This window comes from Roseateles oligotrophus (genome assembly GCF_025717515.1).
In the GTDB taxonomy this organism is placed as follows: Bacteria; Pseudomonadota; Gammaproteobacteria; order Burkholderiales; family Burkholderiaceae_C; genus Paucibacter_A; species Paucibacter_A oligotrophus.
The window spans coordinates 453,461-568,803 of record NZ_JAJIRN010000003.1 but is presented as its reverse complement, the minus strand read 5'-3'; the positions used below and the strand labels follow the sequence as shown (position 1 = coordinate 568,803).

102 protein-coding genes, 4 tRNA genes and 1 pseudogene (2 of these 107 running past the window's edge) are annotated in these 115,343 nt (G+C 62.2%); 33 read left to right on the top strand and 74 right to left on the bottom strand.

Annotated features, from left to right (window positions below):
- On the bottom strand, positions 1-286 hold the 5' portion of the coding sequence (rpsL, locus tag LNV07_RS08700) for a 30S ribosomal protein S12 (RefSeq protein ID WP_058721899.1). Its footprint begins 92 nt before the window's first position; only the first 286 of its 378 coding nucleotides appear in the window; its start codon is at positions 284-286; the stop codon falls past the left edge of the window.
- Positions 287-644: 358 nt separating this feature from the next.
- Between rpsL and LNV07_RS08695 the strand changes: the two genes are divergently transcribed.
- Positions 645-1,097, top strand: coding sequence for a PIN domain-containing protein (locus tag LNV07_RS08695; protein ID WP_263570781.1), 453 nt, complete (start codon positions 645-647; stop codon positions 1,095-1,097).
- A 54-nt stretch (positions 1,098-1,151) separates the two neighbouring features.
- On the opposite strand, the gene rpoC is transcribed toward LNV07_RS08695, so the two are convergent.
- The 13 genes from rpoC to LNV07_RS08630 form a co-directional block, all read right to left on the bottom strand.
- Complete coding sequence (gene rpoC, locus LNV07_RS08690; protein WP_263570780.1) at positions 1,152-5,384, bottom strand: DNA-directed RNA polymerase subunit beta'; 4,233 nt, start codon at positions 5,382-5,384, stop codon at positions 1,152-1,154.
- Between the two features lie 94 nt (positions 5,385-5,478).
- Positions 5,479-9,597: a DNA-directed RNA polymerase subunit beta gene (gene rpoB / locus LNV07_RS08685; RefSeq protein WP_263570779.1), complete on the bottom strand. Its 4,119-nt coding sequence runs from the start codon at positions 9,595-9,597 to the stop codon at positions 5,479-5,481.
- Between the two features lie 421 nt (positions 9,598-10,018).
- Positions 10,019-10,393, bottom strand: coding sequence for a 50S ribosomal protein L7/L12 (rplL, locus tag LNV07_RS08680; protein WP_263570778.1), 375 nt, complete (start codon positions 10,391-10,393; stop codon positions 10,019-10,021).
- A 46-nt stretch (positions 10,394-10,439) separates the two neighbouring features.
- Complete coding sequence (gene rplJ, locus LNV07_RS08675; RefSeq protein ID WP_263570777.1) at positions 10,440-10,988, bottom strand: 50S ribosomal protein L10; 549 nt, start codon at positions 10,986-10,988, stop codon at positions 10,440-10,442.
- A 318-nt stretch (positions 10,989-11,306) separates the two neighbouring features.
- The gene (rplA, locus tag LNV07_RS08670) at positions 11,307-12,014 is read right to left on the bottom strand and encodes a 50S ribosomal protein L1 (protein WP_263570776.1); all 708 of its coding nucleotides are present in this window, start codon (positions 12,012-12,014) and stop codon (positions 11,307-11,309) included.
- A gap of 1 nt (position 12,015) precedes the next feature.
- The gene (gene rplK, locus LNV07_RS08665; RefSeq protein WP_263536003.1) at positions 12,016-12,447 is read right to left on the bottom strand and encodes a 50S ribosomal protein L11; all 432 of its coding nucleotides are present in this window, start codon (positions 12,445-12,447) and stop codon (positions 12,016-12,018) included.
- A 175-nt stretch (positions 12,448-12,622) separates the two neighbouring features.
- The gene (nusG, locus tag LNV07_RS08660) at positions 12,623-13,207 is read right to left on the bottom strand and encodes a transcription termination/antitermination protein NusG (RefSeq protein WP_263570775.1); all 585 of its coding nucleotides are present in this window, start codon (positions 13,205-13,207) and stop codon (positions 12,623-12,625) included.
- Positions 13,208-13,260: 53 nt separating this feature from the next.
- Positions 13,261-13,644, bottom strand: a complete 384-nt coding sequence (gene secE, locus LNV07_RS08655) for a preprotein translocase subunit SecE (RefSeq protein ID WP_263570774.1) — start codon at positions 13,642-13,644, stop codon at positions 13,261-13,263.
- Between the two features lie 151 nt (positions 13,645-13,795).
- A tRNA-Trp gene (locus LNV07_RS08650) sits at positions 13,796-13,871 on the bottom strand.
- A gap of 14 nt (positions 13,872-13,885) precedes the next feature.
- Complete coding sequence (gene tuf / locus LNV07_RS08645) at positions 13,886-15,076, bottom strand: elongation factor Tu (RefSeq protein ID WP_263570773.1); 1,191 nt, start codon at positions 15,074-15,076, stop codon at positions 13,886-13,888.
- A 50-nt stretch (positions 15,077-15,126) separates the two neighbouring features.
- Positions 15,127-15,201, bottom strand: a tRNA-Thr gene (locus LNV07_RS08640).
- A gap of 84 nt (positions 15,202-15,285) precedes the next feature.
- Positions 15,286-15,359 (bottom strand) — tRNA-Gly (locus tag LNV07_RS08635).
- A 94-nt stretch (positions 15,360-15,453) separates the two neighbouring features.
- A tRNA-Tyr gene (locus tag LNV07_RS08630) sits at positions 15,454-15,539 on the bottom strand.
- A gap of 656 nt (positions 15,540-16,195) precedes the next feature.
- Between LNV07_RS08630 and LNV07_RS08625 the strand changes: the two genes are divergently transcribed.
- The 3 genes from LNV07_RS08625 (at position 16,196) to LNV07_RS08615 (ending at position 24,275) form a co-directional block, all read left to right on the top strand.
- Positions 16,196-18,916, top strand: a complete 2,721-nt coding sequence (locus LNV07_RS08625) for a TonB-dependent receptor (RefSeq protein WP_263570772.1) — start codon at positions 16,196-16,198, stop codon at positions 18,914-18,916.
- Between the two features lie 818 nt (positions 18,917-19,734).
- A complete protein-coding gene (locus LNV07_RS08620) occupies positions 19,735-22,557 on the top strand; it encodes a TonB-dependent receptor (RefSeq protein WP_263570771.1) in 2,823 nt (940 codons plus the stop codon).
- 107 nt (positions 22,558-22,664) lie between these two features.
- On the top strand, positions 22,665-24,275 hold the full coding sequence (locus LNV07_RS08615) for a tryptophan halogenase family protein (protein WP_263570770.1): 1,611 nt from the start codon (positions 22,665-22,667) through the stop codon (positions 24,273-24,275).
- 29 nt (positions 24,276-24,304) lie between these two features.
- Here LNV07_RS08615 and LNV07_RS08610 read toward each other — a convergent pair whose 3' ends face one another.
- From LNV07_RS08610 to LNV07_RS08565, 10 genes are read right to left on the bottom strand one after another with little or no spacing between them, the layout of a single operon-like run.
- Positions 24,305-25,255 carry a cupin-like domain-containing protein gene (locus LNV07_RS08610; RefSeq protein WP_263570769.1) on the bottom strand — a complete coding sequence of 317 codons (951 nt, stop codon included), beginning with the start codon at positions 25,253-25,255 and terminating at the stop codon, positions 24,305-24,307.
- Positions 25,256-25,272: 17 nt separating this feature from the next.
- Entirely contained in the window at positions 25,273-26,289 is a 1,017-nt protein-coding gene (locus tag LNV07_RS08605; protein ID WP_263570768.1) for a cupin-like domain-containing protein, read from the bottom strand.
- A gap of 9 nt (positions 26,290-26,298) precedes the next feature.
- Positions 26,299-27,366, bottom strand: coding sequence for an acyltransferase family protein (locus LNV07_RS08600; protein WP_263570767.1), 1,068 nt, complete (start codon positions 27,364-27,366; stop codon positions 26,299-26,301).
- A 22-nt stretch (positions 27,367-27,388) separates the two neighbouring features.
- Positions 27,389-28,291 carry a glycoside hydrolase family 16 protein gene (locus LNV07_RS08595; RefSeq protein WP_263570766.1) on the bottom strand — a complete coding sequence of 301 codons (903 nt, stop codon included), beginning with the start codon at positions 28,289-28,291 and terminating at the stop codon, positions 27,389-27,391.
- The gene (locus LNV07_RS08590) at positions 28,288-29,604 is read right to left on the bottom strand and encodes an MFS transporter (RefSeq protein WP_263570765.1); all 1,317 of its coding nucleotides are present in this window, start codon (positions 29,602-29,604) and stop codon (positions 28,288-28,290) included. The genes LNV07_RS08595 and LNV07_RS08590 overlap by 4 nt, the downstream gene beginning before the upstream one ends.
- A 14-nt stretch (positions 29,605-29,618) precedes the next feature.
- Entirely contained in the window at positions 29,619-31,094 is a 1,476-nt protein-coding gene (gene nagZ, locus LNV07_RS08585; RefSeq protein WP_263570764.1) for a beta-N-acetylhexosaminidase, read from the bottom strand.
- Positions 31,095-31,105: 11 nt separating this feature from the next.
- A complete protein-coding gene (locus tag LNV07_RS08580) occupies positions 31,106-32,116 on the bottom strand; it encodes an SIS domain-containing protein (protein WP_263570850.1) in 1,011 nt (336 codons plus the stop codon).
- Positions 32,117-32,147: 31 nt separating this feature from the next.
- Positions 32,148-33,272: an N-acetylglucosamine-6-phosphate deacetylase gene (nagA, locus tag LNV07_RS08575; RefSeq protein WP_263570763.1), complete on the bottom strand. Its 1,125-nt coding sequence runs from the start codon at positions 33,270-33,272 to the stop codon at positions 32,148-32,150.
- A gap of 2 nt (positions 33,273-33,274) precedes the next feature.
- A complete protein-coding gene (locus tag LNV07_RS08570) occupies positions 33,275-34,006 on the bottom strand; it encodes a GntR family transcriptional regulator (protein WP_263570762.1) in 732 nt (243 codons plus the stop codon).
- Positions 34,007-34,011: 5 nt separating this feature from the next.
- Complete coding sequence (locus LNV07_RS08565; RefSeq protein ID WP_263570761.1) at positions 34,012-34,944, bottom strand: glucosamine kinase nucleotide-binding domain-containing protein; 933 nt, start codon at positions 34,942-34,944, stop codon at positions 34,012-34,014.
- 234 nt (positions 34,945-35,178) lie between these two features.
- Between LNV07_RS08565 and LNV07_RS08560 the strand changes: the two genes are divergently transcribed.
- On the top strand, positions 35,179-36,690 hold the full coding sequence (locus LNV07_RS08560; RefSeq protein ID WP_397545540.1) for a GAF domain-containing protein: 1,512 nt from the start codon (positions 35,179-35,181) through the stop codon (positions 36,688-36,690).
- Here the strand turns inward: LNV07_RS08560 and LNV07_RS08555 are convergent, their stop codons facing one another.
- From LNV07_RS08555 to trpE, 6 genes are read right to left on the bottom strand one after another with little or no spacing between them, the layout of a single operon-like run.
- A complete protein-coding gene (locus LNV07_RS08555) occupies positions 36,691-37,371 on the bottom strand; it encodes a uracil-DNA glycosylase (RefSeq protein ID WP_263570849.1) in 681 nt (226 codons plus the stop codon).
- A 1-nt stretch (position 37,372) separates the two neighbouring features.
- A complete protein-coding gene (trpC, locus tag LNV07_RS08550) occupies positions 37,373-38,161 on the bottom strand; it encodes an indole-3-glycerol phosphate synthase TrpC (protein ID WP_263570759.1) in 789 nt (262 codons plus the stop codon).
- 1 nt (position 38,162) lies between these two features.
- Complete coding sequence (trpD, locus tag LNV07_RS08545) at positions 38,163-39,203, bottom strand: anthranilate phosphoribosyltransferase (protein WP_263570758.1); 1,041 nt, start codon at positions 39,201-39,203, stop codon at positions 38,163-38,165.
- 27 nt (positions 39,204-39,230) lie between these two features.
- The gene (ltaE, locus tag LNV07_RS08540) at positions 39,231-40,253 is read right to left on the bottom strand and encodes a low-specificity L-threonine aldolase (RefSeq protein WP_263570757.1); all 1,023 of its coding nucleotides are present in this window, start codon (positions 40,251-40,253) and stop codon (positions 39,231-39,233) included.
- A 9-nt stretch (positions 40,254-40,262) separates the two neighbouring features.
- Positions 40,263-40,847: an anthranilate synthase component II gene (locus tag LNV07_RS08535; protein ID WP_263570756.1), complete on the bottom strand. Its 585-nt coding sequence runs from the start codon at positions 40,845-40,847 to the stop codon at positions 40,263-40,265.
- Between the two features lie 2 nt (positions 40,848-40,849).
- Positions 40,850-42,349 carry an anthranilate synthase component I gene (trpE, locus tag LNV07_RS08530; protein ID WP_263570848.1) on the bottom strand — a complete coding sequence of 500 codons (1,500 nt, stop codon included), beginning with the start codon at positions 42,347-42,349 and terminating at the stop codon, positions 40,850-40,852.
- Positions 42,350-42,667: 318 nt separating this feature from the next.
- Between trpE and LNV07_RS08525 the strand changes: the two genes are divergently transcribed.
- A complete protein-coding gene (locus LNV07_RS08525; protein WP_263570755.1) occupies positions 42,668-43,273 on the top strand; it encodes a chalcone isomerase family protein in 606 nt (201 codons plus the stop codon).
- Here the strand turns inward: LNV07_RS08525 and gph are convergent.
- The 6 genes from gph to LNV07_RS08495 form a co-directional block, all read right to left on the bottom strand.
- The gene (gene gph / locus LNV07_RS08520) at positions 43,270-43,947 is read right to left on the bottom strand and encodes a phosphoglycolate phosphatase (RefSeq protein WP_263570754.1); all 678 of its coding nucleotides are present in this window, start codon (positions 43,945-43,947) and stop codon (positions 43,270-43,272) included. The genes LNV07_RS08525 and gph overlap by 4 nt on opposite strands.
- A gap of 62 nt (positions 43,948-44,009) precedes the next feature.
- Positions 44,010-44,543, bottom strand: a complete 534-nt coding sequence (locus LNV07_RS08515; RefSeq protein ID WP_263570753.1) for a DUF2894 domain-containing protein — start codon at positions 44,541-44,543, stop codon at positions 44,010-44,012.
- Positions 44,540-45,199, bottom strand: a complete 660-nt coding sequence (locus LNV07_RS08510; RefSeq protein WP_263570752.1) for an OmpA family protein — start codon at positions 45,197-45,199, stop codon at positions 44,540-44,542. Before LNV07_RS08510 ends, LNV07_RS08515 begins: the two co-directional genes overlap by 4 nt.
- The gene (locus tag LNV07_RS08505) at positions 45,192-47,498 is read right to left on the bottom strand and encodes a coiled-coil domain-containing protein (RefSeq protein ID WP_263570751.1); all 2,307 of its coding nucleotides are present in this window, start codon (positions 47,496-47,498) and stop codon (positions 45,192-45,194) included. The genes LNV07_RS08510 and LNV07_RS08505 overlap by 8 nt, the downstream gene beginning before the upstream one ends.
- Positions 47,495-48,103 carry a DUF3348 domain-containing protein gene (locus tag LNV07_RS08500; RefSeq protein ID WP_263570750.1) on the bottom strand — a complete coding sequence of 203 codons (609 nt, stop codon included), beginning with the start codon at positions 48,101-48,103 and terminating at the stop codon, positions 47,495-47,497. The genes LNV07_RS08505 and LNV07_RS08500 overlap by 4 nt, the downstream gene beginning before the upstream one ends.
- A gap of 503 nt (positions 48,104-48,606) precedes the next feature.
- The gene (locus LNV07_RS08495; protein ID WP_263570749.1) at positions 48,607-49,857 is read right to left on the bottom strand and encodes an MFS transporter; all 1,251 of its coding nucleotides are present in this window, start codon (positions 49,855-49,857) and stop codon (positions 48,607-48,609) included.
- A 523-nt stretch (positions 49,858-50,380) separates the two neighbouring features.
- Here LNV07_RS08495 and LNV07_RS08490 point away from each other — a divergent pair.
- Positions 50,381-50,590: a hypothetical protein gene (locus LNV07_RS08490; RefSeq protein ID WP_263570748.1), complete on the top strand. Its 210-nt coding sequence runs from the start codon at positions 50,381-50,383 to the stop codon at positions 50,588-50,590.
- 142 nt (positions 50,591-50,732) lie between these two features.
- On the opposite strand, the gene LNV07_RS08485 is transcribed toward LNV07_RS08490, so the two are convergent.
- A complete protein-coding gene (locus tag LNV07_RS08485; protein WP_263570747.1) occupies positions 50,733-51,641 on the bottom strand; it encodes a LysR family transcriptional regulator in 909 nt (302 codons plus the stop codon).
- Positions 51,642-51,829: 188 nt separating this feature from the next.
- Between LNV07_RS08485 and LNV07_RS08480 the strand changes: the two genes are divergently transcribed.
- Together LNV07_RS08480 and truD are read left to right on the top strand one after the other, a co-directional pair.
- Positions 51,830-52,210 carry a DUF4148 domain-containing protein gene (locus LNV07_RS08480; RefSeq protein ID WP_263570746.1) on the top strand — a complete coding sequence of 127 codons (381 nt, stop codon included), beginning with the start codon at positions 51,830-51,832 and terminating at the stop codon, positions 52,208-52,210.
- 281 nt (positions 52,211-52,491) lie between these two features.
- The gene (gene truD / locus LNV07_RS08475; protein ID WP_263570745.1) at positions 52,492-53,514 is read left to right on the top strand and encodes a tRNA pseudouridine(13) synthase TruD; all 1,023 of its coding nucleotides are present in this window, start codon (positions 52,492-52,494) and stop codon (positions 53,512-53,514) included.
- Between the two features lie 215 nt (positions 53,515-53,729).
- On the opposite strand, the gene LNV07_RS08470 is transcribed toward truD, so the two are convergent.
- A complete protein-coding gene (locus tag LNV07_RS08470) occupies positions 53,730-54,554 on the bottom strand; it encodes a GDSL-type esterase/lipase family protein (RefSeq protein WP_263570744.1) in 825 nt (274 codons plus the stop codon).
- 527 nt (positions 54,555-55,081) lie between these two features.
- Here LNV07_RS08470 and LNV07_RS08465 point away from each other — a divergent pair.
- Both LNV07_RS08465 and LNV07_RS08460 read left to right on the top strand, forming a co-directional pair.
- On the top strand, positions 55,082-55,831 hold the full coding sequence (locus LNV07_RS08465; RefSeq protein ID WP_263570743.1) for a tRNA-uridine aminocarboxypropyltransferase: 750 nt from the start codon (positions 55,082-55,084) through the stop codon (positions 55,829-55,831).
- A 172-nt stretch (positions 55,832-56,003) separates the two neighbouring features.
- Positions 56,004-58,691, top strand: a complete 2,688-nt coding sequence (locus LNV07_RS08460) for a helix-turn-helix transcriptional regulator (protein WP_263570742.1) — start codon at positions 56,004-56,006, stop codon at positions 58,689-58,691.
- Here the strand turns inward: LNV07_RS08460 and LNV07_RS08455 are convergent.
- Positions 58,684-59,985 (bottom strand): leucine-rich repeat-containing protein kinase family protein, encoded by a 1,302-nt coding sequence (locus tag LNV07_RS08455; protein WP_263570741.1) that lies wholly within the window; start codon positions 59,983-59,985, stop codon positions 58,684-58,686. The genes LNV07_RS08460 and LNV07_RS08455 overlap by 8 nt on opposite strands.
- A gap of 228 nt (positions 59,986-60,213) precedes the next feature.
- Here LNV07_RS08455 and LNV07_RS08450 point away from each other — a divergent pair, with 228 nt between their 5' ends.
- The 12 genes from LNV07_RS08450 to LNV07_RS08395 all read left to right on the top strand — a co-directional run bounded on the left by LNV07_RS08450 (position 60,214) and on the right by LNV07_RS08395 (position 71,145).
- Positions 60,214-61,287: an AraC family transcriptional regulator gene (locus tag LNV07_RS08450; protein ID WP_263570740.1), complete on the top strand. Its 1,074-nt coding sequence runs from the start codon at positions 60,214-60,216 to the stop codon at positions 61,285-61,287.
- Between the two features lie 299 nt (positions 61,288-61,586).
- The gene (locus LNV07_RS08445; RefSeq protein WP_263570739.1) at positions 61,587-62,222 is read left to right on the top strand and encodes a DUF6160 family protein; all 636 of its coding nucleotides are present in this window, start codon (positions 61,587-61,589) and stop codon (positions 62,220-62,222) included.
- A 99-nt stretch (positions 62,223-62,321) separates the two neighbouring features.
- Positions 62,322-62,858, top strand: a complete 537-nt coding sequence (locus LNV07_RS08440) for a DUF6160 family protein (protein WP_263570738.1) — start codon at positions 62,322-62,324, stop codon at positions 62,856-62,858.
- Between the two features lie 29 nt (positions 62,859-62,887).
- Positions 62,888-63,691 (top strand): hypothetical protein, encoded by an 804-nt coding sequence (locus LNV07_RS08435; RefSeq protein WP_263570847.1) that lies wholly within the window; start codon positions 62,888-62,890, stop codon positions 63,689-63,691.
- A gap of 41 nt (positions 63,692-63,732) precedes the next feature.
- Positions 63,733-64,596, top strand: coding sequence for a hypothetical protein (locus tag LNV07_RS08430; protein WP_263570737.1), 864 nt, complete (start codon positions 63,733-63,735; stop codon positions 64,594-64,596).
- Between the two features lie 3 nt (positions 64,597-64,599).
- Positions 64,600-65,067 carry a hypothetical protein gene (locus LNV07_RS08425; RefSeq protein WP_263570736.1) on the top strand — a complete coding sequence of 156 codons (468 nt, stop codon included), beginning with the start codon at positions 64,600-64,602 and terminating at the stop codon, positions 65,065-65,067.
- Between the two features lie 25 nt (positions 65,068-65,092).
- Entirely contained in the window at positions 65,093-65,860 is a 768-nt protein-coding gene (locus LNV07_RS08420; protein ID WP_263570735.1) for a C39 family peptidase, read from the top strand.
- 2 nt (positions 65,861-65,862) lie between these two features.
- Positions 65,863-66,876, top strand: coding sequence for a transporter (locus LNV07_RS08415; RefSeq protein WP_263570734.1), 1,014 nt, complete (start codon positions 65,863-65,865; stop codon positions 66,874-66,876).
- 7 nt (positions 66,877-66,883) lie between these two features.
- Positions 66,884-68,506, top strand: coding sequence for an OmpP1/FadL family transporter (locus tag LNV07_RS08410; RefSeq protein WP_263570733.1), 1,623 nt, complete (start codon positions 66,884-66,886; stop codon positions 68,504-68,506).
- Between the two features lie 24 nt (positions 68,507-68,530).
- A complete protein-coding gene (locus LNV07_RS08405; protein WP_263570732.1) occupies positions 68,531-69,085 on the top strand; it encodes a DUF2059 domain-containing protein in 555 nt (184 codons plus the stop codon).
- A gap of 54 nt (positions 69,086-69,139) precedes the next feature.
- On the top strand, positions 69,140-70,225 hold the full coding sequence (locus LNV07_RS08400; RefSeq protein ID WP_263570731.1) for a carbohydrate kinase: 1,086 nt from the start codon (positions 69,140-69,142) through the stop codon (positions 70,223-70,225).
- Complete coding sequence (locus LNV07_RS08395; RefSeq protein WP_263570730.1) at positions 70,222-71,145, top strand: pseudouridine-5'-phosphate glycosidase; 924 nt, start codon at positions 70,222-70,224, stop codon at positions 71,143-71,145. The genes LNV07_RS08400 and LNV07_RS08395 overlap by 4 nt, the downstream gene beginning before the upstream one ends.
- A gap of 10 nt (positions 71,146-71,155) precedes the next feature.
- Here the strand turns inward: LNV07_RS08395 and LNV07_RS08390 are convergent, their stop codons facing one another.
- Positions 71,156-71,698, bottom strand: coding sequence for an MOSC domain-containing protein (locus tag LNV07_RS08390; protein WP_263570729.1), 543 nt, complete (start codon positions 71,696-71,698; stop codon positions 71,156-71,158).
- Positions 71,699-71,943: 245 nt separating this feature from the next.
- Here LNV07_RS08390 and LNV07_RS08385 point away from each other — a divergent pair, with 245 nt between their 5' ends.
- From LNV07_RS08385 to LNV07_RS08375, 3 genes are all read left to right on the top strand, one after another.
- On the top strand, positions 71,944-72,783 hold the full coding sequence (locus LNV07_RS08385) for a hypothetical protein (protein WP_263570728.1): 840 nt from the start codon (positions 71,944-71,946) through the stop codon (positions 72,781-72,783).
- 48 nt (positions 72,784-72,831) lie between these two features.
- Positions 72,832-73,992, top strand: a complete 1,161-nt coding sequence (locus LNV07_RS08380) for a helix-turn-helix domain-containing protein (RefSeq protein ID WP_263570727.1) — start codon at positions 72,832-72,834, stop codon at positions 73,990-73,992.
- Positions 73,993-74,121: 129 nt separating this feature from the next.
- Complete coding sequence (locus LNV07_RS08375; protein ID WP_263570726.1) at positions 74,122-75,864, top strand: serine hydrolase domain-containing protein; 1,743 nt, start codon at positions 74,122-74,124, stop codon at positions 75,862-75,864.
- Here the strand turns inward: LNV07_RS08375 and LNV07_RS08370 are convergent.
- The 7 genes from LNV07_RS08370 to LNV07_RS08340 all read right to left on the bottom strand — a co-directional run bounded on the left by LNV07_RS08370 (position 75,841) and on the right by LNV07_RS08340 (position 82,878).
- A complete protein-coding gene (locus LNV07_RS08370) occupies positions 75,841-76,563 on the bottom strand; it encodes a PEP-CTERM sorting domain-containing protein (protein WP_263570725.1) in 723 nt (240 codons plus the stop codon). The two genes, LNV07_RS08375 and LNV07_RS08370, sit on opposite strands and share 24 nt — an antisense overlap.
- A 206-nt stretch (positions 76,564-76,769) precedes the next feature.
- Complete coding sequence (locus LNV07_RS08365; protein ID WP_263570724.1) at positions 76,770-77,570, bottom strand: ChbG/HpnK family deacetylase; 801 nt, start codon at positions 77,568-77,570, stop codon at positions 76,770-76,772.
- Positions 77,567-77,956 carry a GtrA family protein gene (locus tag LNV07_RS08360; RefSeq protein WP_263570723.1) on the bottom strand — a complete coding sequence of 130 codons (390 nt, stop codon included), beginning with the start codon at positions 77,954-77,956 and terminating at the stop codon, positions 77,567-77,569. Before LNV07_RS08360 ends, LNV07_RS08365 begins: the two co-directional genes overlap by 4 nt.
- Positions 77,953-78,978 (bottom strand): glycosyltransferase family 2 protein, encoded by a 1,026-nt coding sequence (locus LNV07_RS08355; protein ID WP_263570722.1) that lies wholly within the window; start codon positions 78,976-78,978, stop codon positions 77,953-77,955. The genes LNV07_RS08360 and LNV07_RS08355 overlap by 4 nt, the downstream gene beginning before the upstream one ends.
- Before the next feature lie 5 nt (positions 78,979-78,983).
- Positions 78,984-80,459 (bottom strand): ArnT family glycosyltransferase, encoded by a 1,476-nt coding sequence (locus LNV07_RS08350; RefSeq protein ID WP_263570721.1) that lies wholly within the window; start codon positions 80,457-80,459, stop codon positions 78,984-78,986.
- Positions 80,460-80,624: 165 nt separating this feature from the next.
- Positions 80,625-81,086 carry a CopD family protein gene (locus LNV07_RS08345; RefSeq protein ID WP_263570720.1) on the bottom strand — a complete coding sequence of 154 codons (462 nt, stop codon included), beginning with the start codon at positions 81,084-81,086 and terminating at the stop codon, positions 80,625-80,627.
- Between the two features lie 10 nt (positions 81,087-81,096).
- The gene (locus LNV07_RS08340; protein ID WP_263570719.1) at positions 81,097-82,878 is read right to left on the bottom strand and encodes a response regulator transcription factor; all 1,782 of its coding nucleotides are present in this window, start codon (positions 82,876-82,878) and stop codon (positions 81,097-81,099) included.
- A gap of 246 nt (positions 82,879-83,124) precedes the next feature.
- Here LNV07_RS08340 and LNV07_RS08335 point away from each other — a divergent pair, with 246 nt between their 5' ends.
- Genes LNV07_RS08335 through LNV07_RS08325 form a run of 3 tightly spaced genes read left to right on the top strand, consistent with a single transcriptional unit; the run spans position 83,125 to position 87,063 of the window.
- Positions 83,125-83,787 (top strand): hypothetical protein, encoded by a 663-nt coding sequence (locus LNV07_RS08335; protein ID WP_263570718.1) that lies wholly within the window; start codon positions 83,125-83,127, stop codon positions 83,785-83,787.
- The gene (locus LNV07_RS08330; protein ID WP_263570717.1) at positions 83,787-86,363 is read left to right on the top strand and encodes a peptidase associated/transthyretin-like domain-containing protein; all 2,577 of its coding nucleotides are present in this window, start codon (positions 83,787-83,789) and stop codon (positions 86,361-86,363) included. The genes LNV07_RS08335 and LNV07_RS08330 overlap by 1 nt, the downstream gene beginning before the upstream one ends.
- A 22-nt stretch (positions 86,364-86,385) precedes the next feature.
- On the top strand, positions 86,386-87,063 hold the full coding sequence (locus tag LNV07_RS08325; protein WP_263570716.1) for a PEP-CTERM sorting domain-containing protein: 678 nt from the start codon (positions 86,386-86,388) through the stop codon (positions 87,061-87,063).
- A 21-nt stretch (positions 87,064-87,084) separates the two neighbouring features.
- Here the strand turns inward: LNV07_RS08325 and LNV07_RS08320 are convergent, their stop codons facing one another.
- From LNV07_RS08320 to hemE, 4 genes are all read right to left on the bottom strand, one after another.
- Positions 87,085-88,233 (bottom strand): PEPxxWA-CTERM sorting domain-containing protein, encoded by a 1,149-nt coding sequence (locus tag LNV07_RS08320; RefSeq protein ID WP_263570715.1) that lies wholly within the window; start codon positions 88,231-88,233, stop codon positions 87,085-87,087.
- A gap of 211 nt (positions 88,234-88,444) precedes the next feature.
- Positions 88,445-89,467, bottom strand: a complete 1,023-nt coding sequence (locus LNV07_RS08315; RefSeq protein WP_263570714.1) for an AraC family transcriptional regulator — start codon at positions 89,465-89,467, stop codon at positions 88,445-88,447.
- 94 nt (positions 89,468-89,561) lie between these two features.
- Positions 89,562-91,691, bottom strand: coding sequence for a primosomal protein N' (locus LNV07_RS08310; RefSeq protein WP_263570713.1), 2,130 nt, complete (start codon positions 91,689-91,691; stop codon positions 89,562-89,564).
- 347 nt (positions 91,692-92,038) lie between these two features.
- Positions 92,039-93,142, bottom strand: coding sequence for a uroporphyrinogen decarboxylase (hemE, locus tag LNV07_RS08305; RefSeq protein WP_263570712.1), 1,104 nt, complete (start codon positions 93,140-93,142; stop codon positions 92,039-92,041).
- A gap of 120 nt (positions 93,143-93,262) precedes the next feature.
- On the opposite strand from hemE, the gene LNV07_RS08300 reads away from it, so the two are divergent.
- The 4 genes from LNV07_RS08300 (at position 93,263) to LNV07_RS08285 (ending at position 96,351) form a co-directional block, all read left to right on the top strand.
- A complete protein-coding gene (locus tag LNV07_RS08300) occupies positions 93,263-94,123 on the top strand; it encodes a DNA ligase (RefSeq protein WP_263570711.1) in 861 nt (286 codons plus the stop codon).
- Positions 94,124-94,286: 163 nt separating this feature from the next.
- Entirely contained in the window at positions 94,287-94,907 is a 621-nt protein-coding gene (locus LNV07_RS08295; RefSeq protein ID WP_263570710.1) for a LemA family protein, read from the top strand.
- A gap of 8 nt (positions 94,908-94,915) precedes the next feature.
- Positions 94,916-95,827: a TPM domain-containing protein gene (locus tag LNV07_RS08290; protein WP_263570709.1), complete on the top strand. Its 912-nt coding sequence runs from the start codon at positions 94,916-94,918 to the stop codon at positions 95,825-95,827.
- 2 nt (positions 95,828-95,829) lie between these two features.
- On the top strand, positions 95,830-96,351 hold the full coding sequence (locus LNV07_RS08285) for a TPM domain-containing protein (protein WP_263570708.1): 522 nt from the start codon (positions 95,830-95,832) through the stop codon (positions 96,349-96,351).
- Positions 96,352-96,362: 11 nt separating this feature from the next.
- On the opposite strand, the gene ppk2 is transcribed toward LNV07_RS08285, so the two are convergent.
- The 23 genes and pseudogenes from ppk2 to LNV07_RS08175 all read right to left on the bottom strand — a co-directional run.
- Positions 96,363-97,181, bottom strand: coding sequence for a polyphosphate kinase 2 (gene ppk2, locus LNV07_RS08280; protein WP_263570707.1), 819 nt, complete (start codon positions 97,179-97,181; stop codon positions 96,363-96,365).
- A gap of 65 nt (positions 97,182-97,246) precedes the next feature.
- Complete coding sequence (locus LNV07_RS08275; RefSeq protein ID WP_263570706.1) at positions 97,247-98,104, bottom strand: D-hexose-6-phosphate mutarotase; 858 nt, start codon at positions 98,102-98,104, stop codon at positions 97,247-97,249.
- Between the two features lie 12 nt (positions 98,105-98,116).
- Positions 98,117-98,803, bottom strand: a complete 687-nt coding sequence (locus LNV07_RS08270; protein ID WP_263570705.1) for a 4'-phosphopantetheinyl transferase family protein — start codon at positions 98,801-98,803, stop codon at positions 98,117-98,119.
- A complete protein-coding gene (locus tag LNV07_RS08265) occupies positions 98,800-99,231 on the bottom strand; it encodes an Sbal_3080 family lipoprotein (RefSeq protein WP_263570704.1) in 432 nt (143 codons plus the stop codon). The genes LNV07_RS08270 and LNV07_RS08265 overlap by 4 nt, the downstream gene beginning before the upstream one ends.
- A gap of 44 nt (positions 99,232-99,275) precedes the next feature.
- Entirely contained in the window at positions 99,276-99,725 is a 450-nt protein-coding gene (locus tag LNV07_RS08260) for a hypothetical protein (protein ID WP_263570703.1), read from the bottom strand.
- 132 nt (positions 99,726-99,857) lie between these two features.
- Positions 99,858-100,295 (bottom strand): excinuclease ATPase subunit, encoded by a 438-nt coding sequence (locus LNV07_RS08255; protein WP_263570702.1) that lies wholly within the window; start codon positions 100,293-100,295, stop codon positions 99,858-99,860.
- Positions 100,296-100,352: 57 nt separating this feature from the next.
- Positions 100,353-100,784 (bottom strand): hypothetical protein, encoded by a 432-nt coding sequence (locus LNV07_RS08250; RefSeq protein WP_263570701.1) that lies wholly within the window; start codon positions 100,782-100,784, stop codon positions 100,353-100,355.
- A gap of 22 nt (positions 100,785-100,806) precedes the next feature.
- Positions 100,807-102,039, bottom strand: a complete 1,233-nt coding sequence (locus LNV07_RS08245) for a beta-ketoacyl-ACP synthase (protein ID WP_263570700.1) — start codon at positions 102,037-102,039, stop codon at positions 100,807-100,809.
- Positions 102,036-102,776 carry a 3-oxoacyl-ACP reductase FabG gene (fabG, locus tag LNV07_RS08240; RefSeq protein WP_263570699.1) on the bottom strand — a complete coding sequence of 247 codons (741 nt, stop codon included), beginning with the start codon at positions 102,774-102,776 and terminating at the stop codon, positions 102,036-102,038. Before fabG ends, LNV07_RS08245 begins: the two co-directional genes overlap by 4 nt.
- Entirely contained in the window at positions 102,773-103,279 is a 507-nt protein-coding gene (locus LNV07_RS25505; RefSeq protein WP_397545539.1) for an ApeP family dehydratase, read from the bottom strand. Before LNV07_RS25505 ends, fabG begins: the two co-directional genes overlap by 4 nt.
- Positions 103,271-104,446: pseudogene (locus tag LNV07_RS08235) on the bottom strand (beta-ketoacyl-ACP synthase); the annotation flags it as partial. The gene LNV07_RS25505 and the pseudogene LNV07_RS08235, both read right to left, overlap by 9 nt.
- Before the next feature lie 5 nt (positions 104,447-104,451).
- Positions 104,452-105,018, bottom strand: coding sequence for a DUF3261 domain-containing protein (locus LNV07_RS08230; protein WP_263570698.1), 567 nt, complete (start codon positions 105,016-105,018; stop codon positions 104,452-104,454).
- Positions 105,015-106,097 (bottom strand): class I SAM-dependent methyltransferase, encoded by a 1,083-nt coding sequence (locus tag LNV07_RS08225; RefSeq protein WP_263570697.1) that lies wholly within the window; start codon positions 106,095-106,097, stop codon positions 105,015-105,017. The genes LNV07_RS08230 and LNV07_RS08225 overlap by 4 nt, the downstream gene beginning before the upstream one ends.
- Positions 106,094-108,457, bottom strand: coding sequence for an MMPL family transporter (locus tag LNV07_RS08220; protein WP_263570696.1), 2,364 nt, complete (start codon positions 108,455-108,457; stop codon positions 106,094-106,096). Before LNV07_RS08220 ends, LNV07_RS08225 begins: the two co-directional genes overlap by 4 nt.
- A gap of 1 nt (position 108,458) precedes the next feature.
- Positions 108,459-109,067 (bottom strand): outer membrane lipoprotein carrier protein LolA, encoded by a 609-nt coding sequence (locus LNV07_RS08215; RefSeq protein ID WP_263570695.1) that lies wholly within the window; start codon positions 109,065-109,067, stop codon positions 108,459-108,461.
- Entirely contained in the window at positions 109,064-109,486 is a 423-nt protein-coding gene (locus LNV07_RS08210) for an acyl-CoA thioesterase (RefSeq protein WP_263570694.1), read from the bottom strand. Before LNV07_RS08210 ends, LNV07_RS08215 begins: the two co-directional genes overlap by 4 nt.
- Positions 109,479-111,032: an HAL/PAL/TAL family ammonia-lyase gene (locus LNV07_RS08205; RefSeq protein ID WP_263570693.1), complete on the bottom strand. Its 1,554-nt coding sequence runs from the start codon at positions 111,030-111,032 to the stop codon at positions 109,479-109,481. Before LNV07_RS08205 ends, LNV07_RS08210 begins: the two co-directional genes overlap by 8 nt.
- Complete coding sequence (locus tag LNV07_RS08200) at positions 111,029-111,964, bottom strand: LpxL/LpxP family acyltransferase (RefSeq protein ID WP_263570692.1); 936 nt, start codon at positions 111,962-111,964, stop codon at positions 111,029-111,031. Before LNV07_RS08200 ends, LNV07_RS08205 begins: the two co-directional genes overlap by 4 nt.
- Positions 111,961-112,710, bottom strand: coding sequence for a glycosyltransferase family 2 protein (locus tag LNV07_RS08195; protein ID WP_263570691.1), 750 nt, complete (start codon positions 112,708-112,710; stop codon positions 111,961-111,963). Before LNV07_RS08195 ends, LNV07_RS08200 begins: the two co-directional genes overlap by 4 nt.
- Positions 112,707-114,401, bottom strand: coding sequence for an AMP-binding protein (locus LNV07_RS08190; RefSeq protein ID WP_263570690.1), 1,695 nt, complete (start codon positions 114,399-114,401; stop codon positions 112,707-112,709). Before LNV07_RS08190 ends, LNV07_RS08195 begins: the two co-directional genes overlap by 4 nt.
- Positions 114,401-114,946: a COG4648 family protein gene (locus tag LNV07_RS08185; protein WP_263570689.1), complete on the bottom strand. Its 546-nt coding sequence runs from the start codon at positions 114,944-114,946 to the stop codon at positions 114,401-114,403. The genes LNV07_RS08190 and LNV07_RS08185 overlap by 1 nt, the downstream gene beginning before the upstream one ends.
- Before the next feature lie 6 nt (positions 114,947-114,952).
- Positions 114,953-115,231 (bottom strand): acyl carrier protein, encoded by a 279-nt coding sequence (locus LNV07_RS08180; RefSeq protein WP_263570688.1) that lies wholly within the window; start codon positions 115,229-115,231, stop codon positions 114,953-114,955.
- A gap of 72 nt (positions 115,232-115,303) precedes the next feature.
- Positions 115,304-115,343 carry the final stretch of a phosphopantetheine-binding protein gene (locus LNV07_RS08175; protein WP_263570687.1) on the bottom strand. It continues 239 nt past the right edge of the window, so only the last 40 of its 279 coding nucleotides appear in the window; its start codon lies off the right edge, out of view; it ends in the stop codon at positions 115,304-115,306.

Here is a 115,343-nt window from a genome sequence, read left to right as displayed (position 1 = left end):
GGTAACGCACACCTGGCAAGTCCTTGACCCGACCGCCGCGCACCAGCACAACGCTGTGCTCTTGCAAGTTGTGGCCTTCACCGCCGATGTACGAGATAACCTCGAAACCGTTAGTCAGACGCACCTTGGCGACTTTACGCAAAGCCGAGTTAGGCTTCTTAGGAGTCGTGGTGTACACACGAGTGCACACGCCACGACGCTGGGGGCAACCCTGCATCGCTGGCGACTTGGATTTCGTGACCTCGGTCTCTCGACCGTGGCGCACGAGTTGATTGATTGTTGGCATAAGTAACTTGTTCCCGTTTGAAGTCACACGCTTCGGCTTAAAGGCACTCAGGATGAGTGCAAGCCCTGTGTAGCCCCTGAAAAACCAACAATCCCAAAGGAATCCGCTGATTTATCTTATTAGTGCGCCGCGCCATGCGGAGCACTTGAGGATGCTTCGGCCGCGCGAAATGCGCAGCAGGGCCCGCCGAAGAGCCTGTGATTGTAGTCCAGAACAGTCTTAAGATACAAGTACCGCATTCGCCGCATGTGAACCGGACCTCAGCGCCCCCAAGACTCCCTTTTGGCTGCCAAGGCCACTTTGAATAGAACTCATGCATTCAAGCAGTAACACACCCCAGCATGCTCCGGATGCTGCCATGCCGGCGGTCGTCATTGACACCCAGGTGATCATGGACTGGTTGGTCTTCAAAAACAAAAGCGTAATGCCCCTGATTGAATCTGTGCAAGCCGGAGCCCTAAGCTGGATTGGACTCACTGCCATGAAAGCGGAGTTGCTGCATGTGCTGGGCCGAGGTATTGCTTCAAGTTACGGACCCGATCTTGCATTGATCGATGAGGCGTTTGCGCGCTGGTGCCGCGTAATCGACCACGCCCCCCTACCCGCGATTCGACTGGTCTGCAGAGACAAAGATGATCAGATGTTCATCGACTTGGCCCTGTCCGAACGGGCCCAATACTTGATTTCGAAGGATCGGGCAGTTTTGGCCTTGGCGAAGCGAGCTCGGCGGGCGGGGCTTGCCATCCTGACGCCGGAAGCCTGGGTTAAGCAGCAGGCCTCCCCTGCCCCGCCATTGCCTCGATCAGAATAGAAAAAGGCCGCCCATCGGGCGGCCTTTTAGTTGGCGAACACAAAAGCTCAGTGTTTATTCAGCGCTGCCTTCGATGTCTGCATCAACATGAGCCATCTGAGCTGAAGCCAATTCCTCGGCCTCTTGCTGGGCAATGGCGCGGCGCTCGGTGTCATCCATCTTCTCCTTGGCAATCCGCGCGCGGTGGAAGGCCATGCCGGTACCCGCCGGGATCAGGCGTCCAACGATCACGTTTTCCTTCAAGCCGCGCAGCTCATCGCGCTTGCCCATGATGGCAGCCTCGGTCAGCACGCGGGTGGTTTCCTGGAAGGAAGCCGCCGAGATGAAGGAATCGGTCGACAAGGAAGCCTTGGTGATACCCATCAACACATCAACGTGGGTGGCAATGACCTTGCCTTCCTTGCGCAAACGGTCGTTGGTATCCAGCAGCTCCGAGCGTTCAACCTGCTCATTGATGATGTACTTCGAGTCGCCCGAGTTGGTAATTTGCACGCGACGCAGCATCTGGCGAACGATCACCTCGATGTGCTTGTCGTTGATCTTCACGCCCTGCAAGCGATACACGTCCTGGACTTCATCGACGATGTAGCGAGCCAGCTCTTCAATACCCAGCAAACGCAGAATGTCTTGTGGGTCGGCCGATCCGTCCACAATCAATTCGCCGCGGTTGACCACCTGGCCTTCGTGCACCAAGATGTTCTTTTCCTTGGGCACGAGTTCTTCGTGCTTCTTGCCATCCGGATCGGTAATCTCAAGGCGATTCTTGCCCTTGGTTTCCTTACCAAACGAGACCGTCCCGGTCATCTCGGCCAAGATACCCACATCCTTAGGTGAACGGGCTTCGAACAGCTCGGCAACCCGCGGCAAGCCGCCGGTAATGTCTCGCGTCTTCTGACCTTCCATGGGGATACGAGCCAGCACTTCGCCCGGAGCCAATTCTTGACCGTCGCGCACCTGAATCAGCGCACCGACGGGGAAGCCAATCGTCACCGAGTGATCGGTGCCAGGGATCTTGACTTCGTTGCCATTGGCGTCGAGCAGCTTGACCTGTGGACGGACCACCTTGGTGGCACCACGACGCTTGGCATCGATCACCACCAGCGTGGACAAACCGGTCACCTCGTCGACCTGCTTGGCCACCGTGACGCCCTCTTCCACATTCTCGAACTTCGCCTGGCCGGCGAACTCGGTAATGATCGGACGGGTCAGTGGATCCCAGTTGGCAAGAATAGTGCCGGCCTTGATGGCTTGATCGGCACGGATGCTCAACACGGCGCCGTAAGGCACCTTGTGGCGCTCGCGCTCACGGCCATGCGGATCGGCAATGATGATTTCGCCGGAACGCGAAATCACCACCAGATCGCCCTTGCCGTTGGTCACATAGCGCATCGTCGCATTGAAGCCGATCAGACCTTCGGACTTGGCATCAACGCTGGAAGCAACCGCCGCACGCGAGGCCGCACCACCGATGTGGAAGGTCCGCATGGTCAGCTGAGTACCCGGCTCACCGATCGACTGCGCCGCGATCACACCAACAGCTTCGCCGATATTGACCATGCCGCCACGACCCAAGTCGCGACCATAGCAATGGGCGCACAGACCGAAACGGGTCGCGCAGGTCAGCGGCGTGCGGACCTTGATTTCGTCAACGCCATGCGTTTCCAGCATGTCCAGCGTGTCTTCGTCCAGCATGCTGAGCGCTGGCAAGACAACCGCCTGAGTCTCGGGATGCAGCACGTCGATTGCCGTAACGCGGCCGAGCACACGGTCACGCAAGGACTCGATCACTTCACCGCCCTCAACCAGAGCGCGCATCGCCATACCGTTTTCGGTACCGCAATCTTCTTCGATCACCACCAGGTCTTGCGTCACGTCCACCAGACGGCGCGTCAGGTAGCCCGAGTTAGCTGTCTTCAAGGCCGTATCCGCCAGACCCTTACGAGCACCGTGGGTGGAAATGAAGTACTGCAGAACGTTCAGACCTTCGCGGAAGTTCGCGGTAATGGGCGTCTCAATGATAGAGCCGTCAGGCTTGGCCATCAGACCCCGCATACCGGAGAGCTGGCGAATCTGCGCGGCAGAGCCTCGAGCACCCGAGTCAGCCATCATGTAGATGGAGTTGAAGGACTCCTGATCCACTTGATTGCCATGACGGTCGGTCGTCTTCTGCTTGGACAGCTGGCTCATCATGACCTTGCCGACTTCGTCGCCGGTCTTGCCCCAGATGTCCACCACCTTGTTGTAGCGCTCACCAGAAGTCACCAGACCGGAGATGTATTGCTGCTCGATCTCCTTGACTTCCTTCTCGGCACGCTCGATCAGCACGGGCTTCTCGGGCGGCACCAACATGTCGTCAACAGCGATCGAAATACCTGCGCGCGTGGCCAGCTTGAAACCGGCTTGCAGCAGCTTGTCTGCCAAGACGACCGTTTCCTTCAGACCGCATTTGCGGAATGACATATTGATCAGCTTGGAGATTTCTTTCTTCTTCAGCGCCTTGTCGATGTTGGCGAAAGGCAAGCCCTTGGGCAAGATTTCGCTCAACAAAGCGCGGCCAACGGTCGTGCTCACCAGCTTGGTCTCAGGGATCCATTCGATCTCCTGGCCCTCGACCACGGCGCCCTTGGTGTACTGCACCATGCGCACATTGATACGGGCAGTGATTTCCACCGCGCCATTTTCCAGCGCGCGGATCAACTCGGAGATGTCCGAGAAGACCATGCCTTCGCCCTTGCCGTTGATGCGCTCGCGGGTCGCGTAATACAAGCCCAGCACCACGTCTTGCGAAGGCACGATCGACGGCTCGCCCGAAGCCGGGAACAGCACGTTGTTGGAGGCCAGCATCAGCGTGCGGGCTTCCATCTGCGCTTCGATCGACAGCGGCACGTGAACAGCCATCTGGTCACCGTCGAAGTCGGCGTTAAAGGCGGCGCAAACCAGCGGATGCAGCTGGATCGCCTTGCCTTCGATCAACACCGGCTCAAAGGCCTGAATGCCCAAACGGTGCAGCGTAGGCGCACGGTTCAGGAGCACCGGGTGCTCCTTGATGACTTCTTCCAAGATGTCCCAAACGACCGGTGAGCCGGATTCGACTTCCTTCTTGGCGGCCTTGATCGTGGTCGCGATGCCCATGGCTTCGAGACGGGAGAAGATGAAAGGCTTGAACAACTCAAGCGCCATCAACTTGGGCAAGCCGCACTGGTGCAGCTTCAGCGTTGGACCCACCACAATGACCGAACGGCCCGAGTAGTCGACGCGCTTACCCAGCAAGTTCTGACGGAAACGACCGCCCTTGCCCTTGATCATGTCGGCCAGCGACTTCAACGCGCGCTTGTTGGCGCCGGTCATGGCCTTGCCGCGACGACCGTTGTCCAGCAGCGAGTCAACCGCTTCCTGCAACATGCGCTTTTCGTTGCGCACAATGATCTCAGGCGCCTTCAACTCCAACAGACGCGCCAGGCGGTTGTTGCGGTTGATGACGCGGCGATACAAGTCGTTCAGGTCGGAGGTCGCAAAGCGGCCGCCGTCCAATGGCACAAGCGGACGCAGGTCCGGTGGCAACACGGGCAGCACTTCCAGCACCATCCAGTTTGGCTTGATGCCCGAACGCTTGAAGGCTTCCATCACCTTGAGGCGCTTGGAGTTCTTCTTGACCTTCAGCTCGGAGCCGGTCATGTCGTTGCGCAGGCGATCGATCTCTACGTCGAGATCCATGTCTTCCAGCAACTTCTTGACTCCTTCGGCGCCCATCAGCGCGACGAATTCGTCACCGAACTCGACCACCTTCGCGTCGTAGTCATCCTCGGTCATGATCGTGAATTTCTTCAACGGAGTCATGCCCGGGTCAACGACCACATAGGCTTCAAAGTACAACACACGCTCGATGTCGCGCAGCGTCATGTCCAGCACCAGGCCCAAGCGCGATGGCAGCGACTTCAGGAACCAGATATGGGCGCAAGGTGCGGCCAGGTCGATGTGACCCATGCGGTCGCGGCGAACCTTGGTCTGGGTGACTTCAACGCCGCATTTCTCGCAGATCACGCCGCGATGCTTCAGGCGCTTGTACTTGCCGCACAGGCATTCGTAGTCCTTGATAGGACCGAAGATCTTGGCGCAGAACAAGCCGTCGCGCTCGGGCTTGAAGGTGCGGTAGTTGATGGTCTCAGGCTTCTTCACCTCACCAAATGACCACGAACGAATCTTCTCGGGCGATGCGAGCCCGATCTTGATGGCGTCGAAGTGTTCATCCGGGGTGAACTGCTTGAACAGGTCCAGTAAGCCTTTCATGGCTTTCTCCTAATTTGTGGTTGAAAACGAACGTCTAGTCTTTGGGGACAGGGCTACTCGCGGGTACGCGAGGGCGGCCTGTCCCGCAATGGCTTCAGTTGCGTTCCAACTCAATATCGATACCGAGCGACCGGATTTCCTTGACCAGCACATTGAAGGACTCCGGCATGCCGGCTTCAATCGTGTGCTCGCCCTTGACGATGCTCTCGTAGACCTTGGTCCGGCCGTTCACGTCGTCGGACTTGACCGTCAGCATTTCCTGCAAGATGTAGGAGGCGCCATAAGCTTCCAGCGCCCACACTTCCATCTCACCGAAACGCTGACCACCGAACTGAGCCTTACCACCCAGCGGCTGCTGAGTGACCAAGCTGTACGGGCCGGTCGAACGGGCATGCATCTTGTCGTCCACCAAGTGGTGCAACTTCAGCACATGCATATAGCCCACGGTCGTCGGACGCTCGAAGGCTTCGCCGGTACGGCCATCAGACAAGAATGCCTGCGTGCGCGTAGCGGTCAAGCCCTTCTTGGCGGCGATGTCATCCGGATAAGCCAGCTTCAGCATCGCGCGGATTTCGTCTTCCTTGGCACCGTCGAACACCGGCGTCGCGAAGGGCACGCCGTTGGTCAGGTTATGCGCCATCTCGACGATTTCGGTGTCGTTCAGGTCGTCAAGGTGCTCCTTCTTGCCGGACTGGTTGTACAGCTCGTCGAAGAACTTGCGCAGCTCAGCCACGCGGGCCTCTTGCTGCAACATGTCGCCGATGCGCTGGCCAATACCCTTGCCGGCCCAGCCCAAGTGCACTTCAAGAACCTGACCCACGTTCATCCGCGAAGGCACGCCCAGCGGGTTCAACACGATGTCCACGGTGGTGCCGTCGGCCATATAAGGCATGTCTTCGATCGGAGCGATCTTGGACACCACACCCTTGTTACCGTGACGACCGGCCATCTTGTCACCCGGCTGCAAGCGACGCTTGACGGCCAGGTAGACCTTGACCATCTTCAGCACGCCGGCCGGCAACTCGTCGCCCTGAGTCAACTTCTTGCGCTTTTCTTCAAAGCCCAGGTCGAAGCTGTGACGGGTCTGCTCGAGCGAGTTCTTGATCGACTCCAACTGGTTGGCGACCTCGTCCTCGGCGGGACGAATATCGAACCAGTGGAATTTCTCGACGCTCTGCAGATAGGCCTTGTCGATGACGGTGCCCTTGGCGATCTTCTGCGGGCCGCCGTTGGCCACGCGGCCGGTCAGCAGCTTCTCGATACGGTCGAACGAGTCGGCCTCCACGATACGCAGCTGGTCGTTCAGATCCAGGCGGAAGCGCTTCAGCTCATCGTCGATGATCTGCTGTGCACGCTTGTCGCGCTGGATGCCTTCACGGGTGAAGACCTGCACGTCGATGACGGTGCCCGAGGTGCCTTGATCGACACGCAGGGACGTGTCCTTCACGTCGGAAGCCTTCTCGCCGAAGATCGCGCGCAGCAACTTCTCTTCAGGCGTCAGCGTGGTTTCGCCCTTGGGCGTGACCTTGCCGACTAGCACGTCGCCAGCGTTGACTTCGGCACCAACGTAGACGATGCCGGACTCATCCAAGCGACCAAGCTGCTGCTCGGACAAGTTCGGAATGTCGCGGGTGATTTCTTCGCTGCCCAGCTTGGTGTCACGCGCATTGACCACCAACTCTTCGATGTGAATCGAGGTGTAACGGTCTTCAGCGATCACACGCTCCGAGATCAGGATCGAATCCTCGAAGTTGTAGCCGTTCCATGGCATGAAGGCGACCAGCATGTTCTGGCCCAGCGCCAACTCACCGATGTCGGTGGAAGCACCGTCAGCAATGATGTCCTCAGAGGCCACCTTGTCACCACGGCGCACGATCGGGCGCTGATGGATATTGGTGTTCTGGTTGGAACGCTGATACTTAATCAGGTTGTAAATGTCGACGCCGACTTCACCGGCCACAGTTTCGTTGTCATTGACACGAATCACGATACGGTTGGTATCGACATAGTCGACGATACCGCCGCGGCGCGCCGCCACAACCGTGCCCGAGTCCTTGGCTGCGACGCGCTCGACACCGGTACCGACCATGGCCTTTTCGGGGCGCAAGATAGGCACGGCCTGACGCTGCATATTCGCACCCATCAAGGCGCGGTTTGCATCATCGTGCTCAAGGAATGGCACCAGCGAGGCCGCGACCGACACGATCTGCGTAGGCGCAACGTCCATGTACTGGATGCGCTCTGGGCTGGTCAACACCGACTCGCCGTTTTCACGCGCCGACACCAACTCATCCGTCAGCGAGCCTTCGCTGCTCAAGGTCGCGTTCGCCTGAGCGATCACGTACTTGCCTTCTTCGATGGCAGACAGATAGTCGATCTGGGTCGTCACCTTGCCGTCGACAACGCGACGATAAGGGGTCTCCAGGAAACCATACTCGTTCAGCTGCGCGTACAGAGCCAAGGAGTTGATCAGACCAATGTTCGGGCCTTCAGGCGTTTCAATGGGGCAGACACGACCGTAGTGAGTCGGGTGCACGTCACGGACTTCAAAGCCGGCTCGCTCACGCGTCAAACCACCAGGGCCCAGGGCGGAAACACGACGCTTGTGCGTGATTTCCGACAGCGGGTTGGTCTGATCCATGAACTGCGACAACTGCGACGCACCGAAGAACTCTTTCAACGCGGCCGAGATCGGCTTGGAGTTGATCAGATCATGCGGCATCAAGGCTTCGGTCTCGGCTTGGCCCAGACGTTCCTTGACAGCCTTCTCGATCCGCGCCAGACCCGAACGGTACTGGTTCTCGGCCAATTCGCCGACGCAACGCACGCGACGATTGCCCAAGTGGTCGATGTCATCGACTTCGCCACGGCCATTGCGCAGCTCGACCAAGATCTTGACGACGTCGAGGACGTCCTCATTCGACAGGGTCATCGCGCCTTCTGGCGTATCGCGGCCCGCACGGGCGTTGAACTTCATCCGGCCCACGCGCGACAGATCGTAGGTGTCCGGGTTGTAGAACAAGCGGTTGAACAGCGCTTCGACCGCGTCTTCCGTTGGCGGCTCGCCTGGGCGCATCATGCGATAGATCGCAACTCGCGCAGCCAGCTGATCAGCGGTTTCGTCGGCAGCCAGGGTCTGGCTGATGTAAGCGCCTTCGTCCAGCTCGTTCGTGAACAAGCACTGAACGTCCTTGATGCCGGCCTGACGCAGCTTCTTCAGCAAGGCGTCAGTCAACTCATCGTTGGCCTTGGCGATGATTTCGCCGGTGTCGCCATCGACCATATTCTTGGCCAACAAACGACCGACCAAGAAGTCCTCAGGCACGGTCACATGTTGAGTACCGGACTGCTCCATCTGGCGCGTATGACGTGCCGTGATGCGCTTGTCCTTTTCGACAATGACGGTGCCGCTCTTGTCGGTGATGTCGAATCGCGCAACCTCGCCCTTCAGACGGTCGGCTACAAACTCCATTTGTGCACCGGCGTCCATCAGACGGAAATTGTCGAAGACAAAGAAATGCGCCAGGATCTGCTCGGGGTTCAGGCCAATGGCCTTCAGCAGAATCGTGACGGGCATCTTGCGGCGACGGTCAACGCGGAAGAACAAGATGTCCTTGGCGTCGAATTCAAAGTCCAACCACGAACCGCGGTAAGGAATGATTCGCGCCGAGAACAGCAGCTTGCCGCTGGAATGTGTCTTGCCCTTGTCGTGCTCGAAGAACACGCCGGGTGAGCGATGCAACTGGGAGACGATGACACGCTCGGTGCCATTGACGATGAAGGAGCCGTAATCGGTCATGAGCGGAACTTCGCCCATATAGACCTCTTGCTCCTTGATCTCCTTGACGGTCTTCGCCTGGGGCGACTCACGGTCATAGATGATCATCTGCAGACGCGCACGAACGGCGGCCGCATAGGTCAAACCACGCTGCTGGCACTCGCGAGTGTCGAACGGCGGTTTGGCGATGTTGAATTCGAGGAATTTCATCTCCACGAAACCGTTGTGCGAAACAATCGGGAACGCGGAAAGGAAAGCTGCCTGCAGGCCCTCGGGCTTGCGTTTGGCAGGGGGCACATCCTTTTGCAGGAAGGCTACATAAGCCTCTTTCTGCATGGTGAGCAAATAAGGAACGTTGAGAACGCTCTCACGCTTGCCGAAGCTCTTGCGAATTCGCTTGCGCTCGGTAAAGCTATAGGGGGTTGCTTGCGCCATAAACACTCCGTGTCGAGAGCCCACCCCTGGCCGTGGGACGGGCTTCGTCGGCGACTGGCTTCTCGAACTCCATCCCGAACGGACGGCTCGACGCTTGGTGATTGGCCACTACCAACCGCTGGCGGACAACTTCGGCATTGCACCAAAGCCCGACCAAACCGGTTCTCTGCAGTCGGATCAGAGAACACTTGAAAGAACCGCGCATCATACACCGCACGAGTCTTTCAACTAATCTCAACCGTAATAACCCTCAAACGTTAAAAGGGGAGGCCGTCAGGCCACCCCTTTTAAGCCCTGCAAGTGACTGCCAATTGATCTATTCCCAGCCCTCGTCAGGTGGAACATCTCTCTGGGCAGACCCAAGCAATGAGGCCTTTTGACATGATTGAAGCCGCCAGGCGGCGACTTCAACTTATGCCAATTACTTGACGTCGACCTTAGCGCCGGCGTCTTCAAGCTTCTTCTTGGCAGCTTCAGCGTCAGCCTTGGACACGCCTTCCTTGACAGCCTTAGGAGCGCCGTCGACCAGGTCTTTAGCTTCCTTCAGACCCAGGCCAGTGATTTCGCGAACAGCCTTAATCACGGAAACCTTCTGTGCGCCGCAATCGGTCAGGATCACGTTGAACTCGGTCTGCTCTTCAGCAACAGCAGCAGCGGCACCGCCACCTGCAGCTGGGCCGGCCATAGCGGCAGCGGACACGCCAAACTTTTCTTCAATGGCCTTGACCAGGTCATTGAGTTCCAGAACGGTCATTGCGTCCAGGGCGGAGATGAATGCGTCTTTATCGAATGCCATTTGTGGCTCCTAGATTCAGTTAATGGTTGCTTTATCAGCAGATCGTTCAGGCGGCAGGTGCAGCTTCTGCTGCAACTTCCGTAGCTTCGGCGGCAGCAGGAGCTGCGCCGGCACCACGTTGCTCCGACACGGCAGCCAGTACGCGTGCGAAACGCGACACAGGCGACTGCATCAGACCCAACAGTTGGGCCAGCAAAACTTCCTTGCTTGGGACTGAAGCCAATGCCTTGACGGCGTTGACATCCAGAGCCTTGCCACCGTAGGCGCCGCCTTTAATGACCAGTTTGTCGTTGGTTTTAGCGAAGTCAGCGATGACCTTCGCGGCAGCGACAGCGTCTTCAGAAAAGCCATAGATCAGCGGACCGACCATGCTCTCCGCGATGCACTCGAACTGAGTACCGGCAACGGCACGACGCGCCAGAGTGTTCTTCAGCACGTGAAGATACACACCCTTAGCACGCGCTTCGATGCGCAGCTTGTTCAGGTGATCAACGGTGAGGCCACGGTATTCGGCCAACGCCAAGGTCTGCGACTTTGCCGCTTGGGCTGCCACATCCGTAACGACGGCTGCTTTCTCGTTGCGATTGAGACTCAAGGTCTACTCCTCACAATTACGTGCCCTTTGCCTTGCGGCTCCAGACACACCCGGGTTCAGCGACCTTCTGTCCAGAAACCCATCGCACCACTCTTGACGAGTCGAGCGACAAATCCTTTACAGCGGGACCGCCATCTGCGCTGGCTTCAAACAAGGCTCCAAGCTATCAAGGCTCTCGGCTCCGTTGTCCATTAAGCAAGTACCCGAAGGTACTCGCACCAGCGGTCTTGGATGACGCGAACCAGGCTTGCGCCCAATTCGCCCCACCAATTCTTCGGCACAGCGCCAGACTCGCGCCGCACAATTTCGTTCGCTTTTTTAGGCGGAAGCCTGAGCGTTGATGCTGGCCACATCCACGCGGGCGCCAACGCCCATGGTGGAAGACACAGCGACCTTGCGCAGGTAAACACCCTTGCTGGTGGCTGGCTTGGACTTGTTCAAAGCCTCGATCAGCGCACGCAAGTTGCCTTCCAGCTTATCGGTGTCGAACGAACGACGACCCAAAGTGCCGTGAATGATGCCGCCCTTGTCAACGCGGAACTGGACCTGACCAGCCTTGGCGTTCTTGACAGCGGTCGCGACGTCGGGCGTCACGGTGCCGACCTTAGGGTTAGGCATCAGGCCGCGTGGGCCCAAGATCTGACCCAAGGTGCCGACGATACGCATCGTGTCTGGCGAGGCGATGACCACATCGAAAGGCATGTCACCAGCCTTGATGCGCTCGGCCAAGTCTTCCATGCCGACGATGTCTGCACCGGCTGCCTTGGCTTCTTCAGCCTTGGCGCCTTGAGCGAACACGGCCACGCGCTTGGTCTTGCCGATGCCGTGTGGCATCACGACCGCGCCGCGAACGACTTGGTCAGATTTCTTCGAGTCCACGCCCAGCTGAACAGCCACGTCGATGGATTCGTCGAACTTGGCAACGGCCAGACTCTTGACCAGGGTCAAGGCTTCGGTCAGCGAGTACAGCTTGGTCGTCTCGACCTTGCCCAGATTCGCCTTTTGGCGTTTTGTAAGCTTGGCCATATCAGACTCCCTCAACCAGCACGCCCATCGAGCGAGCCGAACCAGCAATCGTACGAACTGCTGCATCCAAATCGGCTGCAGTCAGGTCCTTGGTCTTGATCTTGGCGATCTCTTCCAACTGGGCGCGGGTCAGCTTGCCGACCTTTTCCAGGTGCGGCTTGGCCGAACCCTTGTCCAGCTTGGCCAACTTCTTGATCAGGGCAGTCGCTGGAGGCGACTTGATCACGAAAGTGAAGCTCTTGTCTGCGAAGGCGGTAATCACCACCGGCAGCTTCATGCCTGGCTCATGACCCTGCGTCTGGGCGTTGAACGCCTTGCAGAATTCCATGATGTTCAGGCCACGCTGACCCAGCGCGGGACCGACCGGCGGCGATGGATTCGCCTTGCCTGCCGCTACTTGCAGCTTGATAAAGCCGACAATTTTCTTAGCCATAGATTCTCCTAACAGAGTCGCGGCGGCTGAGCCGCAACCCCTGAGTGCTAGCGCAAGGGGCTAGCAGCTTGACGCCGCATACCCTTGCTCCTCTTGTTCACATCTCGTTGTGAACTGATTACGGACAGATTGCCGGGCACTTACACACCCAGCGAGCCCTGTCCAGCTCTTAAACTTAAACCTTCTCGACCTGCGCGAAGTCCAACTCGACCGGCGTAGCGCGGCCGAAGATGGTGACGGACACGCTGACCTTGGACTTGTCGTAATTGACACCTTCGATGGCGCCGTTGAAGTCCGTGAACGGGCCTTCCTTGACGCGCACGATTTCGCCAACCATCCACTCGACCTTTGGCCGTGGCTTCTCGATGCCTTCTTGCATCTGATTGACGATCTTCTGTACCTCAGCCTCGGAAATTGGAGCCGGACGGTTCTTCGCGCCACCCACAAAACCGGTCACCTTGGAGGTGTGTTTGACCAAATGCCAGGTGTCATCCTCCATCGCCATCTCAACCAGCACATAGCCAGGGAAAAAACGGCGCTCGGTGACGGCCTTTTTGCCGTTCTTCAACTCAACGACTTCTTCGGTCGGCACCAGGATGCGGCCAAACTTGTCTTGCATGCCGGCACGGTCAATGCGCTCACGCAAATTGCGCTCAACCGCCTTTTCCATGCCCGAATAGGCGTGCACCACATACCAGCGCTTGGGGAGTCCGGTCGGCACCACGGCCTCGACCGCGGCGTTGCCTAGTTCTTCAGTCATTGCAATCCTTCAACGCTATTTCAACGCTCAGTAAACGTCAGGTCGGTGCTTGCTTAACGCTTCCAACCCAGCACCAAGTCGTACAAGACCCATTCCAGCGTTTTATCGGTCAACCAAAGGAACAGCGCCATGATCACCACAAAGGCGAAAACATAACCGGTCATTTGGCGCGCCTCTTTGTGCGTCGGCCAAACCACCTTGCGCACCTCGCGCGTCGAGTCGCGCCCATAAGCGATCAAGGCTTTGCCCGACTCGGAAGTAAAAAACGCACCCACCGCACCAGCCAGCAGCACCAACAGCGCCGCCCATTGAACGATAGGCCCCTGCTTGGACAAGGAGTAATAGGCCACGAGGGCAGCCGTCAGCAACAGCACCGCACCGACCAACTTGGCCTTATCAGCGCTGGTTGTTACCGTTTCGACTTGAGAATTGGACATTGATTCACTTCCATGCCACGCACTGAGTGCGGACATTCGATATTTCAAACACTTGTTCGGCGATACCCACCAGCAGCAAAGCCCGCCGGGAATAACTCCCGCGGGCCGATTGCCTAGAACCAGTAAACCAACTACCGTGATCAGCGGAAGTTGGCAGGGGCGGAGGGTTTCGAACCTTCAACCTTCGGTTTTGGAGACCGACGCTCTGCCAATTGAGCTACGCCCCTATGGCGCTGATAGTTTAAGCGATGATCGTAGCAACCACGCCCGAACCAACGGTACGGCCACCTTCGCGAATCGCGAAGCGCAGACCTGTTTCCATCGCGATCGGAGCGATCAGCTTGATCGTCATGCCGACGTTGTCGCCAGGCATAACCATTTCCTTGTCCTTCGGCAATTCAACAGCACCGGTCACGTCAGTCGTACGGAAGTAGAACTGTGGACGATAGTTGTTGAAGAACGGCGTGTGGCGGCCGCCCTCTTCCTTAGACAAGACATACACCTCAGCCGTGAAGTGGGTGTGTGGCTTGATCGAACCTGGCTTGCTCAGCACTTGGCCGCGCTCGACGTCTTCACGCTTGGTGCCGCGCAGCAAGATGCCGACGTTGTCACCGGCTTGACCTTGGTCCAGCAGCTTGCGGAACATTTCCACGCCGGTCACGGTTGTCTTTTGGACATCACGGATACCAACGATTTCAATTTCTTCGCCGACCTTGACGATACCGCGCTCGATACGGCCGGTCACCACGGTGCCGCGACCCGAGATCGAGAACACGTCTTCAACCGGCAGCAAGAAGGCGCCGTCCATGGCACGCTCAGGCTGAGGGATGTAGCTGTCCAGTGCATCGGCCAGCGCGAAAATCGCCTGCTCGCCCAATGGACCCTTGTCGCCTTCCAGCGCCAGCTTGGCCGAACCTTTGATGATCGGTGTGTCATCGCCAGGGAAGTCATACTTGGACAAGAGCTCGCGCACTTCCATTTCGACCAGCTCCAGCAACTCGGCGTCGTCCACCATGTCGCACTTGTTCAGGAAGACGATGATGTACTTCACACCAACCTGACGAGCCAGCAAGATGTGCTCGCGAGTCTGTGGCATCGGACCGTCAGCGGCCGAGCAAACCAGAATCGCGCCGTCCATCTGAGCCGCGCCGGTGATCATGTTCTTCACATAGTCGGCGTGGCCTGGGCAGTCCACGTGTGCGTAGTGACGGCCAGCCGTCTCATACTCAACGTGAGCCGTGTTGATCGTGATACCACGAGCCTTTTCTTCCGGTGCCGCGTCGATCTGGTCATAGGCCTTGGCCTCGCCGCCGAACTTAGCTGCCAGCACGGTTGCGATAGCCGCCGTCAGCGTGGTCTTACCATGGTCAACGTGACCGATCGTGCCCACATTGACGTGTGGCTTGGTACGTTCAAATTTGCTTTTTGCCATTTCTGCGCTCCGAAAGAGTATCAGTACAGACTAGAAGAAGAAAAAAGAGGTGGTGCCCATGACGCGGATCGAACGCGTGACCTCTCCCTTACCAAGGGAGTGCTCTACCACTGAGCCACATGGGCATCGACACAGGTTTGGAGACTTTACTCAAAACCGCAAACCAGTATCGACGACTTACAAACAATAAAGACCGACACCAACAGCACTGGAGCGGGAGACGGGAATCGAACCCGCGTGATCAGCTTGGAAGGCTGGAGTTCTACCATTGAACTACTCCCGCCCGGGAGCCTTGCCTTACTTCTTACTTTCACTCGCCCTCCCGGGATCGAGTCGCCGGACCAGCCAGCGACTCGAATCAAGAAAAGCGTTTGCCTTGGTGGAGGAGGCTGGATTCGAACCAGCGTACGCGTTAGCGGGCAGATTTACAGTCTGCTGCCTTTAACCACTCGGCCACCCCTCCGAGGCAAGCCCGCAACTATAGCACAGCATTTTCAGCGCGCAAAGGGATTTCTTCAATTACAAAGCAAAGAGGGCTTTGAATCGCAAAAACTCACCCCCAAGATGCCCGCCACTTACCACCAGACCGCATACCACCTTCAGCGGGGCTTGGCATACCAGTTCAACACCCGCCGCAAACACGCACCCAGACCAAACGACTAGAAGATCACAACGGATCCCGTCGCATCCTTACTACAAGTTCTTCGCAGCAAACCCGGCTTGACCCCGCCACACGTCACAAGGCTATCGTTGCAGAACAGCAGCTACCCGAGCACCAAACCCCTCCAAGCCAGACAAACAGGGCGAGAACACCGCAACGGGGCGCCTCCAGCGCACTCCTAGATTGCAATCACCGCAATCGAATCCAAACGAACCCACAAGCACCAAGTCCCGCCAAAGAATTCGGTGGCGGCGCCGCCACAGCAGGGAAAACACGGACACAAAAGTGGTAGCAAAGTGGCACTACCGGACCGTATAGTGGCATGAGATTGGTTGTATTCATCTGTCTTTGGCGGCATCAAGCCCTTCCTAGTCCTCAATTCGGACTTCCGGAGCGCGGGTGCTAATTGAAACCGGACCGAGCCATTAAATTGCTCCTGTCTACATTGAGGATAAGTAATGAAGGTCAAACTGAGCCCTATCGCAGCAGCCGTCACGATGACGCTGCTGAGCGTTACATTGGCAGCGCAAGCGCAGCAGGCTGAAACAAAGCCAGCAGCAAAGCAAGACAGCACCCAGCTTGAGCAAGTGGTGGTTACCGGTATCCGCTCGGCCCGCGAGTCCTCCATCAATGCCAAGCGCAACGGCGAGGGCATCATGGAAGTGATCACCGCCGAAGACGTGGGCAAGATGCCCGACAAGAACGTAGCCGACTCCCTACAACGCCTGCCAGGCGTGAACACAATCACCGCCGGCGGCAATGAAGGCGGATTCGGCGAAAACGACCGCGTAAGCATGCGCGGCACCCCACCAAGCTTGACCAACACCCTGATCAACGGGCACGTCGTTGGTACTGGCGACTGGTTCATCCTGAACCAAGCTGCTTCTGGCCGTAGCGTCAGCTACTCGCTTCTGCCTTCGCAAATGATTGACCGCGTTGAAGTCTCCAAGACTTCCCGCGCCGATACGGTTGAAGGCGGTGTTGCAGGCTCGGTCGACATCAAGACTCGCTCCCCTTTGAATGCCAAGAAGCAATTTGAAGCGCTGGCTTCAATTGGCGGGGTCTACTCCACGTTGTCTGAGAAGTATGACCCTCAACTGAGTGCTGCGATTAACTGGAAGAACGAGGCCAAGACAATCGGCGTCATGGCTCAAGTTTTCAGTGAAAAGCGCACCATTCGCCGTGATGGCCAAGAGTTCTTCTGGCACGGTTCGATCGACTCACTGTGGGGTCACAACGACCTAGCGATCGCAGCGCACCCCGAATTGAAGGGCCAGGTCATGAGCTTGATGACCGGCGCCGCCCTGTTCGAACAAGAGCGTAAGCGCGAAGGTGGATTGCTGACTGTTCAATTCCGACCAACTGCCGGCGTTGACCTTGAGTTGTCCGGCTTCACGTCCAAGCTGAAGGCCGACAATATCAACCGCAACTTCATCACGACGCTGCACAAGCCAATCGTCAATTCACCGAGCGGAGTGATTCCTACCGGCATCACCGCTGGCGGCGGCAACATCTCAGCGATCACTATTCCTGCTGCCACCACTTGTGATGCAGGTGCAACTTGCGCGCCTTCAGCAACCGACACCATCTATCGTCCGGGCGCATCATCAGAATCCCAGTACCTCAACTTTGACGGCAAGTTCAAGATCAGCGATGCCTTCAGCGTCAGCACCAAGCTCGGCACCACCACCGGCAAAGGCTTGACTCCAAAAGACATTGGCATGGAAATCTGGGCTCAGCCAGCTTCTGTCGATTACAAGAGCAGCGGCAGCGGCAACCCTGTTGTCGTCAAGGTTGCCAATTCGGGCAAGTGGACCGTTGGACCCGATGGCGACGCAGGCCTTGTCCAGTTGGATCCATGGGGCTCGAACACCACATCTAAGGACACCGAGCACTACGGCCAAGCCGATGGCATGCTGAATTTGGGTGAAGGCATGTTCGAGCGGCTCAAATTTGGCGCCCGCTACACCGAGCACACACGTGAACTGACGCAATACGGACTCAATACAGCAGCCGCTGGCCGGGTGCCAGGCACTTTGCCATGGGGCGGCCAGCTGTATCCGAGCAACTACGGCTCGGGCCTTGGTTTGCCATCGATTGACTACGCACAGATGGACAAGGGAACGCTGGCCGCCTGGAGCGCCAAGTACCAGACTCCCGGCGCCTTGCTCAACGATTCGTACTACAAAGTTAAAGAGCCTGTCTCCGCTGCCTATGTCATGACCGACATGGTTTTCGGCAACGTGACAGCGAATATGGGCTTGCGCGCCGTGCACTCAAAGACGGACGTCACTCGTAATCTGCTGCAAGCTGACAAGACGACTTACGCCGCCTCGACCGTCTCGAACACCAATACCGAATACCTGCCTAGCGCCTCCGTGCGCGCCGACCTCGGTCGTGACATCGTCCTGCGCTCATCGCTGGCCAGAACGATGTCCCGCCCAGATTTCGGGCAGCTTGGCAGCCTTTCCCTGGACAATTTGACGCATACAGGTACCGGCGGAAATCCAAACCTGAAGCCGATTCTGTCGAATAACTTTGACGTCGGCGCCGAATGGTATTTCGCTCCAAAGGCAATGGTTTCGGCAGCCCTGTTCCACATGGACTTGAAGTCCTATGTGTCGCTCGGAACCTTCAAGGGCACCTTCCTGAACACTCAGACCGGCAAGCTTGAAGAGTACACATTGACAGCCGCCAAGAACACGACGGCCTCTGTTAACGGCATCGAGTTGAATATCGACATGCCGATTGGTGCTGGCTTTGGCTTCAACTCGAACTACACCTATGCGGACGGCAAGGAAACTAGCGATGGTTGCAAGGCCGAACAAGCCAAGGGCAAGGATCAAGCTTGCGACATGCTGGGCAATTCGAAGAATTCGTTCAACATCGGCGGCTACTACGAAGCCTATGGCTTCAATGCTCGAGTCGCCTACAACCGCCGCTCTGCTTTCCTGAACGGCCTAAGCCGAGCCGACGCGATCTATCAAGATACGTCGGGCACTTGGATGGCATCGTTGGGCTATGACTTCACACCCAATCTGGCGTTGACGTTTGACGCCAAGGACATCAACAAGCCGATCCTGAAGTCGTACAAGTATGACGGCGCCAACAACAAGCAGCCTCAATCCTTCTACGACAACGGCGCTCAGTACTACCTGACCTTGCGCGCGAAGTACTAAAGCCTAGTTTAGAAACTCCCTGACAGGGGCAGTAGGAATTCGTTCCTACTGCCCTTTTTTTTAGCCCGGTGCTGCAACTACTCTTTCCGGTCGGACCGGCTAGAGCGTCACAGCCCGTAGGGGCGGCGCACAAGAGCAGCTTGATCAGGGGCGGCAGATGCTTCCCGGGCACCTCGTTTGACTGGCACAGGATGATCGAGTCAGCAAACGCAATCCCACCGCGCCGGATAAGGGCCATATCTTTTTGGGTCGGCGCGTCGCCAGGCCTCTCTAGGGTCAATACCACCTGAAACCCTCCAGAGCATACCAATCGACTACCCAACACAAGCCCCGCAATTAGATTCAAGAAGTAGAACGCGGCGCGGACAGCCGTCGCATGTTTGACACAACTCAGCCTCAGCGCTGCACTTTCCGCAACCTCACACATTCAAAATCACAAGGTGCGGAGCAGTATTTACCCTGCCATGAAAGCCGGCCACACCGCATGAACAGGGCGCTCGCGGGCAAAGGCATGGTCTCCTGTCCTTGAGTTTCGCGAACCCGCACCGGGCAAATAGAAGCCGGGTCGAAGGCGGTCAGTCCTTTCAAATAGGATCGAAAATTTTGGTGGCAACGCCGCCACAACAGGGAAAACACGGACATAAAAGTGGTAGCAAAGTGGCACTACGTCGCCGTATAGTGGCATGGCATTGGTTGCATTCGTATGTCTTTAGCGGTGTCAAGCTCTTCGCAGTCCTCCAAACAGGCTGACCGGGCTTAGGTACCAAGTGGAAACAGGCCGAGTTATAAAAGTCTCTTGGCCAAATTAAGGAAAAGAAATGAAGGTCAAACAGAGCCCTATCGCTGCAGCGGTAACGCTGACACTTTTGAGCGTCGCATTCGCAGCGAACGCGCAACAGGCTGAACAAAAGCCCGTCAAGAAAGAAGACACCAACCAGCTTGAGCAGGTTGTCGTCACCGGTATTCGCGCATCGCAAGAGAAGTCGCTGAGCGTCAAGCGCAATGCTGACACCCACATCGACGTCATCTCCGCCGAAGACATCGGCAAGATGCCCGACAAAAACGTAGCCGACTCGCTGGCTCGTGTGCCTGGCGTGACCATCCTGAACAGCCCATCGGGCGGCTCGGGTGGTTTTGACGAGCGTGACCGTGTCGGCCTGCGCGGTACCAACCCTAGCCTGACCCAGACCATGCTGGACAGCCATGCCGTCGCCAATGGCGACTGGTTCGTGCTGGAGCAGACCGGCGCCGGCGTCGGCCGCAGCGTCAGCTATTCGCTGCTCCCCTCCGAATTGGTGAGCCGCGTTGAAGTGCACAAGAACGCGCAAGCTTCTGATACCGAAGGCGGTACAGCCGGTTCGATCAACATCATCACCCGCAAACCGCTGGACTTCGCCAAAGCGCTGACCTTCGAAGCCAGTGTGGGCGCAGTCTATGCTGACCTGCCCAAGAAGTCAGACCCGCAACTGAGCGCCCTTTTCAACTACAAGAACGAATCCAAGACCTTCGGCATCTTGGTGCAAGCGTTCAACGAAAAGCGTACGCTGCGTCGCGATGGTGTCGAGACTTTCGCACATGATGGTCAGATGTCCCTGACGCCCATCACCAAAGCGTCGCATGCGGATGCCGTGGCTCTAAACCCGAGCTTGGAAGGTGTGTTATTCCCCAATCTGATGGGTTCGGCCTACTTCACGCAGGAACGCGTGCGCACGGGTGGCTTGGTGAGCGCCCAGTTCAAGCCTACCAAGGACATCGACCTGTCGCTGACCGGCTTCCAATCCAAGATGGAAGCGGACAATTACAACCGCAATTACATGCTGTCAAACCAATGGGCGTTGAGCCGCTCGCCATCGGCGATCAGCAACGTCACGGTTGACCCCAAGACCAACATCCTGACCAGCGCCGACTACACGTTCGCGAAGCCCACCGTCTTTGGCGTGTACGACATGATTTCGCGCAAGGCCTCGGCCGAAACCGGTTTCATCAACCTGGAAGGCTCCTGGAAGGTCAACGACGCACTGAAATTCTCGGGCAACGCAGGCACATCTACGGGCAAGGGCAAGACCATTACCCAAGACGTGTTTGAAGGCGACATCCATGCGACCTCGGGTGGCTTCGCGCTGCACGGCGGCGGTACGGCTCCTTCCTTCAACATCAAGAAGGCTGCCTCCCCTGATGCTGGTGTACCTTATCAGTTGGACTGGATCTTTGGCGACCAAAACGTTGTCGTTCAAGACAAGGAAACCTGGGGTCAGGTCGATGCGGAATACTCCCTCGACATGGGCATGCTCCGCGGCCTGAAGTTCGGCGTGCGCGGCGCGAACCACAAGCGATTCACGGACGGCCCCATCATCGGTCAAGGTCCAAACTGGGGCGCCCCTGTGTCGGGCGCGAATGGTCTGCCTATTGGCCTGAAGGACGGCGACTACACTGGGTCCTATCCGAGCAATTTCGGTAGCGGCTTGGGCAGCGGCTTCCCGACCGATATCAAGTATGCATCACCAGAGGCTCTGGCCGCATATAACAAGATCAACGCTGCTCGCCCTATCGCCCGCCGCATGGCTCTGCACGAGTACTCGGTGGAGGAAAACGTGAAGTCCGGCTATTTGATGGGTAACTTGGAAGGCGAAGGCTGGAGCGGCAACGTTGGCCTGCGGCTTGTCAATACCAAGACCTCGTCCTTGGTTTGGGTTCCCACCAGTGACAAGACAAAGCCAGGCTATGCCGCGTCCGCTTTTGCAGCCGTTGGCCCAGCTTGGACGGATCCGTCGGGCTACTACCAGACTTTCCAAGAGCGCAGCTATACGGACGCTCTGCCCAGCGCAAGCATCCGCATCGACGTGACGCCTAAGGTGGTTGCGCGCATGGCGCTGTCGAAGACGATGACTCGCCCTGATTACACCGCGCTGTCAAGCGCTCAACTCACGGGCGTGTACAGCGACCCAACCGGTAAAGCAGTGGGCACCGGTTCCACTGGCAATCCGGATCTGGATCCAGTTCGCTCGACCAACTTTGACGCCAACATCGAGTGGTACTTCGCGCCGCGCGCCTTCGTTTCGATGGGTGCCTTCCACATGGCACTTGATAGCTACATCATCGATGGTGTGAAGCGCGCGAACCTCACGACCGACCTCACCCCTGCCGGTGGACAGCCTGGCAAGCCTGGCAACACCATGATCACGGCTCCTTTCGATCTGACCACTCAGATCAACAAGAAGGCCAGCGTCACGGGCTTGGAGTTCGCGTTTGAAATGCCAGTTGCAGGCAACTTCGGCGTCAATGCCAACTACACCTTTGCAGACTCTCACGATATTGATGGTGCCGATCTGCGTGGTTCGGTCAAGCACACTGCCAACGTAGGTGGTTTCTTCGAGAACGACAACTTCTCGGCACGCTTGACCTACGGCTACTCGTCGGATAACTACTTGGGCCGCGACCGTGGCACCAAGTACTACCAGATGGGCGGTGGTGTCTTGTCCGCATCGCTGGGCTACAAGATCAATGAGCACTTCGCTGTCAGCCTTGACGCGCAGAATCTGAATGATCCTACGCTGAAGTACTACGGTGATTTCGAGTCCCAGCCCCGCGCCATCTACAAGAACGGCCGTCAGTTCTATCTGACCGCGCGCATCAAGTATTGATGTCAGACGGCGCTACCAGGGCCCTCGGGTTCCAGTAGCGCCCAATGTGACCATAATCAAAGGGGGACGTGTCAAACACGTTCCCCTTTTTACCTTGCGAAGCCCTCATGAACGACACCGCCACCGTCTTCAATCAACACATTGCCGCCCGCTCACTTGGCGAATCCACCGACGCACCGCCACCCGTGCGACATGTTTGCGTGGTGGGGGGCGGCACGGCGGGCTGGATGACGGCGCTGATGCTGGCGACCACGGCCTACGGTCCTCGGCTCAAGGTGACAGTGGTGGAGTCACCGCAGGTTGGCATCATCGGCGTGGGCGAAGGCTCGACGCCCTGGCTGCGCGGCTTCTTCGATGGCTTGGGCATCGAAGAGTCGGAATGGATGCCGGCCTGCAACGCCACCTACAAGAGTGGCATCACCTTTCAGAACTGGTCCACCAAACCGGGTTTCGAGCGCTACTTCCACCCCTTCGCCTCGATGCTGGACAACATGACCATGCATCAATTCGTGGACAACGTCCATGCGCGGCTGGACGGCGCGGACGTCCACGCCCACCCCGACCGCTTTTTCGTCGCCGCCGCACTGGCCCGCCAGGGCCGTGGTCCGCGCGCGCAACACAGCTTTCCCTTTGACGTTTGGTACGGCTATCACTTCGACGCCACTTTGCTCGGGGCATTTTTAGGCCGCAAGACCGTGGAGCGCGGCGTTTGCCATCTGCAAGGCCATGTCACCGAAGTGATGCTGAATGAGCGGGGCGATATCGATCGCCTGCAACTCGGTGACGGAAGCTCCCTGGAGGCCGACTTCTTCGTCGACTGCAGCGGCTTTGCCTCCTTGCTGATCGGCAAAGCACTGCAGACCCCGTTCATCTCCTACGCCGAAAACCTCTTCAACGACGCGGCGATAGCCATGCCTACGCCGCACGAAGGCGTCATCGAATCACAAACCGTTTCCACCGCATTGCGTCACGGTTGGGCCTGGAAGATTCCGCTCACCAATCGCTGCGGCAACGGCTATGTGTACAGCAGCGCGCATTGCTCGGCGGACCAGGCCGAGACCGAGTTGCGCAAACACATCGGCGCGCTGGATTCCGACCTCCCGGCCCGGCACCTGAAGATGCGTGTCGGCCGCATGGCCAAGCAATGGAATCGCAATTGCGTGGCTGTGGGCTTGTCACAAGGCTTCATTGAACCGCTGGAGGCCACGGCGCTGTTGTTTGTGCAACGCACGGCGGGCATGCTGGTGGATGCGTTGGAGCAGGGCGACATCAGCCAAGCCGCTCAGGACCAGTTCAACGAAGCCATGCGGGTGCGCTTCGAGAACACCCGCGACTACATCGTGGCGCACTACAAAACCAATTCGCGCACCGACACCGATTACTGGCGCGCCAACGCCGAGAACATGAATTTGTCGGCCTCGCTGCAACAGGTGCTGATGACCTGGATGTCGCGCAAGCCACTGGCGCCCGTTCTCAAAGCGGGCCGCTTCGGGCAGGGCTATCCGATCGTTTCTTGGTATGCGCTGCTGGCAGGCATGGGCATTTTTCCAGAAGGGGATGACTTACAACCGCCGACCGCCCATCAAGCACGCCATCGCCTGAACACGGTGGATGACTTCGTGGCGCGCAGCGCCCTGAACTTCCCCGACCACCGCGAACTGCTTGCCAATATTCCACCCCGCGCCGGTGACCAGACCCTGCAGCTTTATCTCTGGTAGCGGCCTGTCTGGGGCCTATGTGCGGCCGTTCACGACCGCCGCGCCAAAACTCCCTGCATCTGAGCGGGTATGTGCGCCGCAGGATCTTGCTTTCGCTGCACCACATAGTGCTCGAACATGGCCGCCCAGGCATCGCGCTGATGGGCGGGAATTGCATTCAACACCTTGATGGCTTGGAGCAGGCTGGCTACCGGGCTTGGCAGTTCGGGCTCTCCCATCACCGGCCACCAGTAGTTGATCAGCAGGTTCACTTTCTCCAAGGCCTCGACCTGATGGAACCACAATGGCGGGATGTAGAGCGCGTCGCCCGGCTCCATCTCGGCGATCTGGGCGCAAGCCAAGGCCTCACGGTAGCGCGGATACCGCTCAAGGTCGGGTTGATTCGGATGCACGACCGAGATCGGCGCGCCCGACGGCGTGAACTCAAGCGGGCCCATGTAGAGATTGCCCACCTGCTCGGGCGCAAAAAGCGTAAAGCGGCGCCGCCCCGCCACTACGCAAGCGATGTTGTAGGGATGGTCATGATGCACCGGCACCGTCAGCGCATTGCCCAGCCAAAAGTTTGGAATCACGCCCGGCAATGCGTTCAGGGAGTTTTCGGCCAAGAAGCCAGGGATGACTTCGCTCACCTTGGCGCATTGCGCGGCAATGGACGGCACGCCCTCAACAGGCAAATAGGCCTGCAGATGCGCCATGAACTCGGCCAAGCCCATGCGCGCCTTGACGAAATCAAAGTCGGTCAGGGCTTCGTTAAAACCCATCACACCGCGTGCCGAAGCTCGCGTCTTGGTGGCGATGACCTCAGTCCCCTGATCAAACCGGCGCAGATAGTCACAAATACCCAGAGCCGTTTCACGGCCGGCATGTACTGCAGGCCAGTGCCGGACCAGCCCCCTGAGCAACAGCGGCTGAGCAGATTGCTCAAGGCGTCGCTTAAGCTCCGGCTCATCGGCCGCCACGCAACTCTCAACCGGCTTCATAGGTCTCCATGCTGAATTCAGGAATTCATGCGGTCAGCGATATCTCTGCGGATCGCCGCATCGAAGGCCGCATCCACTTCGCCGAACATATGCCGCTGGCCTGCGGGAATATGCGCAAGCGCCTCATCCCTCGCCCCAAACACATAATGCGCCAGCATGGCGCGCCAGCCTTCGCGCTCAGGCTCAGGCAGATGGCGAAATGCAAGCATTGCCAAGCGCATGGCGGCGATGTGCAAGTCATCCTTGCGCTGCGGTGCGGGCTCGGGCCGCCACCAGTAGTTCATCAGAATATTCAGATGCGGCGCCAGCGCCTCAACCTGATGGAACCACAAGGGCGGGATGTAGAGCGCGTCGCCCGGCTCCAACTCGGCCACCGCGGCATGCTCCAAGGCCTCAGCCAGCAAGGGAAAGCGCTCCCTGTCGGCCGTCAGCAAATCGGGCACCACCGACATGGGCGCGGGCGTCGGCGCATAGTCCGGTGGCCCCAGATAAAGCAGCGGTGCACATTGCGGCGGCAGCAAAGTGAAACGGCGCCGTCCTGCTGCGACGCAGGCAATATTGTGGGAGTCGTCGAAATGCGCAGGCACCGTGGCACGGTTGCCAATCCAGATGCGCGGCGTAACATCGGCCGCTAGCAGCGGGCAGGCATTGACCCGTTCAAGGCCGGGCAAGGCCTCTGACACCAGCGCACTTTGCGCCGCCAAGCTGGGCGGCTCGGCGAAATGGCTGTAGCGCCAAAGCTGTTCAAACAAGGCGGCATAGGGGCGCTTGTCGTACATGAAGTTGAAACCATCCAGTTCCGGCTTATAGCTGAAGGCGCGCGTGGGCCCCGGCTTGGCCAGCACGGCGTCCACGGCCTCGCCCTGGTCAAAGCTCATCAAGTACTGCAAGCAGGGCTCCAGCCCCGCACGACCTTGGGTCACCAGCGGCCATTGCCCGACCAAGCCGCGCATCACCACCGGTTGATAGGCGGGCACGATCTCTTGTTCGAATATTTCCCGCGTAACGCGATCACGCTCGAGCATGGGCTTCATGATTTGAGCTTACACCTTGATAGATATGCCGCGCCGCTCCAGCACCCGCACGATCAAGGCCCACACACCCACAAACGCAAGCGCAAACGCCAAGGACTGGCCGAACGGCCCGACCATCGGCTCGAGCCAGCCAAAGGCGCCAGCGTACAGCGGCTTCATCAAGCCAAAGCCTTCCAGCACCACCGTGCACATCCAGGCGCCCGCATAGGCCGCGATGGCATTGACACCAAAGCTGCGCCCAACGGCTGGCCAGCCGGCCTTGTCGATCAATTGATGCGCCAGCCCCAAGGCCAAGGCGCCAAGGCCGCCGGTCCAGAGCACAAAGCTCGAGGTCCATAACTGTTTATTCAGTGGCAACCATTCGGCCCAGACCATGCCCAGCATCGCGCAGCCCAAACCCAATGCGATCAAATTGAAGATCTGGTCCCGGCGCAGTAGTTGGCCCGCCAACAAGCCCAGCAAGGCGGTCGACAAAGCGCCCAGCGTGCTGACCAAGCCCTCAGGATCGTGACCGACGCCGGTGGCCGCAACCCACTCGTAGCCGAAACGGCCAAACAGCACGCCATCCCAGCGCGACGCAATATTGCCAACTTTTTCAAGCGACCCGCCCCAGGTCAGCAGGCAGGCATACCCGATCAAAAGCGCCGCCAACAACAGCCACTGGGCGCGCGGTCGAAGGTAGATGGATACGAGACCCACGAAAGCAAAACACAGGCCGATGCGCTGCAATACGCCGGGGATGCGGAACTCGGGTTTATGCATCAACCACCAAGCCAAGCCATGCAAGACCAAGCCCAGCACGATGATGCGGCAGGCCCGTTTGATAACGGTTCGAGCCATCGCGGCGGTCGGCGCGCCGGACTCAATCCGCGCACCAAAGGCCAGCGCGATCGAGACCCCGACGATGAACAAGAAGAAGGGGAAAATCAGATCGGTCGGCGTCCAACCGTGCCACTCGGAATGCTCCAGCGGCGCGTAGACGAAGCTCCAGCTGCCGGGATTGTTGACCAGCAGCATGGCCGCGACCGTCAGGCCGCGCAGCGCGTCAACCGACGCGAATCTCTTGTTGACGCTCATCTTGAAGTTCTTTAACGGCGACTCAAAAATCGCAAAGACTGCTCAAGGCCGGGTTGGCGGCGGGCACGCTGTCGGTCTGAGTGAGACCTGCTGCCCTGAACTTGGCGACCTCGGCATTCACCTGAGCCGGGCTCAAGACCTCGTTGCGGGCGTGGAAGACCCAGTCGACATCCTGCTCATAACGGCGCGGCTGCTCGGTCTTGGCCAACAAGCCACCTGGCGAGAACCAGAGGTTGAAGTTGATCGACATCGGCGACACCGGATAGGTACGCCCACCGTGCGTGGCGATTTGCCGGCCATCGAGGAAGAGCTTCACCTTGCCTTCGCTAACCTGCATCATCAGCTGATGCCAGCCATCCAGGCTACCGAACTCTTCGTGCTGCTGGTTATGTGCCTGCCAAGGATTGAGTTGCACGGTCTGCCAGGCGATGCCGTAAAGCCGCGTCTTCTCGCTGCCCCATCCGCCATTGGGCAAATACTCCCAGTCCATCTCGCTGAATTCGGGGTCGAAATCATGCTTGAGTGGCGTCACCGCATAAAAGGTCTGAATCACCGGATCGCCGTCGACGCCGGCCACCGGTTGGTCGCTGAAGCGGATGCGGGCGGCATAAGTGCCCTCTAGATACTTGCGAGCGTGGCACAACTGAGCCTGCGTCGTGCCGGCGCCGCTGCCGTCGGTGCTGGCGCTTAGCCTCAAGAGCCGATTGCCTTTGCTGAGCGGATCATCAAGCAGACTGAATTGAGCTGCGCTCCAAGCCGCGCCCTCTACACCGGGGTGGCCGGCCTTGCTACGCGCCGTCCAACCCTTGGCCGACAAGGCGGCGGTGTCGGCGTAACTGAAGTCATCAAAGAAGCGCTCGGCCGAGGCCGCGGCTGCCAAGGTCGACGTGAGCAAGGCGGCAGCAGCGAGGAACAAGGCCTTCATGCTGCCGACGCGCCGTCAGACTCTTCCTCGTCCCGGATCGGCAAGATGCGCATCATCAGGAACACCGGCACGGCAGACAGCAGCACCCAGAGGAAGAAGTGCTGGTAGCCGATCATCTTCTGGATGTCGCCGCTGATGGATTTGAAAATCACATAGCCCAGCGCCATGAAGCCAGTGGCGATCGCGTAATGCGCGGTCTGGTATTTGCTCTTGGCGACGAACTGCATCATGAACAGAATCACCGCGACAAAGCCAAAGCCATAACCAAAGGTCTCCAGGCTTACGGCCAGCGAGATCGCCCACAGATCGGTCGGTTGGAACAGCGCCAGCAAATAGAAGGCCAGATTGGGCAGATTCATCGCCAGCAGCAACCACAGCATCGCCCGGCGCAGGCCCAACCAAGCGGTGAAATAGCCGGAGGCGATGCTGCCGGCCAAGAAGGCCAGCGTGCCGGCCGTACCGTAGGACAGGCCCACATCGGTGGTCGCCATACCCAGGCCACCCAACTCTCGGGCGTCCTTCATGAACAAGGGGCCCATTGCCTGCACCTGCGACTCGCCGGCGCGGAACAGCAAGATGAAGGCAATCGCCGTCCACACGCCCTTCAACTGGAAGAAGCTGCGGATCACGTCGCCCAGGGCGCCGGACACTTCAGTCGAGCCCATCTCGACGCTTTTGCGGGTGTCCGGCAGCGCCCAGACATGGTATCCGGCCAGCACGGCCATGGTCAGAGCCGCGATGGCGAAGACGGTCGCCCAAGCGACCACCGGACCGGCGCTCTTTTCCAGATGGCCGGCCAGAATCACCAGCCCGCCCATCGCAAACAGCTTTGAGCCATTGAAGCAGGTGCCGAGCCAGCCGGCCCAGACGGCGCGCTGCTTGCCGTTCAAGGTAGCGATGTAAAGCCCGTCGCAGACGATGTCATGCGAGGCCGAGGCAATCGAGGCCACCGCCAGCATCGCGATGCACATAACAAAGAAATTAGGCAGATTGAGCGACAAAGCGATCAGGCCCAGCGCGACGGCGCCGGTGGCCTGAAATGCGATCACCATCCACTTCTTGCTCGGCGCCAATTCCAAGAGCGGGCTCCACAGCGGCTTGAACACCCAGGCCAGACCCAGCAAGCCGGTCCAACGCGTGATGTCCTCATTCGAGACGCCCAGGCTCTTCAACATCAGCCCGGCCACCACATTGACCATGAAGAAAGGCAGGCCTTGCAGGAAGTACAGGCTGAGCACCCAAGTTGACGGGTTGCGCGCCTTGGCTGCGGCTGGGTTGAGGGCGGTCTTGGCGGTCAAAGTGGATGAGCTCATGAGGGGGTTCCGGGTCAGTCCAAATTCACGGGCGAAGTCGCGGTGGCGCTGGAGCGCCCTTCCAACCATGCTTTCAAGCCCGCCAAGGCGCCATCGGCATAACCCCAGGTCACAACGGTTGGGGCCGGCACGTCATGCGCCTGGAAGGGATTCCACAAGACCAAATGCAGGTCCGGCTGCCAAGCCTTTGCATTCGAGGCATAGCGCATGCGATGCGTCGAAGCGACGATATTGAGGCGACCATCCTGCGGCACCTGAGCCCAGTCCAGCGCCAGGATATCGTCGACATATTGAATCTGCGCATTCGGGAAAGCCGCAAACAGCTCGACGATTTGCGCGCCCAGCGGCCCCGCTTCCGAGACCCCATCGGTCGGCACCTCGGGCTGCACGAACACGCGCAAGGCCGCGTCCAGAGCCGGCGGCTTGGCGCCGCGCAGCGCCGTCAAACCGGCTGCCCATGCCTTGCGCATCAGGACATCATCGGCCTCGCGCGGCGCGCCGGCGTAGTCATCATGGCGCACCGGGTAGGCGGCGGCCAGCTTATCCAAACGAGCGCAGGCGATGCGGCCCTGCTCGGCCGTCAGCTCACCGCTGGCAAAGGCATCCACCAGCGCTTGGATCGACTTGCCCTGCTCTTCCAGATCGCCCTGGGCCAGGATCATGTCGGCGCCGGCCTGAATCGCCATCACCGCCGCACGGGCGTAGCCATAGCGCTCGAAGATTGCCTTCATCATCAGCGCATCGGTGATCACGACACCGTCGTAGCCCCACTCGATGCGCAGGATGTCGCGCAAAATCTTGGTCGATAGCGTGGCGGGATGATCGGGGTCGATCTGCGGGTAGACGATGTGGGCCGTCATCACCGCCGGCGCTTCGTCACGCAAGGCCTTGAAGGGACGCAACTCCAGCGCATCCAGCTCGGCGCGGCTCTTGTCCACCGTCGGCAAAGCCAGATGCGAGTCGACATGCGTGTCGCCATGCCCTGGGAAATGCTTGACGCAGCAGGCCACGCCTTCTTTCAGCGAGCCGCGCATCCAGGCACCGGCCAAACGCGTGACGTCATCGGCATCTTCGGAGAAGCTGCGCTCGGCGATGACCGGATTGGCCGGGTTGTTATTGATGTCCAGTACCGGCGCAAAGTTCCAGTTCACGCCAATGCTGGCCAAGCCGCGAGCGACCGCCGCGCCGACGTTCTCGGCCAAACCCTCGGCATCGGCCGCGCCCAGCGCCATCGCCGACGGTGCTTGCGGCAGGAAGGTGGCACGCACCACCGAGCCGCCCTCCTGGTCGAGGCCGATCAAGGCGGTCGGGCCCATCACCGCGCGCAGATCACGCGTCAGTTGGCGCACCTCTGCCTCGGTGCCGAGGTTCTTGCGGAACAGGCAGACAGCACGAACTTGGTTCTCACGCAAAAAGGCGGCGGTGGCGGCGTCCAGGGACTTGCCCTGGATGTCGACCATCACGAGTTGGCCGGGGTGGAAAGCAGTCATGGAAGCAGCAATCAGTTGGTCTTGGTGACTTTGGCCAGGTGTGGCGGCGAATCCGGGTTGCGGCCGCGCGCACGCGCCAAGGCTTCGACCATCGGGTAGAAGCTCTGCACCACCGCGATCGGGTCGAGATCTTCGTTGCCGGTGCAGCTCAGCGTTAGCTCGGCACCGGGTGTGCCGGCCGGTGCAGCCAGCAAAACACGGGCACCACGGCCGCGCATTTCTTCGGCCAGCGCCAGCAGGCCGGCCTGGGCCGGGCCGCGCGGTGCGAACACCAGCATCGGGTAGCCTTCTTCGACCAGCGCCATCGGACCATGCTTGACCTCCGCACCGGAGAACGCTTCTGCCTGAATGCCGCAGGTTTCCTTGAACTTCAGCGCCGCTTCCATCGCGATTGGCAGGCCGGTGCCGCGGCCGATGACGAATAGCTTGTCGGCGTCCTTCAGCACTTCAACGGCGACATCCCAGCGCTGTTGCGCGGCCTGCTCCAAGGCGGCCGGCAATTGCTCCAACGCGGCCTGCAGGTCTTCATCACCACTCCAGGCGGCAACGACGCGGGCGCCCGCGACCAACTGGCAGATATAGCTCTTGGTCGCGGCCACGCTCAGCTCTGGGCCGGAGCGCAGCGGGAAGACAAATTGCGCGGCATCCGCCAACGGCGAGGTCTCGGCATTGACGAAGGCCACCGTGCGGGCGCCACCGGCGCGGAAGAACTTGGTCGGCGCGACCAGATCGGGGCTTTGGCCCGATTGCGAAAACGCCAAGGACACCAGACCGTCGCAGACGATCTTGCTTTGATACAGCGTCACCAAGGACATCGGCAAGGAGGTCACCAAGCGGCCCATGCGCGCCATCATCAGATAGGCCATGTAGTGAGCGGCGTGGTCGGAACTGCCGCGCGCGACGGTCAGCAAGGTGGTCGGCGGCTGCTCGCGCAGGGCCTGACCCAGCTCGGCATAGGCGTTATGGTCCTGCGCCAACTGGCGGGCCACGGCGACCGGCGCGTTGAGCGCTTCTTCTTGCATCTTGGATGCGTATTTGCTGTCGGACGTGTTTTCAAACGAGGTCAATTTCTTCTCCTTCAACGACCACGCGCTGCAACTGCAATTCACGGTCCATCACCACTAAATCTGCCCAAGCGCCGACGACCAATTGGCCGCGATCACTCAAACCCATGTATTCGGCCGCGTAGGTCGAGACGCGTTTGGACGCGTCTGCTATCTCCAGCCCCAGCCAGACCAGATTGCGCAGCGCCTGGTCCATCGTCAGCGTGCTGCCGGCCAGCGTGCCGTCGGGCAGACGCACACCGCCCATGCATTTGGTGACGGTGTGGCTGCCGAGCTTGTAGTCACCATCGGGCATGCCGGCGGCGGCGGTCGAATCGGTCACGCAAAAGGTGCACGGAATCGAGCGCATCGCGACCCGAATCGCACCCGGATGCACATGCAGCAGGTCGGGGATGATCTCGGCATACCGGGCATGCGCCAGTGCGGCGCCGACCATGCCGGGCTCGCGGTGATGCAGGCCTGTCATCGCATTGAACAAATGGGTGAAGCCGCCGGCGCCTTTGTTGATGGCGGCCACGCCGTCTTCATAGGTGCCGGCCGTGTGGCCGATCTGCACCTGGAAGCCGGCCGCGCGCAGCTCGCCGATCAAGTCCAGCGTGCCGGCCATTTCGGGCGCCAAGGTGATCAGCTTGATCGGTGCCAGCGCGTTCAAGGCCTGAATTTCGGCCATGCTGGCCGGCTTGGCGAAGTCGGGCTGCGCGCCCAATTTGCCGGGATTGATGTAAGGGCCTTCGAGATGCACACCCAAAACACGGGCGGCGTTAGGCGCGCGCTCGCGGCACACGGGCCCAAGCGCGGCCAGCGCCATTTCGATCTCGGCCAGCGGCGCGGTCATGGTGGTGGCCAACATCGCCGTCGTGCCATGCCTCACATGCAGACGCGACATCTGCAGCGCGGCATCGCCGCCTTCCATGGTGTCATGGCCGCCACCGCCATGCACATGCACATCGATGAAACCGGGCAGCACGATGGGCAACTCCAGCTTGTCGTGCCGCACCTGGCTCTCGGTGACCGCCTCGCCCTCGATGCGGGTGATACGGCCATCACTGATCTCTACAAAACCGCGCAAGAAACCCTGCGGCGTCAGCACATAGCCGTCAATAAGCTGAGCCAAAATTACCCCTCGCGTCGCATCTCGGCGACAAAATCGTAGTAGTCGCTGCGGCAGTAGGAATGGGTCAGCTCGACGGCCAAACCGGACTCCAGATAGCCCACCCGCGTGATGAACAGCACCGCCTGACCGACCGGCACTTCCAGCAGGCCGGCCAACTTGGTGTCAGCATTGATGGCGCGGATATGCTGCAGCGCCCGCACCGGCGCCACACCCAAGGTCGCCAAATGCTCATAGAGCGAGGCCTGCACCGCCATCGGATCGGGCAGCACGGCCTCCGGCATCACCGTCACTTCGTAATTCATCACCACCGCATCGGCCAAGCGCAAGCGCTCCAGGCGCGCCACCCGCTCGCCGGTACCCAGCCCCAGGCTGAGTTGCTCATCCGGTGCCGCCGGCGTGAAGCCGCGCGCCAACCAGCGTGAACTCGGCTTGAAGCCGCGCTGATGCAGCTCTTCGGAGAAGCTCGTCAGGCGCGACAGCGGCTGCTCCAACTTGGGCGCGATGTAATTACCCGAACCGCGCTTGCGGATGATCAAACCTTGCTCGACCAAGCGATCGATCGCTTTGCGCGCCGTCACACGCGACAGCTCAAGCGACTCCGACAACACCCGCTCGGACGGCAACGCCTCATCGGCGTGGTACTCGCCCTGGCGAATTGCCTGCGCCAGCTTATGCGCCAACTGCATATACAGCGGCGACGCCGCATCCGGATCGGCTTTGAATTGGAAGGCCATGTTGTTCAGCTCTCTCTGCGTTGAAGTGCGCCGCGCACCAGGTGCAGACCGCCATCGGCCGAGTCCCCCTGGGGCGATACGCAGCGGGCGCGCAAGGCGCCGGAGAAATTGGGGGCCAAGCGCAAGGCAATACTGCCGCACAAGGCCAAAGGCAAACTTGCGTCGGGGTCCAAGGCCGCAGCCAATTTCTCCAACTCGAACACCGCCTCGGTCAAAAACCCCGCTGCGATGGCGTCATTGTCCGCACAATCAAATACCAGTGGCGCCAGGCTCGCGTAGGCATGCTGACCGGCCACGGCGCCCCAGGCGAGCATCGCCTCGGTATGCACACCCGCCACCGCCCAAACCGCTCGGGCCAAGCTGCCGGCCGGCACCCGGCCATCCATCGCCTGGCAAGCATGGCGCATTGCTTTCAAGCCCAACCAGGCACCGCTACCTTCGTCGCCGGCAATCCAACCCCAGCCGCCGGCCATGCCGCGCGAGCCATCACGGCGCAAGACCTCGCCGACCGAACCGGTGCCCGAGGCCACTACCGCACCGGGTTGGCCGGCATGCGCGCCCAAAACGGTGGTAAAGCCATCGTTATCCAATGCCAGCAAGGCATAGCCAGGCTGACGCGCCAAAAATTCGGCCGCCTGACTCGGCACGCCTGCGCCTGACAGGCCAAGGCCGATGGCACAGTCAATGGGCGCCAAGCCGGTCAAGCCCGCCTGCGCCGCTGCAGCCTCTACCGCCTGTTGAATATGGCGCCAAGCCTGCTCGGACCCTTGCCCCAAAGCAGAAGGTCCGGCATCACCCTGACCCAGGATCCGGCCCTGCAAATCGGCCAATCGGACCCTTGTGCCGGTGCCGCCACCGTCCACGCCAATCAAGAAGCGTGCAGCGCCATCCGCTTGGACAACAAGATGAGAGTGAGGAGAGTCGGGTATGGGCGTCATAGCGATACCAGTCTAATACCAAAAATAATGCCAGTCAATCAAACTGGCATTGGTGTTTACCTTAGGGTACAGAGAGAGCCGAGAGCGAAAATTGGTCTCTATCAGCTTCGGCCAAGTGCCGACATTGCAACGATTTGACTCGCTCGCACAGCACAGCGGCTATCCTTGCGGTTTTTGCGCAGCACCGTGCCGGCCAAGCCGCCCAGAACCTAGTCCCAGCCCCAAACCGTGACCATGCCAGCCGTGACCGAAGCCGACGCCGTTCTCATCGATGTTTTGAAGCGCATCTCAGCGCTGGCCCAGCGTCATCCCAATAGTGCGCTGCTGCGTCTGGCCGCACTCGAGCATTCGGCCAAGGCCGCCGGCCGCTACGCTGCGGCAAGCGACGCACTTTATGCGCGCTTCTATTTGCTCGAACATCGCGGCCGCGCCTTGGAGGCGGCCGCGGCGCTGGCCGAGACGCAGGGCGAGTTGGATCCCGACGCCTACCCGCTGCAAGCGGCGCGACTGCATGAGACGATGGGCCGCGTCGCCTATCAGCAGGGCGAATATTTCGAAGCCGCCGAGCATTGGAATCAGTCCGCCGAGTTGGCGGCAAGAGCCGGTGACGCTCGCGCAGGCGCCGCCGCACGCATCGGCCTGGGCCAAATTCATTACGCCTTTGGCGCTTGGGCGCGTGGCCGCGAGGTACACGGCGAAGCCGCGCAATTGCTCGGAGCCGCCGACGACAGCTATTTGGCCGCCAAACTTGCCCTGAATATCGGCGTCGGGCATTTTGAAACCCATCAACTCGACGACGCCGAGCGGCACTTCAGCCATGGTTTGGCGGCGGCGCGGCGCGGCAAACATCGCGAATACGAGGCCGAGGCGCATTGGCACTTGGCCCGCGCGGCACTCGCGCGCGGCCGCCTCGACTGGGCGACGGTCGATTGCCGCCTGGCCCTCAGCATCGCCGCCAAACTGGGGCACAGTTGGCTGGAAGCCGCCGCCAGCCGCACCTGGACGGACATTGCCTTGGCGCGCGGCGACCGTATCGGCGCCATCCGCAGCACCGAGCATGGGCTGCTGCTGGCCAACCGGATTCATTCGCGCCCTCAGCAAAGCCAGGCACATTTGCTGCTCGCCAAGTTGCTCGACCAGCAAGGCGACAAGGAATTGGCCATACCGCATCTCTGGCAGCATTTGAATCTGCAGGCCGAGATCGAGCGCCTCAGCAGCACGACGCGCCCCGGTTTTCCGAATCTGTATAACCCGGCCAAACAGGCCGCCGACGAACAACTGCTGAGCCTGTCCAACCGGCATTGGCGGATTCAAAGCAAGGCCGATTTATTGGCCGAACTGGAGCATTTATGCAAGGGCGCTCAGCAAATCATGGGGCTGGACCGGGTCCAGTTCTGGTGGATTGACGACAAGGCCAAAACGCTTGGCGCAAATTTCCCTAGTCTGCGTCGCCCGGCTCAAACGCAATACCTGGACTGGTTGGCTGGTTTGACCAAGCCTCAGGTGCTGACCACGCTGAGCAATCACCCCTGCAAGGTCGAGCTTGAGAGCCTGGCCGACGCCGCCGAAGGCATGCGCTCGCGTATCGAGTTAGCGCTCCACGTCAAAGGTGAGCCGATCGCCGTTTTATGGCTGGCGCAATGCCAGGAAAAACGAAACTGGACAAGCCAAGACCAAATGCAGGCCAGCCATCTGGCGCGATTGTTCGAGCTGGTGCTTAGCGCTGGCGCTGCGGATTTCGCCTGATCACAAGGCCCAGCTGATCGCCCGACCTCGCGCGGCCAGCCAATCCGCCGCCTGCGAAAAATGCCCACAGCCGATGAAGGGCGCAGGCGGACGCAGCGCCGACAAGGGCGAGGGGTGATTTGCCTGCAAGATCAAATGCTGCGGGCCGGCAGCGGCGATCAAGCCTGCCTTGGCCTGCGCATGCGCACCCCAGAGCATGAAGACCTTGGGCGCCGCATCGGCCGCGGCCGCAAGGATCAACTCGTCGGTCAAAGCCTCCCAGCCCTGTTTTGCATGGCTGGCCGGCGCACCGTCTTCCACGGTCAAGGCCGTGTTCAACAAGAGCACGCCGCGTTGAGTCCAAGGCAAGAGGCTGGCCGACATCGGCGGCTGCTGGCCCAAATCGCGCTGCAGCTCCTTGAAGATATTGCGCAGACTGGGCGGCGCTTTGACGCCCTCCGGTACCGAAAACGCCAACCCTTCGGCTTGGCCGCCCCCGTGATAAGGATCCTGCCCCAGGATCACCACGCGGGTCTGTGAAAGCGGCGTTAGGCACAGGGCCCGCAGCGGCTCGGGCGGGTAGATGGCGGCACCGGCGGCGGCGCGTTGCGACAGGAAGTCGAGCAATTGGCGGCCGACGGGGCTCTGCGCCCAAGCCTCGACGACCGGCCGCCAGCCCCCGTCAAGCTCGGAGAAATCCATCTCAGGCAAACACGGCCGCCAGTGCCGCGCCTGGATCCGGGGCCCGCATGAAAGCCTCGCCGACCAAGAAGGCGTGGACGTTTGCCGCCCGCATCTTCATCACGTCGTTCGCGCCCAGAATGCCCGATTCGGTGACCAGCAAACGATCGGGCGGCACCCGGTCGAGCAAGCCCAGCGTGGTGTCCAGCGTCACGTCAAAGGTGCGCAGATTGCGGTTGTTGATGCCAACCAAGGGCGTCCGCAAGCGCAAGGCCCGCTCCAACTCCGCGCCGTCATGCACTTCCACCAGCACGTCGAGTTTGAGGCTTAAGGCCACCGCTTCGAGGTCGGCCATCTGCGCGTCGTCCAGGCAGGCAGCGATCAGCAAGATGCAATCGGCGCCCATCGCCCCGGCCTCGAAGACCTGGTATTCGTCAACCATGAAGTCCTTGCGCAAGACCGGCAAGTCGCAAGCGGCGCGCGCCTGTTGCAGGTAAGCCACCGAGCCCTGGAAGAACTGTTCATCGGTCAGCACACTCAGGCAAGCCGCGCCATGCTTGGCATAACTCTCGGCAATAGCGGCAGGCGCAAAGTCGGCGCGCAGCACACCCTTGCTGGGCGAGGCCTTCTTGATCTCGGCGATCACCGCACTTGTGCCCGCCGCCACTTTGGCGCGCAGCGCGGCGGCAAAACCGCGTTGATCATGCCGAGCCTCGGCCTCTTCGCGCTGGCTGGCCAGCGAGCGCTGCTTGCGCGCCAATACAAGCTCTTCATGTTTGACCGCAACGATGCGGCGCAGGATGTCGGACATATCAGGCTCGGCTCAAGGTTTGCGTGGCGCCGACAAACTGATCCAGCTTGGCACGCGCCGCACCCGAGGCAATCGCCGACCGCGCTAACTCGATGCCGCTTGCGATCGAGTCGGCCACATTGGCGGCATACAGCGTTGCCCCCGCATTCAGGATCACGATGTCACGCGCCGCGCCCTCTTCATTGTTCAAGGCGGCTATCAACATCAGCCGCGAGGCCTCTGGCCCGTCCACCTTCAGCGTTCGGTTCGAGGCCATCGCCATGCCGAAATCCTCCGGGTGAATTTCGTACTCGCGCACTTCACCGTTCTTCAACTCGCCGACCAAGGTGGTAGCGCCCAGCGAGATCTCGTCCATACCGTCCTTGCCGTAGACCACCAGCGCATGTTCGGCACCGAGGCGCTGCATCACGCGCACCTGAATGCCGACCAGATCGGGGTGGAACACACCCATCAGGATGTTGGTCGCGCCGGCCGGATTGGTCAGTGGACCGAGGATGTTAAAGATGGTGCGCACACCCAGTTCACGCCGCACCGGCGCGATATTCTTCATCGCCGGATGGTGGTTGGGGGCGAACATGAAACCGATGCCGGTCTGCGCGACCGAGGCCGCCACCTGCGCCGGCGTCAGCATGATGTTGGCGCCCAGCGCCTCCAAGACATCGGCGCTGCCGGTCTTGCTGGAGACGCTGCGGTTGCCATGCTTGGCGACTTGCGCGCCGGCGGCTGCCGCCACAAACATCGAGCAGGTCGAGATATTGAAGGTGTGAGCACCGTCACCGCCGGTGCCGACCACATCGACCAGATGAGGGTGGGCCGACGTCACCAAGGGCACCTTGGTCGACAACTCGCGCATCACCTGCGCGGCGGCGGTGATCTCGCCAATGGTTTCCTTCTTGACGCGCAAGCCGGTCAGCAAGGCCGCCGCCATCACCGGCGACATCTCACCGGCCATGATGCGGCGCATCAGTGTCAGCATTTCGTCGTGGAAAATTTCGCGGTGCTCGATCACGCGGGTCAGCGCTTCTTGGTCGGTAAATGGCATCTTGAAGTCCTGTCCTATTTGTTCTGCTTATCCAGCGAAATATTCGCGCATGGCGGCGATGGTTTGATCCACAGCGGCCGCATCCACATCCAGGTGAGTGACAAAGCGCAGCTTGTAGAGGCCGGTCGCCAAGACGCCGCGCGATTTCAAATGGTCGAGCACGCCGGCCGCCTTGGGGCCAGCCACATCAATAAACACGATATTGGTCTGCGGCGCCTCGACCGTCACGCCGGCCAAGCCTTGCAGTCCAGCCGCCAGACGCTTTGCCAACACATGGTCGTCAGCCAAACGCGCCACCTGATGGTCAAGCGCGTAATGTGCAGCCGCCGCCAGCAAACCGGCCTGGCGCATACCGCCGCCCAGCATCTTGCGCCAACGCTTGGCTTGATGGATAAAGGCGGCCGAGCCGCACAAGACCGAGCCGACCGGGGCGCCCAGCCCTTTGGAGAAGCAGACCGAGACGCTGTCGAAATGCTGCGTTATCTCGCGGGCCGCGACATAGGGGTCGCCACCGGCCGCCACCGCCGCATTGAACAGGCGGGCGCCGTCCAGATGGCGCGCCAGCCCATGCTTCAAGGCCAAGGCCGAGGCATCGGCCAAATACGACAGGGGCAGCACCTTGCCGCCGATGGTGTTCTCCAGCGTCAGCAGCCTCGTGCGAGCGAAGTGCACATCGTCGGGCTTGATATGGGCCTCGACCTCGGCCAGCGACAGGCTGCCATCGGGCTGATGATTCAGCGGCTGCGGCTGGATCGAGCCCAAGACCGCCGCGCCGCCACCCTCCCAGCGATAGGTATGGGCGAACTGGCCGACGATGTACTCGTCGCCACGCTGGCAATGCGCCAGCAGCGCGCACAAATTGCTTTGCGTGCCGGTCGGCATGAACAGCGTCGCCCCGAAGCCCAGGCGCTCGGCCAGCGCGAGCTGCAAGGCATTGACGCTGGGATCGTCCCCGAACACATCGTCGCCCAGCGGGGCGGCCGCCATCGCCGCACGCATCGCCGGCGTCGGCTGGGTCACCGTGTCGCTGCGGAAGTCAACAACTCTCATGGCCTGCGCCTACAGAGCCAAGGTCAGAAAATTCTTCAGCATCGCATGGCCATGCTCGCTGAGGATAGATTCCGGGTGGAATTGCACGCCTTCCAGCGGCGTTGCCGTGCCGGCCAGATCGCGGTGGCGCACGCCCATGATCTCGCCGTCTTCGCTGCGCGCAGTGATCTCCAGCACCTCGGGCATTGAAGCCTCCTCGATCACCAGCGAGTGATAGCGGATGACGCTGAAATCTTTGGGCAGGCCCTTGAACACGCCCTTTTGATCGGTCGTGATCGTGCTGGCCTTGCCATGCATCTGGCGCTGCGCGCGGATGATCTTGCCACCCAGCGCCGCACCCATGCTTTGGTGACCCAGGCAGACACCCAGAATCGGCAGCTTGCCCATGAAGTGCTGGATCGCACCGACGCAGATGCCGGCCTCGGCCGGCGAGCATGGGCCGGGCGACAGCACCAGATGATCGGGCTTCATCGCCTCGATCTCGGCCAGCGTGATCTCGTCGTTACGGGCCACGCGCACCTCGGCGCCCAGCTCCCCAAAATACTGCACCAAATTGAAGGTGAAGCTGTCGTAGTTGTCAATCATCAGCAACATGATCAGAACCCTTCCTCAACCAGTTCAGCCGCGCGGATCAAGGCTCTGGCCTTCGCCTCCGTTTCGGCCCATTCCAACTCGGGCACCGAATCGGCCACCACGCCGGCTGCCGCCTGCACATAAAGCGTCTCGTCCTTGATGATGCCGGTGCGGATGGCGATGGCCAGATCCATATCGCCGGCAAAGCTCAGGCAACCGACCGCGCCGCCATAGATGCCACGCTTGACCGGCTCCAGCTCATCGATGATCTGCATCGCGCGGATCTTCGGCGCGCCGCTCAGCGTGCCTGCGGGAAAGGTGGCGCGGAACACATCCAGATTGCTCATGCCATCTTTCAGGAGCCCTTCGACATTGCTGACCAGATGCATCACATGCGAATAGCGCTCGACCACAAAAGCATCCGTCACCTTGACCGAGCCGGTCTTGACGATGCGGCCGATGTCATTGCGGGCCAGGTCGATCAGCATCAGGTGCTCGGCCAACTCCTTGGGGTCGGCCCTCAACTCGCGCTCAAGGGCCAGGTCTTGCTCGGGCGTACCGCCGCGCGGGCGCGTGCCGGCCAAGGGGCGGATGGTGACCTTGTCGCCCTCGGCCGAATGCTCCTGACGGACCAGAATTTCCGGCGAGGCGCCGACGATCTGGAAGTCGCCCATATCGTAGAAATACATGTATGGGCTGGGGTTCAGCGAGCGCAGCGCCCGGTACAGACTCAGTGGCGATTCGGTGTAACGCTTGCGCAGGCGCTGGCCAATCTGCACCTGCATCATGTCGCCGGCGGCGATGTATTCCTTGGCCCGCAAGACCGCGCTCAGATAGTCGGCCTTGGCGAATTCGCGCTCGACCGGGTGCGCCTGGCCGCGTTTGACCAGCGGCGCCGAGACGCTGTAGGCCAGTTTGTCGCGCAGTTCCGTCAGGCGCTTTTGCGCCTTGAAGAAGGCCTCGGGCTGGCTCGGGTCGGCATACACGATCAAATAGAGCTTGCCGCTGAGGTTGTCGATGACCGCCAACTCCTCGCATTGCACCAGCATCACATCGGGCGTATCGATGCCGCCGGCCATCTCCGTTTTAGCGAGCTTGGGCTCGATATAACGCACCGCGTCATAGCCAAAATAGCCGGCCAGGCCACCGCAAAAGCGCGGCATGCCGGGCCGCAGCGCGACCTTGAAACGCTGCTGGTAGGCGTCGATGAAGTCGAGCGGGTTGCCGCTGTGGCTCTCGACCACTTGGCCGTCGCGAATCACTTCGGTGAGTTGCCCGTGGCTCTTCAGCACGGTGCGGGCCGGCAGGCCGATATAGGAGTAGCGCCCGAAACGCTCGCCGCCGACGACAGACTCCAGCAAAAAGCTGTTGCGCCCACCTTGGCCGCCATAGGCGCCGGCGCCCGAGCAGAGCTTCAGGTAGAGAGAGAGCGGGGTTTCCAGATCGGCGAAGGCCTCGCTGATCAAGGGAATGCGGTTATAGCCCAGTGCGGCCAGGCTTTTGAATTCAAGTTCGGTAATCATCAAGTCAAACCCTTGCAGGTGGGCGCCGCTCATATTGGGCGCGCCTCAGAAACAGGGCGCTTGGGCAGTCCGGGCTCTACAGAGCGATCACCGGCGGAGCTCAAGCGTCATCAAACGAGCAGCGGGCGGGCGGCGCCAGGGCCAGGCTCCCCGGTCGTGAGACCCTTTGATGAAGTTGCGCGTGATGAACATGATGAATTCAGTGTATCAGCCCCATGTGACGTCTTGCGCAGACAGCGGACCCGGCTTGGTTGCATACTTCGCTGGCACGTGGCTTGATGCACGGGCGCGATCGAACTCAATAAACGGAGCGAGTCAATGCGTGAATTCTTTTTTGCAGCGGTGCTGGCGCTATGTCTGCAGCAGCCCTTGACCGCTCAGGCACAAACGGTCGAGGTCTCCGGCGTCAAATATGAGCAGACATTCAAGCTCGCCGACCAAGCGCTGCAACTGAACGGTGCCGGCACTCGCTACAAGGCCGTGTTCCAGGTCTACACGGCCGGGCTCTACTTGAGTGCCAAGGCCAATACGACCGAGGCGGTGCTGAGCGCCGCCGGGCCGAAGCGACTGCATATCGTGATGCTGAGGGAAGTTGACGGCAATGAACTCGGCCGCCTCTTCACCAAGGGCATAGAACAGAACGCGTCGCGCGAGGAGTTCAGCAAGGCGATCAACGGCGTGCTGCGCGTGGCCGAAATCTTCTCCAGCCGAAAAAGCCTGACGGCCGGGGAGCATTTCTCCATCGACTTCATCCCCGGCACCGGCTCGGTCGTGCTCTTGAACGGCAAGCCACAGGGTGCGCCGATCAAGGAACCCGAGTTCTATTCGGCACTGCTGCGCATCTGGCTGGGCAAATCGCCGGCCGATGATCAACTCAAAGACGCCTTGTTGGGCATCGTCAAAGAGCGCCGCGGGCGGTCTTAATTCAGGCTGATCTGGTCCAGCCTGTCCACATATTGCTGGGCCGGTACATTGCGGATCGGCTCGCCGTGGTTATAACCATAACTGACCAATACAACGGAGCAACCGGCCGCATGCGCCGCCTGCGCATCGTTGCTGGAATCGCCAATCATCCAGGTCCGCGCCGGCGCCACACCGAGGGCCTCGCAGGTCATCAGCAGCGGCAATGGGTCCGGCTTCTTGCGCTCGAAATCGTCACCGCCGAAGACCTTGTCGAAGAACCCGGCCAGCCCCTTGAGCGCCAGCAATTCGCGCGCAAAAGCCGCGGGCTTATTGGTCAAGCAGGCCATCGGCAGACCCAAGCCGCGTAGCCGCTCCAAACCCTCGCGCACACCGGGGTAGACCTCGGCAAACTGACCATTCAAGGCCCGGTACTGCTGCTGGTACAAAGCCCAGGCGCGCTCGTACAAGCCGGCGTCCCCGCCAACTTGAGCCAGGCATGTGCGGATCAAATGCTCGCTGCCGCGCCCCACGGTCAACTCGACAAATGCACGGTCCACCGTCGGCAAGCCAAGCTCACTCAGCACCCGCTCAAGCACCGCCACAAAGTCGCCCAGGGTGTCCACCATGGTTCCGTCAAGGTCGATGATGAAGGCTTGCGGGGCGGTTTGGTGCGACGGAATAGAGTTCGGAAACATGGAATAGAGGTCGGAAAAATTGACCCCCATTCTGACCTACCGAAAGGAATAGAGGTCGGATGTCACCGACGCCGTTCAGGCGCCTTCTTCTTCGCTGTTCGCGCGGGTTTTTCGGCCTCACCTGCAGCCTGCATCAGCTCCAAGGCGGCGATCGCGTCCATCTGCGCGAGCAGCCTGTGCAAATAGTCCGGCGCCAGCAGCTGAATTTGCTGGAGCACGCGCGTCGCCAAGGCCTGGCCATTGAGTGGCCCCAGATGCCCGGCGACCGGCGCATGGAGGTCGGCAATGCTTCGTGCGACGCGCAGCTCGCGCCAGGTGTTTTCGTGGATGCGCACTTGGCGCAACTCTGGGCTCGCATCAAACTCCAGCAAGGCGAGCAATTCGGCCAAGGGATTGCCGAGCGCAGGATAGTGCTGCTTCTGATGCACCAACGGCGCTCTCGACGCGCGCTGCCGTATTGCCACAATCAGCTTGTCTCGCAGCGCGCCTTGAGGCTGGGCTGCCGCACGCAGGGCGAGTGCGTGCAGCATGCGCCGGCGCACCGGGTCTGCTCGCTGCGCAGCGACCCAATTGACAGGATCCTCGATGAGGCTCACGGTGCAGACGCAGACACGGCCGGTGCAGCTGCTCTCCGTGGCCGCGGTGTTGGGGCGATTTCTACGCGACGATTGAGCGCACGCCCGGCCGCCGTGTCGTTGGGCGCAACCGGTTGCTGTGAGCCGAATGCGGCAGAAAAAACCGCATCGGGTGGAAGACCGTCCGCCAACAAGGCCCGCGTCACGTTGAGCGCCCGCCTGGCAGACAGATCCCAGTTGTCGGCGAACTGCATGCCCGCCACGACGCCCCGGTCATCGGTGAAACCGCTGACCATCAGGATCTCATCGCGCTGCGCGAGGTAGGTGCGCAGCGGCGTTGCCAAGGCACCTAGCAGCGCACGGCCCTCGGCGAGCAGTTGGTCCGAACCCGTCGCAAAAAGCACCGCACTGTTGATGCCGATTCGACCTTCCACCAGCGTGATACGGCCGTCCGCAAGCGGCCCGGCCAAGGCGCGCTCCAGCGCTTCCCGGCGACTTTGCTCGGCCATGCGCTGCTGCACTTCGGCTTGCAATCGGGTGGCGAGATCCAGCTGCCCAACCAGGGCCGCGGCAAGCACCAGCACGAACGCGCCCAGCACACCGGCCATCAAGTCGCCAAAAGCCGCCCAAGCGGGAGCGGCAGTGCTTTCATGCTCGATCTCCAGTTGCTCATCCATGGGCCGCGGCGCCTTGCAGCGCATCCAGGATTTGCTTCTGCGAGCCCAGGCAGAGGTCGATGACTTCGCGCGCCTGGGCCACGTAGTAGCCCAGTTGGTCATCGCTGCGCGTGATCGATGCCGACATGCGCTCCTCCAGCGCAGCCAGGTGCTGCACGAGTTGGGCGTTAGCGCCCTGGAATTGCTCAATCGCCTCGCCGAAGCCTTCGCCCACGCTGGCGACGTCGGCAGCGCTGGCCGCCAGATTTGTGGCCGCATCGGCAAGGGCCTGACCCGAGGCCTCGGCAAGCGTCGTGAAGCGCTGACCCAAGGCCTCGATCTGAATGGCCGATCTATCCACCAGCGAATCAATCGCGGCGCGCTGCTCGCCCGCGGCTTGCTGCAGCGAGGCGAGCAACGTCGATACCGTCCCCATCAGTTCGGACCGCTCAAGCAGAGCCGCGCGGTCCTGGGCCTGACTTTGGGCGAGCTGCTCGCGCAGTGCGACGACGACCTCTACGGCAGCGCGTGGCGCTGCACCAGCGGCTTGCAGCACTGCGCCGGCCTCGGCCAGCGTCCGTTGAGAAGTGGCCTCGGCCTGTGTCACCAAGCTGCGCGTGTTCGCCAATAGGTCATCGGCCAGTACTTGCTGCTGCTGCAACTGCGTGGCTCCAATCGAGGCCAGCTCAGCGCGCCATGCCGCAAGCTGCTGCGCGTCATGGGTTCGCTGGCTGGCCTGCAAACGCGTGAATGCATCGGCCAGGCCGCTGACGCCGGCCTGCGTCTGCTCGGCACATAAGCCGGTGATCTCGGTCAAGGCCTGCTGCACGCGGCTTGCGCTGTCGCGCTGCAGTTGCAAGGCTTCCTCGCGCTGCAGGGCCAGCAGCCGCTCGACGCCTTCGCGCTGTTGGCTGATGGCAGTCGCATCGGCCAAGGCCTCGGTGCGGCGCTGAGCGTCGCGCTCGGCCAGCAAGGCGAGTTGACGGGTATGGCCATCCGAGACCCGGTCCAGCAAGGCCTGCGTCTGCTCGGCGAACCGCTGGGCGGTTTGCGCAACAAGCTCTCGTGCTGAGGCTTGTTGCCCGGCGAGCGCGCCGAGCTGATCTTGCAGCGAGGCCCAGCGTGCTTGATCTGCATCAGCCTGCGCGGCTTGCTGGCGGGTGGCCATATTGTCCAGCGCCGTGAGCGTCGCTTGCGAATCCGAGGCCCAACGCTGCCCCTGGAGTTCCATCGCGCGCTGCGAGGCCGCGCCGGCATCTTCCAGCAGCTGCAGCGCCAGCTCTCGCTGCTGGCGCAGCGCTGCGGATTGCGCCTGCGCGGCTTCTCCATGTTGATGTGCGATGCGCTCGGCCCCCGCCTCGAAGCGGCTGCTGACTGCGCTCAGTTGATCGGTTACTGTGTTTCCGACGCGCTCATGCAGGGCTGCAGCTTCGCGTGCTATTGCCGCCATCGCCGCCGTTGCGGCGGGTTGAATGGCAGCGCCTGCCTCCCGCGCGGCTTGCGCAAGGCTGTTGCGCAAGGTGGCGTCGACATTGCTGGCCAAGGCGGCATAGGCTTTGCTGGTTTCGCCGTGGAATTGGCTGTTCTGCGCAGCAAGTTGTTCAGCAATGCGCTCGGTGAACTGTTGAAGCTGGGCGACCATCTCAAGCTGCTTTGCCTTGTCGCGCTCGATCGCAGCCGAAGCAATAGCTTGCTGCTCGAGCTCCCGCCGATGTGCAGACGTCATAGGGCGCAGCCGCCCCAAAATTGCGCCATCCAGCAGCGCGCCAGCGGCCGCGCGCTCCCTGCGAGCGAGGGCCACCATCAGACCCAACATGGCCGAGCCGGCGACGCCAGCCACGCTGGCACTGAAGGCCAGGCCAAGGCCCTGGATCGGGGCACCCAGCGCTGAACGCAAAGCGGCCAGGTCAGCGGAGGCGCCCAGTGCGCTGGCCGTGCTGCTCAAGGTGATGACCAGGCCAATGAAGGTGCCGAGCATGCCCAGCAGCACCAGCAAGCCTGCAAGCGCCGGCGCCAATGCCAAGCCTGGGAGGCCGACGCGCTGGCCATCCAGACGCATCTGCACAGCGCCGCGCAAAGCTGGGGGCACAGAGGCTATCCAATCGTCGGGCACCTCACTCTCTGTGGCCGCTGCCAAACCTCGGCTGTCGCGGCGAAAGGTCGCCAGCTCCCACGCGCCGATGGCAAAGAAAACAGCAATCAGCCCCGCCATGGCCATTGCGACGGGGTGGTTCCTTGAGGCGGCCAAGCCGGCGCCGGCTATGCCGGCCAGACCGGCAGCCATGGCGATGGGGTAGAGGGCGTTGAGAGATCGGTTCATGGGGGAATGTGGGTGCTCAAGGCCTCAATGAGGCCCAGCACGGGTTGAAGTTTTTGGTCCAGCTCGGCCCGCAGCAATCGCTGCAGGTCTGAGCAGAGGCGGGCGCGCCAGCGCAGCGGATCGACGGCGTAGTGCTTGCGTGCTCGCGTCTCCAGCAAGGCGGAAAGCCCAGCCATGGCGCGCAATTGGGGCGACGCCATCGCGCGCTCGATGTAGTCGTCCAACTGAGCCAGCCTTGCGAGTTCGTCGGAGGCGCGCGCAAGGCTGGCTCGCAGACGCATTCGGAACGCGGAGGTGCGACTTTCGATCACGCGCTGCTGCTGAGTGAAATGCTGCAAATAGGGAACAAGCAGCTCCGTGAGCGATGCGCCATCGGATATGGATTCGGACTCGCATGCCAGCTCGGTGTGATTGAAGCTTGACGCCAATTCGGCCTGGAGCCGCTCCAGCTCGGTGCTCGCCCAATATGTGGACTCGGTTCGAGCAGCCTCAGATGCAGCTCTCCCAGGGGGCGTGGCCAAAACTTGGGAGATTTCGATGGCATCCGCCCACCCGAACCAGGCCCCCAGCCGTGCAGCAGCCGGCGTCGGGGAGCCTGGCGCCATGCTCCATTGCCGCAGCAAGCGAGACAGCGACTCGGGCGGGAATGGCGGGGATGGCGAGAAAGGCGGTATGGGCTTGGAAATAGGTTGCATTCGGTGAAGCCGACGCCTGCGCTCATGCAGCTGAAAATAGGGGATTTTAGAGAAGGACCGCCGCACCTTGCACGAGTGCACGGCCAGGCGTACGCGGATTCAACTACAAGCGCCCTGGACGAACGGTGCGTTCAAAGCGGTTCGCTCAGTGAAAGACCCGGCTCGTGGGCGGTATGGAATGCTTTCCATACCGGCCAGTTCCCGTCATTCAGATATGCAGAGCAGGCGGCAACAAGGCGCCCATTGAGGGCACCCAAAGTGCCGACCTCTACCTCAACGATGCAGCGGCTGTTGTCATTGGCAGTCGAGAGGCCGATCGCGATCCCAGCCTGAACGCGCATCCGGGGCAGCCCCCGTGACAGAGACGGGGCGGAGGGGTCTTGAGGCGCCCGCTGGCTGCTGCACCATATCCCTCAGGCGGCCTGCAGGCTGCGGCGCCGATCACTGCGCCGGCTCCAGCCCAGCAGAGCGAGGAAGAGCAGCATGGCCGGCACGGTCATGGCTATCTCGGTCAGCAAGGTGGCCTGGCTGCCGTACTTGCTGAAGATGTAGCCGTACACCGCAGTCGACCAGCCGATCGGCGTGTTGGACAGCGAGGCCATCAGGTTGTACTTGGTGGCAGCGGCGCCCTTGCCGATGGCCTCCAGCGTGACGGCCGAGAAGGCGGCGTAGCACAGGCCGTTGGCGAAGGCGTAGAGGCTGGTCCAGACGATGAACTGGGTCTCGGTCTGTGGTGCCAGCGCCATCGCCACACTGATGCCGGCGGTGCCCAGGCCCAGCAGGCAATAGGCCAGCTGGCGGTTCATGCGGTCGCACAGATAGCCGCCGAGCAGGCAGCCGGCAGCCGAAAGCAGGCCGCTCATGGTGCCGGTGACCAGGGCCACGGTATCGGCGCTGGCGCCCCATTTATCGGCGAAGATTGAATACATATTGCTCATCGCGCCGGTGCCCATCGGCAGAAACACCACCAGCATGGCCAAGGCGCCACGGCGCGAACGCACCACGCTCCAGAGGTCGCGCCCGGTCTCGCGCAGGCGCTCCCGCACGCTGCCGACGATGGCCTGCGAGAGATCCTCGCGCAACCAGAAGATGGGCAGGCAGCACAAGGTGCAGACCAAGGCCAGCACGGCCGTACCGGCGGGTACGCTCAGGCCGCCGGAATGGATCAGCCACAAGGCCAGGCCACCACCCAGGCCGTTGCCGCCCAGATTGCCGGCCTGGAACCAGCCGGCCACGCGGCCCTTGGCATGCTCGGGCGTTTGGTGGGCCATCAGACAGTCCACCGCCATGCCTACCACGGTGGAGGCGGCGCTGAGGGTCACCACCAGCGCGATGATGCGCGGCATGGCCTCGCTGCTCAACGGTTGCAGGCCCAGCGCCAGCATGCTGAGCAAGAGGCAGACCATGCCGATTGCAAACCAGCGCTTGCGCGTCAGCGTCAGGTCGATCACCGGCGCCCACAGGAACTTCCAGGTCTGGGGGATGTAGTGCAAGGCGAGCATGGTGGCAATCAGTTCGGCGCTGACATGGGCCTGCACCAGCAGATAGGCCACGCACACCCCGGTAAAGCCACTGCTCGCCCCGAAGGGCGCGATCAGGAACATGAAATAAGCCGGATGCGGAACTTTCTGCTCGGTGGGCAGCAGATGTACGGATGTGTTCATGGGTGTGGGCGTCCGCTTGGCGCAAACAGCAGGGAGGCGAAACCGGCGACCATATCACCCTCCAAATTCACTCAGTCAGCGTGAATACCCGCAATGGGCACTGATCTGCCTTGCAGTCAGCCCTCCCCCGAAATGCCCTGGTATGCACCAGGCCGAGAGTTCGAACAAGCGGCGCATCGCTGACGTTCAGTTCGCCGACCGTTTTGACCAACGGCGGCCTGCAGGCCATGGTTCCTGTCACTCAGATGCGCAGAGTAAACCGAAGAAGGGCGCCCGAAACGGCGCCAACTTTGAGACAACAGGAGCGTCAAAATCTGGGGCGCACTTGAGATTCAAGACCCCAGTCTTTCGAACAACCGTAGGGGCAGCCGCATGCAGCATCAGCAGAGCCCCGCCCAGCAGTTGTGGTGGCCGCTTGCCTCTCTCGGTGAGACGGTCATCCTCCATTTATGCATGGCCTCGTCCCCAGCGGTTTTTGGCTCAAGAAAGCGCAGAAAATAGTGCATTGAACAATGAGGTCTCTGTGAATCAATTCGCTGCCCATGCCGAACTCATTGCCACATTCCGCAGGGCGGAGGCAGAAGCGGCCCATAAGTTCGCATTAATCAAATCGTTGTCCCAAAAAGGCCCCAAGGCCATTCAGGCGGCCGTAGAAACAGCGGAAAAAGCTGCGAAGCGCAGGGATTCGTATGCCAAGAAGCTGAATGAACTTGGGGTAGATCTCAAAGATTAAGAGCCATCAGCGAGCGCATGGACAAGATCGCGGCGGCCGGTTTAGCGCACACAAGAATTCATCCGTGCCCTGACACATGGTTTGCTGTCAAACACCCCAGGTCGGAGCGCTCAGCGATGTGCGCCCCGACCTCGATCCTCGGCTACATGACCCCAGCTACACGGCTGCGTTGCACCAGATAGTCCAGAAACACGCGCGTACGTTGCGGCAGGAACTTGCGGCTGGGCATGGCCGCATAAACCGTCATTTGGCCGGACACCCAGCCCTTGAGCACATGCACCAGCTCGCCGCGCATCAGGTGCGGCGCCACCAGGGCCAGCGCGACCGAGATGATGCCTGCGCCGTCCAGTGCGGCGCGCAGCAAGGTGTCGCTATGGTTGACCCACAGCATGGGCTGCACGGCCACCTCCACGGCCGTGCTTTCATCGCCCTGCCGCCACAGGCGCCAGGTGCGTGAACGCTCTTCGGCAAAGCGCAGTCGCATGCTCTCGTGCGCCATCAGTTCCTGCGGCACCAGGGGGCTGCCCCTTTGCTGCAAGTACGCCGGCGAGGCTACGAAGATGGCCTCCGACTCCATCACCTTGCGTGCAATCACATGGGCATCAAACGGCACGTGGGTGGCCAGCAAGGTGATGTCGTAGTCCTCGACGGGTGGGTTGGGGCTGCCGTCCACCAGCAGATCCACGGCGATCTTGGGGTAGAGCTGCCGAAAGCCCGGCATCAGGGGTGCCACGATATGACTGGCCAGAGTCGGTGCTGCGTGCACGCGCAACACGCCCTCCAGTTGCTGCGTTTGCAGGCTCGCCGCGGTGTCGGCCTCGTCGATGTCTTGCAAGATGTGGCGGACGCGACTCAAGTAGACCTGACCGGCTTCGGTCAACGCAAGGCGCCGAGTGCTGCGCTGCAGCAGCCTTGTTCCCAGGTGGGTCTCCAGATCGGCCACCAGCCTTGTGACCACGGATGCCGACAGATCCAGCAGTCGCGCTGCGGCCGCAAAACCACCTTCGTCAACCACACGCTGAAACACCCGCATCGACAGCAACCGATCCATGACGCGCCTTTTTCTTGTGTCATCGCAAGGTCTGATTGTTGCAGTTTCAGCAACGATGCATGTCTGCGCAGGCTATTTTTCTTCGTTGGTGGAAATTTTAAAGTTCAGTCCATCGAAGCGGCGCAGAACACAGACGTTGTCGAGTGCCTAGCAGCTTCATCTACCACCTGTTGAAGAAGGATCCCATCATGAACCGCAGTTTCCTCAGCGCCATCGCACTTGCCCTAGCCTCCCTCACCACTGGCGCCGTGTTTGCGGCTGACGACTTGGCCGAGAACAACAGCCCCCGTACCCGCGAGCAAGTGCGCGCCGAACTGGCCGAAGCCATCCGCACCGGCGACATCGTCGGCAACGGCTTGACCGGTCAGAAGCTCAACGAGCTGTACCCCAACCGCTACCCGAAGCAGCCTATCGCTCAAGCCAAGACACGCGAGCAGGTGCGGGCCGAACTTGACGACGCGATCCGCAGCGGCGACGTGGTCGGCAACGGCGTGTCGGGTCAGAAGCTCAAGGAACAGTTCCCTGACCGATATTCGAACCAAGCTATCGCGCAAGGCAAGGCGCGTTAAGACGAGCCAGGTGCAGAGCAGCGCAAGACCGAGCGCAATATCGACTGCAAATCAAGTCATCAAGCAAGGAAGAGCAGACGGACTTGGTGTCCTTGACCAGTTCGTCGGCCCGCCCCATACATCCGCCACTCGGCGGTTGCCTGGCGCGCAACTGTTCCCATTGAAGCCACATCTGTTGACGCTCGTCAAGGCATGCGGGTAGGGAGAGAATCACGGTCTGGACTGCCCCTGGCCGACTAGACCGCCAGTCCCTCTCTACACTTGCTGCCATCAGACCATTCATGACCGACGCTCAATACAAGACCTTGCCGCAGTGGCCCAACGTCTATCCCGCCAGCGGAGCCAGCGCCACCCTGAAAGTCCTCAACGAGGATTTCAGCGTGACCGAACTGCCGCTGCAGCCACCCTCCGGTGCGGGCGAACATATCTGGCTGGACATCGAAAAGAACGGCGCCAACACCGCCTTCGTCGCCCAGCAACTGGCCGCGGCAGCCGGCGTGCAGGAATGGGATGTAGGCTATGCCGGCCTCAAGGACCGCTACGCCATCACCCGCCAGTGGTTCAGCATCTATTTACCCAAAGGCGAGACGCCCGACCTGACCCAGCTTCAGCACCCGGAATTCAAGGTACTGAGTCAGACTCGCCACGTGAAAAAGCTGCGCCCCGGTGATCTGCAGGGCAACCGATTCCGCATCGTGCTACGCGGCGTGACCGGCGACCCCGATGCCATCGCCGCCATTGAGGCCAACCTGAAGGCCGTGGCGTCACAGGGCGCGCCCAACTACTTCGGCGCCCAGCGTTTCGGCCATGACGGCGGCAACGTGGAACAGGGCCGGGCCATGCTGGCGCGCGAAATCCGCGTGCGCCACCCGAAGAAGAAGGGCATCTACCTGTCGGCGGTGCGCTCCTTCGTCTTCAATGAAGTGCTGGCGCTGCGAATTCAGCAGGGCCTCTGGGGCAAGACCCTGCCCGGTGACGTGATGGACGAGGCGGGCCGGCCCACCGGGCCGCTCTGGGGACGGGGCCGCGTGATCACCACCGAGCAAGCGCAGGCCCTGGAAATGGGTGTGGCCGAACGTCACGCGATCTTGTGCGACGGCATGGAACACGCCGGTCTGGATCAGGCGCGCCGTTCCCTGGTGGCGAGCCCGGTGGACATGTCATGGGAATGGCCGCAAGCCGATCAACTGGTGCTCAGCTTCTCTTTGCCCGCCGGGAATTACGCCACTTCCGTTCTGAACGAAATCCTCCGCACCACGGAGCCTGACCGGCACACAGAGAACGAGTCTGCGGCTGTCGAATGACGCGCTCCTCCCCTCGAGTTAAAAGGTGCAGGCATTCACGCCGCGTTGACGTTCAGACCGACGGTCCGGCGCCTGGATGGCTGTTTCGCCCTCGACAGCGGTCATCGCAGCCACCGCGTCGTCCAGTGAGCCGCTGACAGCTCTGTTTTCCGGAGCGTGAACCTGGCGCCAGGCACGGTGTCGGCCGGCAAACGAACCGGATTCTCCTTCGCCGGTTAGCGCGCGGAAGCGCGGACAGACGCCAGGACCGGCAGCAGCCTGTCGCGCCAAATACGGTAGCCGGCTTCGCTCGGGTGCAGACCATCAACAAAGAGCTGCGCGTCCTGCTTTCCTTGGGCGTCGACGAAGGCCGGATACAGATCGAGCCAGGTGGTGAAGCCCGCAAACTCCGGGCTCTTCGCCAGCGCTGCCAGCCGCGCGTTCACGGGCCTCACGACCGTATCGTCCCTGGCGGGCTCCGACGTGGGCAGGATCGATTGCAGCAAGAGCTTCGTGCCAGGCTTGCGCGCGTGCAGCGACCGCATCACCGCCAGCACGCCGTCGAACACGCTGTCGGCGACCGGCGACTCGGGCGCATAGGAGTTGTTGATGCCCACCATCAGCACGAAGAACTCGGGCGCCAACTCGGCGGCGTCCAGTTGGCCAAGCCCACCCTGCGCCTTTGGCAAGATTCGGAACAGCAGGTGCTCGGAGCGGTCGCCCGAGATACCGATATTCAGCGCAAGGTTTTGCGGTCGCGCGCCGCCGAAGGATTCATCCCAGATGCGGCGACCGTGCATACGCCCCGGAATCCACGGGTCGTCGCCGAGGAGCCAGAAATCGGTGATGGAGTCACCTACAAACACGAGCTTCACGGCGCGCAGGCTCGCGGTGTCAGCGGTTTGAGCCGCGATGGCGGCCTGGCGCTGCTGCCAATACTCGACACGGGCCGTAGGCTTTGTCGAGGCGAAGTCGCGCGCGATGGCTGCGCCAGGCAGCGCCTGGCTCGCGAGTACGGCGACCGCCACAGCGAGAACGCTGCGAATCAAGGTTATGTTCATTGCCTGCCTCCATCAATAAAGCCGAGTTGCTTCGCACCACTGCACTCCAGGCTCGGCGCAAAAGCGTGCAAGAGACGGCGCGAAAAAATATTCCACATCGCCTCATTGACCGTGCCGAGCGGGCAAGTTGAGCAGCGCCCAGCTCGGTCAAACAGGGCCTGCGAGCCGGCGTCAGGAGCACCTCTCCTTGGATTCCCATGGGCGAGCTGTCTTCCCCTCGTTGCACAGGCTTCATGCCGATGATCATAGTTTCGCGGCGGCGCGCGAGCCGAAAGGCAGCGTCGCACTAGATCGCGGTTTGCTCCGCCGTCATGCTCGGTTCAACTCAAGCGGCGTATTCGCTTGAGGCTCCAGAGCGAACCCGCTGCCATGAAGCCTGCTCAAGCAAGCGGCGAGCAGCCGGCCAAGGTCGCATGGCCGCTTCGCTGGCTATCATTGGCGGAGGGTGATTGCAAAAAAGGAGCCCATAAGGATGCGACACTGCCGGCGCATCCGCTTGCGCAGTCGCGCGCCCCTTTAGCTTTCCCATGCCCCACGCCGTCTCCCTTTTGCGCGCCGCCCGTTTGGCCCGCAGCAGCAAACCTTTTCTCGCCCGTGGCGGCTTCAAACGCGATCGTTGCGAAGGCTGTCGCTTGGCCTTGACCCACTGCATGTGCAGCCTGCGCCCCTCGGTGCCGACGCGCGCGGGCGTCTGCCTCTTGATGGCCGATGTCGAACCGCTCAAGCCCAGCAACACCGGCTGGTTGATTGCCGATATGGTGGCCGACACCTTTGCCTTCGGCTGGGCCCGCACCGAGACCGACCCGGCGCTGCTGGAACTTTTGAAAGACCCGCAGTGGCAGGCTTACGTGGTGTTCCCGGGCGAGTTCGTCGCGCCCGAGCGGGTGGTGCGCAGCGTGCCCTTGTGGGACGCTGGTGAAACGCAGACCGCCAAGCGCCCGCTCTTCATCTTGCTGGACGGCACCTGGAGCGAGGCGCGCAAGATGTTCCGCAAAAGCCCTTATCTGGACCAACTGCCGGTGCTCAGCCTGGAGCTGGCGCAGATCTCGCAATACAAGCTGCGCCGCTCGCGCCGCGATGACCATTTCTGCACCAGCGAGGTCGCCTCGCTGTGCCTGAGCCTGGCCGGCGAAGAACTGGCCGCGCAAACGCTGGAGACTTATCTGGACGTCTTCACCCACCATTATTTGCAGGCCAAAAACCAATGGCCGATCGCCTGGGACAGCGCCGCGCATCAGCGCTTGGGCGAGCTGGCAGGGCAGCGCACCAAGGCTTGAACAGCATTGTTCGCTCAGCGCCCAATGGCCGCTGATTCCAACCGCGCGAGTACCTAGTCTCGGGACTTTCACGCAGTAACGACCAGCCCAAGTTCGGCTACGCTTGGCGCCGCCCCAGACCCACCCCTCCTTCATTCTTTCTTCAACACCGGACAATCCTCAGCCCGCTCCCATGTCCACACTCGTCGCTCCCCAACTCAGTCGCCATCTGGTCGACAACCCCAACCTCGGCGCTTGGCTGGAGGAATGCGCCGAGGTGTCCTTGGTGCTGGCGATTGCACCGGCCGGCTTCGGCAAGACGACCGCCATGCTGTGCCTGCATGAGCGCCTGCGGGCCAAGGGTTTTGCGACCGCCTGGTTGCAGCTGAGCGCCGATGACAACCATGTCGAGCGGCTTTGTGCCTTGCTGCAAACCGCCCTCCCCAGCAACAGCCATGCGGATGACCGGCGGGGAGAGCCCGCACCGAATTTGATGGACGCCCGCTACACCGGCTCGCGCCTGGGCCAGGACATGCTGGACGCCGTTGCCGCCATCCAGCAGCCGACCGCGATTTTTCTGGACGACTTTGATCATCTGCGCGAGGCCCGCGCGGTCGACCTGATGCAGCGCCTGATCGAGCGGCTGCCGCCGCATTGCAAGCTCTTCATCACCGCCCGCAACGCACCGCTGCTGCGTTTGTACAAGCTCAAGGCGCAGGGCCGGCTCTTGCAGATCGGCATGGCGGAGCTGAGTTTTGACTTCGAGCAGGCCGAGCTATTCCTGAACCAACGCCATCAATTGCAGCTCGACGCGGCCAGCGTGCGCCGACTCTTGCACGCGACCGAGGGCTGGCCGGCCGGCCTGCAACTGGCCGCGCTGGCGCTCAAGGGGCGCGGCGACAAACCCGGTTTCATCGAGAACTTCTGCGAGCAGACCGCCGACATTGGCCGTTATCTGTATGAAGAGGTGTTCTGGGATCAGTCCGAAGAGATCAAGAACTTTTTGCTGCGCACCAGCTTCGTCAAGCAATTGGGCCCCGGCATCTGCAATGCAGTCGGCCAAATCGCCAATGCGGCCACGCTCTTGCGCCAGTTGGAGGCGCAGAGCCTGTTCGTGCTGCGCATGGGCGCGGCCGGCACCGAGTTCCGCTACCACCCGCTGTTTGCCGAATTTCTACAACGCAAGCTGCGCGAAGACTATCCCGATTGGCTGGCCGATCTGCATCAGCGCGCGGCCGACTGGTTCTTGCAAGCGGGCGACCCCGATGCGGCGATCGAACATGCGTTGAGCGCCGGCAACCATGAGCAAGCCTGCGCCATCTTGGTCAACCATATCTGGCAGGCGCTGGCGCGCGGCCATATCAGCAGTTGCCGGCATTGGCTGGGGCAAATGCCCGAGCCCGACCTCAAGCGCCACCCGACCTTGCGCGTGGCGCTGTGCTGGATCCATATCTTCAGCTATCAGTACAGCCTGGCCGGGCAGCTGGCCGAGCAGCTCAAGCAAGAGCCCAGCGTGCAAAGCATGGCCGAGTACCGGATGCTGGGGCCTTTGTCCCTGGTCTTGATGGACCGGCTGGCCGAGTGCGAGCTGGCGCTCAAACAATATCAAGACCTGACCCTGAGCGGCCTGAGCGAAGCGACCTTCCGCAGCATTCATGCCTATGTCGACCTCTGTTCACACCGCTTTGATGCGGCCTTGGAGAGCTCGGACCGTGGCTTGACGCTGTTCAAACGCATTGGCAGTGTCTACGGCACCACCTTCAGTTACGGCATCAGCACCTACACCTTGCTGGCCCAGGGCCGCGCGCTGGAAGTGGTGGCAAGGCTGGAGCCGGCTCTGGCCGAGCTGAGCCGCATCAGCGGCCGCCACAGCGCCAGCAGCGCTTACGTAGGCGTTTACCTGGCCGGTGCGCTGTACGAGCTGGGCGAGTTCGAACGGGCCGAGAGCCTGGCGCGCGAATACCTGGACCTGTCGGGCGAGCTGGTGTTTCTGGACGCCATCGTGATCACGCACCGGATCTTGTCGCGCGCGCTCTGCCGGGCCGGCCAATATGCGGAAGCCGCAGCGTTGATCCATGCCGGCATCGAGCTGGGTCGCTCGCTGGGGCTGGCGCGCATCGTGGCGCCGATGCGGCTGGAGCAGCAATACCAGGTGCTGCATCAATTCGATCATGGCCACCCGATGGCGCCGGAGCGGCTGAGCCTGTTGCCCGCGGCCTGGGATTTTGCCGCCGACCGCATGACGCCGATCAATGATGTGGAGGACCAGGCCTTGGCCGGCCTGCGCCTGGGCCTGCGCGAAGGCCGCGCTGAACAGGTGCTGGAGGCTTGTTCGGTCAAACGCGTGAAGGCCAAAAACCTGGGTCGACGCCGTCGCCAACTCAAGTTAGGCCTGCTTCAAGCGCAGGCCTTGCAGCGGCTTGGCCGCGAAAGCGAAGCGCTGCGCCTGCTCAGCGAACTGCTCTTGAGCGAGGCCGAGCTGGGCCTGCGCGCCAGCTATCTGGAGGAAGGCCCGCAGCTGATCGCGATGCTGGAGGCGCTGCGCAGCGGCGCCACGCCGCGCCTGCTGGCCGTGTTGGCCCATGTGCTGGGGCCAGCTCATGAGCAGCCGCCGGCGCAGCTTGATGCCGAGCCCACGGTGCCGGCAGCCTTGCTCGCCAGCGCCGCGCCGGTCAACCGCAGCGAATGCGGGCTGTCACCGCGCGAGCTGCAGATCCTGCAATGCTTGTCGGCGGGCATGCCGAACAAGCAGATCGCCAACAGCTTGCAAATCTCCGAGCCGACGGTGAAGTTCCATCTGCGCAATGTCAACCACAAGCTGGATGCGCGCAACCGCACGCATGCGGTGTTCATCGCACGCGAGCGCGGCTGGGTCAGCTGAGCGCCGCCGCCACTTCCGCAAACAGCGGCCGCGCCCCCGGCTCAGCACTCACGCAAGCCGCTTGCAGTTGCTGCAAGGCGGGCGGTGCATCCGGGCAGCGGCTCAGCCATTCTTCCAGCAGATGCCCGAAGGCCAGCACTTCGAGCCGCTCGAACGCCTGCCGCGCGGGCACGCCTAGATGGTCGGGTAGCAGGCTGGCGGCGCCGAAGTCACCCAGATGGACCTCACCCCGGCCGTTCCACAGCAGGTTGTGGGCATAGAGGTCGCCATGCGAGATGCCTTGGCGGTGCAAGTGGCTTGCGGCATCGACGACGCCGCGCGCCATGCGCTGCAAGACCTCGGCGCCCATCTGCGTCGCGGCCGGGTAGACATCGCGGGTGCAGGAACTCAGGCTGGGCGGGCCGGCCAGCGTGCTGAACTCGCCCCCAATGCGCGGCATCACCAGGCCCTCGGCACCCTGTGGATGAGCGACCAGGCGGGCGCTGGCCGAGATCAGATGCGGATGCAGGCCGGCCGCCAGACTGGCCGCCCATTCGCTGTGCGGCCAACCATCACTGGTGACCTCGCCCTTGAAGACCTTGACGGCCAGCCCGCGTTGATCTGCCGGACCGCTAGGCCAATGCGCAGCATGGATCACGCCGGACGCGCCCTGCCCCAGCAGCTCGCCCATCTGCAGCGCCGCCCAATCAAGATCGGGCAGATTTGATTGCTCCAGCACGCGTGACTCGCGCTGCGCACCCCAGGGGTTGCCGCCGACGGCCAGCCAGGCCAGGTGAGGCAGCTCAAGCAGCCAGGGCGGAATCTGCTGGAAGCGATTGGCCGACATGCGCAGCAGGCTTAAGCGCCGGCATTGCGCCATCGAGTCCGGCAACTCGCGCAGGCGATTGCCGGCCAAGGCCAGCTTTTGCAGATGCGGCCGCTCGCCCAGCTCGGCCGGGAGTTCGGTCAATTGGTTGTCGGTCAGGATCAACCAACGCAGCTGGGCCGGCAAGGCGGCGGCGGGCAGCTTCGTCAGCTGATTGGACTTGAAGCCGACCATGCTCAAGGACGCGCAGGCGCCGACCACCACGGGCAATTCGGTGAAGCGGTTCTCCGAACAAAACAGCACCTTGAGCTTGTGCAAACGCGGCAAATCATCGGGCAGGCTGCTGAGCGCATTGCCGGACAGATTGAGCACCTCCAGGCTATCGGCTAGGGCAAAGACTTCGGGCGGCAACTCGGTCAGGCCGCAAGACAGATCGAGTCGGCTGATGCCCGCGAGTTCGCCGGAGCGTAGTTGGGCAAGGGTGTGCATGGGCAATGAGAAATAGGGGTGTCGGGCGCGAGGCGGGAAGCTGGGCATTGTCGCGCCGAAGCCGCAAGTACAAACCCGCAGAACCTGACCCTGCAAAAACGCCCACCTATCCCTTCGGTCAGCTAGCACTATCCCTTGGGATAGCCCCCTACCTAGACGGATGGACGGCGACAAGGCGGGAGCCGCCCCCTAGAGTGCGGGCTCGGTCCACTGAAGCCCCCGTCAACCATGTACAACGCCAGCCAGCTCGCCCCCTTGTTGCGGCGCCAAGATGCGACAGCAGCGGCCGCGCCACGCCCACCGGAGCACAAGCCCGCCGGCGCGGCAGGCCTCACCAACAGCTGGCACAAGGCGATGGCGCAGGCGATGGCCGGGCGCGGCCTGTGTTTGCAAAGCCTGCTCGACCAACAAGGCCTCGACCCTGCCGAGCCCGACCCGAGGGTTTTGTCGGATGCCTATAGCGGCGCCTGGGAGTTGGCCGCCGCACGCACCGGCGATGCCGCGATTGGCCTGAGCGTGCCGGCCCATCCGTTGGTGGCACTGGGCCTGCTGGCGCATCTGGTGCTGGCCGCGCATGACCTGGGCGATGCCCTGCAATACATCTTGCGCTTCTCGGCGCTGTTGTCGCCGGCGGTCTGCATGGAACTGGACCAGGAAGATGGTCAAAGCCGGCTGCGCGTGGACATACTCAAAGGGCTGAGGCCGACACCGCTGCAGCGCTATGACTTCATCGCCAACGTGCTCTTGCAGTCGCTCAACTGGGCCACCGCCCGGCGGGTGCGGCCGCTCAAGGTCTGCTACCCCTTTGCCGCGCCGCTGGAGCTTGAGCGCTGGATTGAGGTCTTCGGCTGCGAGCTCGAATTCAATGCCGAGCATTTCGCTATCGTTTTTGACAGCGCCGATCTGCGCACCGCTATCCCCACCGCCAACGCCAGCGTGGCGGCGCTGTGCGAGCGCAGCGCGAGCCAAGCAATGGTGCAACGCGGCGGCAGCATCCAGGTACGGGTGCGGCAATTGCTGACCCAGGAACTGTCCAAGGGCGACCCCAAGCGCGAGACCATCGCCGCGCAATTGCACATGAGCGAGCGCACGCTGCAGCGCCGCCTGCTGGAGGAAAGCACCAGCTTCAACAAGCTGCTGGACGAGACCCGGCGCGAGCTGGCGGCACGCTATTTGAGCCGCGGCGGCATCTCTCCGACCGAGATGAGCTTTGCGCTGGGCTTTGCCGATCCGAGTAATTTCTACAGAGCGTGCAAGCGCTGGTTCGGGCATTCGCCGAGCCGCCTGCGCAGCGCTGCCTGACCGATGCATAACTTCTCATTGAGACAGCATAGAAACCCTGACAAGGTTTCCACTCCCCACCGAACGGAGGGCATGCAAGGCCAAGAGCATGGCTCGCAAAGTCACTTGTTTTTGCCAACTAATCCGCATCATTCGTTCACGCCGCTGACAACTCGGCGCAGCCAAGGAGCCCACAAGCACCCGCGCTGCAAAGGGCGAAACCTGTGAAAGAGACCACAGGCGGCGCGTGCAAGAGCCTGTTTCGAAAAGTTCCTTTTATTCATTCAATCAATCAACTAGTCAATTCTGGAGATATTCAAATGAACGCATTCAAACTTTCCGCCGTCGCTGCCCTGCTCGCCGCTTCCCTGTCGGCTTCCGCGATGACCGCCATTGACGACGGCGCGCTGGCGCAAGTCAGCGGCCAGGACGGTGTCTCGATCGCCGGTGACCTGAACATCAATATCGGTTCGTTCAAGTACACCGACACCGACACCAACGGCGGTTCGGTCTCCTTCAACAACATCGGCATCAAGGGCATGTTCGTGATGACCCTGGACATCCTGAACAAGAGCGCCTTCGTCAGCAATGTGGCCGACTCCATCGGTGCGCACCTGGGCTACACACAAGCCGACGCCGACATCGGCAAGGCCTTGGCTGCTGGCTTGCCGGTCACACCTACCGCCGGCGGCGCAGCCGTCGCGGGCCAACTGGGCAAGCTGACTTCGGCAACCTTTGACACCTTTGGCGCAGCGACCGGCGCAGCCATCTATGACGCGGCCAGCGACGTCGTGCAGTTCGCCTTCCCCAACGCCAAGATGGACTCCAAGTTGAGCCCAAGCATCACGGTTGCCGGCATCACCCTGGGCAATAGCGTGGGCAACAAGTCCTTCGGCAGCGTGGCCATCAACAACATGGACCTGCAAGGTTCCAAGTTCTGGATCTGGGCACATTGAGCCAAGCTTGATTTGAACCCTTGAGAGCAAGTCTCGGCCCGGCGCCCTTTGCCGGGCCGAATTTTTCTCCGCAGCAAATTGACCTAACACCCCATTCACATGAACCGCTTCCATCTGCCGATGCTGCTCGCATTCGCGCTGCTCTTGCTGAGCAGTGCGGCGCGCGCCATGAGCAGCATGGACGACGCGGATCTGGCCGAGGTGCATGGCCGCGACGGCGTCACGCTGGCGGCCGACCTGGACATCAAGATCGGTTCATTCAGCTACAGCACAAGGAGCGCGGCCAACCCCGATGGCGGCAGCATCTCCTTCAACAACATCACGCTGCGCGGCATGTTCGTGATGACGGTCGACCTGCTGAACTCGGCCAGCTTCGGCACGGCGATGAGCAACTCGATGGCCGCTTACGGCGCCGACGGCGCGGCCGGCATCGGCCGCCTGCTGAGTACCGGCACTTACGACGGCCATAGCGATGTGATTCAGTTCGCGCTGCCCAATGCCGGGCTTGACCACAGACTGAGCCCGAGCCTGAGCGTGGGCTCGGTGACCATGGGCAATAGCAGCGCGGCCTTCGGCAGCTTTGCCTTCACCAATATCGATCTGCAGGGCTCGAAAATATGGATGTGGGCGCGCTGATGATGGCTCGAATAATTGCTTGCTTGAGCGTGCTCCTGCTGGCCTTGTTCAGCGGCAGCGCCGTGCGGGCCGAACAAAGCCAGATGGCACCGCTGCCGGACGCCGAGTTGGCCGGCGTCTGGGGTCAGGCGATGGTCGCCATCAGCAATGTGAGCCTGAACGGCTTGGACTTTTCGCGCATCACGCTGAATGCTGACCTGAAGCTGAGCGCCAATTTCTCCAATCTGCGCCTGGGTGAATACAACTATGCAGCGCGCAATGGCAGCGGCGCCGATATCGACATCACCAGGCTGCAATTTGGCCGCAGCGATTTGATTGACGCGCAGCGCACCGTGGCGCTGAGCAACCCCTATTTCGAACTGGTCTATGCCCAAGCGGGCAACGCCAGTCAGCGCGAGATCGTCGGCATGCGCCTGGGCTTTGAAGGCGTCAGCGGCGCCTTCGGCCTGAGTGCCAAAAACATCAGCGGCTCGCTCGCGATTGCCGATGGCCAAAGCGCCTCCGTGCTCGACTCGCGCCAAGACCCGCTGGGCGGCAAGCGCTGGGACGGCGGCAATTGCGGCGCCGGCGCCTGCCCCTTCAGCCTGGCGCAGATCGGCAGCCTGCAAGCGGGCGACGCGGCCGGGCCGAGCCGCGATCTATTCCTGTCAGTGCTGAGAAGCGCGGTGCAATTCCCGGCGGCGGTGGCCGGCATGGCCGCGCCGGATATCGCCCAAGCGGGCATCTGGATGAACTGGCGCGACAAACTCAGCGCCGGCAATCTGAATGCAGTCCTACCGCCTAACCTGCCGCCTGTCCTGCCACCGCTATTGACCAAACCCGGCGGCGGCTGAAGACCATGCAGCGCCCCAACAGCCTTACATACATCAGAGCCATGCGGGCTCTGTTGGTGCTTGCTGGGCTTGCATTCGTCTCCGTCGCCTCGGCGCTAACGCCGATTTCAGACGAAGATCTGGCCCGCGTCCAAGGTCGCGATGGCTTCGCCTTCAATCTGCGCGGCTTCGCGCTCGAGGGCCCGCTGACCCTGCGGCTGGGCGCGGCGGATGGCTCCGGCCTGAGTTTGTCCAACTTTGCGCTGTCACGCTCGGACGATCTCACCGCCACTTTCTCCGACCCCTATCAGCTGAGCCTGATCAAGGGGCCGGCCGGCATGCCGGACCGCGTGGTCTTGAGCGAGCCGTCGAATCTCAATAGCCGTCTGAGCTGGCAGTTTGCCGCCGACCTGAGCCTGATCGACAAGCGCAACAGCACGGCCCCGGAATTCAAGGCCGGCGCGCTGCTGCTACAAGACCTGCGCAGCTATGGCGGCACGCTGAGCCTGGCGCCCAGCGCCGACCCGAACGAGCAGGGCATTGCCTTCGGCCTGGGCCTGCGCCTGGATGTCGGCGCCCTGTTGCTGCGCCCGCGTGGACGTGCCGACAAGGCCGAGCAATTCAGCCTGAGCGGCATTCACCTGGCGGCGGCAACGGCCGAGGGCCAACTCGGCAGCAGCCTCTGGCGCGTCGCCGATCTGGACCGCCAGCCGCTGCTGCTCAACGCCATCAGCACGCCCGAGACCGGTGGCTTTTTGCATCTGAATTTGGCCTGGCCGAGCCAAGGACAGGCGCCTGCCGGCAGCTTGCTTGTCGACAACATCGCCTTCAAAAGCGAGCTCGGCCCCAATCTCGACCTGGGCAGCAGCCGCATCGGCAGCATGCAGATCCAGTACCTCGATGTGCGGTTGAAGACGGGACCCTGAGCCATGCAACGCTGTCGCACCATTGCCCTCGCCCTCGCTCTGCTGGCCGCTTGCCTGCTGCCGCAGCTGGTTCAGGCCGCCAACGCCTTGTCCGACGAGGAGCTGGGCGGCGTGACGGGGCGCGGCGGGATTGTCTTGAACGCGCACCTGGAACTCAACACCGGCGCGAGTTCCGAGAACCGCGTCAGCCTCGGCTTCCAGGTCGGCGGCAACAAAAGCTATTTGCTGCTGCACAAGCTCAGCGGCACGCTGGACTTACTCGGTCTGACGGTGCAGGCCGTGAGCGGGCCGGCCGAGGTCGGCGACGTGATTCAGCTGACGCTGCCGACCTTTCTGGGCTTCAAGGATTTTGGCGTCAAGGCCATCGGCGTGCAGAGCGATCCGCTGGCGCCGATAGCGGCCAGCCTGGGCCAGATTCAGCTCAACGGCAGCGTGCAGATGCAGGGTCAGGTCTTGCTCTGGGCCAAGTAAATATGAAGATTCGGAGCGTTGAATTATGTGGATGATCTTGCTCGGCGCGGTCGCGGCCTTGATTGGCGGTGCGACGGTGAATACCCAGCATCCGTTTCAGGACATGCCGGAGAACCAGTACGAGCTGCCGCTGGGGCAGGTCGGCGGCGGCGTGGCACCGCTGTCGGTGCGCATGGAACCGCTGTCGGAAATCAAGTTCCGCAACATCGTCCACCAGGCCTATGACTACAGCTGCGGCTCGGCCGCGCTGGTGACCGTCATCAACAACTACCTCGGCATCCGAGTCAACGAGCAGCAGGCGATGGAGGGCATGCTGGCCTTCGGCGAGCGCGACAAGATCATCGAACGGCGCGGCTTCTCGCTCTTGGACATGAAGCGCTATGTGGTCAGCCTGGGCGCCGAGGGTGCGGGCTTTCGCGCCTCGATGAAGGATCTGGCCGAGCTGACGCAGCCGGCTATTCTGCCGATCGACTATGCCGGTTTCAAACATTTTGTGGTGTTTCGCGGCATCCGCGACGGCCGGGTTTTTTTGGCCGACCCGGCGATGGGTCACATCGTCTTCTCGACCCAGGAGTTCGAGGAACTCTGGGACCGTAACACGCTATTCCTGCTGACACCGGGCAAAAGCCAGGGCCAGAAAACCCTTTCCCTGCTGGCGATTGGCGACGAAGAACTGGGCGTCATCGATGACGACCTGGTGCGCCGCCACGCCAACCTTCCCCTGCCGGACAACAGCGAAGCCTTGCGCAACGCCGTCCAAGCCAACTTTGGCATTTTCAATCTCCGACGCTGACCATGAAATCCCTGCAGATCCTCCTCTCCACCGCCCTGCTGATAGCCGCTTCCGCCCAAGCCCAAAGTACCGTTAAGGCTGCCGCCGACCCCAGCAAAGACGCCGCCCGCGAGGCCTTGGCCAAACAAGACAGCGACAGCGACCAAACCGCCATCCTCAAGGCCGCGCTGAGCGCGCAAGACAAGCAATATTCACTGATCCGCAAGGGCAAGATGGCCCTGACCTACGATTTCGGCTACGCCTATATCGGCACGCAACAGATCAACGCCAAGTTCGCCGATTCGACGCTGACGCTGTTCAACATCCAGAACACCCGCTCGCACAGCGTCACCAACAGCTTCTCGGCCGACTATGGCCTGCGCGACAACATGACGGCCAATGTCGTCGTACCCCTGGTCAGCAAATTCTCCGAATCGGAGACCTACTCCGGCATGAGCAATGGCTTTGGCGATATCGGCCTGGGCCTGCGCTGGCAGCCGATGTCGCTGAGCCGCGACATGCCCTCCTTCACCACCTCCACATCGCTGCGCCTGCCGACCGGACGCAGCCCCTTCAAGGTGACGGCCGGCCAGGGCCTGAGCACCGGCTCGGGCTTCACCGCGCTGACCCTGGGCGCCAACACGTCCAAGGTGATGGACCCGGTGGCCTTGTTCGGCTCGATCTCGTTGACGCTGGGTGCACCGGTGCGCCATCTGAGCCAAAAGTTGAACGACAACGCCACGCTGACCGGTGTCAATCCGGGTGCCAGCTTCGGTTTCGGCATGGGTTTTGCCTATGCGCTGTCCTACAAGGTCTCGACCACGGTGTCCTTCCAGGAAACCATCTCGGCTAAGACCAAGTTGATCCTGGCCGATGGCAAGACCAGCCAGACCTCCACCCAGACCTCGGGGCTCTTGAGCTTTGGCCTCGGCGTGCGCGCCACGCCGCAGACCACCGTCAATGTGTCGGTCGGCGTCGGCCTGGGGCCGGATGCGCCGGCCTTCACGCTGGGTTGCAATATCCCGCTGAACTTCTGAGCCGATCATGATTAGCGTTAGGGTGGGCCTTTGTCGGCCCAGCAAACTGTTCGCGCTCGTCTTGGGCTTGCTGCTCGCCAAGCCGGGCCTGGCCGCCTTGACCGACAACCTCGGCGCCAGCGTCGTTGCGATGTCGCTGGGCAATGCGGTGGTGGCCGATCCGCCGGGCATTGATTCCATTCACTTCAACCCGGCCGGCCTGACGCGGATAAAGCAGGACCGCAAGCAAGATGCCGTCTTCGGCGCCAGCATCAAGCCCTATGCCAGCTTTCATCAGCCGGAAGGCTTTGACATCGGCGGTTTCAAGGAAGACCCGCTCAACAACACGCGCACCGGCGACAACGTTCGCAGCTCGATCTTCATTCCGATCTATGGCCCCATCAAGCCACCGATGCCCACGGCGATCGGCGCCGGCCTGGGCATGGCTTTTCACGCGGCCGACTCCAAATGGACCTTCGGCACCGCCTCCTATGTGCCGATGGCGGTGGGCATTGACCGTACCAAGGACCCCAATGACCCGGCCCGCTTTGACGGCCGCAAGGTGGTGATTCAGCGCCTGGTCTATCTATCACCCACGGCGGCCTACAAGTTCAGCGACACCCTGAGCTTCGGCCTGGGCGTGCCGATCGCGCATCAGGGCTTTGCGCTGAATACCGATATGCGCATGCCTAACGAGTTACTCGGCACCATTGGAAAGCTGCAAGATGCCTGGTGCGGCGACAACGGCAACCCGCTCGACGCCTTGGCCTTTGGCCTGTGCGGCGGCGGCAAGGAGGGCCGCGTGCGCCCCTTCGGCAAGGCCGGCAATATGGACTTCGAGCTGACCGCGCCGGTCGACCCGACGCTCAATATCGGCATGCTCTGGGAGCCCAAGGATTGGTTCGCTTTTGGCGCCAGCTATCAGTTCGGTTCCAACACCGCGATGACGGGGCGCTTCAGCTTCAGCGCCGAGCCGATGCTGCGCAAATTCGTCGAAGGCATGTATGCCAGCCTGCAAGGCCCCATCATGGCCGCCACCTTCGGCATGCCGACCTCCATCCCCGAGGTGCAAAGCGGCAATGTGACGCTGGTGCTGCCCTTCCCCGAGCATGCGCAGATCGGCATCAAGATCAAGCCGCTGTCCTTTTTGCAATTCAATATCGACGCCAACTGGACCAACTGGAAGCGCTGGGACAAGATGACCTTCCAGTTCGACCAGCAAATCGCGCTGCTGCAAATGGCGCGCCTGTTCGGCCAGGCCGACGCCAGCAGGCTGATCATTCCGCGCGGCTACAAAAGCCCGGTTCATTTTGGCTATGGCATGGACCTGAGCGTTGGCCAAAGCATCCATGTGCGCGCCGGCTACGAGCCGCGCAAAAGCTCGGTGCCGCGCTCGGCGATGGACCTGATCGCGCCTATGCCCGACCTGGTCGTCCAAAGCCTGGGCTTGGGCTACACCACCAAGGGCGGCACTCGTTTCGACGTCACCGCCAGCTATGCGCATGGCAAGTTCGACCTGCCGGCCAACACCAGTTGCAACCTCAATTGCAATAACTTTTTCAACGTGATCTACAACCCCTATGCCGGCTTGGACATCAACGGCGGCATCCGCATCCGCTATGCGGGCGTGGCCATGTCGCATGATTTTTAAGCAGCTCTTGCCTCTTGATTCCCAATGAAAACTCTCTACAAGATTACTCGCCTCGCAGCCCTCATCTTGAGCGCCAGCCTGCTGTGCGGCGCTGCCCAAGCACAAGCCGCCGACGCCCGCCAAGCGCTGGTCGACAAGCTATTGACGCTTTGGCATGTCGACGATGTGGCGGTGGTGATGGTGCAGCGGCCAGCCGCCAGCGCGATGGAGCAAGCCCGCATCGCGCTGCAGGGCCGCGTCAGCGCCGAGAAGCGCGACCGCACGCTCAAGGACATCAGCAGCGATGTGCAGACCTATGTCGATGAGGCCACGCCCTTGGCGCGCCAGAGCGCGCAGCGCCTGCTCAAGCCAACGCTGAGCCCCTTGCTGCTGCAGCAATTCAACGACGAGGAGTTGCGCCAGATCATTGCGCTGCTGGAGTCGCCGGTGAAGAAGAAGTTCGAGAAGCTGGCGCCGGAACTTGAGCGCACGCTGGGCGAAAAGGTTGCCGAAGACAGCGGCGCTGCGATCAACCCCAAACTGCAAACGATGACGCAGGCGGTCGGTCTGAAGTTGCGCGCTGCATCCATCGCGCCTTGAATCGGCGCATAGACAAGTGTCTACTACAAAGGACACTTGTTATATGATGCGCCGATGGACTCCAAAAAAGAGCAGTTGCTGGGTCTGATTCAGCACAACCCCTTCATCAGCCAGCAAGATCTGGCCGAGCAGCTCGGCCTGTCACGCTCGGCCATCGCCGGCCATGTCGCGGCGCTGACGCGCGAGCGGCGCATCCTCGGCCGCGCCTATGTCTTGCCGCAGCGCCGACCTATCGTCTGCCTAGGCGGCAGCAATATCGACCGCAAGCTGCGCGGCCTGGCCGCCCTGCAAATGAGCAACTCCAACCCGGCAGTCTCAAGCGAAAGCCCCGGCGGCGTGGCGCGCAATGTAGCCGAAAACCTGGCCCGCCTGGGCCTGCCCGTGCATCTGCTGAGCGCCTTTGGTGAGGACGCAGCCGGGCGCTCACTGTTGGCGCAGGCCAAGCAGCTGGGTGTGGACAGCAGCGCCAGCCTGATCGCCGCCGACGCCCCGACGGGCAGCTACACCGCGGTGCTCAACCCGGACGGCAGCCTGGCCTTGGGTCTGGCGCAGATGGACTTGTGCGAGCGCATGACGCCGGACTTTTTGCGTCAATGCGCGGCGCAGCGCGCGCAGGCCGGCCTGCTGCTGATCGACCTCAACCTGCCCGCCGACAGCATTCAACAACTGCTGCTGGAGGCGCAAGCCGAGGGCAGCGCGCCCTTGGTCGCGGTGGCGGTGTCAGCGCCGAAGATGGCCCGCCTGCCCACCGATCTGCACGGCTTGAGCCTGCTGATGCTGAACCGCGATGAGCTCTCGGCCTGCGCCGGCATGCCCATCGAGAACGATGCCGACCTGGCTCTGGCTCACCAGCGCCTCAGCGCGCGTGGTCTGCAGCGCTTGATCGTCACGCAGGGCGCAGATGCGCTTTGCTTTGGCGCGGTCGGCGAGGCGCTGAAGTCCCTCAAACCCAAGCGCGCCAAGGTGGTCGACGTGACCGGCGCCGGTGACGCGTTTGCCGCCGGAGTCTGCGCGGGCTTGAGCCAAGCGCCCGATGACTTGGCTGCCGCATGCCGACTGGGTATGAGCTTGGCCCGACTGACCTTGCAATCCGAACACACCGTCTCGCCCGAACTCAGCCCTGCGCTGCTATCCCCATGAAGAACGCCTCCGAATTCCTGAGTTTCTCCGCCGAAGTGGCCGCCGCGCGTGCCGCCGGCCTGCCCATCGTGGCGCTGGAAAGCACCATCATTTCGCACGGCATGCCTTACCCGCAGAATGTGCAGACCGCGCGCGAGGTCGAGGCCCTCATCCGCGCCGGCGGCGCCGTGCCGGCCACCATCGCGGTGCTGGGCGGCAAGATCCGCGTCGGCCTGTCCGACGAGGAACTGGAGTTGCTGGGCCAGTCGCCCGACGCGATGAAGGTCAGCCGCCGTGATCTCCCCTTTGTGCTGAGCAGCGGCAAGATCGGCGCCACCACCGTCGCCGCGACGATGATTTGCGCGGCGCTGGCCGGCATCCGCGTTTTCGTCACCGGCGGCATCGGCGGTGTGCACCGGGGCGCCGAAACCAGCTTCGACATTTCGGCCGACCTGCAGGAGTTGGCGCAAAGCTCGGTGGCAGTGGTCTGCGCCGGCGCCAAGTCGATCTTGGACATTGGCCTGACCTTGGAATATCTGGAGACCCATGGCGTGCCGGTGCTCAGCATAGGCCAGGCCAACTTCGCAGCCTTCTACACGCCGGACAGCGGCTTCAAGGCCGACTTCCGCATCGACTCGGCCGCAGAGCAGGCGGCCTTTTTGCAAACCAAATGGGCCTTGGGGCTGGCCGGCGGCGTGGTGATCAGCAACCCGGTGCCGACTGACGAGGCGATGCCGCGCGAGGAGATTGAGCGCATCACCCATCAGGCCTTGCAGGAAGCGGCCGAACAAGGCGTGCAAGGCAAGGCGGTCACCCCCTTCTTGCTGGCCCGCATCAAGGCGCTGACCTTGGGCCGCAGCCTGGCGACGAATATCGCGCTGGTAAAAAACAATGCCAAGGCCGGTGCGCGATTAGCCCTGGCCTTGAACAAGGTCTGCTAAGACCGTTTTTTCAAACTCGCTCAAGCGGCCGCTGTTCGCCCTGCGGCAACTCGATGCGGATTTGATCCCTGGGCTTGACCTCGCCACCCGCCAGCACGACACCCATCACGCCGGCCTTGCGGATCAACTGACCCTCGGGGCCACGGTCCAGCACGGCGGCCAAAAGGCCGGGCAGAAAGTTCTCGATCTGCCCACAAGGGTTGCGCAAGCCGGTCAACTCGACGACCGCCTCGGCCCCGATCATCAGCTTGGTGCCCTGCGGCAGGCTCAGCAGATCGATGCGCCGGGTCGTGATGTTCTCGCCCATCTGCCCCGGCGCGACCATCAAGCCACGCGCGGCCAGCTCGTCAAACAGCTCGGCCTGCAGCAAATGCACCTGGCGCAGATTGGGCTGGGTCGGGTCCACCGCCACGCGCGAGCGGTGCTTGACCGTGACGCCGCAATGCGCGTCGCCCTCGACGCCTTGCCCGAGCAGCAGCCTGATGCGCTCGCCACTTGTCTTGCTGAATTCATGTTGCGTGCTTTGATGGACGGCCACGACGGAAGGGTTCATGGAAACAGACTCAGCTCATTGGTGAAGGTCAGGCATTTTGCTGCACGCCCCATCGGGTGGGGATTTCAGCGCCGAATCTGTCATCTTCGGTCGAGACACACAGCGCCACACAGGGCGCTGGGCAAGATGACGGCGTCTTCCCGCGATGCAGCTTGTATCGATTCGCGGGCAAGCCATGAGCAATGTCGCTCGGCCCTTTCATCAGCAGCCACATCAATATGAAATCCCTCAAATCCCCCTCTTCTATGCCTCGGCGCAGTTTGGGCGCCGCCCTTGCCCTGGGCCTGTTCGCCTTCAGCGCCATGTTTGGCAGCGCTTCGGTGAGCGCCCATGAGGCATGGGCGCCGCCGGAGACCCAGGCCCGGCCGGGCTTGGTCGGACTGGACCTGAATCTTCAAATCGAGACCGTCTCGCCAGCCGGCGCCGCCGGCGTGCCCAATCAAGGTGTGATCGTCAAACGCTATCTCCCACGCGGGCAATGGACCTCGCAAGGTGCGGGCGGCGCGGGCCACCGTGTCGCCAGCGGCACTTATCAACTCGGGTTTCGGGGCGCCAACATCCTGGAGGACCGCTCGATCGAGGTCGGGGGCCAACTGCATTCCACCACCCGCTACACCTTCGAATCCGCAAAGAGCGGCACCTGGGTGCAAACCCTGAGCAGCGGCCAACAGGTACTCAGCGGCCATTTCACCAGCGCACCCAGCCAGCCAAGCGCCGAGCAAATGCTGGCACCCAGCACCAACGCCGGCTTGCATGTGGCGCTGATCATCAAGTCCGCGCTCGCCCCGCAACTGCCGCCGGGCGTCTACCCGACCGCCGGACTGGTGCTGCAGACCTACGCGCTTGACGGCACGATGAACCTGCAAGGTTTCGGGCCGGGCAATCTCAACTCCAAGGGTACGTTCAGCTACAAACGCTTGTCGGCCAACACCGCCGTGGAGGAAGCCATTCAGACCAGCGACTTCTTCAGCTGGCCCTACACCATGGTCTACACCTTCAAGACGCCCAACTCAGGCACCTGGTATCAGAGCTTGAACAACGGTCTGATCCAATTCTCGGGTACCTTCGATACCTTTCCGCGTTAACGTTCCAAAACGGCAAATAGCCCAACTGCCGACTCCAGCATCCCGTCCATGATTGACTACATCGAAACCCAGAAGGCCTGGTTCTTGTTCTCCTTCAGCCTGGGCTGCTGGACTCTGCTGACCTTGCTGCTGAGCCGCCGCGGCGAGCGCCGCAGCCGGCTGACCATGGCCGCTTTTGTGGCGCTCTTGATGCTGCCGCCGCTGAATGCCTACCTGAGCCTAGCGCGCGGCGGCTTGCCCTTGGCCTGGCTCGAAGCGCTCAGCTACAAGCTGACCTGGGCCTGGGGGCCCTTGATGCTGATGAGTCTGCGCCAAGCCTTGCTGCTACCGGCGCCTTCGGCCCGGAGCATTGGGCTGCACGCCCTGCCCTTGCTGCTGGTCGGTGCCGGGGCGCTGAGCGCTGCCGACTGGCCGAACGCGCCGATTGTTCTATGGCTCTTGCTCGCGCAGGTCTTGGCCTACTCCGCATGGAGCTTGCTGCTGCTGCGCCGGCACAAAAGCAAGCTGCGGAACTTGCTGCTACAGCACCGCGACAGCAGCTACTATTGGCTGCTCTACCTGGCCCTGGGTCTGTTCGCCGCGACTTGCTTCGACCTGATGATTTACGCCCTAGTCGGGCTGGAGAAGCTGCCGCCCCAAGCCTTGCTGCAGGGCGCGGCCCTGGTGTTGGCGCTCTATGTCAATTTGATCGCCTTGTTCGCGGTCTACCAACCCGAGATCTTCATCAGCCAAGCCGAGCATGAACCGGCGCCCGAGTCGGCTGCCCTTGCCCTTGCCGAAGACAAGGTCGAGCAAGCCATGCCGGAGGCCAGCCCCCCTGCCTTGCGCGCGGTGGAGCTTTCACCGGCCGCCGCACGCGAACTCAGCGAACAATTGCAGCAACTGGTCGAGCTGCACAAACCTCACCAAGACGAGGAAATGTCGCTGGCCAAGCTCGCCGCGCTGCTGGGCGTCAGCTCGCATCAACTCTCCGAGCTGCTCAATCTGCATCTGGGCAGCAGCTTTTATGATTACCTGAATGAGCTGCGCTACCAGGAAGCGCTGCAGATGCTGGAAAGCCAAGACCAGGCGACGCTCACCGTAGCCGACATCGCCTACCGCGCCGGCTTCAACAACCGCAACAGCTTCTACAAGGTCTTCAAGGACAAGACCGGCGTCGCTCCGGCGGAGTACCGAAAGAGCAAACGCCTCACCCAACGCACGGCCTGAGAGGTTGACTCGAACCCTTCAATGCGAAACCTCCACACTCTATCTGCCGCCCTCTTGAGCCTGCTGCTCTGGGTGCTGCCGCCTCAAACTCGAGCATCAGCAAGCCCTGCTCAAGCGCTGAAGCAAGACTTGACCCAACTGTTGGCCGCTCAGCAATTGGCAGGCGCGGTCTACAGCACGGTGCGCGACGGGGCAATGGAAACCGATTCGGTGGGCTACTTTCATGCCGGCCAACAGCGGCCGATGCCGGTAGACGCCAAGATCAATCTAGGCTCGGTCACCAAGACGCTGTTGAGCTTGGCTGTGTTGCGCTTGGTCAGCGAGGGGCGGCTGAGCCTGGATGCGCCGGTTGAGACCTTGTTGCCGGGTCTGCGCTTCGAAAACGCCTGGGCGAACTCAAGCCCGGTGCGGCTGCGCCATCTACTCGACCATACGGCCGGGCTTGAGGACTTGCGCCTATGGCACATGTTCAGCGCCAAAACCAGCCCAGATCAATCCCTTGCCCTGGCGCTGCAGCGCGACGCCAGCGTGCTGCGCCTGCGCAGCGAGCCCGGCCGCGTTTGCTCCTATTCCAACCTTGGCTACACCCTCGCCGCGATGGTGCTTGAATCCGTGGTCAAGGAACGTTATGAAAACTGGGCCGACCGGGAGCTGCTAGCTCCGCTGGGCATGCATGACAGCAGCTTTGGGTTTGTCAGCCAGGAACCAGGCACGGCCGGTTTCGATCCGCGCCTCGCCTGGGGCCACCAAGGTGACCTCAGCACGGTGGCCAGCATGGCGGTGGCGGTGCGCCCTGCCGGTCAATTCACCAGCACAGCGGCCGATATGGGCCGGCTGATGCAATTTCTGCTCGGCTCGGGCGAGCTGGCCGGCACCCGCTTCATCCGGCCCGAATTGATGGCCGCCATGGGGCAAGCAAGCACCAGCGATGCGGCCCGGGCCGGCCTGTTGATGGGTTACGGCTTGGGCCTATCGACGCGAGACCGGCACGGCGCCGTCGGCCTTTGCCATGCCGGCAGCGTGATCGGCTACCGCGCCATGATGTGCGTTTACCGTGAGCAGCAACGCGCCTTTTTCATTGCCTTGAACAGCGACAGCGAAACGGCCGATTACGGCCGTTTCGATGCGAGCTTGATCGCGCACCTGGGCCTGAGCAGGCCAGCGCCCGCCGGCCATGCAGCCAAGAACGCCACACTCGCCGCTTGGCAAGGCCGTTATGTGCTTGCCCCGAATCGTTTCGAAGCCGCGAGTCTGGTCGACCGCTTGTTCAATAGCTGGACCGTGGATGAACAAGACGATGGCAGCGTGCGCTTGACGATCGCGAGTCGAGTGCCCGTCCTGCTCTGGCCGACCGGCGCTAGGTTGGCTCGTCAAGAGGACCGACTCCAAGCCAGCCATGCAATGACACTGGATGCCGCGGGCCGGCAGGTGCTCAGCGATGGCTACCGCAGCGCGCGGCAAATTGGCACCTGGGAATTCGTCGGCTTGTGGGCCAGTGCGGCGGCCGGCACCTTGGGTCTGGTCTACTGGCTCTTGCGCCTGCTTTTGCTCGCGCTGAAGAAGCTGACCCGGACACCCTATGCCGGGCCGAACCGGTTGCTGCCCCTGAGCGCTGCGGCGCTGGCTTGCGCGGCTCTGCTCTTGCCGTTGCCGCTGTTCTTGGCCCAGCCCTGGCTGGCGATCGGCGACCCGGGGCCGGCGACTTGGAGCGTCTATCTCGCCACGCTCGCCCTGCCCGGCTTGATGCTGGCGCAGGCGGTGCTCAGTGGGTGCCAGCGCCAGGCTGCGGACCTGCTGGCCGCGCTGGCGCTGCTGCAAGCCTGCGCCTTGCTGGCCGCCTGGGGCTTGCTACCGCTGGTACTCTGGCACTGATGGGGCCAAGGCCATCGACCCCGCCAAACTGCCCTGCCGAGACCATCGGGCAATGCCCAGCAAGGCCAGCGCGCCAAGCCCGAAAAGCGCCTGCGTCGTCGGCTCGGGGACCGCACTGATGCTGATACCTTCGTAGCCGACCTCAAGCCCGTAGTTGCCAAAGCGGCCCATCGTCCATTGGTAAGAGGACATATTCTCGAAGCCATAAACGCCCACGGCGTCCAGGATGTTGAGCGAATGCAAGGCGGTGTTGACGCTGAAGGTGCGCCCGAATTCGAGTTCATGCTCGGGCTCCAAACCGGGCACATGCAGGGACAAGGGCACCCGGTCGTCCGGCCCCAAAGACAAGAAAAAGCCATCCACTTCGGGGTCGTTGTCGCGCAGCACGAACAAGGCGTCGCCGGAGCCGGCTTGCGGCATGTCCAGCTGCATATGTACGCCGCCGATGCTGAGGTCAAAAGAGCCCAGGTCGATGCGGTAGCCGCGAGTGGGAAAGTTCTCGCTATTGAGGTAGTTATCCGAGTCAAGATTGAAGCTCATTACCGCGCGGTCGCCGGCCTTGACGCCACTCAGTCCGCCCTGGATCACGCTGTATTCGACACTACCGACAACCTCGACTCGCACGCCGACGGCATGGGCCGGGGCGCCAAGGGCCAGGGCGAGAAGGCAGATGGCCAAGGATTTGGAACTGGGTCTCATGCGCTAGTTTTCCTATGGTGACACCGCAGCAAGAACACCCCACTGCCGGCAACAGCGAGCTTAAAGAGCGGGCGCGAATCGGCATAGGGCATGGGCGGCAAAATCGGGAAAACCATAGCCACTCACGACGGGTGGCCCCTATTTGAGGGGTGGGTCGGGAAGTCACCGCTGTTCAAGCCGTAAGCGGCGGCGCGCCGAATGCATTTTTAAGCCAAGGGCCAATCCTCACATAGCCCTAACTGCACGCCTTGACTGGCCAGCAACTCCCCCGCAGCGGCGCTGAGCCAAAAGGCGCGCTCGCGCTCGCGCGCGGGCCGGATCGCGTCCGGCCTGGTTTCGGTGCCGCCGGCCCGCCCCGGATGCGTCATCAGCAAACCGCCATCGGCCAAGGTGGCGAGCCAATCGCTGACCAATTCGCTGTAATCGGCGGCCGGCGAAAAATCATAGACCCCGGCGAAATCGCTGTTCATGCGCAGACCCGCGGACCTTGCCCCCCGCCGCAAGGCCAAGGCCCCCAGACTTTCGATCACGCGAGCCTTGGCCCCACGCCAGCCCAGAGCGCGCGTTGAGCGCAGCGCACAGCTTTTGCCATAACGCCGACTCACGGCGGCCAGCAGCGCCTCTCGAATGATGGGCAATTGGTGCAGATGTTGGTGGCCGTCCACAAAGGCGGGAGACTCCCGCAGCGCCGACTCAAATGCATCTAACTGCTGATTTACCCAGATACCGGCCGCACCCGCATCCAGCCGCCGCAAATAGCTGGCGGCGATCCAGCCCGACAGGCTGCGGCCCTCGGCATAGGGTGCAAATTCATTCAGGTCCAGGTGCAGGCCATAGTCGGCCAACCCTTGTCGCTCACGCAAGGCCGGCGCCCATTGCGGCCAGGCAGGCGACAGCACCATGCAGCCGGTGGCACTGATGCGGCCGGCATCGATGCATTCCAGAATGCCCTGGCTGATGGCAGCATCGAAGCCATAGTCATCGGCGCAGATCTGAATGTGCTTCACGTTCGAGTGGGCCCGCGGTCCGCACGAAAAGCCCAAAACCGGCTCAACAGCCAGGTCATCAAGGCCACCGCCAACAGCACCAGAAACAAGGCCAGGCGGTATTCCAACCCTGTTGCCAAGAGCAAGGCATAGAGCAGCTCATTGGCCGCAAAGCCAAGCAACGCGACCAGGGCAAAGCGCGGCAGCGCTTGCCGAGCGCTGGCCTCTTGGGCGCCAAAACTGAGTCGGTGATGGCCGACAAAGCTGACGCCAAAAGCCAGCAAGAAACCCAATACATTGGCGATCAGGGCCGCCATTTGCCAGCTTGAGACCAGCAGCCAAACCGCAACCATATGCACGGCCGCAGCAGCGGCACCAACCAGGCCGAACCAGAGCAAAGAACTCACACCGAGGCCTCGTTCCGTGTCGACTTGCCGGTAAGCAAGGGCGGGGTCAGGTCTTGCACCACATACAAGGGACGCTGCTTGACCTCATCAAACACGCGGCCCAGGTATTCGGCAATGATCCCCAGGCAGAGAAGCTGCACGCCGGCCAGAAAAGTGATCGATGCCGCCAAGGTGGTGAAACCCGACACCGGCTGCCCGAACAAGGTCTTTTCCAAAACGACCCAAACGCCGAACACCACCGACAGTACCGACACCAGCAGCCCCAGCAGGGACACCAGGCGTAGCGGCATTTTCGTGAAGGCGGTCAAACCAACCAGGGCAAACGACAACAGTTGCACCAGGCCATAACTGGATACGCCATGCTCACGGCAATGCGGCACATATTCAATCGCCTTGGTCGTGAAGCCCACCCAAGCGAACAGCCCCTTCATATAGCGGGCTCGTTCGGGCAAGGTGCGCAGCGCCAGCACCACCCGTCGATCAAGCAGGCGGAAATCTCCGGCATTGGGCGGCATATTGATGCGCGAGCCATGGTGGATCAGCCAATAGAACAGTCGGGTGAAGCCGCGTCTGGTCCAGGACTGGGACTCGCGGCGCCCATTCTGTACGCCGTAAACCATATCAAAACCGCGGCGCCATTCTGCAAGCATCTGCAGCGCGGTGGCAATCGGGTGTTGTCCGTCGGAATCCATGATCAGCACAGCCTCACCCTCAGCGGCATCCAGGCCGGCGCAAAGGGCGGCTTCTTTGCCGAAGTTGCGCGACAAGCGCAGCAGCCGCACCGGCAAGCCTTGCTGAATCTTGCTCCGCACCACCCATGCTGTGTCGTCGTTACTGCCATCGTCAATGACGAGCAGTTCCAAGCGCTTGGCCTGATCCGCCAAGGCGCGGCAGAGTTCGGGCAGCAAGTCGACCAAATTGAGCGCCTCATTGAAGGCCGGCAAAACGACGGACAGCAGGCCGGGGCGTTCGCGCGGCTGCAGCGGCGGCGGTATTGGTGGAGGGGCGTCGCAATGTGTCACTTGATTCAATCTGGCGCGTTTGCCCGGCCACCATCGGAATCACGCAACAGGCATTGATCCTCATTGCAGGCCAAGGCGTTTGAACGCAGCGGTGAATTTTTGCCCATTTGAATGACCTTGAAGGCCGGCGCCGAGGCCAGCCCCGGCATGCCGGCGTAGAGCCGCCCGGCGGTATAGAAATAGGCCGAATAGTCGGGCTTGCTCGAATAGCTCAAGCGACAGTCCTGAGCGCCGCAGGCATCGGCATAAGCCGCAATCAAGGGCAAGGCAGAATGTCTTGCCGCCTCTTGCGGCAGCTTGAAGATAAAAGCGAAGGCATAGACCAGCAACAAAGCGAGGCCGAGTCCCCAACTGGCGGCATGAGCAAACCAAGCCTTCGGACAGGCCAGGATGGCCAGGATGGCCAGGCCCGGCAAAGCCGTCATCGCATAGGTCCAGATCAAATTCCTGGACGCCGAAAAAAGCAGCAGTGGCGCCAAGCCGATGCACAATGCATAACAGGCCAAGTCCACACCATCAGGCGCTTGTTGAAACTGCACACGCAGCGCCCCCGCCCCCTGACTGACTCGCAGATAGGGCGTCCGCAGCAACAAGATCAGCGCGGCCGGCAAGCCAGCAAGAAACGTGTAGGGCCAGATGATGCCCCAGGGCTGAGCGTGGGCAAAACCGTAGCGGTCACCGGCCCAGCCAGGCTGCAAGAAGCGCATCACATGCTCGCCCAAGACGAAATACTCGACAAAGCCGGGCGTCTTGATCTCGGCCGCCAGATACCAAGGCAGCGCCACAACCAGGCAGATCAGCCACACCTGGAAATCACCCGCCACCGCGCGAATGGCCGGCCAATGCTGCCGCCAAGCGGCATGCATGAAGATCGGCAGCAAGGTCAACACGGCGGCCGCCGGGCCCTTCGCCAATAGCCCCAAACCCAGCCCCAAGCCAAGCCACCGTGCCATGCGGCGGCGCTCGCCGGCACCCTGCGAGCGCAAGACCCGCCACCAGGCCGCCTGCACAAACAGCGCCGTGGCGGCCAGGGTGGCATCGGTCATCACGGCACCCGCAGCAATAAAGAACAAGGGGCTCAAGGCCAGCGCCACCAGGACCGCCAAAATCTGCTGCCGACTCACGCTGCCCCTGAGCATCCAGCCCAAAGCGCCCAAAGCCATGCAACTCCACAGCAATGCCGGCAAACGCGCCGCCCAGGCGCTGACGCCAAAAATGCCCATGGACAAGGCCTGACCCCAAATCGACAAGGGCGGCTTGGCCCAAAAAACTTCCGTGGGCGTAATGTGGGGGCTGATCCAGTCGTTCAACTGCAGCATCAGGCGCGCAATTTCGGCGTAACGAGCCTCGGTGTGATCGGTGAGCGGCAGGCTGGACAGGGTCAACAGCCGCAGCAGCAAGATCAGCCCCAATAGCCCAAGCCAGTGGCGATGGCTGCTGCCTTTCGAGTCTTTTTCGCTACGGGAAGAGGAGGCGGGCACAGTTGAAGTGGGAACGTAATGGCGATGATGCGAGGAATCATGCCATCGTCAATCCAGAGAAACTGTGACAAGTCCCGTCCCGTTGACAGATGTCAACGCCGGGCATCTGTTTGCATCACGGCCCCTTGGCTTGCGGGCTATCCTGCCCCAGCAAGCCCAGGCCTCCTACAGCGCGCGCCCCAGCACCGCGATCAGGACCACCGCACAACCCAGGCCCAGATTGAAGCCAACCCAAGGCCGAATAGCGTTCATCGCGGCGCCGGCTGCAGGCCAGGCCTGCTCGGCCACCGCCCGCTGCAGGCGCGGAAACAGCGCCCAGCGAATATGCGCGAACAAGCCCATCATCAGCAGGCCCAAGCCCAGCATCGCATGCGCGGTCCAATGCGCACGCCCACCCAGCAGCGTCAGCATCAGCAGGCCGGTCGCGAGCAAGACCGTGATGGCGATCTGCACCAGATTGAAGAAGCGCGCGAGCGTTGCCGTCAGCATCTGCAAGCGCAGCGGCGGCGCCTCCAGGACTTGCAGCGCTGCGGGGCGCACGGCCAGCAGGACGGTCGCCATGCCTCCTACCCACAGCGCTACGGCCAGCAGATGCAGGCCGAGCAGGACAGCATGGATCAAGGTCATAAGTTCGCTCTCAAACGCCAGATTTCAACATACCCAAGGTGCGCGCACGGGTCACCGCATGCTTGCGCGAACCGGCCTCCAGCTTTGAGAACAGGCCCTTCAAGCGCCATTTGATGGTCTCGGCGCTGACGCCCAGGGACTGGGCGATTTCCTTGTTCGAATAATTGCGCGCCAGCAATTGCAGCACCGCCTGTTCTTTGGCCGACAACAGCTCCGCGTGCTGCTGCGCCAAGGGCTCGGTGACAGCCAGCAAGATCGGCTCTCCCGGCTCCTGCGTTCCGGCGGCGGCCCCCAAGCGGTGGTAACCCAATAACTGCAGCATTGCACGGGGATCGTTCAGCTTCAGCGCCCGGTCTTGCTGATCGGCCAACCGCGCCATGCGCGAGTAGGAATAGGCCTGCGCCATATCGTCGGCATCGGCCCAGGCGTCGGCCAGGTAGTCGAGCAAGGCCGGCGGCGGCTTCCAACCGTTGATGTCCATGCCCTGGGTCAATGCGCATTGGGCGTAATGAATGGTGGCGGTCGGCGCGGTCATGCCGAGCGGCGGCGGTTGCTTGCTGCGGCGATGCAGCTCGGCCAAGGCCTCGTTGATATCCACCGTCAGCGCCGCATAGCCATGCTGCGCGACCAAGGCCTGTGCCTCTTCAAGCGCGGCCAAGGCCTCGCTGATGCGTCCGACCGAGGCCAAGGCACGCGCCTGGCGGGCCGAGGTCAGCGCCAGATTGACGTTAGACCCCCAGAGCCGGTACAGCCGGATCGCTTCCTTCATCACCTCGATCGAGTCCAGGGGGCGCTCGACCTCCAGCAAGGTAAAGGCCAGTTCGCTGCAGGCAAAGGCGGTGGCGAGCCCGGCCGGCGCTACCCGCAACTGCGCCAGCGCTTGATTGAGCACCTGCAGGCTCTCCTGCCCGCGCCCGAGCATGCGCAAGACCCGGCCCACCTGCGTTTGCGTCATGCCCATCAACTGCGGCCAGCCGGTGTTGCGCGCCCGCTCCGCCGCCGCCTCGAAGCATTGCGAGGCCTGCTCCAGATCACCCAACTCCAGCTTGCAGTTGCTGGCATTCATGCAAAGGATGCAATAGAACCTGACCAACCCCATGTCCAGGCATAACTGCGCGGCGCGTGTGAACAGGGCAGCGGCTTCGGCCGGCTTGCGCATACACAGGGCGTAGGCCTGGGCGGCGGCATGCACGGCCTGGGTCGCGGCATCGGTTTGGGCCAAACCGTAGCCTGGGTCACCGGCCGCTTCGGCATCGGCATCAACATCGGCAAGCGTTTCGCCGGGCTTGGCCGGCCGAATCTGCGTGACCCCGTGCTCGCAGCGCAACAAGCCCTGCGCCAGTCCGGTTCGCTGCGGGTCGCTGCCGCCGGCAAAGAAGGCCAGCGCTCGCTCCAGCGCCAGCAACTCCCGGTCGCGCTGCCCCAAGGCCTTGGCCAAACAGGCCTCCGCCAAGCAAGCATCGCCGGCGGCCAAGCCGTCAAGTTCCGGATTGATCGCGGCCCTGGCCGCATCCAGGCATGCCTGCGCCTCGAGCAATTGGCAGCCCAAGGCGGCCACTTCAGATTCCAGCAATGCCGCCCGCAGCATCAGCCGACTCACGGTTTCGGCCGGCAGCGGGTAAAGCGGCAAACGCCGTTTCATTTCAGCCAGCAGGCCGAGCGCAGCCTGGCTGTTGCGTTGGCGCAGATGCCAAGCCAACTCCAGCAAAGCCAGCAGGCGCGCCTCGCCCTCGGCCGACTCCAGCGTCAGCTCCAGCGCCAACAGTTCATGCTCACTGACCAAGTACTTCATGCCCTGAGTCTAGGGTCACTTCGGCAGCAACTCGCCCCGCACCCCTCCGTACATACCCTGCGTCACCCCCAAACGAGGGTGGCCAACGTGGCGTGGCCCGCAGGGTTTTCCTGAGCCGGCGCCGCGACTATCCACCCGTGACGGGGGGTGATCCGGCAAGGCCTACTCGATAAGGTCAAGCCTGTTGCCAACACCCGCTTGGTTTCGATGCAAATCAAGCCATTTTCTTGACTGGAGTCAGACCCGATGAAACTCTTTGCCCCTCAACTCAAGATACCCAAGACGCCGCCACGTCGCCTGCTTGCGGGCATGCTGACCCTGGGCGCCGCGAGCTTGGCGCCGCTGGCCCAGGCGACTCAGTTGCCGCCCCAAAACCTCAGCCAGATGATAGACAAGGCCGACCTGATCGTCAGCGGCGAAGTGACGGCCGTCAAAGACGGCATCCAGGACGGCGTGCCCTATACCGAAGTAACGCTCAAGGTCGCCGGCAGCGTGAAGAAGGACTTGGCGCCCAAGAGCAACTACACCTTCCGCCAATTCGGCTTGCTGAAGGCCCGGAAAATGGACGACGGCCGCTACCTGCTGCCGGCCAAGATCGAGGGCATGCCGACCTGGCATGTCGGCGAGCGCGTGATGACCTTCATGAACAAACCCGCCAGCAAAACCGGCCTGAGCACGCCGGTCGGCCTGGCCCAAGGCAAGTTCAGCATCAACGGCAACAAGGCCGCCAACAGCTTCAACAACGCCGGCCTGTTCGACGGTGTTCAGGTCGTCACGCGCGGTCTGCTGCGCGCGTCCGAGACCAGCATGCTGAGCAAGCCCGCCGGCGCCGTCGACGCAAATGTGCTGCAAGGCCTGGTCAGCCGCGCGGTCAAGAACAACTGGATTGCCACCGGAGCCATGCGCTGATGAACACTCATTTCAAACTCTCCTCGCTGGCTGCGTGCCTAACGCTGGCCGTAGCCGGTGCCCAGGCCGCCGGCCCGCTCTTCCTCAATAACAACCCGGCCAATTTGCAGCCGCTGCGCTGGGACATGTCCCAGGGCCCTATCAAGGTCTATACCGACATCGGTGCCTTCAGCCGCAAGAACGACGGCACGGTCTTCCTGAGCGAAGCGCAGGCCAACAACATCACCGCTTTTAGCCTGAAGCAATGGAGCTCGGTCACCACATCGACCTGGCGCGCCGAGACCGACCCGGCCAAGTTCACACCGTTCAGCCAGGTACCCAGCATCGGCGTCGATGTCAAAGACGGCGCGACCGCGAGCCTGGTCTACGGCCATTACAACGAAGGCGGCTTCTACGTGATCTATGACGTGGACGGCCGGGTGCTGGAGGAATTTTTCGGCGTGCCGCGCGATCAGGTGCTGGGCATTGCCATGCCCGAGATCGCCGAAGACCGCGACGGCGACGGCTACCCCGAGACCATCGTCAAGGCCACCGCCGTGATGAATGGCTGGACCGTCAGCCATGAGTCACCGCCGCCCGGCCAGCGCAGCCAGCCGCCGGCCGACGTCAACGGGACGCGTTATGCCGGCATCTTCACGCATGAGTTCGGCCACGCGATCAATCTCTCGCATTCACAAACCAATGGCCAACTCGCCTACTTCAGCGAACCCGGCTTCGGCCGCGACCTTTACCCCGGTGTAGTCGGCTGCGTGGCGCCCGTTCACCATTGGCTCAAAGGCCCCAACGACAGCCATATCGACCCGAAAAACATCGAGACGATGTTCCCCTTCATCGACCCGAAGAACGTCGCCAAGGGCCGCTCGCCCGGCTTCGAGATGAGCACGGTGGACCGCGCGGACGACATCGCCGGCATCTCGAATCTCTACCCTACGGCCGACTATCTCAGCAAGACCGGCTCCATCGCCGGCACGCTGACGCTGAAGGACGGCCGCACCGGTTTCAGTGGCATCAACATCATTGCGCGCAACGTCAAGGACCCGCTGGGTGACGCGATCTCGGTGATGTCGGGTGACCAGACACAAGGCCAGATCGGACCCGACGGCCGCTTTCGCATCAACAACCTGAAGGCGGGCGAAAGCTACCAGATCTATACGGAAGAAATCAACGTCGGCGGCTACCCAACGCAGCCGACCATGCTGATGTCGCAGCCAGAGTATTGGAACGAAGGCGAGTCGAATGACCCACGGGTCGATACGGCCTGCCTGGCCGGGGCCATCAAGGCCGAGGCCGGCGTCACCAAGACCGCTGACTTGATCTTCAATGGCCATACCGACGGCGTGCAATACAGCTTTCTGACCGCCGGCTACCTGACCAGCCTGTCGGACGACGGCCAGCGCGCCGGCGGCGTGATCGGTCAAGACACGCCCTTCGTCTGGGACGCCCAGACCGGCCCGCGCCTGCTGCCGCAGGAGCTGGACCTGCTGGCCTCGGCGCTGAGCACGATGACCGGCGACGGCAGCCAGATGCTGGTGGAAGCCAACTTCGACGGTCAGACCCAGTGGGACCCGGACGGCAATCCGTTCACGCTCAAGCAGATGGCGCTGTGGAACTACGACAGCAACGCGCTGACGCCCTTGGGTGCTTTGAGCAATCACTGCGACAGCTGGGGCGGGCATATCAGCAGCGTGGGCTGGGGCATGAATCGCAAGGGCAGCGCTGCGGTCGGCTACAGCACCTATGAAAACGCCGACGGCAGTTGCGGCGAGTTCAACTCGCAGCTCGGCACGCTGAGCGTGGTGCCGTATCTATGGACGGCCGACAAGGGCGGCCGCCCACTCCGCTTGGACGGTTTGAACATGGACTGGATGCCCTGGATACGCGCGGCCGGTGTGTCCGCCGATGGCGGCGTGGTGGTCGGCCAAGGTAACGGCGAGAACGCCTACGCCTGGATCAAGGAAGGCGCGCCCATCGACTTGACTGCCTTGACCGGTGCCTATGTGGCCGACCTGGTCAGCAATGATGGCTTGCGTGTGCCACTGGCTACCGAGCGGGGCGTGCTGCTGTGGAACCCCACACTGGGCACGGGCCCAAGCGCCATGCGCAGCATCAGCGCGCCCAAGTACTGCACCGACTTCCCCTTCCCGAGCTGGGACGGTATCGATCACTGCAAGGTCGAAGGTGCGGCCTGGGTCGAAGCCAACTTCGGCGTACCGGAACAGCAGCTCAATGGCATCAGCGACGACGGCCGCGTGATCATCGCCCGCGTTGGCAGCTTCTTCACCAGCATCGCCGGATTTATGTGGGTGGAAGACCTCGGCTGGCTCGGTCTGAATGACTTCTTCCGCAAGCAGGGCGTGGTCGAGGCCGAAAGATACGGCATGGAGAACCCGATCGCCGTCAACGGCCCCGGCAACACCCTGGTCGGCGGCGTGACCGGGCTGCAGATGACTTGGCATGTCGACATGAAGCAGGTCTATGTCTGCGAAGGCGGCGCCAACGCCTTGGTGGCCTTCCCGACGCAGGCCGCCGCCAAGGTCAAGGCCGGAGCCCGCCTGGGCCGCTGCGAAATCAACTGAACCCCTAGACGGATTACCTCAAATGAAAACCAAGCACCACAACTACTTCACCGCCACAGCCTTGGCCGCCCTGCTCAGCTGCAGCGTTAGCAGCGCGCAAGCCGAGATCACTTTCTACAACTCGCAAGCGGCCTATCTTGCCGCCATCTCGGCCCCGGCGGTGGATCGCTTCGACGATCTGCCCTTCTGGGCGCAAGGGCCGGGCTATCTCGAGCGCACGGCCGGCGAGCACAGCTATGTGGCCTGGTCGGTGGCCGGCCCGGGCGAAGACTCGCTGCTCTATAGCGCCGGCAGCGCCGGCGACGCCTGGCTCTCCACCGACCAAGCCAGCGACTACCTGACCTTTGGCTATTTCTCCAAGAAGGTCTACGGCATCGGCGGCTTCTTCTTCGGCACCGACGAGGCCGGCGCCTACCTGCCCGGCCAGACCATTCGTCTGAATGTGCTGGCTGCCGACGGCGTCGAGCAGCTGATCCTGGTGGACAACACCACAACGGGCAGCTTCTTCGGCTTTGTCTCGACCAGCCGATTGGATGCCTTCCAGGTCAGCGCCGTACAGCCCAACGGCGGCTACAGCTGGGTGGCGGCGAATGACCTGACCCTGGGCAGCGTCGCCGCCGTGCCGGAGCCGGCCAGCTATGCCTTGCTGATGGCCGGTTTGGGGCTGGTGGGCGCCGCCGCTCGCCGGCGCAAGGCCTAAGGCGACGCGCTCAACAGACCTTTAGGCGCTCATGGCTTGGCGCCGCCGCCGCGCCAAGCCACCCAGCAGACCAAGCCCGCCCAGCATCAGCGCCCAGCTCTCGGGCTCGGGCACGCTGGCGGCCAGCGTCATCTGATAGGCATGGGTCTGGCCGTTATGGACCACGGTGCCGACAATGCTGCCGTCGTTGCCGATGCTCATCGCCGACGCGCTGGTATTGGTGCTGAAGTCCCAGCCGGAGCCGGCAGACAGCAGGTTTTGGAGCGAATAGGTCACCCCGTCCGCATACAAGAATGGCACGGAATACAGGCCGCCAGCATTGCCGACCACCCAGCCCTGATCATTCACGCCGCTGGCAGAGCCCAAGCTCGTCGCCTCAGGCAAATCGATAGCCACCATGCCATGGGCCGCCGACCAGACAAAGGGCCGACCGTCGCCTTGGTAGAAGGCGCTGCTGCCGACCACATAGCCGCTATTGCTGAGGCCGAAATTGATCGCCGAGTTGTTGCCGGACAAGGCACCGACCGAGTTCATCACACCGGTCACCGAGTCATAGACCAAGCCGACATTGAGCGCCAGATCGCTCGGATCAGAGCCAATCCCGACGACCAGCCCTGCATCATTGATGCCGAAGGCGGTGGTCATATAGCTGCCGTTAGCCGTCGTGGCCGTGATCAGGCTGCTGCCGTTGGCGCTGAACAGCGCCGCGCGGTCAGCGGTGCCGGAGCTGACCGTCCCCGCGATCATTCCCGAGGCGTTGATCCCGTACGCCGCACCCGAGCTGAAGCCTTGGGGCATGGCCAGCTCAGTGACCGTGCCATTCTTGTTCCACATGACGGGCAAGGGTGAGGTACCGAACCAGGTGGTCGAAGAAACGCCGACGGCGATGCCGGCATTATTGACGGCGGTGGCCGAGGCGAAATTGCGCCCCGCCAGATTGGGCAGGGCGACCATGCCACCTTGTGATGTCCAGCTGAAGGCTTGGTCATGGTTATCGGATGAACGCCCGACCACCATGCTGCCATTGCTGGACGCGCCGAAGGCCTGAGAGAACTCTCCGCTGCCGATCACGCCGAGATCGACAATGGTGTAGCTGGGGGCGACGGCCTGCGCGGCCGGCGCCAAGGCCAGGGCGCTCAGGCCCAGAATCGTCAGACTGAGTGTTTTCATGCTTGCTTGCTCGCTCGATGTTGGGTAGTTTGATTTGAAGCTCGTGCCGGGCCCGAACGCCGTTAGGGACGCGGTACGCAGCGAACCTTAAGGGCTTGCAAAAGCCTCCCACAGAGGGTTTTTGACTAGGCTGCAGCAGATCGGAGATTGCGGGAAGCGCCTGAAGATTTCGGGCGATGGCGCTCGCTTCAGCACTCCAATCGGCAACCCATTAGCGCCCGTCGCTCGGCCGCTCACCAAAGCGGCGCAGATAGGCCTGGCTGAACTTGCCGGCGCTTTGAAAACCCCAGCGCAGCGCCAGATCGCGGATCAGCCCTGCGTCGCCGCGGCGCAGTTCGGCGCGCGCGCGGTCCAGCCTCACCTGGCGCAAGAATGCCATCGGCGACTGGCCCATATGCTCGTTGAAGTGGCGCAACAAGCTGCTGACGCTGACGCAGGCCGCCGCCGCAATGTCGGACAGCAGGATGTCGCGCTGCGCATTGGCATCGATGTAATCGAGTGCGCGGCTCAGGCTGCGCGGCTGCATGGCGGCCGTGAGCACCTGCGGTGATCGCCCGGCCTGCTGCTCATGCAGCAAGGTCAGCGCGATCATCTCCATCCAGCGCTCGAACATCGGCTGCGACCCGGGCGTCGGCTCGGTGCTTTGCAGCAGTCGGGCCGCCTGCCGGGCCATGAAGAGCAGCCCTTGCGCCAGCGGCGGGGCCAACAGGGTCGTGAACTCCGGCTCGCCGGACAATTCGCCGGGCGCTAATTCGGACCCCAGGCGCAGCAAATTGTTGCGGGGCAAAACGAACTCGATGAAATGCGAATTCGCCGAGAACTGCGCACGCTCCACCTCGGCGGGACTGATGATGATGCCTTCACCCGCACGCGCGACGAATTCGCCGCCCGCCTGTGTCAGGCTGACGGAACCGGACAGCACCAGCCCCACCAGATAGGGCGCACCTGCCGCCACCTTGGGCTCCGCACGCATGTCCAAGACGAAACTGTTCTGCGACTCGGCCAGGAATATCTGCTCGCGCGCCCCGCCTGCAGCAGCCATAGGCACCATCGTAACTTGCAAACTAGGCGTGCTGCTTGCCCCCCAGGACCCGATATCTCGATGCGCCAAGGGGGCGCGCCGATTGAGCCCATCGATATAGCTCTCGATAGCGCCGCGCGACCCAAAGTCGACCGACTGGCCGGTCAGTCGGCGCGAGGGCTGTTTTGAAAGGGCGGTGTCGGTAGCATTCATGCGGTGTAGGTCGGGCCATAACTCTTGAGTCGCCCGCACCTCAGTATGACCGAGCCCAGGCGCCTTATGCGCCCGGCCTTACCCGCAAAAACCCCTAAATGGCCAAGGGATCGACGTCCACCGCCCAGCGCATCAGCCCTTTGTGCTCGCGCTTGAGCGCATGCAGTTCCGGATTCCACAACCACAGCAGGCGCTGCAAGGCGCTGCGGCTGGGCGCCTCGACCAGCATCTGCATGCGTTCGACGTTAGCAATGCGGGCCACGCTCATCGGGATGCAGGGATAGATCAAAACCCCCGCCGCTTCGGGCAGCGCTTGCGCCCAGCGCGAGGCGGCATCCAGAAAACTCTTGGCCACCTCGGGCGTGCGCGCCTCGGCCCGCAACATCGCGAGATGCGCAAACGGCGGCAGGCCGGCCGACTCGCGCTCGGCCAGCTGGCTTTTGGCGAAGTCCTCGAAATCATGCTTGGCCAGCGCCTTGTACAGCGCGTGCTCGGGATGCCAGGTCTGTACCCACATCTCGCTGCGCGCTGCTTGTTCGGCATCGCGCCCGGCCCGGCCGCCGGCCTGCATCAAGAGCGCGAACAGGCGCTCGGGCGCGCGGAAATCGCTGCTGAACAGCGCGCCGTCCGGGTTGACGGCCGCCACAAAGGTGATGCGGCGGAAGTCATGGCCCTTGGTGATCATCTGCGTGCCGACGACGATGTCGACCTCGCCCGCATGGACGGCGCTCATATGCGACTCCAGCTCGCCCTTCAGCTTGGTCGAATCGGCGTCGATGCGCAGCACCCGCGCGCCCGGCAATTGCTCCTGCAACTGCTCCTCCAGCCGTTCGGTGCCGCGGCCCAGCGGTGCGATGTCCTGATTGCCGCAGGTCGGGCAGGCGGCAGGCACGCGTTCGCTGAAGCCGCAATGGTGGCAGCGCAGCGTGCGGTCGCCCTTGTGAAAGACCCGCCAGGCGCTGCAATGGGGGCAGTCGCTCTTCCAATTGCATTCGCTGCAATGCAGCACCGGCGCATAACCGCGCCGGTTCAAAAAGATCAGGCTTTGCTCACCGCGCTCCAGGCGCAGGCGCAGCGCTTCCAGCAGCGGCCTTGTCAGCGCCGTCGTGACGCCTTTGCTGAGCGGCATCAAGCGCATGTCGAACAGGCGCACACGCGGCATCGCGCCGCCGCCGATACGCTCGGGCAGCGCCAGGCGTTTGTAACGGCCCTCGTTAGCGCGCTGCCAGCTTTCCAGCGAGGGCGTGGCCGAGCCAAGAATGACCGGGATCTTCACCAGATGTCCGCGGTAGACCGCCAAGTCGCGGGCCGAATAGCGGGCGCCGTCCTGCTGCTTGTAGGACGGGTCATGCTCCTCGTCGACGACGATCAGGCCCAGCCTGGGCATCGAGGCGAAAACCGCCAGCCGCGTGCCCAAGACCAGGTCGGCGTGGCCCTCATGCGCAGTCAACCAGTTGCGCAGGCGTTGCGCAGGCGTCAGGCCGCTGTGCAGCGAGACCAGTACCCGGCCGACAAAGCGCTCGGCGAAGCGGGCCTCCAATTGCGGCGTCAGGTTGATCTCGGGCACCAGCACCAGCACCTGGCGGCCTTGTGTCAACGCATGTTCGGCGGCGCGCAGATAGACCTCGGTCTTGCCACTGCCGGTGACGCCGTAAAGCAAAACGGGCTGCGGTGCGCCCTTGCCCGCAGCTTCGCCCAGCAGCGCGTCCAGCTGCGCCAGCACCTCGGCCTGGGCTGGGCTCAAGGTCGGTTGACTTGGCGCGGCTTGATTTGCTTCGGCAGTTTGCTCGGCCACCCATTTGCGCATGCGCTTCAGGCGCAGCTGCAGCTGCGGGCTGTCCAACTCACGCAGTTGCGGCGGCAATACCGACAAGGCGAGCTCACCGACCGCACGCTGGTAATAAGCGGCGGCAAATTCCACCAGCCGGCACCAAGTTGAACTCAGCGGCGTCAAACCCTCCAGAACGGCAAGAATGGCGCGCAATTTGGCCGGGTCGGCATATTCGGCCTCGCCGGCATTCGAGCCATTGGGCCAAACAATACCCAGTAACTCGCGCTTGCCCAAGGGCACCCGCAGCAAACTACCCGGCGCCAATGGCCGCTTGCTTAAATAATCAAGCGGCCCGCTGATACCACTGTGCTGCGGCGCGTCAACCGCCACCCTTACTCGGTGCTGCTGGCCCGCGCCACCGGCCGCATTTGGCTCTTGCTCCGCCTCAGCCATGCCGCGAAGGCCATGTCGATTTAGGCTTTGATTGAACTTTGGCGCTTAAGTGCATGATTTGAAAGGGCTGACCATTGAATCCACAAATTCTGTGGATAACTTTGTGGGAAAAGTTCTAAGAGTGCATCGATACCCGACTTGTCGTCGCCGAGGGCTGTCGATGACTGTTCACAGGGCAATGGCGACACCTTCTTATAAATCAAGCACTTAGATCGCAACCGGGAAAACACTTAGCTGCAGCGCAATATAAAAATCCCTGCCCGCTCGCTCGCCCCAAACTGGGGATAAGTCCCTACCCTGAGTGCTCACTTCACATTTAAAGAGCCATTTAACTGCACTCTGGCGGCTCAAAGTCCTGGCCCGGCCTGCCCACGTATACGGCGCGAATGCGCATGCACCTCATCCACCAGCACCGAAACTATCTCGGGCGGGGTGAATTGGCTGATGCCATGTCCCAAATTGAACACATGGCCGTCCCAAGTGCCGTCCGCCCGACGCGGATTGCCGAAGCTGTCCAGCACCGCACGCACCTGCTCGCGCACCGCGTCCGGCGGGGCAAACAGCACGTTAGGGTCGAGATTGCCTTGCAGCGCGACCCGGCCGCCGACTTGGGCGCGGGCTTTGCCAAGATTGGCCGTCCAATCCAGGCCGACCGCATCGGCGCCGGCATCGGCGATCTCATCCAGCCAAAGCGCGCCGCCCTTGGTGAACAAGATGCGCGGGATGCGCACCCCTTCATGTTCGGTCTTGACCTGCGCCAGCACGCGGCGCGAATAGTCCAGGCTGAAGCGCTGGAACATGCCGTCGGCCAGCACGCCGCCCCAGCTGTCGAACAACATCACCGCCTGCGCGCCGGCTTCGATTTGTGCGTTCAGGTAAGCGGCTACCGCATCGGCATTGATAGTGAGGATGCGGTGCATCAGGTCGGGGCGCGCATACATCAGGCTCTTGACCTGGCGGTAGTCATCCGAGCCGCCGCCCTCCACCATATAGCAGGCCAGCGTCCAAGGGCTGCCCGAGAAGCCGATCAGCGGCACCCGGCCATTCAGCGCCTTGCGGATCGATGTGACCGCGTCAAATACATAACGCAGCTTCTCCATGTCCGGCACCGCCAGCTCGTTGACGGCGGCTTCGTCACGCACCACCTTGGCGAACTTGGGCCCCTCGCCGATCTGGAAGGACAGGCCCAGGCCCATCGCGTCCGGCACGGTCAGGATGTCGCTGAACAGAATCGCGGCGTCGAGCTTGTAGCGCTCCAGCGGCTGCAGCGTGACTTCGGTGGCGTAATCGCGGTTGGTGGCCAGGCCCATAAAGCTGCCGGCCTTGGCGCGGGTGTCGCGGTACTCCGGCAGGTAGCGGCCGGCCTGACGCATCAGCCAGACGGGCGTGTGTTCGGTGGGCTGGCGCAGACAGGCGCGCAGAAAGGTGTCGTTCAGAAGAGGTGCATGCATAGTGCGGGGATTATCCAATGCCAAAGGCCTGTTCTTGGCGCCGACCTAGATCTGAAGGTCGCGGCTTTGCGGCTGATCAATACGGCAGTACGCTCGCTGGTGGCTCATTGGAGGTAATCCATGCACAGACGCCGCTTCTTCGCTGCCTCGGTTTTCGGTCTATGGCTGCTGCGCCATGGCGGGCCAGCGATGGCCGCCAACGCCAACATCCTGCTCGCTAACGTCTATCGCGAGGGCATAGATCCCGCCGACTACTGGGTCAGCGAGAAGCTGGACGGGGTGCGCGGCCTGTGGGATGGCCAGAGCTTGCGCCATCGCAGCGGCAATCCGGTGCATGCGCCGAAGTGGTTCACCGATGCGCTGCCGCCGCTGCCGCTGGACGGCGAGCTTTGGATTGCCAGGCAGAGTTTCGACAAGCTCTCCGCCATCGTGCGCAAGGATGTGCCCATCGATGAGGAATGGCGCCAGGTCAAGTACATGATCTTTGAAATGCCGGATGCGCCCGGCAGCTTTAGCGAACGCATCGCGCTGATGCATGAAACCATCGGCAAAGCCAATATCAATGGCAGCGTGCCCTGGCTGCACCCGATAGCGCAATTTCGCATCGCCGACCGCAAGGCGCTTGCGGCCAAACTCAAAGAGCTCGTCAAGCTCGGCGCCGAAGGGCTGGTGCTGCACCGGGCCGACGCAGCCTATGTGACGGGTCGCAGCGATATGCTGCTGAAGCTGAAACCGATGCTGGATACCGAGGCGACCGTCGTCGGCCATATTGCTGGCAAAGGGCGCCATCTGGGCAGGATGGGGGCCTTGCTCGTTGAGACGCCCGAGGGTCGGCGCTTTCGTATCGGCACGGGCTTCTCCGACGCGGACCGCGCCAATCCGCCACCCATCGGCGCCGTGGTCACCTATCGTTATCGAGACCTGACTTCGACGGGTTTGCCGAAGTTCGTCAGCTATCTGCGGGTGCGGGAGAGTTTCTGAATCGGCGCTGGACAGGCAACGCCGCACAGCACGCGGCCGGCGGGGAAGTAACGCGTTTCTTTGCAACACCATAAAGACGCTGCGATACTGCGCCGGCTCTTGATTCCGATCAGAGCAACACCACCTGTGGGGTGGTTCCAATCACCGACCGGAGGAATTTTTCATGATTTCATCATTGCTCAAGCGTGGTGCCCTCGCCGCCACCTTGCTGGCCGCTACCCTAACGCTGTCCGGCTGCGGCTACAACCAGTTCCAGAGCCTGGACGAACAGGTCAATGCAGGTTGGTCCGAGGTGCTGAACCAGTACCAGCGTCGGGCCGACCTGATCCCCAATATCGTCAACACCGTCAAGGGCGAGGCCAATTTCGAGCAGGAGACGCTGACCAAGGTGGTCGAGGCACGCGCCAAGGCGACCAGCATCCAGGTCACGCCCGAACTGGCCAATGACCCCGAGGCGATGAAGAAGTTCCAGGCCGCGCAGGGCGAAGTCTCCAGCGCCCTGAGCCGCTTGATGATGGTGACCGAAAACTACCCGAACTTGAAAGCCAATCAGGGCTTCCAGGATCTGCGCGTGCAGCTGGAAGGGACCGAGAACCGCATCACCGTGGCGCGCAACCGCTACATCAAGACGGTCACCGAGTACAACACCCATACCCGCCAGTTCCCCAACAACCTGACGGCGATGGTGATGGGCTATAAGGTCAAGCCCAACTTCACGGTCGAGAACGAGGCCACCATCAAGCAGGCCCCGTCCGTCAGCTTTGACAAGCCGGCCGGCAAATAAGGCCAGCCATGCTCGGCCGCCTGCTGTCGTCACTGCTCTTGGGTCTATGCCTAGGGCTGCCGGTCTGGGCACAGGATGTGCTGCCGGTGCCGCCCTTGACGGCCCGCGTGATCGATCAGACTTCTACCCTCAGCGCCGAGCAGCAAGCGGCGCTGAGCGCCAAACTGGCCGCGTTCGAGCAAGAGGCCGGCTCGCAACTGGTGATTCTGATCGTGCCGACCGTCCAGCCGGAAGACATCACGTCCTTCGCACAGCGGGTCGGCGACAGCTGGAAAATCGGCCGCAAAGGCATTGGCGACGGCCTCTTGCTGATCGTTGCCAAGAACGACCGCAAGGTGCGCATCGAAGTGGCCAAGACGCTCGAAGGCGCGGTGCCCGATCTGGCGGCGCGGCAGATCATTCAAAACGCCATCACCCCGGCCTTCAAGAAGAACGACTACGCGGGCGGGCTGAATCTGGCCGTCGATCAGTTGGCCATGCGGATTCGCGGTGAAGACCTGCCGGCGCCGAAGAAACAGGGCGGCAAGCCGCAGCAGAACAACGATGGCTTGAGCTTCGAGGAATTGGGCGCATTGTTCTTCATCGGCGTGCCGGTGTTGGGCGGCATCTTGATCGGGATTTTCGGCCGCAAGCTGGGCAGCCTGCTGACCGGCGGCGCGGCCGGCGCGCTGGGCTATGTCCTCGCCTCAAGCCTGCTGGTGGCGGGCTTGGCCGGCATCGCGTCGATGATTCTGGTCGGCGTGATGGGCGTCGGCGCGGGCCGCGGGGTCGGCCGCCGCGGCGGTGGTGGATCCGGTGGCCCGGTGATCTGGGGGGGCGGCGGAGGCGGCGGCTTTGGTGGTGGTGGTGGCGGAGGCGGTGGTTTTTCTTCCGGTGGTGGCGGTGATTTTGGTGGCGGCGGCGCCTCGGGAGATTGGTAAACATGCCTCAGCATCAGAAACCCCTTTTGAGTCGGATATTCAAGCACCGCTGGACCGACCAGACCGACCTGGCCCGGGCGCTACCGGCGACTTCGATCGCGGGGCTGGAGGCCAGCATCAGGGCCAGCGAGTCCAGGCATAGCGGGCAGATCTGCGTCTGTGTCGAGGCCGGGCTGCCAATGTCCTATCTGAGCAAGCGCCTGAGCGCGCGCCAACGGGCGGTGACCTTGTTCGGCAAGCTGCGCACTTGGGACACCGAGGCCAATAACGGCGTGCTGATCTATCTGCTGCTGGCCGATCATGCGATCGAGATCGTGGCCGACCGTGGCCTGAATGCCCGCGTCAGCGAGGCGCAATGGGCCGGCATCGTGGAAGCGCTGCGCAGCCATCTCAGCAAGGGTCAATTTGAGCAGGGTCTGAAAGCCGCTATTGATGCCGTTGATGCGCTGCTGCGGGCCGAATTTCCGCTCGCGGCCGGGCAGAAAAATCCGAACGAATTGCCCGACGCGGTGGTGATCCTCTAGCGGTGCTCAGCTTATTTGATCGGCCTGTGCTTGCTGCCGAAATGTTCCACCTGCGGCGCATGCCCGAGCGGGCCGAACTTCAGCTTGGGCTGCGGCACGGTCACATCGGGCAGATGAGCCAAAAGGTGGCGGATCAAGGCCAGCCGGCCACGCCGCTGGTCATTGAAATCGACCAGCGCCCAAGGCGCATGTCGCGTGTGGGTCGCATCCAGCATCACGTCGCGAGCATCGCCGTACTGCTTATACAGGCGCCGCGCCTCCAGATCGATCGGTGACAGTTTCCAGCGCTTGAGTGGATCGGCCAGGCGCTCGGCAAAGCGCAATTCCTGCTGCTCCTGATCGACGGTCAGCCAATACTTGAAGAGCAGCACACCGTCGTCGACCAGCATCTTTTCAAACACTGGCGCCTGCTTTAGGAAGGAGGCGGTCTGTTCCGGCGTGCAAAACCCCATCACCGTTTCGACGCCGGCGCGGTTGTACCAACTGCGGTCAAACAGCGCGATCTCTCCGGCCGCCGGCAGATGCGGCACATAGCGCTGGAAGTACCACTCACCGCGCTCGCGGTCACTCGGTTTGCCAAGCGCCACCGTGTGGCATTGGCGCGGGTTCAACGTCTCCGAAATGGCCGAGATCACGCCGCCCTTGCCGGCGGTATCGCGCCCCTCCACCAACACCACCAGGCGCTTGCCCTTGTGCTGCAGCCAATGCGCCATCGCATTGAGCTCCAGATGCAAAGGGATCAATTGCTCGAGGTAATCGCTCTTGCCGAGCTTGGCGCCCGAATTAGCGCTGGACTTCGCCTTGCCCTTGCCCGCAACTTTGCCTGCCATCTTGCTAACTCCCAAATGAGTCGTCAGCTTAAGTCAGCCAGGGCGAGCAAGGCAAGCCCGAACTGTCAGAGCAGAGTCAAGGTTTGCATGCCCGACCAACTCTCACTCGCCGCCAAGCGCAGCGGCACTTCAATCGCAGCCGCCTCGACGCAAAGCATCTGCTTGTAGCCATCGGCCGGCATATCGGCCAGCGCCGCGCATTTCTCGGCGCCAGGGTTCCAGACCACGGCATCCTCGAAACCTTGTTGGCGAATCTGGACGCGGCGCTCGGTCGTGGCAAGTCGCTCCTTGAGGGTCAGGTCTTCACGCACACGGTGATAGATGCGATCCAGATCGCCGCCGGGCAGCAGCAGGTCCACCCGCTGGACCTTCTCCATCTCATCGACCGAATCCCAATAGCGCATCGCGGTCAGGCCTTGCAAGCTGGTCGAGTCGAGGTCGGCTACGCGCAGATAACTGTGCAACGCGGCGGTGAACTCGAACGCCTCCTCACCCTTGTTCTCACAGGCCAGCTCAATCTGGATTTCGCGCCCGCTGATGCGCACGCTCAGTTCCAGCTCGAAGGCATGGGGCCAGAACATGCGCGTGGCGGCGTCATCGCACAAGCGCAGCACGGCCAAGGCGTCGTCCTTGCCCTGCTCGGCCGACACCAAGGACCAAGGCTTGGTGCGGGCAAAACCATGGCGCTGCAAAGGGCCACGGGCGGCAAACTGCGGAAATATCACCGGCACGCCGCCGCGAATCGCCTGACCCGAGGCGAAGACGGACTTGGGCGACATATAGAGCTGTTCGTCGGCGCCGGCCGGCTGCCAGGAAACCAGATGGCCGCCATGCAAGAGCAGGGTCGCGCGGGCGCCATCGGGCGAGACAAGTTCAATGGCGTCCATGTCATGAACACGGGAAATAGCAATGGGCTTGGACATGAAGGGACTCGATCAATCTACGGCAAGGGTCGGCGATTTTAAGCGCCACAGCGCTTGGCGCCGTGCGCCGCCAAACTCCAGCGATTGGCAGCCCGTCAAAGCCGGACTGTCGATCGCCAAGACCAGACCCAAGTCCGGTAACACGAAGCTGGCGGCCGTCATTTCCTGTCCATCACAAGACTCAAAGTCCAAGCTAGGCATGCTGGCAAGATCGAGTCCCCGTCCCTGTCGCTTGAACCAAGCCTCTTTCAATGTCCACCATTGATAGAACTGCTGCGCGCTATCGGCTTGAGCGGCAGCTTCGGCGATGGCACGACATTGGGCTGGGCTGTGCACCATGCGAGCCAAGGCCTCGAAATCACGAATACGACTCAGGTTTTCAATGTCCACACCAATCGGTGCGTCGGCAATGGCGCAAGCGACCCAGTCACCGCTGTGGGAGATGGACACAAAGAGGCCGGGCTGGTGCTCAATACGGCTGCACCCTTGCTCGTCCACCAACAACCCCGGCTGAATCAAACTCGGCCAACGCGCCACGACAGCCCTCGCCAGTTGGCGGCCGGCAAGAAAGCTGCGGCGCCGCTGCGGATGACTGAAGCTGTCGAAACGCCGGGTTTCAGAAGGGCTTAGCCAGTCCTGCGTCGCCGGCAGATCACGAACCAGCAGTTCGATATTTGCCAGCTCGCAGATCAGTCTCACCGAGTTCCAGCGCCACCAGGAAAGAGCTGGTTCACCAACTCGGTAATCTTGACGTCGGCGGAAATGAACTTATTCATATTGCCTCCGCCATGGGTTGCGTCATAGATGGCTTCGCCGCTGGGTTTGGCCTGCTTATAGACCTTGATTTCGGCATAAGACATATACATCGCCAGATCCCAGCGCCAATTGGCCGTGTATGTGGAAGTAATCGGGCACTCGATCAGCGAAGCCGAAGGCGGAAGCATCCGAACCTCGTAGCCCTTCTGGACCAAGACCTTGCGATAGGCCTCGATAAATCCATTCTTGACCTTGGGGTTTTCAACGACGCAAATTTGCTTCTCGGCAAATTGCTCGGTCGGTTTCACATTCTGCCGAATCGCGCAGCCGCTCAGTAATAAAGCAAACAAGACCAACAAGATGATTTTCATACTGCGTCAACCTCAAATTTTAAGTTTTTTCAGATGGAGGCAAGTTACTTAGCGCCACCTGCATCCTTGAAATGCCGTTTAGCTCGCTGCTTCTCGGCTTCCAGCGGGAAGTAAGTGACCCACTCATCCGTGTTTTTGTGACGATACTTTACAACCCCCTTTTCCAGATCAAACTCGTAAAAAGGATAGACCTCACGCAAATTGAAGAACATAGCCGGCGCGAAAAACAAAATATCCAAGGCCAAGTAACCGCCATTGAACTTCAAAGGCAACACACCGTAGAGGGGCTCCATTCCCTCGGCCTGAGCGCGAAATTCATAATTCCCAAAACTTGTGGCTTGAAAAGATTCGGTTCGCGTTGCCTGGGTATTCAAGCTCTCTTTGACTTCGAGGCGGGCACTGGGATTGGAACTGCTGAAATTCGTAGTCGCGGCACATGCAGAAAGCAGCAAGACGGCAGAAAGGCAAAGCGCTGCGCGGGGAAAAATATTCATATTAAATTCCATTTATCTTCAAAATATCGAACCATCTATTTGACAAAGCCGCCCAGCGAAGCCGGCATAGAGCCCTACAAGGCATGAGCGTCAAGCTTCGCCAGCTCGCTGCTCGGACTCAACTCGGTGAACTTACTCACCAACCGTCGCGTACGTACCCTTCAAGGCCACACCAATGATCATCGCGCCGGCATGGCACTCGAAGGTGGTGTCGCTCTTGGTCTCGTTCTTCTTGTAGTAGCTGACCAGATCCACCACGGCGTTGGCGCCCTCGCGCTTGGCGCTCTTTTGAAAGGCAATCAGCGCCGAGAGCGCGGCCCATTTGCAACCGAACTCATCGGTCTTGCCGAAGCCATTCGTCTTCGGGTTGGAAACATCGCTGGAGAAAGTCTTGATCACCTTGGGTGTTTGCTGCCCAGCCAAGAAGAACTTGACGGATCCGTCAAGTTTGCCCTGCGCTTCGGGCATCGCCAAAACATCGGCCAAGGGGATATTCAGGACCGTATCGCGAGCCTGCGCCAGCGGCGTCAGGCTGGCAAGAAAGACGGCAGCTATCAAAAATTTACTCATGGCTTTCCTCGCTGAATGCTCAAAAACTATTGCCCAGAGACTGGGGCACGGGCTAGTTCACTGTTGAACCGGCGCCCGGCCAAGTTCAAGCAAGATGGACTGGCTTAACGAGCCGATCCACTTGTTGTAGAAGGGATGAATGATCGCCCCCGCGCCGCTGGTTGCGTACTGCATATTGACACTGCTGACGTAACGAATTTGAAAGCCACTCGGGTCATAGCTAACGTCCACCACGACTTCATGCTTGTCCTGCTTGTTGAACTTCAATCTCAGCTTGCCGGGTTCGTCGCTGGCAAGCATCCAGTCATGGACAACGCCGCCCTTGATGATGGCCGACTTAACTTGCTCCATGGTCGGCGTTTGCGCTGCCGTTGATGTCGCCGAAGCCAACACCACGCGCGCGGGCTCCACCAAGGCTACCGGGCTGCGTGCGGCTTGCGCTGCGCCCATCAAACTGGCCAAGGCTACTGCCAGTAATACTTTCTTCATGACATCACTCCCTTATGAAAAACTAGATGCGCTTAAAAATCAGCGAGGTATTGATCCCTCCAAACGCAAAATTGTTGCTCATCACGATATCGGTCTGCAGTTCACGCCCGGGCCCAGTGATGTAGTCAAGTTCGCCACAGAGCGGGTCGACCTGCGTCAGGTTGAGCGTCGGCGCGAACCAACCGCGATTCATCATCTCGATGCTGAGCCAAGCCTCCAGCGCGCCACAAGCGCCCAGCGTGTGGCCCATATAGCTCTTCAAGGATGAGATCGCAACGCGGGGCCCGAACACGCAGTGAGTCGCCTGCGATTCGGCCACATCGCCTTGATCGGTGGCGGTGCCATGGGCATTGATATAGGCGATGTCCGCCGGCTGCAGCCCGGCGTCCTGCAGCGCCAAATGAATCGCTCCTGCCATCGTCTCGGCCTGCGGATGCGTCACATGAGCGCCGTCGCTATTGGTGCCGAAGCCGACCAGCTCGGCATAGATGCGCGCTCCGCGGGCGCGCGCATGCTCGTATTCCTCCAGCACCAAGGTGCACGCACCCTCGCCCAGCACCAAGCCATCGCGCGCCACATCGAAAGGGCGCGGGGTCAGGTCTGGCCTGCCGTTGTACTTGACGCTGGTGGCGAACAATGTATCGAACACCGCCGCCTGCGTCGCATCGAGTTCCTCGGCCCCGCCGGCCAACATCGCTAACTGCTTGCCCGATTGGATCGCTTCGTAGGCATAGCCGATGCCTTGCGAGCCCGAGGTACAGGCGCTGGTGGTGGTGATGATGCGGCCGGTCAGTCCCAGGAAGACGCCGATATTGACGGCCGCCGTATGCGCCATCATCTTGATATAGGTGGTCGCGTTGATGCCCTCGGTGTTCTTGTCCAGCATCATGCGGCCGAAGTCGCCGATGGCCTTGGGCGTGCCCGAACTGGAGCCGAAGGAGATGCCCATGCGGCCGCTTTTGACCAAAGGGTCGCCCAGCAATCCGGCATCTTGCAGCGCCATCTCGCTGGCGCGCGTGGCCATCACCGCCACCCGGCCCATGCTGCGCATGCTCTTGCGGTTGTAGCGCTCATGCGGCAAGTCGAAGGCCATCGCCGGCGCGCCGACTTGCGTGTTCAAGCCCTCGTAATCGGCCCATTCATGCACCACCTGGACGGCGTTATGGCCGGCCCGCAGGCGCGCTTCGACCGTGGCCCAGTCATGCCCCAAAGGGCTGATCGCGCCCACACCCGTGACGACAACACGCCTGCTCATCCAACCATCCCCCCATTGACAGAAATAACCTGGCGCGTGATGTAGGCCGCATCCGGACTCATCAAGAAACTCACCACGGCGGCCACCTCTTCGGGTTTTCCAATGCGCTTGGCTGGAATCAGCTTGAGGGCTTCTTCCAGCATGCGCGCGTCCACCATCTCGGTTTCAATCAAGCCCGGAGCCACGCAATTGACGGTGATCTCCCGGCTTGCCAACTCGACCGCCAGCGCTTTTGTGGCGCCCATGATACCGGCCTTGGCGGCGCTGTAATTGACCTGGCCGCGATTGCCCATCAAACCCGACACCGAAGCCAGCGTGACGATGCGGCCGGGCTGGCGGCGCCGCACCAGCGGCATGGTCAGCGGCTGCAGTACATTGAAGAAGCCGTCCAGATTGGTGTGTATGACGGCGTCCCAGTCCTCGCCGCTGAGCGCCGGAAAGGCGCCGTCGCGGGCGATGCCGGCATTGCAGACCACGCCGTAATAGCAGCCATGCAGTTCAACATCGTCCAGCAAGGCGTGGGCGGCCGCTTCACGTTGGCCGACGTCGAATTGCAGCACCCGGGCACTGCGGCCGAGCGCCGCGACCTCGGCCGCCACCGCATCCGCCTCGCCGCGTTGGCTGCGGCAATGGATCACCAGGTCGTAGCCATCGCGGGCCAGACGCAGCGCGATGGCGCGGCCGATGCCGCGGCTAGAGCCGGTCACCAGCACCGTCTTGTTGAGTTTGTCCGTCATGCCGATGTTCCTTGTTCTCGCAAAAATTGCTCCGGGTCGGGCGGGGCAAAAACCGTCAGCACCGCGCCGGCAACACAATGCCCGCCAATCAGAATCTCGCAGGCAAATTGCCCGAGCCCGTTGTCGGCTTGAAACTCGCGCCGGACCCTCACCTCCAAGCGATCACCGAGCTCGAAGCAGGCGCGCTCGCAGCGATATTTGCGGCTGCCCAGCAGCAGGCCGATCTTCGGCGCGCCGCCCGATGCCCGCGCCTGCAGACCTGCCCAAGCGGCCACCGCCTGCGCCATGTATTCAATCCCGACCCAGGCGCCGACACCACCGGCCGACCCCAGCGCGGGATCAAAAAACAAGTCCTGCGCCTGAATGCAGACCAGCGCCGTGACGCCTTCCGGGTCGGAGTCCAGCAAGTCCGTCAACAAGCGCATCCGCCCGCCATGCGGCAGCAGCTCGCTGATCGCCCATTGCTGCTGCGGCTCGAATTCAGCGGCGCTTTCCCGCGTCAACAGCAGCGCCGCATTGCTGCCGCCAAAGGCAAAGGAGTTGCTCAGCACCGCACGCGGCGGGCGGCCCAGGCTCTGGCCTGGCCGCACCAGATTCAATCGGGGCAGATTCGGGTCGGCGCAGCCGTCCCACCAATGCGGGGGCAGCTGGCCCAGCGGGTTGTCGGTCAGCGTCAGCCAGGCGAGCGCGGCCTCGAGCGCGCCGGCCGCGCCCAGCGTGTGCCCGGTCAAGGGCTTGGTCGAACTGCAGGCCAGATCCGAGCCAAAAAGCTGCTGAACGGCACGCGCCTCCATCGCATCATTTTGCAGCGTGGCGGTGCCATGCAGATTGAGATAGTCGATCTCGTGCGGCGCCAGGCCGGCGCCTTGCAAGGCCTGCTGCATCGCGCTCAAAGCGCCCTCGCCCGAAGCCAAGGGGGCCGAAATATGGTGGGCATCGGAGCTCTCGCCCCAAGCGGCCAAGCGCACTCCTGCGGGCTCACGCGTCATCAAAAACAGGGCCGCCGCTTCGCCGATATTGATGCCCCGGCGGTTCGCACTGCTGGGATTGCAGCGCGCCGCGTCGACCGACTCCAGCGACTCAAAACCGGCCACCGTGAAGGCGCACAGCGAGTCGGCCCCGCCGCACAGCACCGCATCAAAAACGCCCGCCGCGAGCTGGCGCGCCGCACTGGCCAAGGCCTTGGCGCTGGAGGAGCAGGCGGTTGAAATCACATAGGCCGGGCCGCCCAGCCCGAGCAGATCGGCCAGCATCAAGGCCGGCGAGCCGATCTCCTGCTGGCGCACGTCAAAGCCCACAGGGAACTGGCCTTCACGCTGGCGAGCGGCAAAAGCGGCCTCGCTCTCGCCCACACCCGAGGTGCTGGTGCCCAGGATGACGCCGATGCGCTCGGCGCCATAACGTCCAATCGCCGCGTCAACAGCGGGCCGAATCTGCGCCAGCGCCGCCAGCAGCAAGGCATTGTTGCGGCTGCGCTGGTGCAGCGGCAGATGCGCCAAATCCGGCAAGGGCTGGCGCACCGCGCCCAGATGCAGGCTGCGCCCGGGCAGCAAATCGCTCAACTCGGCCACGCCGCTCGGAGCTGCGGCGAAGAGCCCGGCGCGTACCTCGGCCTGCCCACTGCCCAGGGCACAGATCAAACCCAGCTCGTTCAAATAGGCTGCACTCATGCCCCTCATGGCCCTTGCAATTTCGATTCGATCAGCAATTCATAGCCTTCCAGCAGGTTCAACAACAGCACCCGCCCATTTTCCTCGCTGCCTTGGAACTCCACGCTCAAGGCCAGACGATCCGCGTCAAACAAACGCCGCCCGCCGGCATCGGCCCGCAGCAGCCAACCCTCGGGCAAGCGCTGGCGCAAGGACTCGGCCGGCCAATAGACCAGACACAAATCGCGCAGGATGCGTTTTTCTTCCACCTGGGCCGGCAACAGCGGGTGGCGCTGCACGGTCAGAGCCTGGCCGTCCCAACTCATCGTCAACACACGTTGATTCAAGGCAAAGCCAGCCAAACGCAAACTTGCCGCATCGGCCTCAAGCAGCACATCAACCACTTGCGGCGGCTCATCAATTGCGGCCAGGCGTCGCACACTGAGTCTCTGCACCAGGCTGAGCGGGCGACCCAACTCGGCCGGCGGCAAATGCAGCAGCGGCAGACCCGGATCACGCTTGCGCGGCGCGGCGCAGGCCGTCAAAGCGAGCGCAAGCAGCCCAAACACGCGGCGCGAGATCATGGGATTCATGCCTTGGCAAACCTCAGCAGGCTGTGGCAATAGCCGATGCCATCTCGCGCGGTCAGCAGCTTCAGGCCGGCGGCCTCGGCCAGGCGGATGTAGTCGCCGCTTTGGTAGACCTTGCTATTGCCGCTGGCCATGGCCGTGAAATAGGGGCTGGTGTTGATCAGGCAATAGGCGGCAATGTCGTAGCGCTGGCGGTCCCAGAAGGTGTCCATGATCAAGACCTGACCCTTATCCGCCAGGGATTTGGCTACACGTGCCAGGATGCTGGCGATGACGGGTTCGCTGAAGCAACTCAGGAACTGGCTCATCCAGATCAGGTCCATGCCGGCCGGGAACTCACATGCCGGATCCAGCATGTTCACGCCGTGCAGATGTGCCCGCGCGCCCAGGCCGGCGGCCTGCAGCGCTTGCTCGGCCATCAGCAACTGCTGCGGCAGATCGACCAAATGCAGCTCAACTTCGGCGTTATAGGCCAGCGTCGCAAGGCTGAACTTGCCTGTATTGGCGCCGATGTCCATCACCCGCTGCGGGCCGGTGGCAAACACATCGGGCATCACATCGGGAAAGGATGTGTCCGAATAATGGTGATCGAACTCGAACCAACTGGTCTTGGCCGGCTCGGGCAACGCCGACAAGCCCTCGTAAATGGTCGGCCAGTCACCCAAATGGGCCAGACCGAGCGGCTGCTCTGCATCAAGCGATCGATCCAGATCGGCCAGACCCGCATAACAAACATCGGCAATGAAGTTCATATTGACCTGCGTGATCGGATCGGTGAGCATGCAGTAGCCGGTTTTGTCCAACACATAACGCCCACCTTGCAGGCTCACCACGCCGGCCGAAAGACAAGTCTCCAGCACCAGCTTCAGCGCATAGGCACTCCAATGGCCGGTGGCGGCCAGGTCCTCGATGCTGAAACCAGCGGCGCCGCCATCGGCGAGCTTTTTGAGCATGCCGCGCTGCCAAGCGTAGCGCACGCATTGGAAGACAACCGGGCCAAAAGCGATCTTCTGCGCCTCAAACCGGGCCGCGAAGGCGGTTTGCTTCTGGGGGGAAAACTTCTTGTCCAGCATGGTCGTCATGGCTCGGCTTTGGTAGGTAATGCAGTAGATGAAGAAGAAGGCAGAAAGACCGGCGTCAAGGCCCAAGCGAGGCTGATACCCAGCAACATGGTCAAACCAAAAGCGCGCAGCGCCGGTGTACCGGACAAGGCCAGCAGGCCAAAAGACAACAAGGTGCTGGCCGCCGCCAAGGTGATGGACAGAAATGGCCGGGTCGCGCTGCGCGCCGGCTGTTCCAACATGAAGATGCCGTAGTCCACGCCCAGGCCGAGCAGGATCAGCAGCGGCAACACATGAAACAACTGCAAGGGCTGGCCCAGGCAGGCCAGCAAAGCGAGGCTTAGAAGGCTGGCCAGTGCCGTCGGCGCCAGGGCGCGCCAAGCCGTACGACCAAAGCGCCAAGCCAAGGCAAGCCAGACCAGTCCATAGCCCAGCACGATGACGGCGGCCATGATGACGCGGTAGCGCCCCAGCAAGCGCGATACCTCGGCTACTTTGTCCACCCAAATCACGCCGGCGCGCTGGGCCGCCGCCTGCACAGCAGCCTGCGCCGAGGCGGTGTCGACGCCGCGCAGCAAAACCGCCGTCGCCACCCCACCTTCCAAAGGCCCCAGCCATTGATGCCGCAGCGGCTCGGAGATCGGTGCGGCCAACCAGGCCTCAAATGCAAGCGGACTGCTGCTGCTTGAGGTGCGCTGCAGTGCTTGACCCAGGCGCTGCTCGGCCAGGGCCAAAACGCCGTCGCCCGCGGCAAAGATCTTTGCATTCACCAAGGTTTGATCTTGCCGCTGCCTTGTCATCGAAGGCACCCAATCGGAGATCGCTTGGTAGGCGTCCAGCTGGCCCTGAGCTCGCAGCTGATCAAGCTCGACCTTCAAGGCCTCTTCACGCTCAAGCACCTGCTGCACATTGGCGCCTCGCACGATGATGAACTGCGCCACACCCGGTAACTCCAACAGCCGGCCGACCTCGCGCTGTGCCCGTACCAAGTCAGGCGGGGCGTTCTGCAACAGACGAATGTCGTCATTGCCGCGCAAAAGCATGGCGCCGGCGGCCAGCAGAGCGGCGCTCATCAGCGCAAGGCCGGCGCTGAAGCGGTTGCGACCGAGGCTGGGCCATTTCGCTCGGCGGCTGCCCAGCCAGCGTGAGAAACGGGTTTCATCCATGCGGCCGCCATCCAACAAGGGGAACCACAGCATCACGGTGATGAAGGAGCACAGCAGACCCAAGGCCGAGAACACCGCCATCTGCTGCAATCCCGGAAAAGGCGTCAAGGCCAGCAGCGCGTAGCCGATCACCGTCGTCAGCATGGCCAACCACATTACCGGCGCTTGCGCGCGCAGCATCTCGAAGCGTTGCTGCGGCGCCAGACCGAGTCGGGCGCAAAAATAATTGGTGCCGTAGTTCTCCGCCACACCGATCAGACTGGCGCCGAACACCAGCGTGATCAGGTGCAACCGCTCGAACAAGACCGAGCAGATCGAGATGGCCGATAGCAAGCCGACGGCGATGGACAAGGTGACCAGAATGCGCGGCCGCAGCGAGCTGAACGCAAACAGCGTCAGCACAATGATGCCGGCCAGCGAACCCAGCCCAATGACATGCACTTCGTTCTGGGCCTGCGTCGCGGCGGCGGCCGCAAACAAGGGCACGCCGGTGGCGAGGACCTGCGCCGCCCCGGCGGCCAAGGCTTGCCTGCGCCCTTGTTCGAGCCGAGGCAGCAGGGCTTGCTGACTGGCCAACGCAAAACCGGAACCCTGGGTTTCGAGCATCAAGACGGCCCACCATTGCTGCCGCTCGTCCTGCAGCGCCAAGCGCCCCTCTTGCACCCGCACACGGCTGGACTGCGCTCGTTCGACCAGCCATTGGCCAAATAGATTGAGCGGATCTTGAGCCCAGCTTCCGACGCGCGGGGCACCCATCGGCTGATGCAAAAGGACCACCGCCTGGGCGGCCAAATCGGCGGGCGCCTGTGCGCTCAAAGCGAGCCGGCCGGCCGCCGTCAACAAGCCCTCGCGCGCCGGCGCAAACAGCTCAAGATACTGCTGCGCCGCGCCATCATCGACGCGGTAGCGCAGGTTCACATCCAGCCCTGAAAATTCTTGCGCAAAGGCATCGCCGCCGCGCTGGGCCGAGGCCCAATCGCCGCCGCCGACCAGCACCACCACCCGCCTTGCACCGGCATCGGCCAAACGCCGGGTCGCCTCGACCACCACAGGCTGCTGCTCGTCGCGCGGCAGCATGGCCAGGATATCGGTGTCCAAGGCCCGCCCGGAGACGGTCCAGAGCCAGAGATTATGACCGCCGACCAGCAGCACCCAGACCAACCAAAGGGCGCCAAACAGGCGCAGTCCGCGCGGCACGGCGATTGAACTCTTCATCTCAGTCAAACCGTGCTTGATCGGCAGAACTCAAGGCTGCGGCCTCGCCGCGTTGATTCAGAAAGCGGATCTGCGTGACATCACCATTGGCCTCGTCCAGCACGATCCGGCGCACCAGGGAATCCCCGTGCAACTCCACCCGCTTGAGCAAACGCGCCAATGCGAGTTGTTTCGGCGTTAGCGTCAGGTTCCAGCTTTTGCCTTGCGCCGCACCGCTGAACTCGAACAGCTCACTTAAGCGCGCCACATCGCCATTCAGCAGCGCGAACATCAGGCCATTGATGACGCGCACGGTCGGCTCTTTGGCGGCGTCCAACTTGAAACTGACGCTGCCGCCCTGACTGGCCTTGATTTCATCCCGAGTCAGGCGCAATTCACTGGCGAAGGGCTCGACCGTGCGCCACAGAACGCCACGCCCACGCGCGACTAGAAAATCACCGCGCGATTGCAAGGGCTTGGCAAAGCCGCTGACGGTCTTCGCTTGCTCGAAGTCTCCATGCAAGACCTCGGGCTGACTCAAGCGGCTACGGATTTCGCTCGCCAGATCACCCGACCAAGCGGGCAGCATCAGCCCGAGCGAACTTGCAAGCAGCAGCAATAGTCGCTTCATACCGGCACCACCCCAAGCCGCTGCCACAGCACGGCCGGGCAAACATATTGCATTTCACGCGTCGCGATGGACAGCGCCACCTGCGTCGTGTGCGCCTTCGTCAACATCTGGCCGCTGAGCGCGTCAGAGATCACGTATTCGATCTTCAGGCGCATCTCCCACTCGACAATCTTGGCCTGCACGATCAGGCGCTGGTTGAAGCTGGCCGAGCCGACATACTTGAGCCGCATATCGACGATGGGCCACGCATAGCCGGACTCGCGCATCTGCGGGTAGTCGTAGTTGAACTTGGCCAAGAGCGCGCAGCGGGCAATTTCCAGGTACTTGACGTAATGGCCATGCCAGACGATATCGAGCGGGTCAAGGTCATGAAAGGCCGGCGCCAGCTCGATGCTGTGACTCAAATCGGGCTCAGTCATACAGGTTCCAAGCGCGCTCGCGCAGCGCCAGCAACAGACGCTGCAAATCACCGTCCAGCGCGCGGTCTTCTTCGATCAGCGCCAGCCGCTCGCTCAGGTCGGCCTGCATCTGCGCCAAGGCCGGGCTCAGCTCGATCTTCTGCTGGCGGCCACGCAGGGTCAGGCCTTGCCGCGCGGCGATCAGCATCGCCGCCAAGACCTGCTCGCTCAGCTCCAGCACGCGCAGGCAGTCACGCGCCGCGATGGTGCCCATGCTGACTTTGTCCTGGTTATGGCACTCGGTCGAACGGCTGAACACCGAGGCCGGCATCGTGCCCTTCAAGGCCTCGGCCGTCCAGGCGGAAACGCTGATCTGCAGCGCCTTCAGCCCATGGTTGATGGCCGCACGCTCGCCCGTCGCGGCAGACAGGTTGGCGGGCAGACCATGGTTGTAGCGGGTGTCCACCAACAAGGCCAGTTGGCGGTCCAGCAGGTCGGCCACATTGGCCACCGCCGTCTTCAGCGTGTCCATGGCCAGCGCGATATGGCCGCCGTAGAAATGCCCACCATGCAATACCAACTCATTGCGCGCATCGATCAGGGGGTTGTCATTGGCGCTGTTCAGCTCGTTCTCGATCAGCTGACGCAGGAAAGGCAGCGCGTCTTGCAGCACACCGATCACATGCGGCGCACAACGCAGCGAGTAGCGGTCTTGCAGGCGCTGCTCGTTGCGGCTCGGCCTGTCGCTGGCCAGATCGGCGCGCAGGCGTTCGGCGCATAATTGCTGGCCCGGATGGGGCTTGGCTGCAAACAAGGCCTCGTCAAAATGATGCGCATTGCCGCCGCTGGCAATCACATTGATGGCGGTCAGGCGGGTCGCCATTCGGCACAGGTATTCGGCGCGCTGCCAGGCCAGGCAGGCCAGCCCCGTCATCACGGCGGTGCCGTTCATGATCGCCAGGCCCTCCTTGGGCCGCAGGCGCAGCGGCTTCAGCCCGACCAGGGCCAAGGCCTGCTCGGCGCCCATGCGAGCACCCTTGAACAGCACTTCACGCTCGCCACACAAGACCGCGGCCAAATAAGACAAGGGGGTCAGATCGCCACTGGCGCCGACCGAGCCTTCGGACGGTATCAGCGGCAAGATGTCATGTTTGAGCAGGGCCTCAAGCTGCGCCAGCAGGTCGACGCTAACGCCCGACATGCCCTGACTCAGCGACGCCAGTCGCGCCGCCAGCACCGCCCTTGTTTCGGCCACACCAAGCAGCGCGCCCATGCCACAGCCATGGTAGGTGTAGAGATGGTGCGGCAGCTCGGCGACCAGCGCCGGCGGCACGTTGACGGTGCAGGAGTCGCCGTAGCCGGTGGTGACGCCGTAAATCACGCCCTCCTCGGCCAGCAGGCGGGCCACGAAATCGGCGCCGGACTGGATATGAGCGCGAAACCCCGCATCCGGGCTCAATATTGCTTGGCGCTGACCATGGGCGAGCGCGCAAACATCCTCGATGCTCAGGCGTTGCCCATTAAAAACCACCGCTGAGGATGAGGGATGAGACTGAGGGCTTGTCATGTGGTTTGGTCCCAAAAAGGGAAGAAATTGAACCAGTCGTAGGGCGATTCGTGCAGCAGTTCGCTCAGGGCGAACACGTACTGCTCGGCATGCTTTTGCAAGGCCTGCTCACGCTGACCGCGCGGCAGCAAGACCTGCTGCGCCAGCAAGTCAAAGCGAATTGCATAACCGCGCCCGGCGTGCAGGCAGCTCAACATATAGAGTGGGCATTTCAACAAGCCGGCCAGGACGTAGGGGCCGACAGGGAACTGGGCCGGGTGACCGAGAAAGTCGACCAGCACCGTCTTGCTTTGGCGCACCGGAATGCGATCACCGGCGATCGCCACGAACTCCCCGGCTGCAACCTTCTCGCTCAACAGCATCGCGGTCCCCACATCGATCTCCGTGACCTCGATCAGGCGCACCCGGCTGTGCGGATTTAGCCGCTGCAGAATCCGGTTGAAATCCTGCGCATGCGCTGTGTGCACCAGCACATTGAGGCGAAAGGCACCGCCATCATCGATCAGCGCGCGGCATAGCTCCAAGCAGCCGATATGCGCGGTTACGATGATGCCCCCCTGCCCCGCTGCAGCAGCTTGCCGCAAGGGGCCCGCACCAACAATGGTGACCCGCTCGACCGGATAGCGTCCGGCGATGGCCAAAAGCTTGTCCAACATGGTTTCGGCGAACAAAGCCACATGACGCAGGCCCTGCGGCCAGCCAGGTGGTTTGGCGAACACGGGGCGGTAGTCATGCAAGCGACGCAGGTACTGCAATGAGTCTCGCCGCAGGCCGGGCCGGCTCAGCCAATGGAACAAAACCACCGGCGCCAACACGAGCCGAAACCCCCACCGCCCGGTCAATCGGTGCAGCCCATAGAGCAACCAAATGCCGGCCACAAAAGTGGATTCACCCAAGTCGGCCCAATGCCGATTGCGAGCAGCGCCGCTCATCGGGGAAGTCGCCGCCACAACAGCATCGGCGCACGCGCCAGCATGCCGAAGAACAAACGGGTGTGCATCCAGGAGATCAAGAGGTTGTCATGCAGCGCTCGAAAATGCGAGATGCCGTCGCTGGGGTAACTGACCCGCGTCGGTTGATTGATGACGGGCAGGCCGCGCCAGAGCAGGCGGACGGCAATCTCGACATCAAAGTCCATGCGGCGCCCGATGCTAACGCTATCGATCAGCGCCACCGTGGGCGCCAAAGGGTAGACACGAAAGCCGCACATCGAATCGCGCAGCTGCATGGACAAGGTATTGATCCAGACCCAAATATGGGTGGCATAGCGGCCATACAGACGCGCTCGGGGCACCGTGTCGTCATAAACCGGGCAGCCGCAGATGAAGTGGCTCGGGTGCGCCTTGGACAAGGCGAGGAAGCGCGGCACGTCCGACCCATCATGTTGCCCATCGGCATCGATCTGCAACGCGTGGCTATAGCCCAGGGCCAGCGCGCGGCGCAGGCCGGCCATCATCGCGCCACCCTTGCCCTGATTGACGGGCAGGCGCTCGACGCGGATTTGCCCCGGTTCGGCCGCCGCGAGCGCATCCAGCACCGCGGCGCAGTCCGCCGCGCTGCCGTCATCGACCAGCAGCACCGGCAGGCCATGAGCGCGCAGGCCTTGCACTACCGCGCCGACCGCCGCGCCATGGTTATAGACGGGCACCACCGCCAAGGTCCGATTCACGGCGCTCAATCGGCGCCTCCGAAGAGCAGGCGCCCACTCGCATGGGCGCCACGGCCGGAACTGAATTTGAAGGCCAGTTGAGCTGCCTCGGGCTTGTAATCCAGTTGCAAGCTTAGCGTCATGCCGGGCGTGATCACCTGTTGAAATTTCAAGCCTTCCATGGCCACAAACTTTGCCGGCAGGGTCGTGAAACACTCGCGGCCAAAACGAATCGCCCAATCGACCTGCGCCACACCGGGCAGCACCGGATGGCCGTCAAAATGGCCGTCGAACTGCGGCAAGCCGGCTTCGGCCAGTAGGCTCAATTCGGCCCTGGTGGCGGTCAGTTGAAGCAGGCGAGCCGTGGGCCGCAGCGGGTCAAACAAGGCCAGCAATTCGCGTTGCGTCGACTTGCCTTGGCTGTTGAAGGGCAAACGCGAAACGAAACGCCAACGGCGTGGCGCCGACACCGGCTCCAGGCTTTGCAGCAATTGCTTGCGCAAATAATCACCGAAACCCTTTTTGCCAAGTTCCTCGTACATTGCCCAGCCGCGCTCGCTTGGCACCGCCACCACGGCCAGCTGTTCGCGTCCGCCGGCGGTCTTGCGCAGACTCAAGACGCGCAGCTCGCTCAAGCAAGCGGTGGCGAGCAGCGCCGCTTCTATTGCCGCCACCGAGACACGCTTTTCCTCAATCTTCAACAAGCGATCGGCACGCCCCATCAACTCGAAGCTCGCTCCCAGCGCGCAGGCGCGATCGGCTGTACTCAGCCAAGTGAATGCGGGCAGATGCGGCGAGCGGATCTCCAGCAAATCCTCCTCGATGCGCCATTCAACCCCCGGCAATGGGGACCAGCTCGAGGGCGCTTGCGGATTGCGCTGGCGCCAGGCGATGCCGCCGGTTTCGCTGCTGCCGAAGACTTCGATCGGCGCCTGCCCCAGCAGGCGCAAGCAGTCGGGCAAGGCCTCATCGGGCAAGGGCCCGCCGGAAGAAAACACCGCCCGCAGGTCGTGCAGGCTGACGGCGGGCAGGCGGCGCAGATGCGCCGGACTGGCGATCAGCAGCGCGCCGCCATCGGGCGGCAATGCCGCCGCAATCTCCTCGACAAAAGCGTAGCGCCGGGCATGGAAAACACGGCCCGCAGCCAGCGGCCACAGCACGCGAAACAGCAGGCCATAGATATGCTGATGCGAGACGGTGGACAGCACCTCGGCCTTGGCCCCAAGGCGCCCCCCGAAGACCCGCTCCAAAGAAGCCACTTCGCTGAACAACTGGCCGAGTCGCTTGCCTATGGCCAAGGGCGCGGCGGTGGAGCCGGAGGTGAAGATCACCAACTGCTCCGCCTGCGGCTTGAGCGGGGGCCAGTCGGCCTCGGCCAAGCCGGCTTGCGCGGCCTGCGGGAGCACGGCGGCACCCGCCAAATCGCCCACCATGGCGTCGACCAGCGGCTTCAATGCTTGCACGGTGGCGGGCAAGCCATCGCCGGGCAAATAGGCGACCTTGCCGGCATGCCAGAGCCCGAACAAGGCGGCCGCAAAGTCCGCACTGTCCTCAAAGTAGAGCGCAAAGCGTTGGCCTGGATGGGCCTCGAAGGCGCGCCTCCAGGCCGCACATTGCGCGCGGAAATCCCTCCAGCTGATATGCGCCGAACCGCGCTTGGCCAGCAAACTATCGCCCGCACGACAGTCCGCCATCAAGCCCGCCAATTCCCCGCCACTCATCAACTCACCTTGCGCGGGCTATGCCGCAGTCGCTGGCGCACAAGCCATTCACCACCCAAGAGCAGGCCCATCAGCAAATAACTGATTAGCCCGTTGTACAAGGCCCATTGAGCATTGCTGGCCCACAATCCGGTTGCCAAGGCAATGCCGCCATTGACGAGGAAGAAGCCACACCAGACCTGGGTGACCCGCCGCGTGTAAGCAACGCCGTGCGCATCAAGCTCCGGTTCCCGCAGGCGGGCCAATCTTTCGATCGCCGAGGGCGGATGCAAGAGGCTGGCGCCAAAGACGCACAGCAGCACGGTGTTGACCAATACCGGGTAGAGCTTCAAGGGCAGGGCCGCATTGCCTAGAGCGCTGACCCCGGCCAGCGCCAAAGCGCCCGCAGCCGCCCAACGCCAAAACCGATCCGGACTGCCGATCGCTCGCAGCAAGGCCAGCCCGGCCAGCATCAAGGCCAGCCAGCGAGGCTCGAAGCGGCCCAGGCCAAAGTAGACCAACAAGGGATAAGCGGCGGTCAGCAGACCCACCAGCAAACTGCGCATATCGCCTCAGCTCGGCTCGGGCCGTACACCTGTCTCTGCACCGCTCTTGATCAAGCCCTGCAGGGCGTCGATCACATCCTGCAGGGTACGCACGGCCTTGAAAGCCTCCGGCTGCAGGCGCTTGCCGACCAAGGGTCGCAGCTTGACGATCAGATCGACCGCGTCAATGCTGTCGATGTCGAGGTCTTCATACAAACGGGCCTGACGGTGAATCACCGCCGCGTCGATATCAAAGGTATCGATCAGAATTGTCTGTAAACGTTCGAAAATTTCTTGGTCTGTCATTTTTTCACTCTCAACGCCGCCCTATCCTGGCCGCGCCGTACTGCTGACTGCTAGGCCCGACGGCCCATCTCTCTACTTGCTGCGCTGGTTCGCCACAAACAAGGCCAAGGCT

Bases quoted from the DNA above. Each gene is read 5' to 3' on its own strand.
- LNV07_RS08440 (WP_263570738.1), top strand. From the start codon at position 62,322: ATGAACCGCTTCCATCTGCCGATGCTGCTCGCATTCGCGCTGCTCTTG.
- LNV07_RS08400 (WP_263570731.1), top strand. From the start codon at position 69,140: ATGGACTCCAAAAAAGAGCAGTTGCTGGGTCTGATTCAGCACAACCCC.
- LNV07_RS08245 (WP_263570700.1), bottom strand. From the start codon at position 102,039: ATGAGCAGGCGTGTTGTCGTCACGGGTGTGGGCGCGATCAGCCCTTTG.
- ltaE (WP_263570757.1), bottom strand. From the start codon at position 40,253: ATGAGAGTTGTTGACTTCCGCAGCGACACGGTGACCCAGCCGACGCCG.
- LNV07_RS08320 (WP_263570715.1), bottom strand. From the start codon at position 88,233: ATGAAAACACTCAGTCTGACGATTCTGGGCCTGAGCGCCCTGGCCTTG.
- LNV07_RS08495 (WP_263570749.1), bottom strand. From the start codon at position 49,857: ATGAACACATCCGTACATCTGCTGCCCACCGAGCAGAAAGTTCCGCAT.
- LNV07_RS08620 (WP_263570771.1), top strand. From the start codon at position 19,735: ATGAAGGTCAAACAGAGCCCTATCGCTGCAGCGGTAACGCTGACACTT.
- LNV07_RS08345 (WP_263570720.1), bottom strand. From the start codon at position 81,086: ATGACCTTGATCCATGCTGTCCTGCTCGGCCTGCATCTGCTGGCCGTA.
- nusG (WP_263570775.1), bottom strand. From the start codon at position 13,207: ATGACTGAAGAACTAGGCAACGCCGCGGTCGAGGCCGTGGTGCCGACC.
- LNV07_RS08210 (WP_263570694.1), bottom strand. From the start codon at position 109,486: ATGACTGAGCCCGATTTGAGTCACAGCATCGAGCTGGCGCCGGCCTTT.
- LNV07_RS08570 (WP_263570762.1), bottom strand. From the start codon at position 34,006: ATGGCCTTCCAATTCAAAGCCGATCCGGATGCGGCGTCGCCGCTGTAT.
- secE (WP_263570774.1), bottom strand. From the start codon at position 13,644: ATGTCCAATTCTCAAGTCGAAACGGTAACAACCAGCGCTGATAAGGCC.
- LNV07_RS08420 (WP_263570735.1), top strand. From the start codon at position 65,093: ATGTGGATGATCTTGCTCGGCGCGGTCGCGGCCTTGATTGGCGGTGCG.
- LNV07_RS08275 (WP_263570706.1), bottom strand. From the start codon at position 98,104: ATGTCCAAGCCCATTGCTATTTCCCGTGTTCATGACATGGACGCCATT.
- LNV07_RS08595 (WP_263570766.1), bottom strand. From the start codon at position 28,291: ATGAAGGCCTTGTTCCTCGCTGCTGCCGCCTTGCTCACGTCGACCTTG.
- gph (WP_263570754.1), bottom strand. From the start codon at position 43,947: ATGTTTCCGAACTCTATTCCGTCGCACCAAACCGCCCCGCAAGCCTTC.
- LNV07_RS08560 (WP_397545540.1), top strand. From the start codon at position 35,179: ATGCCAGCCGTGACCGAAGCCGACGCCGTTCTCATCGATGTTTTGAAG.
- LNV07_RS08485 (WP_263570747.1), bottom strand. From the start codon at position 51,641: ATGGATCGGTTGCTGTCGATGCGGGTGTTTCAGCGTGTGGTTGACGAA.
- LNV07_RS08625 (WP_263570772.1), top strand. From the start codon at position 16,196: ATGAAGGTCAAACTGAGCCCTATCGCAGCAGCCGTCACGATGACGCTG.
- LNV07_RS08335 (WP_263570718.1), top strand. From the start codon at position 83,125: ATGAAACTCTTTGCCCCTCAACTCAAGATACCCAAGACGCCGCCACGT.
- trpE (WP_263570848.1), bottom strand. From the start codon at position 42,349: ATGATTACCGAACTTGAATTCAAAAGCCTGGCCGCACTGGGCTATAAC.
- LNV07_RS08425 (WP_263570736.1), top strand. From the start codon at position 64,600: ATGCAACGCTGTCGCACCATTGCCCTCGCCCTCGCTCTGCTGGCCGCT.
- LNV07_RS08295 (WP_263570710.1), top strand. From the start codon at position 94,287: ATGATTTCATCATTGCTCAAGCGTGGTGCCCTCGCCGCCACCTTGCTG.
- LNV07_RS08415 (WP_263570734.1), top strand. From the start codon at position 65,863: ATGAAATCCCTGCAGATCCTCCTCTCCACCGCCCTGCTGATAGCCGCT.
- trpD (WP_263570758.1), bottom strand. From the start codon at position 39,203: ATGCCATTTACCGACCAAGAAGCGCTGACCCGCGTGATCGAGCACCGC.
- LNV07_RS08325 (WP_263570716.1), top strand. From the start codon at position 86,386: ATGAAAACCAAGCACCACAACTACTTCACCGCCACAGCCTTGGCCGCC.
- LNV07_RS08285 (WP_263570708.1), top strand. From the start codon at position 95,830: ATGCCTCAGCATCAGAAACCCCTTTTGAGTCGGATATTCAAGCACCGC.
- LNV07_RS08180 (WP_263570688.1), bottom strand. From the start codon at position 115,231: ATGACAGACCAAGAAATTTTCGAACGTTTACAGACAATTCTGATCGAT.
- LNV07_RS08505 (WP_263570751.1), bottom strand. From the start codon at position 47,498: ATGAACCGATCTCTCAACGCCCTCTACCCCATCGCCATGGCTGCCGGT.
- LNV07_RS08405 (WP_263570732.1), top strand. From the start codon at position 68,531: ATGAAAACTCTCTACAAGATTACTCGCCTCGCAGCCCTCATCTTGAGC.
- LNV07_RS08385 (WP_263570728.1), top strand. From the start codon at position 71,944: ATGCCTCGGCGCAGTTTGGGCGCCGCCCTTGCCCTGGGCCTGTTCGCC.
- LNV07_RS08370 (WP_263570725.1), bottom strand. From the start codon at position 76,563: ATGAGACCCAGTTCCAAATCCTTGGCCATCTGCCTTCTCGCCCTGGCC.
- rplK (WP_263536003.1), bottom strand. From the start codon at position 12,447: ATGGCTAAGAAAATTGTCGGCTTTATCAAGCTGCAAGTAGCGGCAGGC.
- LNV07_RS08695 (WP_263570781.1), top strand. From the start codon at position 645: ATGCCGGCGGTCGTCATTGACACCCAGGTGATCATGGACTGGTTGGTC.
- LNV07_RS08330 (WP_263570717.1), top strand. From the start codon at position 83,787: ATGAACACTCATTTCAAACTCTCCTCGCTGGCTGCGTGCCTAACGCTG.
- LNV07_RS08220 (WP_263570696.1), bottom strand. From the start codon at position 108,457: ATGAAGAGTTCAATCGCCGTGCCGCGCGGACTGCGCCTGTTTGGCGCC.
- LNV07_RS08480 (WP_263570746.1), top strand. From the start codon at position 51,830: ATGAACCGCAGTTTCCTCAGCGCCATCGCACTTGCCCTAGCCTCCCTC.
- LNV07_RS08260 (WP_263570703.1), bottom strand. From the start codon at position 99,725: ATGAATATTTTTCCCCGCGCAGCGCTTTGCCTTTCTGCCGTCTTGCTG.
- LNV07_RS08500 (WP_263570750.1), bottom strand. From the start codon at position 48,103: ATGGCGCCAGGCTCCCCGACGCCGGCTGCTGCACGGCTGGGGGCCTGG.
- LNV07_RS08265 (WP_263570704.1), bottom strand. From the start codon at position 99,231: ATGAAAATCATCTTGTTGGTCTTGTTTGCTTTATTACTGAGCGGCTGC.
- LNV07_RS08185 (WP_263570689.1), bottom strand. From the start codon at position 114,946: ATGCGCAGTTTGCTGGTGGGTCTGCTGACCGCCGCTTATCCCTTGTTG.
- LNV07_RS08255 (WP_263570702.1), bottom strand. From the start codon at position 100,295: ATGAGTAAATTTTTGATAGCTGCCGTCTTTCTTGCCAGCCTGACGCCG.
- LNV07_RS08290 (WP_263570709.1), top strand. From the start codon at position 94,916: ATGCTCGGCCGCCTGCTGTCGTCACTGCTCTTGGGTCTATGCCTAGGG.
- LNV07_RS08470 (WP_263570744.1), bottom strand. From the start codon at position 54,554: ATGAACATAACCTTGATTCGCAGCGTTCTCGCTGTGGCGGTCGCCGTA.
- LNV07_RS08455 (WP_263570741.1), bottom strand. From the start codon at position 59,985: ATGCACACCCTTGCCCAACTACGCTCCGGCGAACTCGCGGGCATCAGC.
- LNV07_RS08190 (WP_263570690.1), bottom strand. From the start codon at position 114,401: ATGAGTGGCGGGGAATTGGCGGGCTTGATGGCGGACTGTCGTGCGGGC.
- LNV07_RS08250 (WP_263570701.1), bottom strand. From the start codon at position 100,784: ATGAAGAAAGTATTACTGGCAGTAGCCTTGGCCAGTTTGATGGGCGCA.
- LNV07_RS08445 (WP_263570739.1), top strand. From the start codon at position 61,587: ATGAACGCATTCAAACTTTCCGCCGTCGCTGCCCTGCTCGCCGCTTCC.
- LNV07_RS08300 (WP_263570711.1), top strand. From the start codon at position 93,263: ATGCACAGACGCCGCTTCTTCGCTGCCTCGGTTTTCGGTCTATGGCTG.
- LNV07_RS08600 (WP_263570767.1), bottom strand. From the start codon at position 27,366: ATGAGCGTCAACAAGAGATTCGCGTCGGTTGACGCGCTGCGCGGCCTG.
- LNV07_RS08580 (WP_263570850.1), bottom strand. From the start codon at position 32,116: ATGCAAGAAGAAGCGCTCAACGCGCCGGTCGCCGTGGCCCGCCAGTTG.
- LNV07_RS08460 (WP_263570742.1), top strand. From the start codon at position 56,004: ATGTCCACACTCGTCGCTCCCCAACTCAGTCGCCATCTGGTCGACAAC.
- LNV07_RS08565 (WP_263570761.1), bottom strand. From the start codon at position 34,944: ATGACGCCCATACCCGACTCTCCTCACTCTCATCTTGTTGTCCAAGCG.
- LNV07_RS08605 (WP_263570768.1), bottom strand. From the start codon at position 26,289: ATGAAGCCCATGCTCGAGCGTGATCGCGTTACGCGGGAAATATTCGAA.
- LNV07_RS08450 (WP_263570740.1), top strand. From the start codon at position 60,214: ATGTACAACGCCAGCCAGCTCGCCCCCTTGTTGCGGCGCCAAGATGCG.
- LNV07_RS08615 (WP_263570770.1), top strand. From the start codon at position 22,665: ATGAACGACACCGCCACCGTCTTCAATCAACACATTGCCGCCCGCTCA.
- LNV07_RS08205 (WP_263570693.1), bottom strand. From the start codon at position 111,032: ATGACAAGCCCTCAGTCTCATCCCTCATCCTCAGCGGTGGTTTTTAAT.
- LNV07_RS08390 (WP_263570729.1), bottom strand. From the start codon at position 71,698: ATGAACCCTTCCGTCGTGGCCGTCCATCAAAGCACGCAACATGAATTC.
- LNV07_RS08510 (WP_263570752.1), bottom strand. From the start codon at position 45,199: ATGGATGAGCAACTGGAGATCGAGCATGAAAGCACTGCCGCTCCCGCT.
- LNV07_RS08315 (WP_263570714.1), bottom strand. From the start codon at position 89,467: ATGAATGCTACCGACACCGCCCTTTCAAAACAGCCCTCGCGCCGACTG.
- LNV07_RS08410 (WP_263570733.1), top strand. From the start codon at position 66,884: ATGATTAGCGTTAGGGTGGGCCTTTGTCGGCCCAGCAAACTGTTCGCG.
- LNV07_RS08555 (WP_263570849.1), bottom strand. From the start codon at position 37,371: ATGGATTTCTCCGAGCTTGACGGGGGCTGGCGGCCGGTCGTCGAGGCT.
- LNV07_RS08610 (WP_263570769.1), bottom strand. From the start codon at position 25,255: ATGAAGCCGGTTGAGAGTTGCGTGGCGGCCGATGAGCCGGAGCTTAAG.
- rpoC (WP_263570780.1), bottom strand. From the start codon at position 5,384: ATGAAAGGCTTACTGGACCTGTTCAAGCAGTTCACCCCGGATGAACAC.
- LNV07_RS08395 (WP_263570730.1), top strand. From the start codon at position 70,222: ATGAAGAACGCCTCCGAATTCCTGAGTTTCTCCGCCGAAGTGGCCGCC.
- nagZ (WP_263570764.1), bottom strand. From the start codon at position 31,094: ATGACTGCTTTCCACCCCGGCCAACTCGTGATGGTCGACATCCAGGGC.
- LNV07_RS08340 (WP_263570719.1), bottom strand. From the start codon at position 82,878: ATGAAGTACTTGGTCAGTGAGCATGAACTGTTGGCGCTGGAGCTGACG.
- LNV07_RS08465 (WP_263570743.1), top strand. From the start codon at position 55,082: ATGCCCCACGCCGTCTCCCTTTTGCGCGCCGCCCGTTTGGCCCGCAGC.
- LNV07_RS08310 (WP_263570713.1), bottom strand. From the start codon at position 91,691: ATGGCTGAGGCGGAGCAAGAGCCAAATGCGGCCGGTGGCGCGGGCCAG.
- rpoB (WP_263570779.1), bottom strand. From the start codon at position 9,597: ATGGCGCAAGCAACCCCCTATAGCTTTACCGAGCGCAAGCGAATTCGC.
- rplA (WP_263570776.1), bottom strand. From the start codon at position 12,014: ATGGCCAAGCTTACAAAACGCCAAAAGGCGAATCTGGGCAAGGTCGAG.
- hemE (WP_263570712.1), bottom strand. From the start codon at position 93,142: ATGCATGCACCTCTTCTGAACGACACCTTTCTGCGCGCCTGTCTGCGC.
- LNV07_RS08430 (WP_263570737.1), top strand. From the start codon at position 63,733: ATGCGGGCTCTGTTGGTGCTTGCTGGGCTTGCATTCGTCTCCGTCGCC.
- LNV07_RS08215 (WP_263570695.1), bottom strand. From the start codon at position 109,067: ATGAAGCGACTATTGCTGCTGCTTGCAAGTTCGCTCGGGCTGATGCTG.
- LNV07_RS08200 (WP_263570692.1), bottom strand. From the start codon at position 111,964: ATGAGCGGCGCTGCTCGCAATCGGCATTGGGCCGACTTGGGTGAATCC.
- LNV07_RS08535 (WP_263570756.1), bottom strand. From the start codon at position 40,847: ATGTTGCTGATGATTGACAACTACGACAGCTTCACCTTCAATTTGGTG.
- LNV07_RS08380 (WP_263570727.1), top strand. From the start codon at position 72,832: ATGATTGACTACATCGAAACCCAGAAGGCCTGGTTCTTGTTCTCCTTC.
- tuf (WP_263570773.1), bottom strand. From the start codon at position 15,076: ATGGCAAAAAGCAAATTTGAACGTACCAAGCCACACGTCAATGTGGGC.
- LNV07_RS08525 (WP_263570755.1), top strand. From the start codon at position 42,668: ATGCGTGAATTCTTTTTTGCAGCGGTGCTGGCGCTATGTCTGCAGCAG.
- ppk2 (WP_263570707.1), bottom strand. From the start codon at position 97,181: ATGGCAGGCAAAGTTGCGGGCAAGGGCAAGGCGAAGTCCAGCGCTAAT.
- LNV07_RS08230 (WP_263570698.1), bottom strand. From the start codon at position 105,018: ATGAATCCCATGATCTCGCGCCGCGTGTTTGGGCTGCTTGCGCTCGCT.
- LNV07_RS08590 (WP_263570765.1), bottom strand. From the start codon at position 29,604: ATGAGCTCATCCACTTTGACCGCCAAGACCGCCCTCAACCCAGCCGCA.
- rplL (WP_263570778.1), bottom strand. From the start codon at position 10,393: ATGGCATTCGATAAAGACGCATTCATCTCCGCCCTGGACGCAATGACC.
- fabG (WP_263570699.1), bottom strand. From the start codon at position 102,776: ATGACGGACAAACTCAACAAGACGGTGCTGGTGACCGGCTCTAGCCGC.
- trpC (WP_263570759.1), bottom strand. From the start codon at position 38,161: ATGTCCGACATCCTGCGCCGCATCGTTGCGGTCAAACATGAAGAGCTT.
- LNV07_RS08225 (WP_263570697.1), bottom strand. From the start codon at position 106,097: ATGACGACCATGCTGGACAAGAAGTTTTCCCCCCAGAAGCAAACCGCC.
- truD (WP_263570745.1), top strand. From the start codon at position 52,492: ATGACCGACGCTCAATACAAGACCTTGCCGCAGTGGCCCAACGTCTAT.